Genomic DNA, 115,343 nt, shown 5'->3' with positions numbered 1-115,343 from the left:
TTCGACATTTAATTCGCAGGCGTGTCGTTTCAGAAAATGCGCGTAATCTTTGTCTTCGTGCCGCCCCGCCAGAACCAGTTCCAGCTCCGGGTTACTTTGCAGCAAAGGTAAGATTTGATGCTGATTCTTTTTGCGGGCAATAGTCCCTATGTTAAACAAAAACGGCACCTCTGGACGGTATGAACTAGCTTCCAGCGATGGCTTAGGTAAGCCATTGGTGCCGTTGTAGATCATGTAAATGGGTTTGCCAGACGTATTACAATGGGTCAGCACATCGTTTTTAGTGAATTCAGAAATACAGACGATGGCATCACTTCGGTCAATATTACGTTGCACATGTTTCAGATCCCGCTCTTTTTTCTGGTCTGGCTTATCTTCGTGCAGAAAATTAAGATCGTGAATCGTGAGTAGTACTTTTATGCGTTTATTCCGTTGAGGCAGGTAATGAGAACTTTGATACGTACTGTGCCAGATCTGAAACTTACTGACCGACGGCATAAAGAATTTCTGTAAGGAGTGCTGAGCAAGGCTTGGTAGCGAAGGACCAAAAACCGACCGAACCTGATCGGGAATGAAAACGGATAACTGTTCCTGAAGGGTATGTTGCTGAAGGGCAGTGCCCAGATTGAGGCAGTAATAATACAATCCTGTATTGACGTACTTCATCCGCTCACAATCGAAAATAATGCGACACATAGTATAAGGACCTCACAAGGTTGTTTAACAGGTTGATTAGCATAAAAACACAGGACCAACAAAGATGTTATTCTTATTGGATATAAATAGCAAGCGGCCATATTGATACGGCACACCTGGCCACTGTGTTTGTAACAGAACTACTCCTATAATTGACCCGAATGGAAGAGTAAGGGATGGAATGATGACTAACATTTAACAAATAATACCCACGAATGGAGGCTAATGTTGCATAAAATTAAAAAAATCAAATTTTAGTGACTTGGTTTCTCTCTATAGACTTATGTCCCGAATAATTTTTGATTGCAATTTGATGAAATTCCCGCACACTGGCTTGTATTATTACTGCCAGAATCTGGGGGAAGCCATCAACCAGTTACTGGCAGACGAGCACCAACCGTTGATGCAGATGTACCTGCCTCCCAGAAAGAAACTGATTCTCAGTCCCGAGCCGTATCATTTAATAGAACGGAAATGGCATAAATTTATTCAACCCTTTCTGATGGACTGCCGGATATGGCACGCTCCGTTTCAGTCCGGGCGGATTTTGCCGAATAAAAAACGATTTCCAAAGCTAAAGGTTGTCCTCACGGTACACGACCTGAACGTACTGCACGAAGGTAAACCGGAAGCCGTTCAGCAAAAAAGCCTCGCGCATACGCAATCGCTGATTGACCAGAGCGATGCTGTCGTTTGCATCTCTGAATTTACCAAAAACGACGTACTGACCCATTGTTCGGTAGGGGATAAGCCTATCCAGGTCATCTATAACGGACAGAATAAACTACCCGATGCGATTGGTGACGTAGTGGCTTACAAACCTAAACGAGAGTTTCTGCTGGGCATCGGCTATCTGAACCAGAAGAAGAATTTTCACGTGTTGCTGCCCCTCTTGCAGGATAATCCAGACCTGGAGCTGATCGTTATCGGCCATCAGGACGATCCAGACTACGTGGCCCGGATGGAGCAATCAGCCCAAAAAATGGGCGTTCAGGAACGCATGCATTTGCTCGGGAGGGTTTCCGAGTCGGATAAGGTGTGGTACTTGCGGCATTGCAAAGCGCTTGTGCATCCGTCTCTGGCCGAAGGCTTTGGCCTCCCCGTTATCGAAGCGATGCAGTTTGGCAAACCGGTTTTTCTGTCCACACTCACTTCGTTGCCCGAAGTTGGCGGTAGCGCAGCTTTTTACTTTCCTGATTTTGAAGCCAGTACAATCCAGGAAGTATACCAACAGGGCATGAGGGCATACGGAACCACAGTAAGTCAGGAACAGATCATACAAAATGCTGCCCGGTTCGACTGGAATAAAAGCGCTCAACACTATTTAGCCCTCTATCAATCGCTGATGGAGTAGTAGGTTGTATTCACTGGCTGAAGTTAAACGTAGCCCGTGGATACAGCTATAGTCACTTACGCATAATCGTAAAACTCTGTTTATCAGACATCTTAGGGGTCAACGTAGTGAAATTGATGCGGTAAATCGTGTCGCCCCATTTAGTAATGATGCCTTTGTCCTCGGCATTTTCCAGCTTTACTTTCTCGACAACCGGCTGCAGCTGTTTAGGATTGTATTGAACAACAAAGTCGTGAGCCTCACCTGTGGCAGGCTTGTAATGAATGATCAGTTCGCCCGGATTCCCGACTTCAGCAGGATAGCATGTCATGAGGTGCTGCGTTAGCGTATTCGCCGATTGAAGGTTAAATACGTCGCTGATCTGAACGCTCTTACCCCGATTCAGACGCACGGTACGTTGCCAGTTTTTTACGCCAGCTTCTTTTGAATACGCCTGCGCAATATCGACGGCAAACTGCGTAGCTGCGTCATCTGCTTTATACGATACGTTACTGGCTTTATAGGTCATGCCGGGCGGCTGATTCTGCCCGTTGATGGTCGGCAGATTGTGGTAATCCGAACAGTTGTACCAGATGTCGTACCGCTTGCTACTGAACGTTTTGGCGGTATATGTTCCTCGACCTACGTCGATCAAGAGCGGCTGACCATCATAGTAGACGACGTAGTTGCCGACATCGTTGTGGTTATGGCTTTCATCGTTATGCCCTCCTTTGGCGGCTACGTAGAAGCCCTTGGTTGTTCCGGCCTGGTCGCGGGCGGCAAAGACCTGAAGATCGGGCAGCCAGACATTTTTGGGTAACGGTAATCCTTGTGGAGCTTTCTGGAATTCCTCCTGCATAAACAGCGAATAGAAGTTCCGGAAATAATGGAATCGTCCAATCGAACCGTCTTCGGGCTTGCGGTAAAACGCACCAAACTTCATCATGTCGGGGTCGTTAATGGCTTTTCCGTATCGATAAATCATCGTAGCGGCCATACCGGGTTGCGGATCGGCATCGGCGAAGTTCAGGAAATACTTCTCGCTAATCTGAGCGCGATAAATAAACCGGCCCATGTTGCGGAATTTTTCGTCGGCGTAGACGTATTGAAACGCGTTGTTGCTGGCCGTGTTCAGCATGGCAATGTTGTCGTAGAGCGAAGCGGCTGCTGCGCCCCAGTAACTCGGCCCTTCATCGCAGCCACCGTCCTGTGGATACGGGTTGAGAAACTCGTCCAGCACGCTCAGGAGTTTCGCCACGGAGGCCGCTCGTTTGTCGTCGTCTTTTTCCAGCAGTAGAATGGCGTTTAACCAGTTAGAGCCAATCCAGGGATTCCAGTTATTCGGTGGACGGCCGTTTGAATTTTTCGTCATCCAGCCGTGTGGTTTGGTCATCAGTGGCTGAAAAACCCGGTAGTTGGTTTCGTTATAAATCCGTTTGCGAACCTGTGGCGAAACGGCATCCAGCTTATCCCCCACGTAATAATCGACCCAGGCCAGATACGTAGCGGTCTCGGCTGCAAACAAATCGACAAACGGTTGCGATACATCGACTAAACCCATGTATGCTTTTCCCTTCGGCAGATGCGCCGATGCGCCCCAGAACGATTCTTCACAGATTGACCAGACGCCGTCGATGATCTGGTCGATAAATCGTCCTTTGTTTTCGGCAATTTCTCCCAATAGCAACGTCCCCAGCACTTCCCGCTTTTGAAAACTAACGGCCTGATATTGATCGCGGTCACCAGTACGTTCGATCAGCAGCGATTTGGTTGCCGGAACGCCCGGCCATTGATACGTCAAAAACGATTCCGCCTTTTTTACGTAGGCTTTCATCATTTCCGGATCAGCTTTGGCCCATCCGGCCCGATCGTCCCGTTTCGGAAAAGGCGTCCATTGCGCTTGCGGAATCAGTACTTTTTTGAGCGCGTCATTTGAAAATTTACCACTCAGCAGATTCTGATTCTGAGCAAAAGCCGAGAGGCCGATAAAAATGGTCAGTACCAGAGCGAAAACGGTTTTCATAATGTGAGACCAGTGGGTGAGGAAAGGTACCACGGGTTTTAACCCGTCCAGCGATTGGCCTAAGAACGGGTTAAAACCCGTGGTACCTAGAATAATGTATTCGTTAGAACAAAAAGACTGTTGTCCGAATGCTTATACTGCGTTAGTGCTGGCAAATCTGTCGGTTTGTATTTCGAAATAGCCACCGTTTCGAGCGGACTGAAATCGTCGGTATGCAGGGCTTTGATCTGCTTATGCTCCCATGTTTTTTTGCCTTCGGCATACGGAACCATCCAGAGAAATGCCTTTTCAATGCTTTTTCCGTCGGGTGTTACGTAGCGCCACAAATCCGTTTGTACATTTTCGGCTAACTGGGCCAGAATAAAAAAGCCTTTCAGATTCATGACCGAATACCCCCAGGAGACGGTGCGGGCCAGTTCATGCGGCTGACTACCGTCTTCGTTCAACTGACTCTGAATTCGCTTTGTCGTCTTTTGCTCCAGAATCTGTTTTGCCAGCGCAGTATCACCGAGAAACAACGCAAAGGCAACCGCCTGAACGTCGTAATACGTACCGTGATTGTTGTGCTCGTCTTCTTCATCTTTGCCGACCGGACTCGTTTGCATCCAGGCCAAAAATTGACGAAACCAACCTTGCAACGCCACATGATCCGTCTGTGGCCAGGCTTTCGAACCTTTAAGCAACTGAACGGCATTGACCAGTTTCGCCAGCGCCCGCGTATCAATCAGGCCAATGCCCCGCCCGTCGGTGATTCCTGGAATCGCCTGCCCATAATTCAGGTTCGGATTCATCTTTGTTTCGGAATTCAGAAACCAGACACGTAGTAACTCTGCCGCGCGACGGGCGTATTTCTCGTCGTCGGAGAAATAATAAGCGACGGCCAGCAGTTCTACGTCGTTACACAACGCACTGATGTAATCCGAATCTTTGATAGAGAAACGTTCGGGATTGACCTGACCATCTTTCCGGATATACGGCAAACCATTGGCTTTTGTCGAATCTGGCCACCAATACGGTCCCACGCTCATGTAGTCGTGCTTGTCGCCACTGGGGGGTGTTTTGCTTTTCGACGTAACGGAATACGTTTCCTTTGTTAGCGTCTGATCGGCCTTTGCCAGTAGACTTTTTTGCGCCGTTACCAGCGTATGATTGCCTTTTTGAATTTGCTCTTTGTTGGCTTTCAGCAGCTTTGCATTCAGAAATACAGGCGGTTCCTGGATGGATTGCGCCAGCGTATTAGCAATGAGCAACGTACAAAGCAGGAATCCGATGGCGGAGAGTTTGTGCATGGGTTGATAAGCTTACAGTTCGGCGTACCGGGCTGGCGCTCCAGTCTGGAGACTACCGCACTGGCCGAACCTTGACTGTTAATTCAGCTTTAGTCGCTTGATGCTGACGGTCATTGACTTCGTTGTGTTATTGACCGAATTGACATAGATATAAGCTGCGTAGGCACCATCGGCGGTTTTGACGAACGCGCCCTGATCGGCCGTCAACCCATAGGCATAATCAGCCGTATTGGGAAAGGTCGCTTGTTGCAGGTCAATATCGTCGATATACACATCGAAGCCAGTCGTACCGCGCAGTTGAGCGTCCTTCACGTCGACGCGCTTGTCGATCGCCGTGCGGGGTTTTGCCAGACCGGTTGGTAGCGTTACGTCCTTCAAATAATCGGGATTGGAAGGTGCCACCAACGCGTGACCGAACGCATACGCACCCAGCGTGGCCCGGTAAATGTAGACAAAGTCGATCTTGTTCGCCAAGTTGTTTTGCTCGACTTCCGCTTTGGTATACACGGCCATGTCGGCAATCGATACGTAGGCTTTGGCCCCGTCGACAAGAGCGAGTGACCGTTTCATGTCCATACTACTAACCCGGTAAGCAGGCGACTGAAAGCTGACTTCCTTACCCGTTGAGGACGTACCGCTGAACCGGAAGGACACATCCTTGCCTTTGGCTTCGTCGGTTGGGTAATAAAAGTACCGTAACGTAATGGCTTTATTCGTGGCTTGGTCGATGATGTTAGCAGTCGAAACGGCTCCGTTCGTTACCGTATCGGCGGCTGTCTGTACGGGTTGATCAACGCCTGTATTACGGTTAGTGTACCAGGAAAAACGGCTGAATCCGGTTCCGGTTGTTCCTGGAATCGACGCTTCGGCGCGTACGTTTCTCAGGTCGCCTTCCGTGGTGCCGATGGCGTAGGCAAACTCAATTCGATCGCCCACGACGGCGGGGCCGGTCGTTTTCTTGAGCAAATCGTTTTTTAACGTATCCGGTGCGGGGTCCTTCGTCTGGCAACCCAGCGTCAGGAAAAGAATTCCCAGAACCGGCAGCACAGAATGTGTTATCGTTTTCATAATCAGCGATAGGGTTATGGGTTATTTCTGAACCGTTACAGTGACTGTGTACGTTTTACGAACCTGGCGATTGCCCGATACAACGGTGTATTTCTGAGGCTGCGAATAGTCGGTCCAGATGCCCATGGTCGGCTCAACGATGGCATCCGTGACGACGCTGCAATAAGGCTTCACGCGCTGCATATACGTACCATATCTTGCGACAGCAGTAACCGTCAGGTTCGTTGTGTCGATGACCGTCTGGCCACTTACCAATACGGTGCGATGGTCAGATCCCAGCAGGTCGAAAAACGTCATGAAACACTGCGACCGGCCTGTTATCAGCAAACCAGACTCATCGACGGGGTCTTTACTACAGGAAAGCAGACCGATGATGGCCAGGAATCCAAAGAATTTATGAAGAATCGTTGTTTTCATGTTTTTGTATTTTTTAGTGATGTCAGCGGGGCCGCCCGAGCGGTTCAAAACCTCGTGTATTGGTGGTAAATTAGGTTTTAAGAAACCTCGCCGGTCGGGTTCAAAACCCGACCGCACAATTAAAGCCAGGGGTCGTTCTGAATAATTTTGGCGTTTACTTCAATCTCACTGGTCGGAATCTGGAAGATGTAGTACCGCTGGTAGTTCCGATCGGGTGCGTTAACAAACTCATCGCGGATACGGGTTCCCTGCGAGTCGTAGAGGACCTGACCACCTGGCGCGGGCCAGATCTCTTCCGCTTTGCGCCAGCGCCGAATGTCGAAGAAACGCTGCCCTTCGGCTACCAGCTCCACGATACGTTCCTGTTCGATGGCCTTGAAAAAATCAGCCTTGGTCGAAAATTTGGATTGAACCAGAGCAGGCAGATTTCCCCGACGCCGGATACGGTTGAGTAAGGTGAAGAGTTCGGGTGTAGGTCCTCCGTTTACCTCGTTGACTGCTTCAGCATACATCAGCCACACGTCGGGTAGGCGCATCAGGTAAATGTCCTGCGGGCCGTCGCTACGGCCAATGCCGCCCGTTTGCCGTACCCATTTTCGGAAAATGTAGCCAGCCGGAGCACCGTCGTAGTTAATGTATGTAACCCCATCGCGGCTGCCGAACCGGAACGGAATGCTGTCCTGAACAGTTAACCCGTCCGTCGAGAGACGTAGCATCTTCTGTTCATCCCAAAGCATGGTTGCCCGCATCCGGTAATCACGCCCAACGTATGATCGGGGATTTGTCGCGCTATTGAGCAACGTAGTGGTTCTGGAGAGAACAAGCGGTGTGGCAAAATCACCCGTGCTGACCAATTGGTACCGATTAGCCAGACGGTACGTTGGTGCTACCCAACACTGGGCGTTTCCGGTATTACGGGTGCCAAAATCGCGCATTAGTTCCTCGCCCTGGCTGAGCAGAGGTCCGCCAAACTGCACTGAAAAGATAATTTCGGGATCGTATTCGTTGAAATACTGAAACAGATGCCAGTAGTTGGGATTATCGGCCGGACCGGGTTCGCCCCCGCGGAAGAGCGGGATGTTTTTGTCGATGATCTTCTTGAAATCAGCGGCTGCGGCTGTATAATGTTTCTGAGCGTCGGCTCCATTTCCCGCCGTTTTCATCCAGCAGGCCCAGAACAGATTCACTTTTCCACTAAAGGCCCAGGCGGCCAGTTTAGACGCCCGACCCAGATTATCGCCCGTGTACGTTTCGGGTAATACGTTTGCCGCATAGGCCAAATCAGCAATGATCGAATCTTTCACCACCGCGCGGGGCGTCCGGGTCAGTGAATAGGCTTCAGCATTTCCATTCAGCCTGGTGGTGAAATAAGGCACGTCGCCCCATAAATCGATCAGCCGGAAATAGTTGATGGCACGCAGAAACCGGACTTCACCAACGAGCCGATCCATCAAAGCCAGATCCGTGGGCGATTTGAGATTGGCCCGTAACGTACCGATGTTCCCTAGTACGTAATTTGCCCGGTTGATAGCCCGGTAACAATCACCCCACAAAAAGCCAAAGTTGCCGCCTGTGGTCGCGTTTGTTGCTGATCCAATGGCGCCGGGACTGAATGAGCCCTGATTGTTGCTGGTGCCGCGTGTGTGGACAAACTCACCAGCCCCATCGAAATAATAATCCCGGTCGAAGGTGGTGCGGTTGGCGTCATACACGCCGTTGACAGCAAAAACAGCGTCGTCGGTCGTTTTCCAGAATAAATCCGACGAAAGTTGGGTGGTCGGAACCTGATCGAGCAGGTCTTCCGTACAGGCAACCGTAAACAGCGCCACACCCAGCAGAAGGTATAAATAAGACAGTCGTTTCATGAGTAAAAAGCTGAGCAATCAGGTACCACAGGCTTCAGCCCGTTTTCCTATCGAATTCCAAAACGGGCTGAAGCCCGTGGTACCTGATCGGTTTGATTAGAAGCTTAGGTTAAGGCCGAACGAATACGATTTCAGTAGTGGGAACGGGTCATCCTGGTTGTCAGCTCCATCCACGCTGGTGCTTTTCTCAGGATCGACGCCCCGGTACCGAGTGAACGTGAGCAGGTTTTCAGCCGTGCAGTAAAGCCGTAACTTACTTACCCCGATGCGACTCGTGTATTTGCTGGGGATGTTATAACCCGCCTGAATGTTTTTCAACCGCAGGTAGCTAAAGTCATCCAGCCAGAAAGTTGATTCCGCCTGGTTGTTGCCACCTGATCCGGTGAGGAGCCGGGGTAAGGAAGCGCTTCGGTTGTCTAGGCTCCACGTATCGTTCCAATGGTAATCCTGGAAAGCGTTCCGTGTCGAGGGTACGTTCACCTGATTGAACGGTTCCAGCCAGAAATCTTTGCGCCCACTAGCGCCCTGCCACAGAATGCTTAAGTCGAAGCCGCGCCAGTTGCCGAATAAATTCAGACCGTACGTAGCCAGTGGCTGATCGCGGTTAAACTGCGGTTGGGCTAGCCGGTCCTCGTCGTTCACCTGCCCGTCGCCGTTTAGGTCTTTGTACAGAATATCGCCCGGCGAAAAATATTGGCCCTGGAACGGCGCATTGGCAATATCTTCCCAGCTCTGCGCAATTCCCGTCGATACGCGGCTGTAGGCGAAATGGTAGGGGAGGTTCAGGTAGGTATAGCCCTTGCCCAGAAATTCATTCCATTCCAGCAGCTTGTTTCGGTTGAAGGCCATGTTCAACGTAGCGCCTACGTTTGCATCCCGCACTTTCGCCCGGTACGTCAGGTTCATTTCCATACCCCGGTTCTGGAGCTTGCCGATGTTGACCCGTGGCGCGTTGTAACCCGACAAAAACGACGACAGCGACGACGGACGAATCATACCCGTGGTCAGTTTCTGATAAAAATCAATTTCGCTCGTTAGTCGACCGCCGAAGAACGCCAGGTCAAGCCCCAGGTTCGTTACGTTGGTTTCTTCCCAGGAGAAATCTTCGTTGATGATCTTCGCCGAGCTGAAGCCTTTCACAATCTTGCCGTTGAGAATGTAGTTGGTCAGGTTGAAAATGTCGCGCTGTTCGTAGCGACCCACGCCCGAGTTATTCCCCAATTTCCCAATCGACGCCCGGACCTTACCCGACGACACCACTGACGAGAAACGTTTGAAAAAGGGTTCCTCCGAGAAACGCCAGCCAGCCGAAGCCGACGGGAAGAAGCCATACTGAAACCCCGGCAGAAACTTGCTGGAACCGTCGTAGCGGGCGTTGGCCTCGAACAGATATTTGTCGTTGATTACGTAGTTGATCCGGCCAATTCCCGACCGAAGTCCCTCGGCGTCAGAGTTACCACCAGCGGCCTGGGTCGTCGTTAGAGCCGCGTCGATTTCGCTCAGCAGTGGGTTGATCCGGTCCTGACGACTGGCCGACAGGTTGCGGTTAAACCAGTATTCTTCCGTATAGGCCGCCAATAAACTTAGCTGATGATTGCCGAATAAAGTCTTGTTATACGTAGCACGGCCCTGAAGCAGGGTTTTAAAGCCTTGGTTCGTGCTGTTGCTGATACCCGCGCTGGGAGCTACCAGGTTACGGGATAACAGACCCGTCTGAAAATTCCACTCGTCGGTTGGGTCAGAGTAGGATTTGGTGAATTGATTGTAATAACGTAGTCCGTAGTCGCCACGGAGTGTCAATCCTGGCAGCAGGGTCCATTCGCCGTAGAGGTTGGCGTTAATTTCCTGACGATCCCGAAAGTTGTGGTTGACCTGAAACAGCGAGAGCATGTTTCGCGCAAAGGCATCTTCGCCGTAGGCCATGATGCCACCATACTGATTTGTGGCATCGTTATACGGCAGAATACCGGCAATCGCGTAACGAATGTCGTAGCCCGCGGTGCCGCTATACGTAATGAGCCCTTCCGAGTTGGCAAATTTCTGTTTCGACCATTGACCGTCCATCCGAATGCCGACTTTGATGTTGTCGCGAACTTTGTAATCCAGATTGAACCGGGTGTTGTAGCGTTTGTAATCGTGCTCGATCAACACACCTAGTTCGTCGTAGATACCGGCCGACAAATAGAAGTTCATTTTATCGGTACCACCCGCTGCCGACAGGTTGTGCGTCTGTATCCGGCCATTGTCGCGCAAAATTGTCTTCCACCAGTCCGTATTCGGGTATTTGATGGGATCGACCAGGCCTTTAGAAAGCCATTCTTCCACCGTTCCGTAGCGATACGTAGTGGACGACGCGCCGGCTCCTGAGGCCCGCAAGTGCATGGTCAGCGAACGCGGATAGTCGGCGAAATAGGTGTAGAAATTGGTTGGCTGCGAGAGCCCGTACGTGCCGGTATAACTGATCTGCGCTTTCTTGTTCTGTGAGCCATTCTTGGTTGTGATCAATACCACCCCGTTCGACGCCCGCGATCCATACACCGATGCCGACGCGGCATCTTTCAGCACTGAAATGCTCGCTACGTCGTTCATGTCGATCCGGTTGATATCGACGTCCGGCATACCGTCCACCACAATGAGCGGCCCGGAATTATTGACTGTACCCAGTCCGCGAATGATCAGCGCGGCTCCGCTACGTCCTGCCTGCCCAGTCGATTGCTGCACCGACAAGCCTGGTACCAGTCCCGATAATCCCGACGATACGTTAGCGAGTGTGCGACTCGAAATTTTGTCGTCGATGGTAATGGCTGCTACGGCGCCCGTGAGGTTTTCCTTTTTCTGCGTACCGTACCCGACAACGACTACCTCATTCAGCGTCTTGATATCGGGGGCCATCGTTACGTCAATGGTCGTTTCGCTGGTAATGGCGACTTCTTTTCCCAGGTACCCAATCGCCGATACAGCCAGCGTGCCGCCACCCGTCGGAACATTGATCGTGAATTTGCCGTCGGCATCGGAGGTGGTTCCGCTTCTGGCGTCGTTTTTCAGCACAACCGTTGCGCCCGGCAGACCGGTGCCTTTTTCGTCAAGGACCCGTCCCGTGAATTTGTATGTTTGGCGGGCAGTGGACGAATTTTGTCCGCTACCTGACGGTACGGTTTGACCGGCCGCATTCCTACTGATCAGCAGGAATACCAGACAGCCGTAGAGAACTAACAGAAAAATTTTAGAAGATAAAGGTTTACACATAGCCTTAAACGGGTGTATAAAATTTGCTCGATGGAGCAATATTAATTGCCATGTGAATAAAAAATAATGGAATAATCTAAATTGAACGCTCTGTCCACCCTTTTGAACGGTTTTTAACCCACTGAACGATTTGTCCTCCTTTTTGAGCAATTGACGTAACATCTAGATAGCTGTCCAGTGCTAAACTTGCAGTGTAAAAACTAGATGAACGGAACGAGTGAGAAAAGACAGGTTTACCGTAACCCTGGCGGAGATCGGATCGCTGATGCTGCTGATCTCGTTACTCGTTTATATCCTGTCCATTGTGCTTTAACTTTCCTGATCCATGTATAGTCAATTCCTGACGTATTGCCTAATGATCTGCCAACTGTCGGTGGGAATTGTCTATGGTCAATCGGTTGAGCGAACGGTTCTTGTGGCTACGTTGAAACCGCATAGTCTGGCCGAAGCACGTTGGGCGATGCAGCAGGAACCCGTTACCGTAACGGCGCAAACCTCCGTCCGAAGCGCGGGTGGGAAACACGATTTCTTTTCGGAGGGCGATTATTGGTGGCCGGATTCGACAAACCGACAAGGCCCGTATATTCAGCGCGATGGGATGACGAACCCCGATAACTTCGTGGCCCACCGGCAGGCGATGATTCGATTCAGTCGGATTGTAGGCGCGCTGGCTTCCGCGTACGTATTAACGCACGATGAGCGCTACGTTCGGCAGGCGTTTCGGCATCTGAACGCCTGGTTCGTTGATTCCGCTACGCGAATGAACCCGTCGCTGCTGTATGCGCAGGCGATCAAAGGGCGATTTACCGGTCGGGGTATTGGCATTATCGATACGATTCACCTGATGGAAGTGGCGCAGGGGCTGCGGGCGATAGAACAGGCAAAGAGTGTCAACAAACAATCAGTAGCCGCCATCCGACGCTGGTTTGCGGACTACCTAACCTGGCTGACGACGCATCCGTACGGGAAAGATGAGATGAACGCCAAAAACAACCACGGTACGTGCTGGGTGATGCAGGTTGCTTCGTTTGCCCGACTCACGAACAACGATTCACTCCTGACCTTCTGCCGAAATCGCTACAGGAACGTATTGCTACCCGAGCAGATGGCGGCTGATGGGAGCTTTCCGCAGGAGTTGCGCCGAACCAAACCGTATGGGTACTCACTGTTTAACCTCGACGCCATGACGACGATCTGTCAGATTTTATCGACACCCACCGATAACCTCTGGACGTATCAGACACCCGATGGACGTAGCATTCGCCAGGGCATTACGTATCTGCACCCTTTTGTCGTCAACAAAGCGAGTTGGCCATTAAAACCCGACGTCATGTACTGGAATGACTGGCCCGTTGCGCAGCCGTTTCTGGTTTTTGGCGCTGTGGCTTACAAGCAAAATGAGTGGCTCGATACCTGGAAGAAACTCGACCATGACCCGCAGGTGGAGGAAGTGCTACGTAATCTGCCTATTCGGAATCCATTGATCTGGCTAAATTAAAGTAGCCTGGACGGCCACGTCCGGGTGAATAGACAGCAAATAAAAAAACCGGACGTGGCCGTCCAGGCTACTCATATCAAACCCTATGCAAACGCCTAAACTCCTCCTAACTTCTTTAGGTCTGGTTGGCTTACTGACAAGCCTTATACCCGATTCGCTCATCAAAACGGCGTTCAAACAAGCCGAGCAACAGACCCGATTGCTGCTAACCGACGTAGCGGCTGTTAGTCAGACTAGTAGTAAACCAACGTTGGTATCGCCCCGATCGCTTGACGAGAAGGGAGCTTTGCAATTGGTAGCGGCCCGCGACTGGACCAGTGGATTTTTCCCCGGCGAACTATGGTATCTCTACGAATACACGGGTCAGAAAGAGTGGGCCGATCAGGCACGGCTGTACACGGCCAAACTGGAAAGCGAAAAAATGAACGCCGGTACGCACGATATGGGCTTTAAGCTGTATTGCAGCTACGGCAATGGGTACCGCCTGACGGGTGATAAAGCGTATCGCGATGTGATTGTGCAGGGTGCGAAGACCCTGATCAAACGGTTCAAACCAACGGCTGGGATTATTCGGTCATGGGATCATCACAAGGAAGTCTGGCAATCGCCGGTGATCATCGACAACATGATGAATCTGGAACTGTTGTTTGCCGCTACCCGCCTGACCGGCGACTCGACGTTTTACAGGATCGCCGTTACACACGCCCGAACGACCATGAAAAATCATTACCGGCCTGATCATAGCTCCTATCACGTTATCGATTATGATACGTTGACGGGGAAGGTGCTGAAGAAGAACACCCATCAGGGCTACAGCCACGAGTCGGCCTGGGCGAGGGGGCAGGCATGGGGACTGTATGGCTACACCCTTTGCTACCGCGAAACCCGAGATCCGCAATTTCTGAAACAGGCGGAAGCCATTGCCCGCTACATGCTCAGTCATCCGCACATGCCCAGTGACCTGATTCCGTATTATGACTTCGATGCGCCGGGCATCCCCAACGAACCGCGCGACGTATCGGCCGCTACGGTGATGGCTTCCGGACTTTATGAATTGAGTACCTACAGTAAAAATGGCGCTCAGTATCGTACCAAAGCCGATCAGGTAATGACGAATCTGGCCAAACAATACGTATCGCCAGTCGGGCAGAATCACGGGTTTATTTTGCTGCACAGTACCGGCTCAAAGCCGCAGAACAGCGAAGTCGACGTCCCGATTATTTACGCGGATTATTATTTTCTGGAAGCACTCCTCCGGTCTAAAAAACTGAATGAGAAAAAGTCTTTATATTGATACTTGTACTACGTATTGTCAGTCATAGGTTCGTATACAGTGCACATAGATGGAGAATCAACCTTTGTTTACGGAGAAACAATATTTTCGTCAGCTTCTGGTCATCGGGCTGCTGGTGTTTATCAATCTATTCTTCATCTACGGGTTTGTCCAGCAAATCATATTGGGACATCCATTCGGCACTAAATCTGCGCCGGATGCTGTTTTGATCATCTTTCTGATTGGTAGTTTTTTACTCACCTACTTTATGTGGACGGCCCATCTAGCCACTACCATTAGCGTGCGGGGTATTGCTTATCAGTTCCATCCATTTCAACGTAAGCCAACATGTATTCCCTGGCGCGAGATTAAAGCATGTTACGTTCGAAAATACAGTCCGTTAAAAGAATATGGCGGTTGGGGATATCGAAACTACCCCAAAAACAGTGCTTTTAATGTCTCTGGAAACACAGGTATTCAAATCGTACTCCATACGAAAGAGTATGTATTGCTTGGCACCAACAAAGGCGATCAGGCCCAGCGAGTGATTGACTCAATGCATAACCTTGCTGAGTAAGGAAAGCGCATGTTTATTGCTGGAAATACTCGATCTTGTCCGCGTCGACGTTGTTGTTTAGTTTGCCATCACCACCACCAATTACCGTGGCGCTACAGTTGACTACCCCTGTTGTGCTGGCGGCATTGAGTATTCCGTCCAAACCCAGGCTTAGTTTATCTCCTCCCGTAACGGGTTGCGTGGTCGTTAGCGTGTAATAGTTTGCATCGGAACTAAAGGTCCAGCTACTGTTCTGCACACTACGTCCTCCCAGGGTTGTCAGGCTGCCATCGAAGGTAAGAGTGGCTTTGGTATCTTTTGTCACTTTAACGGTGATGAGGCCATTCGTTGCTACGGAGTTAAGCTCGACAACATCCACTACCAGACTAACTGTAGATGAGCCGTATACCGGAGAAGGACGAGCGTAGACGATGGGGATGATGTCGGAGGTTTTGACCGCATCAAACACCTGACTGAACTGAATGGGATAGCTCTGTCCGGCATTAACGGAAAAGACGATGGTCAGTGAATTCACCGAACTGAGAACGGCCAGATTGGCTACGTTGCCCGTTCCCGAGGTGGGTGTTACCGCGCTGGCTGCCCCGGCAATGCTCCAGGACGTAACGGAAGCCGTGCCCGTATTCATGGAAAACGAACCCGCGTTCGTTACCGTAGTCGGCCCACTCAAGGCTGATTTAACTCCGCTGGTTGTCAAATTGCCCAGGTTGGTTGGGTCCAGCCAGTTACTCAACCGAGAGGAAGCCGTGCCTCCGCCGGTCCAGGACGTAAAGAAGCGACCATAATAATCGGAACGGCTAGTACCCGTTGCCGCACACGTAGAAGGGCCTCCATACAATTGACCAATGACCCGTCCATTGCCATCGAACAGGGGAGAGCCCGACGATCCCGGTTCAGTTACGCCCTGATTATTCCAATAGGCCAGCAAGGTATTAGCCCCGCCATACGTAGCAAATTCAGTATTCGCATTCGTGAACGATATTTTCTTGACGTCGCCTTCCGGATGATGAATGCCGAAGGCGTTACTGGCATTGGCATTCGTCCGATTCCAGCCCAGATAGGTTACGCTAGCAGTTGCTGGAATTTGCTGTTTAAGTTCACGCAACGATACGTCCGAGCCTGCATAATTGGCCCGGAAGTCGGAGCCGTTCATGGTGACGGTTTGCGCCGGGGCACTGGTGGGCGTACAGTTGGGGCTTTGATACTTAAACCGAATGAGCGAATTGTCGGCAACTCCACAGTGATTGGCCGATAGCAAAAACGAGCGAAAACTTTGTCGACTGTCGTTGAGGATAGACCCCGTGCAGTAAGCAGAGCCTCCACTCGTTAGAATGATAATCACCCCATCCCCTTCAAACTGACGAGCGGGAAAACAGGCCATATTCACCTCGCAACTGCCTGATTCATTGATTTTCTCCTGAGAAGGAAACACGTTTTTATAGCCATGCACTACGTTTCGAATATGCACCTGGCTGGCAATAGGAGAATTGATCGGTTCACGCAGTTCCAGAATCAGACGGTCGCCCTGAAGCAGATCAGACCAGAATTCACCGGTTCGTATATTCTGCTGATCGGTAATGGGGCCAATCTGCATGGTGACGGCTGGATCATACAGATAAAGCTGAGCGCCGGAGACCAGTGTCAACTGATCCAGGATCAGGTTTAGAGAATAGGCACCCGCTGAGTATAACTGGTAGCGGTAAATCCGTTCGGTGGGGGTGTCGGTTCGACTGGCTACCGTGAGCAAATCAATATCAACGGCAATATTGGCCCCAAATCGGAAGGGGGACTGATCTTTCGTTCGTTGCGCATCCTCAAGCAGATAAGTCGTGAGATCAACGGGTGGCAGCGTTAGCGTTGGGATCGGCTCTGTAGGCAGCGACTTAGTGCCAGGGGCAAACCGTTGGGTGATCACCTGCGCCTGAGCTACTGGAAACGCACTGACTAGCAGAATGCTGACTAAAAGTAGATTGTTTACAAGACGAGTAATGGATTTCATCAAGAGTGATAAAGCGATAGAGGTTATCAAGTTAAAAAAGCAACAGACGTAAACATACTATATAGACGGTGTTAAACGAATTAATTTTTAGGCAAGCTACTTCTGAACAATAGATTAGCTATTCATTTCGAAATGGAACAAACCAATACGCCCGATGAGGGGGGATTTATCGTCTGAAGACCACCAATACGAAGAGGTGAGTTAGGCCACCTCCAACGGTTCCGATAACTGATTGCTGTATTCGGTGGGCGTTCGGCCAAACTCCGCGCGGAAGGCTCGGCTGAAATATTTGGGATCATTGAAGCCAACGGCAAACGCTACTTCGGCTACGCTTGTTTTCTTTTGTTTCAGCAACATTTCTGCTTTTTTGAGTCGGGTTGTCCGCAACAGATCAATAACCGACAAACCTGTCAGCATTTTCACTTTTCGGAACAGCACCGGGCGACTCATACCCATCTCACCAACTAGACTCGCTACGTTAAAATCGGCGTCGGCCAGATGACGATCCAATGTAGTCATAAGCTGGTTGAGGAATTTGGTGTCCGGATGATCCAGTTCCTGAGCCTGGGGCTGCACCGTAACGATGCGATGGTATTTTGCTTTTAACTGCTCCCGTACCATTAACAGATTCCGAACGCGCGCCAGCAGGAGTAGTGGATGGAACGGTTTGGCTAGGTAGTCATCAGCACCAGTCTGGAGACCCGTTAACTGGTTGTCCATGCTGTCTTTGGCCGTGAGCATAATCACGGGAATGTGATTGGTTCTCGGGTCCGATTTAAGCCGGTGAGTCAGCGCTAAGCCATCCATGACGGGCATGGCTACGTCGGTGATGATCAGGTCAGGTAACAGGTGCGAAGCTTTTTCCCAGGCAGCGGCCCCATCCATAGCCTCAATAACCTGATAATCCGTCGAAAACAAATCCCGGATATAGATACGAATGTCGTGCTGGTCTTCGACGATCATAAGCAGTGGCTTGCTGGAATCAATGCCATTTTCTATTTCGGGTAACCCTGGTGTCAGCTCCACAAACGAGACTGGTAAGGACAAGCTCGACAGAGAGACTGGACTGTCTGCTACGTAATCGGCAGGTAGCTGATCACGTGACTCAGGGACGGTTAAGGGAAGCGTAATGGTAAAGCGCGTGAAACCCGGGTGCTGTGCGTCGAACTGCCGACTCTCAACGCCAATCTGCCCGTTATGCTGATCAACAATACTTTTGCTGAGGGCTAGGCCAAGACCGAAGCCGGAGTTATGATCCCTGGGCTGATTGACCTGATAAAACCGGTTGAAAATGTGTTCCAGCTCGCCCGCTGGAATCCCACTTCCCGAATCCTCAACAACCATGACGGCCTGATTACCGGCATCGGCATCCTGACGCAGACGTACGGAAATTGTTCCGCCCGCCGGGGTGAATTTAAACGCATTCAGGAGCAGGTTATAGAAAACTTTTTCCATTTCGCCCGCGTCGACCCAAGTAAGCAACGTAGCAACTTCGGACTTGTTGGTTAAAGTTACCCCGCACGACCGGGCGTGTTCCTGAAATGAATCGGTAATGGTACGTAGCAAGATGACCAGGTCCGTTTCCTGCAATTTTGGTGGGTGATTGCCCGTTTCATGCTTTCTGAAATCCAGTAGCTGGTTTAGCAGTCGCAGCAGTCGGTCGGTGCTGTTTCGCATCAGCGATAACTGCTTTTGCAGGAAAGGATCGTCACTGTAACGATCCGTCAGGACTTCGATGGGCCCGGTCACGAGCGTCAACGGGGTCCGGATCTCATGTGCAATCTCCGTAAAGAAATTCAGTTTAGTTTGGTGAAGCTCCTGCTGCCGGGCCTTTTCAGTATGTTCAACCAGCAGATCGTGCGTCAGTTGAAGCCGCTTCCGATTTAGTCTTGACCAGAGTTTCAGCAGGTACAAAAACGTTAGTGCGTAGAACAAATAAGCCCAGGCGGTTTTCCAGAAAGGGGGCAATACGTCGATAGTTAACTCCAGCGGCTGTGGATTCCAGACATCGTCGTTGTTAGCGCCTTTCACCTGAAGGACATAACTGCCCGGTTCGAGATTCATGTACATGGCCCTGGGCTCGCTTACGTAGTTCCAGTCTTTATCGAAACCGATTAGCCTATAAGCGTAGCGGTTTTTGGCCGAATTGATATAATTGAAGGCTGCAAAATCCAGCGAAAACACGTTCTGGCGGTGCGTAAACGTAAGCCCATGCTTATAATCGAGACCTGTTTCCTGATCGCCGGGACGAAGACTCGTAACGGGTTCATTAAACAGACGTAGTTGGGTAAATGCTAACGTGGGGATTTTGGTATTCCGGCGAATACTGTCCGGATGAAACTGAACAATGCCATTGTAGCCTCCAAAATACAGGTATCCACGAGCATCCTGGTAGGTTGAATTCGTTGTAAACTCCTTGCAAACTAACCCGTCGTTCTTATTGTAACCAATGAACGTCGACCGTTCGGGTATGAACTGCGCCAGACCTTTGTCGGTGCTGATCCACAAAGCGCCCTGCTTGTCTTCCTGCATACCAACCAGGCTGTTGCTGGGCAAGCCTTCTTTCGTGGTGAAGTGCGTAAACGAGCGTTGGTCGGGCATCAGCAGGTTTAGTCCCTGGTCACGTGTGCCGATCCAGAGTCGATGCTGGCGGTCTTCGAGTAGACAGGTGATGTGATTGCTGCTGATGGAAGACGAATGATCGTCGTCATGCATAAACCGAACGAATGCATTGGACGACGACAGTTTTCGATTCAGGCCTCCTGTTGTGCCTACCCACAACGCATCGTTTGAGTCGACGAGGAGGCAGAGCGCATTGTTTGCACTGAGCGACCTATTGTTGTCTGGCTGATGCGAGTACTGAATAAACGAACGGGTTATCGGATCGAATCGGCAAAGCCCACCCCGGTTTGTAAGAATCCAGAGGGCGCCCTGCTTATCCCGTTTAAGGTCGTAGATGCGGTCGTTCGGTAGCGAATGCGGATTGTTGGGCTCGTGCAGAAAACGAGCCATCGTCTGCTTCCGTAGATCTAAATAATTAAGCCCTTTGATGGTCCCGATCCACAAACCGTTCGCGCCATCGGTTAGCAGGCATTTTACTTTATCGTTGGCGAGTGACTGCGGATTTTTCGGGTCATGCGTATACTGCCGGGCAATGGTTTTGTCACGGTTAACCAAAAACAGCCCCCGATCTTCTGTTCCCAGCCACAGCTGATTCGTGTTATAAGCCGGTATCATCGCACTGGCTATTTTGAAGGGCATGCCTCCCCGGCGATCCAGTGGCCGGAACGATCCAAACTGCCGGGCAAGCGGGCTGTACATATCGACGCCACCGTAGTACGTGCCAATCCAGAATGAGCCATCCTGGTCACGAAAAAGGGAACGTACTGAATTGTCACTCAACGAATTTGGGTCAGCAGGCTGATTCGTCAGCGTTCTGACCCGACTGCCGTCCTGCGCAATAATGTACAGGCCAGCCATGGTGCCGACCCAGAAATTTCCTTTCGTATCCGGCAGGATTGTCCGAACGGTCTGTGTGCTCAAATCCAGATGGGGTGCTACGTTCCAGGAAACAACCCGACCTGCTTGTTTATCGAACAGGGCAATGCCGTTACGTTCGGTTCCGAGCCAGAGCCGTCCCGTTTTATCTTCAGCGATGGCGTTAATGCCGTTGGACGCATTATGGTTGACCGAATCCGCAGCTTCCAGGAAATAATTGGTCAATTGAAACCGTCCCGATGCTGTTGGACTGAGTTTCGTTAAACCGCCGGACGTACCGACCCACAGATTGTGATCCCGGTCTTCATACATGGCCCGGATGTACAGATTGCTTACGTTACGTTGCTTTATCGTCAGATTTGCTAAGCTTTCATACCGATATGGTTTTTTGGTTTTCAATCGATAGAGGCCACGCAACGTACCGACCCATAGGTTTTGCTGCCTGTCTTCAAACAGATTGGTAATTGTAGAATCGGGTAAGCCAGTGAAATCGTTTTTCGTAAAGGGGATACGTTCAAAATCGTCTTGTTGAGGTCGATAGCGAGCCAGCCCTTTGCTTGTGCCAACCCATAATCGATCCTGTTTATCGACCAGCAGGCTGTTGATCGTATTGGAGGCAAAGCTATTTTTCTGGCCATTCTGACGCTGGTAAACGACCATACGATGCGAGTCGTAGCGGTTTAACCCGTCCTGCGTGCCAAACCACATGAACCCCTTACTATCCTGCGCTATTGCGTAAACACTGCTTTGGGATAACCCTTCTTCGACTGTCAGGTGACTAAAGGTTTGAACGTCCGATTGGCCCAATGCCGCCTGAGATAGAAGAAAGCCGTAGACCGCTAGCAGCCATGAAAGAGAAATAAGTTTAGCGGGATTCATGTTCGCATGCCAAAGTGTTCGTCGCTATGCCCACGAAAGCACTGGATTGTTAAAATGCCATTAAAGTCCTATTTTACTCTATAAATTCTATCTGTTCTGAAATAAAACGCTCTGCTAACCTCAGGATGACACAACCACGTTTTTTCGTTGAATTTGAACGGTCAACGATTAGGACTAGCTATGGAATCAGGTCGTTGATAATTCTACGCAAACATCAGGGCTGGAACCAGCGGGCTTTATATACCTCAAGATCTGGAAAACTCAGGGCGTGGCCAGGATTCTGAAACCGAACATGATACGTCCACCAGCTCTTTTCCGGAACGGTATAAACGAACTGCCCGGACCGATCACGTCCGACGCTTTTGGTATGAGGAGCATCTGTAAAGCCGGGAATTTTAATAAAGGTGTGTTTGGTCAGATCAAACTGCCAGGCCCCATTCGTTTCCGTCAGGAAGAGATAGTTGCCGTCCAGCGTCGGTTGCAGATCGTGACCTCCCTCACCAGGAATCTTCCATTCCTGCACCAGTTTTAGCGATTTCTGACCCGTCATCATCAGTTTGTACTCCCGCAGGACGGTCAATCCCAAGGCAAACAGACTTTTGCGCTTATCATCCCAAACCAGACCGTGAGCTGAATACAGACTATCACTGAAGATCGGTTTACCCGATTGCCGACGATCAAAGAGCATAATTCGGTTGCCCGTTGGTGCCGTCGAAGCAGCCGCAGCAATCAGTTCACCCGGCAGGAGTTCGATGGAATGGGCATTGGGGACACTGGCGTGAAAAAGTATTTTTTTGTCGCTCCGGTTGATCAGGGCGATGGCACCACCGGAGGAAGAAACCAGCAATTGCTCACCCTGCCGAATCGGTTTACAATCGTCCATTGTGTTAAACTTCTTCGTACGATACTCATCGGGCAAATCCATCGCTTCGTGTGCATCCCAGCTCCAGACTACAGCCGGAACGCTATCTTTCCCGTTCTGATAATCCACCAGCAGCACTTTACTCTGGCCACAAACGAGCACTAGTTTCTCCGTTCCCGGTTGAGCCATTCCCATAAGCGGACCTGACAACAGCCCGAGAAGTACCATGATTTTTTTTATAAAAGAGGCACGTATCTTCATGGTGAAAGGTAAGTACGTATTCCGTTTTGTCGGTAAACTTGCAGGTTGAAATCTCGTTACGTCTTTTGTATAACCCATTAAAGGTGGTTGTGCTAATCGGCTACTGTTATCCACTGTACGCAGGCAGATCAGGCGAAAAGTTCAGGCAAACCGAATCGCAAGGATAGCACTTAACGCCTTAATCCTCCACTTACTCCAATTTACCCGTATGAAAGTTTTTAGTTTATTTTTCGGTTTACTGCTGACTACGTATGCGTTTGCACAAGGGCAACAGACTCCTGCAACCGGTAGTCCGTATTTTTCACTTCAGGCGGGCAGTCCAGGCTCGGCTTATAAACGAATCGAGCTTTCATCCGATATTGATTCGTCCTGGTCCCGCTGGAAAGAACGGGGATACAGTTTTGGCTTCAATCCGACCTTAACGCCCATGTATAGCAGTATAAATGGGATTCTAAGCACCCCCTACATGATTCAGGTTCGGGGAAACGCCAACGAAAGAAATAAAAAACGATGGGGGTATCATGTCTTTGAAGGCTACGCAACCGACGATAAATCCCGCATAACCATGCTTGTCAATAAACACGTCGAACTCGAAAAGCCAGTCGCCGAATTGTATTACTACGGAACGACGTATAATCATTCTGATCAGGCTTATAACTGGTTTAAAATTGGGTCGGATGTGCGTCAGCATTCCTTTCTGTTCGGCCGCGATAAGGCTATTTTTTACGGTTCCTTACGATTGACAAACGCCCTTACGCTGGGATCAATTGGTCGTGAGGACGTTCGGGAGACGAAGCCCGAGGGTGATGATGAGCGTAATTATGAACAGGATGCGCGCCATGTCAATTATAATGAGCTAAAGAACAGTCCGGACGGCACGATCTTCTACGATAAAGACAACAAAATTGTTGTGGTCAAGGTCAATGGAACATGGATGAAAGTAGCTATTGAACCGCTCCCGGCTGGGGTAAACTATAAATTCTAAAGGCACGTAGTGATCAACGGGCTGCTACCATACCCGACACGGTTTTGAATTCCAGCCGGGGTTCGTCAGCCGACCGCTTCAGCCTCGCCCCGGTAAAGTCGTTGTGCAATTGGATTCGGTACGTTGACATGCGACTTTTCATGCCCCTGGGCGTAAATGACGATCGACTCGGGCTGTAGCTCAATGGCGTTATCCGTCGATAGCGAGCCAGGAGCGGTACTGATTCCGTTCTGTGGAAACCACTGTTCATCGGCTGAGTCGAGTAGTTTGTGCCAATCCTGTTCCTGGCTGGCTTCTGATAGCTGGACAATTTGTGGCTGTTTTGAGAAATTCATCAGGCATTGTATATGCTGATCGCCCTGCCAGCGATGTAATTGTAGCGTCTGCTGATCGTCGTTAGCTGTTACGTTTACATATTGACGGTCTAGCTTGTGCAACGCCGGTAGTTGCCTACGTAAAGCAATCAGCGTCTGGTAATAACGTAACAGCGTCTGGTGCGGCTCTTTAGCTAATAAACCCCACTGTAGTTTGGCTTCTTCGAACGTATCATGGCTTTGGGGCGCTGGGACCTCCTTATCCGAATGGGAATGCGCAAACTCATCTTTTCTGCCTTGCTGGACAGCCTCGACCAAATCTGGCTCGAAATGAGTCGCGAAATAAAAGAAGGGATTCGTTTCACCCCATTCTTCACCCATAAATAACAGAGGTATGTATGGACTCACCAGTACGGCTCCGGCTAATAGCTTCAGCGTGTCATAGCTGTACAACTGGCTCGATCGCTCACCCTGCTGGCGATTGCCTACCTGATCATGATTCTGCGAGAAAATAATAAACTGGTGTCCTGGGTTTGATTCGGCTTTACAGCCAAAAAGCTTCTGGCGTACGTTAGAAAACTGACCGTCGTAGACGTAACCATGCTGATACGATTTCGTCAAATGAGCAAGGCCATCAAAATCAGCATAATAGCCTGTCTTTGCTTCACCAACCGTCACCCGTAGGGAATGATGGAACTCGTCTATCCACTGAGCATCCATACCGTAACCGTGTTCAGTCAGGGGGTTAATAAATTTTGGGTCGTTGAGGTCACACTCGACCAGTAAATGATGTCGTCGTCCTGTAGTCTCCATCAGGTGGTCGACCTGCTGACGGAGTTCCTGTAGAATATGTACCGGGCTGCAGTCTTTCATGGCGTGAACCGCATCCAGACGTAACGCATCGATGTGAAAATCCCGGAACCACATCAGGGCATTCTCAATAACGTAGTGCCGGACGCCATCACACCAGGCATCATCGAAATTAATAGCATTGCCCCAGGGCGTACAATACTTGCTGGTCAGATAAGGGCCAAAGTTACTAAAGAAGCTTCCCTCTGGCCCGAAATGGTTATACACGACGTCCAGTACGACAGCGATCCCCTTATAATGACAGGCATCGACTAGGCGTTGCAGATTGCTGGCCCCGCCGTAGGAATTCTGAACGGCAAATGAGTAAACACCGTCATACCCCCAGTTGCGACTATCTGCGAATTGAGCTACAGGCATAATTTCTATAGCCGTTACGCCCAGCGCTTTCAGGTAATCGAGTTTCGTTTCCAGGGAAGCGAAGGTGCCCTCCGGCGTGAATGTACCGGTATGAACTTCGTACAACAGATAATCTTCCAGCGCTGGATTAACCCAACATTGGTCGTCCCAGTAAAATAAGGACGTATCAATTGCCTGCGAAGCATCATAAACGCCCTGTGGCTGACTCAACGAAGCCGGATCGGGATATTCTTTCTCGTTATTAAGTACAAACGTGTATGAATCGCCCGGCCGTAGCTGATCGGTTTTTGTTTGCCAGTACCCAAGTTCTTCCTGCTGAAGGGGCAGAACCGACTGTCCGTTTATTTTCAAATCGACCTGATCAGCAGAGGGACTCCAGAGCACGATCTGCGCTTGCCTATCCGGAAGAAACGTTACGCCAAGTGTTCGTTTGTTTACGTTGAGTGGATACATCATATAAATAAAAACCTGCCTTCTGAGAAACACCTTACAGACTAACGGTCTTGTTTGTAAATGAGGGAAGTGAGTAAACGGACCTGGTTACAGAGGAAGGAGTCCGTTCTGCTTCATTTTTTTACGCGATACCACCTAAACGTGTAACCCGGCAATTGAACCGCGAAATTTCCCCCGGTGCCCAACGGCGTTTCTGAATTATTCATTAAGTCAGTTAACGGACGGCCTGTTTGCGTTTTTGTGGCTATCTGGCACTGCTGCGGCTCAGAACTAAAATTGTGGACGACTACCAGAGAGCGGCCTTGCCAATCATACCGGATGGCTAATACCTGTTCCGATCCCGTGTCAAGCATCTCCCAGTTACCCCAACCGATTTCGGGGCATTGTTTTCGCAATTGGGCTAACCGGGTAATCTGATTCAGCAGCGACGCAGAGTCGGCACGCTGGTCTGCTACGTTAACGCCCTTCGTATAGCTGTATGGCCCCTGGCTGATGACTGGTTGAACTGTTTTGGCGGCTGTTGAAAAACCAGCATTGGGTGCGTTCGACCATTGCATGGGGGTTCGGATGGATAAGCGTTCCTTTAGCTTCAGATCGTCGCCCATGCCGATTTCTTCACCGTAACGAATGACGGGCATACCCGGCATGGAAAACAGGAAGCTGTAGGCCAAATCAATCAGCTTTCGGTCGCCCAGCATTGGTGCCAGTCGGCGCCGGATGCCCCGGTCGTAAAGCTGCATGGTTGAGTCGGGGCCGAAGCGGGCGTAGACTTTATCCCGTTCACTGTCACTCAGCCGACCCAGGTCGATTTCGTCGTGGTTGCGCAGAAACGTTGCCCACTGAGCCGTTGGCGGAATGGCTTTGGTATCCTCCAGGGCTTTTTTCAGCAGCTTCGTCTCGCCCGTAGCCAGCGAATAGAACAGGTACTGATTCGCAAAGAAGTTGAACATTGTCTGCATATTCTGGCCATCTTTCCCGAAATAGTCCTGCTGATCCTTCGGGTCGACGTTAGCTTCACCCAGCAGAATGGCATCTTTTTTATGCCACTGAATATACTGGTGCAGCTGCGTAATGATGTCAAACTGATACTGTGGTTTTTCAGGGTCGAAGTCGGCGTTGGCTATCTCGATCAGGAATGGAACGGCATCCACCCGAAAGCCGGCCACACCCTTATCCAGCCAATGGCGGACAATTTTTCGCATTTCCCGTTGTAAAGCCGGGTTCTGCATGTTCAGGTCGGGCTGAAAGTCATAAAAGCGGTGATAAAAATATTCGCCCGCCTGCTTGTCGTAGCTCCAGACCTCTTTCTGTACACCCGGAAAAATCATGCCTTTGTCCCATTTTTTTGGCTGCTCTTTCGACCAGACGTACCAGGAGCGATAGGGCGAATCTTTACGCTGACGAGCCGCTTTGAACCAGGGGTGCTGATCGGACGTGTGGTTCGTAACCAAATCCATCATTACCCGAATCCCTTTTTTATTGGTCTGGCGAATGAATTCGTCGAAATCCTGATCAGTACCCAGTCGCGAATCGATGCCATAGAAATCAGCGATGTCGTACCCGTCGTCTTTGTTGGGTGTGGGTTGAAAAGGGGCCAGCCAAATCGTCCTGACACCCAATTGAATGAGGTAATCCAACTGCTGCGTGATGCCCTTAAAATCACCGACGCCATCGCCATCGGAATCCTTAAAAACCTCGACATCGACGCTGTACAGGAAAGCATTTTTATACCATAGCTCTTCAATGAAATCGGTCGGAATAGGAGTAGGGGGAGTTTTTTTAGATTCGCTTTCGTCCTTTTTCTGGCAACTTATGAATAGACTGATGCACAGAGTAATAAATAGATACTTCATGAAGTACGTTGAGATGTGTTCTCTAAAACCAACTGCTCAACGAAGCATTCTGTTAGCAATAAGTTCATCTTTCTTGCCGATTGATCTACTTATTAGATATACCTGATGTATTTTATAAATAAACCCTGAATTGCCTCTCAGTATCAATCAATTCGGCTAAACGAAAAGTTAGGTAAACATGAATAAGGAAGACATTAAGCTAGGGGACTGGCATCGAATTCTAATCGGTGATGCGCCTGTTGAATTTTTACTGGAAGTATTCATCCGTACCGTCATAATTTACCTGGTATTACTGGTGACCATGCGCCTGCTCGGCAAACGAATGAATGGTCAGCTCACCAATCTGGAACTGGCCGTGATGCTAACCATGGGGGCTATCGTGTCACCTGCTATGCAATTGCCCGACCGAGGGTTACTATCGGGGATGCTGGCGCTAGGTTGCGCGTTAGTTTTTCTGAGACAAACTAACCTGCTGGGGTTTAAGAGCAGTAAAGCCGAACAGTTCATTCAGGGAACCGAAACCGTACTCGTAAAAGATGGCATCATTCAGGTGGACGAGATGGCGAAAAACCGACTCTCTCATCAGCAGATATTTGCCGCGTTACGTAGCGAAAACGTGTATAACCTGGGTAAGGTAAAACGCCTGTATATTGAAGCGTACGGGATGTTCAGCATTTATCAGGACGAAACCGGAAAGCCGGGTTTATCGCTATTGCCGCCTTCAGACGAAGAAATACAGTCTATTCACGAGCAGCCAAAAGAAAAATTACTCGCCTGCACGAACTGCGGCAATACTGTACCTGCTCAGCCCAAACCAGACGCCTGCCCGATTTGTCAGGCCAACGACTGGGTAAACGCCATACTTTAATTCCAGCATGAAAGAAGAAGATATTCATTTATACGATTGGCAACGGATTCTTGTCGGCGACGTGCCGGGCATTTTTTACGTTGAGATTTTGATTCGGGCGGCTGCGATTTACCTGCTGCTGGTTCTTTCGATGCGATTTATGGGTCGACGCATGGCCTCTAAACTGAGCCGTAATGAGATGGCCGCCATGGTGTCGATGGCGGCTGCCATTGGCGTACCCATTCTGGATGCTCATCGGGGATTGCTGCCAGCCTATGTTATTGGGCTGGTTGTTGTGTTGACCCAACGTATTGTTTCCTATTACGCAGCCAAAAATCAGCGATTCGAAGCGATTTCTCAGGGTGATCGAAGCACACTCGTTGAAAATTCAGTGATTCAACTGGCAAACATGAAAGATGCGCGCATCACCCGTGAACTGTTGTTTGCTCAGCTTCGCTCCGGGGGTTTGTTTCATCTGGGATCCGTGAAGCGTTTGTATATGGAAGCCAATGGTGCCTTTACGCTCGTTGAAGATCCGAAACCCAGACCGGGCCTGTCGATACTGCCCGAGTGGGACACTGAATTTATTGACCAGCAGGAGAAAGCGTCCGGTCAAAACGTTTGTCACCACTGCGGTAATCAGCAACCAGAATCGAGCAACAAAACAGATGCCTGTAGCAACTGTGACTATACGGAGTGGGTACCGGCACTGAAGTGAACGAGGTAGTAATGCTAATTCAAGCACCTGGCCAGGCTTTACCCGCTTGGGGAACTAGCTTACGATTAGTATCGGGTTCGATGAAAAGTATCTGGATCGCATTTTTCAGGTGTTTCAGCGATTGCAGGGCCGAAACGAATTTGTTGGTACTGTAATCGGTCTAGCGATCTGCGAAAAGGTAGTGGCGAATCATGGCGGGGCTATCACGGCTACCAGCCAGCCTGGTAAGGGTGCACCTTTAGCGTGTATTTGCCAAAAAGATCCTGAATTTTATAGATCGGGAATGTCTTTTCGCGGTTTCCAACCGGCGTTAGCAGGCTGGCCTGGATAAACCCGACAAAGGTAAACGAGCTCTAACGACCAGCCTCTATCGACATTCCCCAGCGACAGACTGATTTGCGTTCTCGGCGTCAGCCACACTTTGTTTAGAATCTCGCCAACTTTAGCCGTTTTTCCGGGACCGTATTTCTCTTGTAGCAACGAATCTAACTCCGTTCTGGCCGCCATCACATCTGCCTGAGTAATGGCGGCAGTCATATAATAGTAATAGGAGGCCGAGAGCAGCGAGTCACCATTGAAGGTATATTCGAGGCCGACAGTTCGATTGATAAGCGGAACACGTGCGTAGACAAGCTTCTCTGTTTTCTTTGATGTGAGTTTACTGGATTCCGCTTCTTTGACCTGTTTCGGCGAAAAACCCCAGCGAACCTGGCGTACATCGGGCGTTTGTTGAGCCAATACGTGGCCTATAGTTGATAAGATCAGAAACTGAACGAGAAAGAAACGTTGGAGATTGAAAGTCGGCATAGGTATCGTCTTAAGTAAATGAAATTAATCGTCTTTCGTTGATCGAGCAATTGGTATGATACCACCATCAGAAAAAGCAGGGCTGGTTAGCTGCATTGATAAAGCAGTTGATGCCGTTGACGATGGAGTTGAAGTAGTAGGTAACAAGCGGATAACGGCACTCGCCTGAGTGTATAGAGTTAACTAATTGTGGCTGCGATTGTTGACCGTTCGCTTCAGCGCGGATTTTTGTGGGCTGTTCGGAGCGTTAAAGGCCAAACTGTATCATTCAGCCGTTGCGTCTATAAAACGAGGCTGAGCTTTCCTTCTCCTCGAAGGTAACTCAGCCTCTGTCTCAAAATGCAGGAATAAGGTTTGTCTATGGGGTTTTGTCTGGTTTGCCCGTGCGCAGGTCACTAGCGCTACCGCTGCTGGGAACACCAGCCCCCTGTTGATTTTTGGGACCAGATTTGCTACTCTGACTTGGCGATTTCTGTCCAGCCGACGTACCGCCTGATTTATTTCCCGTACTGGCTTTAGTTCCTGTACTGGCTGATCCTGATTGCGAACGGGTTGATTGGGCTCCTGTCGTTGTGCTAGATGGCCCTTCTGCGGTGGGCGTGGGGTATCGACCCGGCGTGCGACGGCTATTTCCGCCAGACTGAGCATGCGCACCTGCGGAGGCCACGGCAATCAGCAGCGTAGCCGTCAAGATGATAGTTTTCATACGTTAATCGACTAAGTGAGGTTATGTTGTACTTAACAGACTAACCAACTGATCCTGGCAGGCGGCTCATAAAATTGGGCGGAGTGAGGAAACGGGTTAGTCAGGCACAGGTGTACAGCGCAAATCGACATCTGTGCGTTCTACAGGTTTTCCTACCTATGCTTCGCAGCTATCCCCACACTCTCAATCTCCTTTAACACCTGCCAGCATTGAAACAAACCCCGCGGTATGTGAAAACAGCCTTTCCATTTGCCACCTTTCAGCGGTAAAAGTACGTCTCCCTGGCGATTGAGATAACCGTACCATTCACCGAACTCGGAATCTGGAAAGTGTGACCAGGTGTACGCATGAACTCGCTCAAACCAGGCCCAGCAGTCAGGATTTCCGGTTCGCTGGTAACCTTTCAGTAACGTAATGAGCGTTTCGATATGCACCCACCAGAGTTTCTGATCCCACTCTAATTGCTGGGGCGGATGGCCCTGGCTGTCCATGAAGTAGAAGAGTCCGCCGTGTTCTGTATCCCAGGCATAATCCAGCGTATCGAGCGTAATACGAACCGCTTTTTCGAGCAGTGCTACGTCGTTGCGTCGGGTAGCCAGGTCCATGATGAACCACATCGCTTCGATCGCATGACCGGGATTCAGTAACCGCCCCTCGAAGCTATCCGAAAACTGGCCGTCGGGCGTTACGTTCTCCCGAATCAGCCCCAGGTTGGAATCGTAGAATACGTCCATGACCTCGTGAATGCATTCGTCAATGGTACGTTCCACCAGCTCTTTATCGAGCAGGTGTTCAATTTCCAGTGAGAGGTTGCACAGGATCATGGGCAACGCAAAATTCTTCAACGGCCGCGTATCCGAAACGGCTTTGTTCCACCGTCCTTTCGGATTGTTGCGCCGGGCCAATATCTGCTCAAACGTCGATTTCGCTAGGTTGGCGTACGCATCATTACCCGTTGCTACCGACAGCTGACCGAACGCCATCGTTGCGAAACAATCCGAAAAAATGTTGTAGGGCTGCACCAGTGTCCGACCCTCGCGCGTCAGGGAAAAATACCAGCTGCCATCTTCGGCACGACCGTACTTTGTTAGAAAATCAGCACCGTGCTGCGCTACGTCGAGCCAGTCCGCGCGTTGTTCTGGCGGACTGCCGCCCAGCCGATTATACAGCATCGAAAACGTCCATACCTGGCGGGTCTGTAGCCAGATAAATTTATCCGTGTCATAAACCTTTTCCTTCCGGTCGAGGCAGGTGAAGAAACCGCCCTGTTGGCGATCCAGCGAGTGTTTTTGCCAGAACGGAATAACGTCGTTCAACAGCGCATCCTGGTAGAGTTGCGTGTAGGTCTGGGTAGCGATCATGTTAATTATGTGAACATTTGAACTGCCTGTGATGTCAGTTTTTCTGTGGTGTCGGGTTCTTAAACCCGACATTCTCGCGTCAGCAAATTGCGTCGGGTTTAAGAACCCGACACCACAGGTAGACACCACATTTATTGGCTCACTTTGTAACCAGCCAATCGTAGCGAAAACGGGCGTAGGTGATTTTTGTGTAGTTGTCTTTTTCGTAGAGAACGCCAAGGTCGCCATCCTGCTGAACAACCAGATCGGAATAGGCCGACGAACCGGCATAAATCAGTTTGCCAGCCGACCATTTTTTGCCATCGTTCTGACTAACCCGAACGGTTAAGTTTGTCCGGCTGGTCTGGCTGTTAGGATTGGAGAACAGCAGTACGCTGGGGCCGCTACGTGGCTGATACGTAATCATGCTACCCTGACAGACCGGATCGGGCAAATCCGTTGCGACAACGACTGACTCCCAACGTTCACCGGCATTGGACGATGACGCCAGCAGCCGATTTTTGACGTCGCCCGATTGGTTGCGCGCATTCAGCAAGAGACCGCCGTTTGCGGTTTCAGCGGCTGTACTTTCGTTGCCGCCGGGATACGTAATGGTTGGCGAAAGTTTCCAGGTTTTTCCGTGATCATCGGAATAGAAGCCATGGGCCCGGTAGTCGCGAAACTGCGGTTGCGGCTGCCCTTCGGAATGGTTGGCCGCCACAAAAATCCGGCCTTTATGACGACCTTTCTGTAGTTGCAGGGAGTGGCCGGGCGTATTGGCGTACGATCGCCAGTCTTCCCTGAAGGCATACTGCGGATTCATGTCGGGCTTGTTCGGTCGCGAAACCTGGGTTGTTATGTTCACCGCTTCTGACCAGGTCTGGCCGCCGTCGGTGCTGGTTTTGTACCAGACTTCACGGACAGCCAGGCCTTTCCGCACGTTCGCTTCCGAAGCGGTACCCGTGTTGTACACTAAAAACAGTTTTCCGTTTGGAAAGCGATTGTCGGTCAGATCGAACACCGGCGCTGGATTGCCTGCCTGCATCGTTCCAAAGTCGACAACGAGCTGTATCGGTCCCCACGTTTTTCCGTTGTCCTGGCTGGTACGTAGCACGAGATCGACGTCGCCAAAATCACCGCAATCCGTTCGGCGCCCTTCGACAAAGGCCAGCAGATTACCATTCGGCGCTTTCACGATGGCCGGAATCCGATAACAGAGATAGCCCCCTTCGCCGTTTCGAAAGACCGTTGTCTCGACGATGGCCTGTGTCGTGGAATCGACAGTTGGACCAGTACTGTTTGTCTGGCCGGAGAGGACGGGTTGATACGTAATAAGGCTGGTTGCCAGTAGAAATGCATGGATCATAGCGTGTGCCGGGATCAGAATAATCGTTGGAAATGGTTTTCGAAGTGATTGCGCATCGCGTTGCGAAAGGCTTCGGGTGTTCCGTGCTGGATGACATCGACCAGCCCCCGGTGCGAAACAAACTTCTTGTGCTGCACCTGTTTTTTCAGGATGCCGCTTTCGTGAACGTATTTGAAAATGGGCAGGAGCATCCGCTGAAACCGACGTAGTGTCTGGTTGCCGGTGATGTCGTACAACTTGCCATGAAAGCGAATTTCCTGCTCCGAATCGAACAGCATCTCTTCCGTATTGACTGGCTCCGTAGCAACAATGGCGTAGAGTTCGTCGATGTCATTCTGCGTTACCCGCTCGAAAATCAGATCGCCCATCCCGATCTCAAGTACCATCCGTAATTCGAAAATGTCACGTAGCGTCGCATTGTCCAGAATGCCGGGATACAGTGTTTTTTCGATGAGCGAAAGCAGGTCGGGGTTCGTAATAACGGTTCCGCGCTTCTTCTTCGTGTCGAGCATGCCCCGCATGCGTAACCGTAGCAGCGCTTCCCGCAGAACCGTCCGGCTTACGCCTAACTGAGCCGATAGTTCGATCTCTTTTGGAATGACATCGCCCGCTTTGAATTGCTTGTCATTGAAGAATTCGAGCAGATCCGTTTCCACTTTGTCGACCAGCGTGAGGTTTTCATTCAGCTTGAAATCACTCTGATTATTGATGTACTCCATGTATTATGTATAATATAAAAAACGCTACACTCGATTATGTCTGACAATATTCTGGATTTATTCGCTTAAATAAAAATTTTATGCGAATTTTTGACTTTTATGTACAACATAATACCTTTGTCAAGTCATACTTATTCTCTTGTCTACGATAAACTATCTCTATAATGTCTATTTCTCCTTACAAATACAGGCGATATGTCATACTTATTGTCGGCTGGTTGCTCACCGTTAGTGGATGGGCGCAGACAACTTCCTTGACAGGGACCATCCGCGATGCCCGCACCGGTGAAACGCTACCGGGTGTAAACATTACCATTAAAGGAACGACCCGCGGAACGGTAACCAATCAGGATGGACAGTTCTCGCTTCAGGTGCGCAAGGGCGACGTACTGGTTGCTTCACTTATCAGCATGAGTACACAGGAAATTGTGATCGACAACCAGACCTCACTCGACATCAAGCTGGCCGAAAGCGCCAAAAGTCTGGACGAAGTGGTCGTCGTGGGGTACGGTCAGCAAAGTCGCAAAACTCTGACCGGTGCCGTATCGACGATTGACCAGACGGTTTTTAAATCCGTACCGAGAACCAACGTCGGCACCGCGTTGCAGGGAACCGCACCCGGTCTGCGTGTGCAGCAAACAACTGGTCAGCCAGGATCAACGCCAACGATTGTGTTTCGGGGAGGAACCGATTTTAACGGCTCGGGTTCGCCACTAGTCGTACTGGATGGTGTGATTGTTCCCTCACTTTTTGGTATCAACATGGAGGACGTCGAAAGCATTGACCTGCTTAAAGATGCGGCCTCGGCGGCTATTTACGGAGCGCGGGCGTCGAATGGCGTGATTCTGGTGACGACCAAAAAGGGCAAGAAAGGCCGGACGTCGGTGACCTATAGCTACAAACGGGCGAACAACTACATCCGGCGCAATCCACTCGCCTACATGAGTGCAGAAGACTACATCACCTGGAACCGGCGCGGACTGGCCAGCCGCTACGCTGCCGCGCAGGCCGATAACAACACGGCGGAAATGAATAACGCCCGCAACCAGTTGACCGGTGCCTGGGGCTGGGGCGTTAACTCGGGCTGGACCGCTCCCGACGGAAAATATTCAACGCAATTAGTTTCCAACAGCAACCGGAACCTGCTCAGCGACCCACAATATCATTTACTGCTCGATAAAAATCCGTTCAATGCGAATCAGACGGATAGTCTGTTGTATCGGTCTATCTCGCAACGGCAGTTGGAAGATCTGATCCTTCAGCAGGGAACGCTCAATGAACATTACCTGAATTTTTCAGGGGGTAACGACCAGGGCAATTTCTCGCTGGGACTGGGTAGCATCAGCGACGTTGGTACACTCATTGGCTCGTCGCTCAGCCGAATGAATATGAACTTCAATGGCGGCCTGAACGTGGGCAAGAATCTGGTCGTGAACCTCAACGTATCGGGGTATAGTGCCAAAACAACGCCATCTTACCTGACTGCCGATGGGGGTGGTGGTGTTAATGGCGGCATTATTCAGCGATTTACAGGTATTGCACCCACGGTACGACTGACTCACGACCTGACAGGCGCTGAACTTCCGGGCGTGGACGGCAGTACGTTAGGTAACCCGAATTATTTCCGGGATAAGTTTTACAACCAAACGCTTGAGCAACGCTATTCGGGTGGACTAAATCTGGAATACACGATCCTGCCGGGTTTGAAGGCGCTGGCATCGGCATCGGGATTTTACCGGTATACCACGGGCGAAAGTTTCACCAAAGCGTACATCAACGGAACTGGTGGGGCGTTGGTCAATACCCGCAATTCATCGTTTACCAATCAGCGGGCTAGTCAATATACCTACAACGCGTTCCTTCAATATAACAAAGATTTTGGTAAGCACACAGTATCGGCGCTGGCCGGGGGCGAGTTTTTTGAATCGCGCGTGTATGATTATGGCGCAACGGCCAACCTGGCGGCTACCGATTTTATTCCCTGGCTATCGGCCTCAACGGCCGCTGTGGGCGTACCGACGTCTTCTTTTTCGAGCTGGCAGCGGCTGGCTTCCGTGATCGGGCGGGTCAACTACACGTTTGCCAATACGTATCTACTGAACGTAAACATGCGGTACGACGGTACGTCCAAGCTTATTACCAATCAATACGGTTTCTTCCCCGGCGTGTCGCTGGGCTGGAATATGCACTACGAGAATTTCTTCGCCAACTCGTTCCTGCGCCGGTACGTATCAACGCTTAAACCCCGGATCAGCTTTGGCGAGAATGGCAGCATCAACCCGCTCAACAGCGCGGGCCAACCCCTCATCGGCGACTACGCCACAATCCCGCAGTACGGCAGTGTTGGTACGTATAACGGTCAACCTGGTTTTGCAACGGGTGGCATTACGAACACGAACCTTACGTGGGAGCGGGCGAATACACTCAATTTCGGGGTCGATGTCGGTTTGCTGAACAACCGCGTAACGGTTATTGCCGACTACTTTATCCGCAATGTCTACGATAAAATCACCTCGCTAACGATTCCTGCCTGGACCGGATTCAGCTCCTACGTAACGAACCTGGGTCAACTTCAGAATCGGGGTGTCGAGCTGGAAATCAGAGCGAACGTACTGAAACCATCCAGTGCAAACGGGGTATCCTGGACGGTTAGCGCGAACCTCTTTCACGTGAAGAACTTCGCAAAGAAACTGCCGAATAACGGCCTGGACCTCAACCGTCAGGGAGCCGTTCAGATTTTCGATCCCGGTCAGAACAAGCTGGTTTGGGTAGGTGGTTTGCAGGAAGGCAAACGGGTAGGACTGGATGAGATTTATGCACCAATCCACGACGGTATTTACACCAGTCAGGCGCAACTGGATGAACGCGCCGGTCTGTTGAATACGTACCTGCCGTACACCAACAAACGAATCAAGCTGCTTGGCGACGCCCGCTGGCGCGATACGGACAAGAACGATACGCTGGACTACCGCGATAATGTGTATGTCGGTCGCACGACGCCGACCATACAAGGCGGTTTCTCGTCAAATCTCTCCTGGAAAGGCTTTAACCTATACGGCCAGTTCGATTACTCGCTGGGTTTCATCATCGCCAATCAGTCGTATCTGCGTGGGATGTCGCAGGTACAGGGCTCGCAGAACGGCCCCGTCGACGTAACGAATACGTGGTCGCCTGAAAATCCGAACGGTACGTTGCCGCGCTACTACTGGGCCAACTACGGCCGGAATTACTTCACCGATGCGGGCGGAAGCACTACACCCCCTGCAAACTTCTGGCAGAAAGGCGATTATCTGGCCATGCGCGAAGTAACGCTCAGTTACGATATGCCGGCCAAACTTCTCGAACGGATGGCACGTAACCGGGTCAAGAGCGTTCGCGTGTTTCTAACCGGCTCAAACTTGGTTTATTTCACGGGCTATAACGGTACGTTCCCGGAAGTTGGCGGCAACGATGTCGGTCGGTTCCCGCTACCCCGAACGGCCACGCTTGGTGCCACGATCAGTCTTTAATCCTCAAGCTGAACACTCATGAAAACTTATATAGTAATCCTTGCTTTATTCGGCTGTCTGGTTGCCAGTTCCGGCCTGTTTTCCTGCCAGAATCAACTCAACGAAGTCGTTCCGCAGACCTCGCTCAACCAGAGTCTAGTGTTGGCCGATGCGAATGCTGCCCTGACGTTATACACGGGCGTGTATTCCTCCTTCCGAACGTATCACAGCACGTTATTTACGCTGGGTGAAATGCGTTCCGACGTCTGGGCCGATGGCCTGTTTACTGAATCGGAAGACGCGGGACTGAAACAACTTTGGTCGCACAACATCAGCGCCACGAACGTACCGCTCGACAATTGGGGTGGATTTTACAGCCTAATCGACCGCATCAATACGGTCATCAAACTGTTTCCCGCGGCTCCCCTCGACGACGCCCGACGCAAGACGTACCTGGCGGAAATGTATGGCATGCGGGCCTATGTGTATTACACCCTGTTACGTACCTGGGGCGGTGTGCCGCTCACAACAGAACCCGTTACCTCGATAGATAACCTGACCGATCTATACAAAGCGCGATCGACGCCGGATGAGGTGATGAAACAAATTAAAAGCGATCTGGAGCAGTCGCTGACCCTGTTTGCCGGGAACAATGCGTTTGCGACCAAGCGCGTCAACTGGAGTCGGGCGGCTACGCTTACCCTGAAAGGCGACGTATTCATCTGGTCGGGTACGCACATGGGCGGTGGCAATGCTGATTTCACGATAGCCAAAGCCGCCCTGGAAGAGGTAAAAGCGTTACCTACGCTAGGCTTACAGGCGATCTTCACCGACGTGTTCGATCCGACGAAAAAGAGTAATAACAAGGAAATCATTTTTGCGATCAACTACGAAAAAAACGAAGCCACGCAGGGCGTTTATGGCAACTTTCTAGTCAACACGACGCAGGCTGGTACGTTGCTGTTCGATGCAATTCCAGGGCCGGGGGCGGCCGTGAATTCGGTATATCCGCTGGTGGGTGGAGCCAGCCGGGTGGGCATGTCCAGCGCTACGATTACGAAACTAAGTAACGCCAAAGATCAGCGCGTTCGCCCATCGTTTCGGGTCATGTATCGCAACGCAGCTGGTTTTCCGATTGCGGGCGTCATGCTGACCAAATTCATTGGCCGTGTTGATTCGGGTATACAACTGTATGACAATGACTTTCCCATTTATCGGTATGCCGACGTGCTGTTGCTGCTGGCCGAAGCGAATACGAAACTAGGCAATGATCCATCAGTCGACATCAACGCTATTCGGGCGCGGGCGTACGGAACAGGATTCACTACGTATACGAACGGAACGCCGGAAGCGAACATGAACGCCATTCTGGACGAATACCTGCGGGAGTTCATTGGCGAAGGTAAACGCTGGTGGGCGTTACGTCGGGCGGGGAATGCATATGTGTTTGCGGCTGTCAACCCGGTTTATTTGCCCGCCACGCAAGCGTTCAAGCTGGTGCTACCCATTTCGATAACGATGCTGAATACCGATCCGAAACTGGTTCAAACGTCGGGGTATTGAGTTGATGTTAAGCAGGCTATCTGTCGTGGTGTCGGGTTCTCAAACCGCAACGGCGGACCGCCGACACATTTCCGGGTGGAGCGGTTGGCTGACGCCAGCGTGTCGGGTTTGAGAACCCGACACCACGACAAAATTTGTGTTCTAAGTTATTTTCAGCGATTAGGTTTTTATCTCTTTTTTTATGTCAAATATTCCAAAGACTGAAGGACTGGTTGCTGCTCCCTTCACGCCAATGCATGCCGACGGCCGTTTAAACCTGGACCTGATTCCCCAATACGCCCATTTTCTTGTGCAAAACGGCGTCAAAGGCGCTTTCGTCGGGGGCTCAACGGGGGAGGGCGTATCGCTGTCGTATCCGGAAAAGCTGGAGTTGCTCCGCGCCTGGGGGCAGGTCGATGAACCCCGTTTGCAGAAGATTATGCTGGTTGGCGGTACGTCGCTGGAAGAAAGTAAACGGCTGGCGCAGGAGGCATCACGTGCTGGTTTTCAGGCGGTAGCGGTACTGGCCCCATTTTATTTCAAGCCCGCTAATGTCGAGCTGCTGGCTCAGTTCTGCATCCAGATTGGCGAAGCCGCGCCTGAACTGGGTCTTTATTTCTACCACATTCCCGCTCTGACGGGTGCGAACCTGTCGATGATTGATTTTTTGGCCTGCATTGATGGTCGATTGCCTAATTTCTACGGGATCAAATACACGCACAACGACCTGATGGACTACCGGCGGTGTGTGCTGTTCGGGAATCAGAAGTACGATATTTTGTGGGGGTGGGATGAAGTCTTCCTGGCAGCTATGGCCATGGGCGCCCGCGGGGCCGTGGGTAGTACGTTCAATTACGCGGCTCCAGTCTATCACGAGCTCATGGCGGCTTTCGACGCGGGCGATCTGGAGAAAGCGCGGCAGTGTCAGGATAAGTCCATCGCCGTTGTCAAGCTATTGGGTAAATACGGCGGTATCGCAACGGGCAAAGCCTACATGCGGGCCGTCGGTCTCGACTGCGGTGAGTTCCGACTACCAATCGCGAATATGTCGACCGAACAATACGGGCAATTCCTGAACGATCTGGACGAAATCGATTTTTACGCCTATGCTTCTCAGATGCCCGTATCGGCTGATGTCAGCGCGGACTAAACAGATTGGTATTCTGGGGCTTATGGTTCTAGGCTTTTCGCTCACCGGATTAAAGCCCGGCGCAAAACGTAGCCAATTATCAACTGCGCCGGGTTTTAACCCGGTGAGCGAAAGTGTGTCATGTCAATACGTTCGGCTGCCGGATTTACCTGCGCAGCATGGTCGGCCGAATTTGGGCGTAGCGGGTGCCTTTGCGGGGGTTAGCCATGATGCGCTGATTGTGGCGGGTGGGGCTAATTTCCCGAACGGATTTCCCTGGCAGGGCGGTACAAAAGTCTGGCATTCGACCGTGTACGTACTGGTACACAAAGGCGATACGTATCAGTGGCAATCAACGCAGCAATTGGATCGGGTACGGGCGTATGGTGGGTCTGTGAGCTGGAATGAACAACTTATTTGTCTGGGCGGAAGTGATGACAAACAGCGATTCGCCGATGTGTTTAGCCTGAACTGGAATCCGTCGTCGGCTACCCTCGAACAGAAACCACTTCCGCCTTTGCCCATGCCACTGGCGAATCTGGCGGCTACAGTTTCGGCGAATAAACTATACGTCTTTGGTGGCGAATCAAATGGGGGAACGGAGAAAGGTTTGTATAGACTTGACCTGAAGGAACCAACAACCGGTTGGCAAAAGCTGGCTGATTTACCCGGCCCGGCCAGAGCGTATACGGCCATGACAACTCAATTGAACGGCACGGGCCAATCGCTGTACGTAGTGGGTGGTCGGCAGACAGTGGAAGGCGTAACAACCGTCTATTCGGATGCCTATGAGTACCATATTTCGCTGAACCAGTGGGAACGATTACCCGACTTACCCCAAACGCTGGCGGCCCATCAGGTTGTCGCATCTGGGCTCAATTCGTTACTCGTATTCGGGGGTGACGACGGGCAGCGGCTTCGGCAGATTGAAGCTCTGAATAATCGCCTGAAAGAGCAACCAGCTGGTAAGGAGAAAATCCGACTCACGTCAGAACGTAACGATTTACAGATCAAGCATCCGGGTTTTAACAGAACCGTCTGGCAATTTCGGACCGTAACGAAAACCTGGTCTGTGGTCGATACGTTGCCGTTCCCGACGCCAGTAACAACGCCAATTGTACGCTGGAAAGATCATTTCATCATACCGAGTGGTGAGGTAAGCCCCGGCATTCGAACACCCACGATCTGGAAGATTTCAATTCATTGATTAACCCTACATGATGAACGACAATACAGCCCGTCTACCCAGCAAAACGTACCCGTGGGTGTTGGTTGGGCTTTTATGGGTGGTTGCCATGCTGAATTACATGGATCGGCAAATGCTGGCGACCATGCGCCCGTCGATGCAGGTCGATATTGATGAATTACAATCGGCCACCAATTTCGGACAGTTGATGGCCATTTTCCTTTGGATTTATGGCTTCATGAGTCCGGTTTCGGGCATTGTCGCCGATCGGTTCAATCGGAAGTGGCTGATTGTGGGCAGTTTATTCGTCTGGTCGGGTGTTACGTTCTCGATGGGCTACGCCACTACGTTCAATCAGCTCTATTGGCTGCGGGCTATTATGGGTATCAGTGAAGCCTTATACATCCCGGCTGGCTTATCGCTGATTGCCGACTTTCATTCGTCTAAAACAAGATCACTGGCCGTTGGTATCCACATGACGGGTCTGTACATGGGGCAGGCGTTGGGCGGGTTTGGGGCAACGCTGGCTGAATCCTATTCCTGGCATACGGCTTTTCAGGGATTCGGTCTGGTTGGTGTGGTGTATGCGGTGGTTCTAAGTTTTTTTCTGAGAGAAATCAATCGGGATGCTGTACCCTTGACCCAATCCGATGCGCTAACGATGACAAGCCGAACGTCACTAACGAAGGGGCTCGGTTTGCTGCTGGCCAATACGTCGTTCTGGGTCATTCTGTTTTACTACGCTATTCCCAGCCTGCCCGGTTGGGCCACGAAGAACTGGCTGCCTACGCTCTTTGCGACGAACCTGAACATCGACATGGCCACAGCCGGGCCATTGTCTACCATCACCATTGCTACGTCTTCCTTCCTGGGTGTATTATTCGGCGGTATTTTGTTCGACCGATGGGTGCAAACGAACATCCGGGGGCGGATTTACACGAGTGCTATTGGTCTGTCTTTAACCATACCGTCATTGATGCTGATCGGTTTTGGCGATTCGCTGGTCCACGTGATCGGTGCAGCGCTATGCTTCGGTTTTGGATTCGGGATGTTCGACGCCAACAACATGCCCATTCTGTGTCAGTTTGTACCGGCACGAAGTCGGGCGACGGCTTATGGCATCATGAATATGACCGGCGTATTTGCGGGTGCTCTGATTACGAACTGGTTAGGGAAATCTACCGATTCGGGTCATCTGGGATCGGATTTCGCCATGCTATCGGGTATTGTGCTGGTGGCCTTACTGGTTCAGTTGTATTTTCTGAAACCAAAGGTTAATGATTTCGTGGCTGTTGATGGGTAACTAAGCGTACAATTGGTATTTGTTATCAACGACTTCCCCTAAACGACATCTTTAACCTCAGGAGACCTATGCATGATCAATACGTTCTGTTAAGGCTGGCATTTCTGCTGGCGACTGTAACACTCGCTACCGCAACACTGTCAGCGCAATCACGCCAACAGCCCGCCCTGGGCCACCGATCCGCAAAGATTTTGACGGTGAATGGGCTGACATTCAAGGATCTGAATCAAAACGGCCAGCTGGATAAATACGAAGACTGGCGCCTGCCGACCGACGAGCGAAGCCGGGATTTGCTGACCAGAATGTCGCTTGAGCAGAAAGTAGGGTTCATGCTCATCAGCGATTCCCGGTTGAAGAACGAACCGTCCATGTTCAATCCGGGTGCACAGCGTTCGAACGAACCGATCACGGCGGACTTTAGCGAGGATGATGTTGTCCAGCCCAACAATATGTTTACCCGAAAGCCGCTGGCAACGCCCGTTATGAACGTAGCGGGTACAACCAAAGGGGTTACACAATTTCATCTCCGCCATTTTATTCTCAGGGCTAACGTAAGCGCCCGAACAACGGCAGAATGGGCCAACAAACTACAGGCGCTCTGCGAATCCCAGCCGCTGGGTATTCCGGCGATTATAACGTCCAATCCCCGGAATCACGTCACGGCGACGGCCGCGATGGGAACCAGCGTCGGCAAAACGGCTTTTTCCAACTGGCCCGGTGAACTGGGTTTATCGGCCATGCGGGACCTGAAATTGGTTCGTGAGTTTGCCGATATTGCCCGGCAGGAGTGGGTCGCTGTGGGATTACGGAAAGGGTACATGTACATGGCTGACATCGCAACCGAACCCCGCTGGCAGCGCGTTGACGGTACGTTCGGCGAGAACGCAGACTGGGCAGGTCAGGTTATGACGGAAGTTGTTCTGGGATTTCAGGGACCGAAACTGGGACCTGCTTCGGTGGCCCTGACCACCAAACATTTTCCGGGCGGTGGCGCCACTAAAAACGGGCACGACCCTCATTTTGAGTTTGGTAAGCAGGAAGTCTTTCCGGGTAGTATGTTCAAAAATAACCTGATTCCGTTCAGAGCCGCCATCAAAGCAGGTACTTCATCCATCATGCCTTATTATTCCATGCCGGTCGGGACTAAGTACGAGGAAGTTGCCTACGCCTACAACAAAGGAATACTACAGGATTTACTCCGGAAAGAACTGGGATTTACGGGTATCATTAATTCCGACACCGGCCCCATCGATATGATGCCCTGGGGCGTTGAAAGTTTATCGTTAACCGAGCGGTACAAAAAAAGTCTGGAAGCGGGCGTCAACCTATACTCCGGTAATGCCAACCCCGTCAAACTACTGGAAGCCGTAAAAAGCGATCAGGGGTTGGTGACGCTGGTCGATGATTCGGTGCTACGTTTATTACGGGAAAAATTTGATCTGGGTCTGTTCGAGAATCCGTACGTAGATGAAGAGGCCGCCGAACGGATCGCCGGAAATGCAAAATTCCGCGAACGGGCGGAGGTCGCGTTACGGAAATCCATCGTGTTGTTACGGAACGATACGAAAATACTCCCACTGAAAGCCAGGACGAAAGTGTATTTTGAAACGTATCAGAAACGGTACGGAGCCCCCGCTTCGGGACCGGGCATTGTTTTCTCGGGCCAGGACCGTTCGTACCCTGTTGAGTTTGTCAGCACACCGGAGGCCGCCGATGTTATTCTGGTATGGCTTACCCCCTCGATTCAGCCCCTGTTTCTTTCCGATGGCTCTCCGCTCGAACTTTCGCTGTCGAAATGCGCGGTCGACGTTACGTACCTGAATCAGTTGATGGCGAAAAAACCGACGATTCTGGCCATTAACTATACTAGTCCGTGGGTGATCGATGAGGTGTATAATGACAAAACGAAAGGCACTATTCCCGGAATTCTGGCCACGTTTGGTACAACACCTGACGCGCTGCTCGATATTGTGACGGGTAAATTCAAGCCAACGGGCAAAATGCCGTTTACCACCCCAATTTCTGAAGCAGCCGCTAAACAACAGAAGGAAGACGTACCGGGCTACCGTGAAGGAGCAGCTTACCCCTTGTTTAAGTACGACGAAGGATTGAGTTACTAATCTTGCAAAGAGATACTTTACGCTTTTGTAGCCTTTAACCCCTAAAGGAAACTTTGCCTACACTTGGGTCAAGTCCCCTGAAGGGCAGGGCTGTTAAGTGCTAATCCCGTAGGGATGAGATCATTGTAGAAATAAGCAGGGTAACCCGTCCCAAAACCCCGGAGGGCTGACATGATGTCAGCCCTCCGGGGTTCTAGCTCGATTGGTGGTTACTTTTTCTACAAAGATTACACCCTTTCAGGGTTGACAATCAGAACTTAACCGCCCTGCCCTTTAGAGGTTTAGGTCGATCTATAGCTTTACCCGTAGAACAAAGGGTTAAACTGGTTCAATACAAAAGCCGTCGTCAAAAGTTTTGACGACGGCTTTTGTATTTCCTAATTGCGGGTATACCAATCTGATTCGTTAAAAACTGAATCGCGCACCGAGCTGAATCTGGAACGGATCGCCCGAGGGTGTAACCGCCCCCGAGTTGTTTACCCGGTAATTGTACTGTGGAACCGACGCCGTGAAGCCGGGTAAAGCAGCACTGCCTCCAGAGGACGGAACCCCCAGCGCATACAGCGCCTGCGTACCCAGCGACAGGTTTGTTCCCCGGTTGCGGTTCAGCAGGTTAGCGAAGTTGAATACGTCGGCCGATACTTCAAGCGCGTAGGTTTTGCCGAACCGGAACCGCTTCAGCGCCCGGATGTCGAGCACGCCGTAGAAACCGTTGATGCCCCCATTCCGCTCGGCAAGCTGACCCGAATACGCGTTGATGTAGTTTTTCAGGCTCTGGCTGGCGTCGGGATTGTCGAGCAGGGTTTGTAGCCCCGTCCGGACGTTAGCAGCTGTTTCCGTGCTGTTACGGTCGAAAATAAAGGCCAGGTCGTTGGTCGTTACGAAGTCGCCGTTGGTGTTCGCTCCCGACGTCAAAGAGTAGCGCGTACCACCGATGCCCGTGAAGCGAGCCCCCAACGTAATGCCGAAGAATGAGGGCAGCGTGCCATAAAATACCACCTTATTGCGAAAATGGTTGTCGGAATATGTGATGGCGCTCAGGTTACGTGGATCATCCTTCACGTACTGCACCAGCGTGGCGGTGTTGGCTACGTTCCCGTTGAAAGACGTGTTATCGCGGGCATCGTTCCAGGTGTAGCTGGCCGTAATTTCGCCGTCGCGGAAGTACTGCCAGGTGGCATCGACAACCAGGGCAAACTGATTCACTTTACCGATGCTGTTCAGTTCCAGCACCCGGCCCAGTTTCTGACTGATGCGGCCCAGTTGCCAGTCGCCTATCCCACTCGTCGGCATCGATGCCAGCGGTACGTAAACGCCCCGGTTGTCTTCCTTGGGCAATCGGAAGAACGGATCGGCCACCATGTTCCGCTCAACGTAGGTATAGTTGTTGCGCCCCAGCGACATATACCCCGACACACCCACTTTCAGCCGGTCGGTCAGGAAGCGCGAGTACGATACGTTGGCCTTGTAGAGCACCGGTACTTTGGCGTTCGGCCCGGTCATGTTGATGGTCGGTACCTGAAACTGCGGTAGTGTCGGTATGCTGTTGTAATCCTGCCGGTAAGCTGTAAAATTTGGCGTCGGTACATTCGCTCCCCGCACGTCGACAGTGGCAAAATGCTTGCCGTCGAAGGTTAGGTTATTGATGAGCATGTAGTTGTTGATATCCGAAGCAAACACCCCGGCCCCAAATCGGATAAACGTGCGGTGTTCGTTGTTGACGTCCCAGTTGAACTGAATACGCGGCTGCGGAATAAACGTCTTGATCTGATTGTCAGTACGGAGGCCCAGTTCGCTGAATACCAGTTCGTTAAACTGCGCTTTGGGGTAGATGGCGTAGTCGACGCGCAGCCCGGCGGTCATTTCCAGTCCTGGCTTCAGGTGCGTGTTCAACTGGCCGTACGCGCCTAAGTTGAAAATGTTGCCATAAACCGTTGGGTCGGCCACGAGCGGTACTTCCCGGTAATACCGGTACGGTTGCAGGTTGTTAAAATAGGTAAGCGCAGGAATGGTCGTTACGACCCCATTGTTGGTTACGGTGCTTTCGTTGTAGTGGAACCGACCGTTCACTTCGCTGCCGTATAACGACTTGGCGTGCGTGTACATCAGGTCGACACCGAATGTGTACTGTACCTTGTCGGTGTTGTAGTAGAAGTTATCAACCAGTTGCAGCACATTATTGGTAAACCCTTCCTGCGCGAAGCGGTGGCCACCCATCTGAATGTTGGTCGATAGTGCTCCGCCCTCAATAGTCGAACGCACCGTTTCCACGATGTTACGCGGGATATTGGCCGCCGGTAGCTGATCACCGGGGCTGCTTTTCTGATACGTATACAGGTGCTGCAGCTTCAGTTCATTCGTGACCTTGGGCGAAAATGTCGTGCGGAGCGTGGCCAGTAAACTATTGTCGATGTTATAGTCGTTGCCGTACGATTCGTAGATGTTGATGTTCGTATTATCGTTCAGACCCAGCTTGTTGCGGTCGTTGGTGTAATTGTCGCGGATGGTCAGCAGGTTGTTGGAATTAATCTGCCAGTCGAGCCGAACAAAGCCCGCATCGGTGCCCCGGTTCTTTGGGAACGTACCGAACTGTTGCGTGTTCGCTACACCGTATTTGCTGCGGGCAATGTCGACAAACTGATTGAGCGTAGCGTTGGTCACGTTGAACCGGCGCTCATCGAGGGGAGTCTGAATGTCGGCGATGATGAGCGGACGCGAATCCTGCTGATGGTCCCACACCACGAAGTAATGCAGTTTGTCTTTGATGATCGGGCCACCCAGCGAGAAGCCGAACTGGTTGGTCGAGAACGGTACGTTGCGCTCATTTCCCCGGATATCATACTTGCTCGAGAGCCAGTTGGCGCGGGTGTAGTTGAATACGCTACCCGTCAGTTTGTTGGTACCGGCTTTGGTTACAGCACTCACCAGACCGCCCCCGGCCCGGCCGTATACCACGTCGTACTGGTTGGTAATCACTTTGAACTCGCGAACCGCTTCAATCGAAATCGAATACGGTGCTCCGCTTCGGCTCGTGGTTGCCCCAGCCGACGTTGGGTTTTTGGCGTTCATCCCATCGATGGTGTAGTTGGTCGAAGAACCAAGTTGTCCCGACAGGCTCCCGCTGCTGTTGGTGAGGGGCGACAGGTTAATGAGCTGCGTAAAATTCCGGCCGTTGACGGGCAGCGACACCAGCGTTTTGGCCGTGATGGCTGTAGCGGCCCCCAAATTGTCGGTTTTGTTTTTCAGACCGGAGGCTACCACCTGTACTACTTCAAGCGATTGGTCGGCTTCCTGCATGGTCAGGCTGATGCGAATGGCGTCGCCTTGGTTGACCATGTAACCGGTCCGTTTTTGCTCACCGTATCCGATAAACGTAACCCGTATCGTGTAGGGCCCGCCTAACGGAATTTCCTTGAATGAGTACTCGCCTTTGGCATTGGTTACCGTCCCCGTTGTAAACCCCGTCGATTCGTTCCGTACCTGAACCGTAGCGGCAGGGAGTGGCGATTTCTCTTTTTCAGAGATCACTCCCGAAATAGAAGCCTGTGTCGTTTGCGCGGCTATGTTATTGATAAGCAGGCAACTGAAAGCGAACAGGAAAATGAATAAGCGTAGTGTTTGTTTCATTCGATAAAGCAGTAAAATTCTATGCCGCAAAGAGAGTACAACTACGCTAATCTACTGTTAACGAATTGTTATCAGATTATGATCATTCTTGTACTTTAACAAGTATACAGGGGCTTCTTAACCCAGCTTTCTATTCTTTATATTATTTTATTGTGAATAAATTTCCTTGAAAAAAACATATTTTCTTACATAATCATAAATTGCTGGTAACCTGCTGCTTATAAATGAGCCCGTTCTTTGCGTAAACCAACCCATACGTTTTATGAACCGTCGGGACGTAGTTAGGCGCGTGAGTGCCGGACTTGTAACGCTTTCCGTTAATCCGTTAAATACAGCGCAGGCAGCAACCGCCCCGAAGCAGCGAGCGCTACGTATTGCTCACCTGACCGATGTTCACATGCAGCCGTTAGTTGGCGCGGCTAAAGGATTTGAGAAATGTCTGCACCACGTCCAGAATTTAGCCGATAAACCGGATCTGATCATGAACGGTGGCGATGCCATCATGGAAGCCCACGGTCGGGGACAGGACAGCGTTCGGCGGCAGTGGCACATGTTTCAGCGGGTTCTCCAGAGCGAAAATGGGTTGCCCATGCTGAGTTGCGTCGGTAATCATGACATCTGGTGTCGGCAGGAAACCCAGGCCGCTTTTCAGGATGGTCGGAAATGGGCCATGGACGAATTACACATGACCAATCCGTATTACAGCCTCACGCAGAACGGCTGGCATATTGTGGTGTTAGACAGCCTGCAGCCAAAAGCCGATGGAAGCTGGTATACAGCTCATCTGGACGAAGAGCAATTTCACTGGCTCGAAGCAGACCTGAAAAATACACCGGCCGAAACGCCGGTTCTGATCGTCTCCCACGTACCGATTCTGGCAGCCTGTGTGTTTTTCGACGGGCAACGGTTTGCGGGCGATCAGTGGAACGTACCATCCCGCTGGATGCACAGCGATACGGTTCGGATCAGTAAACTATTTCACCAGTTCCCGAACGTCAAAGCAGCCATAAGCGGTCATATTCATTTGGTGGATCGGGTCGATTACAACGGCGTTTCGTATTTCTGTAACGGGGCCGTTAGTGGGGCCTGGTGGTTTGGCAAGTACCAGCATACGGCAGCCGGTTATGGGCTTATCGATTTGTTTGCGGATGGATCGGTTCAGAACCAGTACGTTACTTACTGATGGAACAAACGACCGTTTCGTGGCTTTGCCTGCTGGGGGCAGGCTTATGTCAGGCCGCCTGGACCTACTCGCTGAAGTTCATGCAGGTAGCGGATATAAAAACGCTACGCTGGCACACGTTTTATCGACTCGATGGCGGCCTGTTGATGATTGGTCCCTGGATCGGCTATATTTTATTTGGGGCAATGAATTCCATCCTGCTGGCGCTCGCCATGCGTACCATTGCTACGTCAACGGCCTTCGCTGTCTGGATGGCTCTCTCACTAATTGTGATCAAGTTCACTGATATTTTCTGGCTAAAACAGGGCTGGTCGTACGCTGAACTCTTTTTTATACTGATCATAACGATTGGCATCGTGGGCCTCAAAATGAGTCTTTCGAAATAAGGATAGAACACAGATTTTTATGATGATTATGATCTCTGTTAATACAATCAGAGTAAATCATAATCATCATAAAAATCTGTGTTCTATGCATCGTATTAAATTTAGATTAACAGCAATGCTGAATTCATAGCAGAGACGTAACAGGTCGGTGACATTCAGGTAAAATGGGGTTCGTTGCTTTGTAGAAAGGTTTCTACTAACTTAATTATGCAACTGAACAAATTTTTCCTCTCCACGACAGCCGCATTTTCGGTGCTTGCCCTATCGGCCTGCCAGGATCATCGCGACCCCAATAGTCCGGTTATTACGTTACAAAATCAATCCGCAACGCCCGTACTGGCCAAAGTTCTGCCGGGCGTAACGGATGGCGTTAAGCTGTATTCCCTGATGAGCAGCGATGATAAGTTACAACAATCACCGAATTATGTCTTTGGCGGATCGGCCGACGGCGCCGGGATCTTTCAAAATCCAGATGGTAACTATACGGTCCTGGTCAACAACGAAGATAACTTCGCCGTATCGCGCCTGATCCTCGACAAAACGTTCAAGCCCGTTAAAGGCGAATACATTCTGAACTCGGATGGAGCTACCTGGCGGTTATGTTCAGCTACCCTCGCGACGCCGGTTGAGCACGGCTTTGGTCCGGTCTTTCTGACCTGCGGAGAAAGTGGACAGGAGTCCCGTACGCACGCGGTTCGCGTAGACGCTGATCCACAACAGGCGGCTATCTCGCGTGAAGTGCCTGCGCTGGGTCGGTGGAGTGCCGAGAACGCGGTGCCATTGCCAAAAACAGCCTATCCGAATAAAACGGTTATCGTGATCGGTGACGACGACTCCGACGTGAATGGCGGCCAGGTGGCTATGTATCTGACAAATACGGTTGGTGATCTGGACAACGGTTCATTGTACATGCTGAAACGTACGGACGGGAACCAGACCGAAACGAGCATGACAACCGGTACGAAATACGATGTCGAGTTTGTGAAAATCGACAATCAGAAAACCTTGACCGGCGCACAGATCAACGCGAAAGTCAATGACCTGAAAGCTATTAAATTCGGTCGTGTGGAAGACGTTGATTACCGGAAAGGCGGAGGTGCTAACGGTCGCGAAGTGTTTTTTACTGTAACGGGACAGAACAATACGGGCGTGAATGCGGATTACTCACGGTCGAAATACGGCCGTATCTACCGCCTTACGCTGGACGCGAACGATCCGACAAAGGGCAAACTGGAAGTGCTGCTCAATGGCGATGATCGGAATGGCCCGGCCAAGACGTTCCAGGACCCGGACAACATCTGCGTAACGACTAATTACGCTTACATTATGGAAGATCCGAATGAATATGGTGATGAGAAGCACGACGCGTATGTGTATCAATACGATCTGAATACGGGCAAATTGACGCCCGTTATGGAGCTGGATCACCGCCGGGCCGAAGCCGATGCCGCGAAATACAATGTGGGCGGTACGTCGAAACTGGGTTCGTGGGAAAGCAGCGGTATGATCGACGTATCCGACGTAACGGGTCGTCCCAATACGTTCATGCTGGGTATTCAGGCCCACACCTGGCGCGGAACGCAGTACCAGGGCGTTGACGGCGGCTCAGTACGTAAGGCTGAAAACCAGGCCAGCCAGCTTATTCTGATCGAAGGATTACCCCGATAGCTATTCATACCCACCTGTAACTGCCTGGCTGGAGAGTTTCCAGCCAGGCTTTCCCTGTTATTGTTACGATGATTTCTCCAACGACCGAAGCGCCTTCAAAACGACCTTTTCCACTACGCTCAATTGGATTGGGGATGCTTGGCGTGTTGATTGCGATTGCCCTGTATAGCTTGCTACGGTCAAAACCGACACCGGTTCAGGCCGTTAAAGCCCAGTTCATGCAGGAAATTACGGATCTGGACACGGCTGTCAGTCAGTTACAAAAGGCTATTGTATCGCAACCTGGTCAGGACGTTCAGGCCGCTTTTCGACGGGCCCGGCTGGCCTATAAACGGGTTGAATTTCTGTCCGCCTATTACAGTCCTGAAACGACGAAAGCACTCAACGGACCCAATATTCCAGAAGTAGATGATGATTTGCGGGTGAACGAACCCCAGGGATTTCAGGTACTGGAAGAACTGCTGTTTCCCACGTTTACTAAAGAAGCAAAAAACGAGGCCATACAACACGCGGCTGTTCTGCGGTCAACTGTCAATCGATTGAGGACGATTTCGGAAAGCAACGAAGCAACGGACAGTCATGTCTTCGACGCGATGCGGCTGGAAGTATTCCGGATCATCACGTTGGGCATTACGGGTTTCGATTCACCAGTTGCCTTTCATTCGCTTCCCGAAGCCGCCAGCGCGCTCGAAAGTTTACAGCAACAACTCGCTCATTATCAGTTAGCCAGTGGCAACCCCGATCTGGCCCGACGAATTAACCGGGTATTTTCCGAGGCCAAAACAAGCCTGATTTCGGCTTCTGACTTTAATAAATTCGACCGACTGGCATTCATCGACCAACGCGCGAACGTATTGAGTGGGCTATTACTGGATGCGCAGAAGAACCTGGGTATTCCTGTTTTTACCGAAAGTCGGTTGTTATCGCCTGCGGCCCGCACTCTCACTGACTCCGGTGTGTTTGATCCAAACTATTTCGTAAACGTCAGTGAGCAGCGGCCTACCCCGGACCGGGTTGCGTTGGGCAAACAGTTGTTTTTCGATCCGATTTTATCGGGAAATTCGGGTCGGACCTGTGCTACGTGTCATCAGCCCGAGCGAGCCTTTACGGATGGTGAATCGAAAAGTTTAGCCATTGGCTTTGGTGGTCGACGTATTGCCGAGCATCGGACCGCCGAGCGTCGGACCGTTCGAAACGCCCCTACGTTGTTGAATGCTTCGTTACAGGCTACACAGTTTGCCGACTCGCGGGTGGTGTTTCTGGAAGATCAGGCCAGCGATGTGATCCAGAACGCAGATGAGATGCATGGCTCGCTGCCGGAAGCGGTGAAGGCGTTGCAACAAAATACGCAGTACCGCGCTCTGTTCGCCAAGTCGTATAAAGAAGGGGTGACCGAGCAGTCGATCAAAAATGCGGTGGCCAGCTACATTCGTTCCCTGGTTAGTCTCGACTCGCGGGTAGACCGGTATCTACGGGGTCAGTCGGTGGCGCTATCGGCTGAAGAAAAGCAGGGCTTCAACGTATTCATGGGTAAAGGCAAATGTGCTACCTGCCATTTCTTCCCCTTATTCAACGGAACTGTACCACCCGCTTACCAGGAAACGGAAAGTGAAGTACTGGGTACACCCGCCACGAAGGAGGGTAAACAGGTCGATTCGGATGTTGGCAAATTTGTCCTGACAAAACGGGAGCCGCATCGCTATGCGTTCAAAACACCAACGATACGTCACGTAGCTAAAACAGCGCCCTACATGCACAACGGCATTTATCAGACCCTGGAGGAAGTGGTTGATTTTTACAACAAAGGGGGCGGGAATGGCTTAGGATTTAACCTCGATAATCAGACCTTACCCTTCGACCAATTGAACCTGACCGCGCCCGAAAAAAAGGCTTTAGTCGCCTTTATGAAAGCTCTATAAGTACATTGATACGTCTTACACAATAACAAGGCCGATGGATTTACACCCATCGGCCTTGTTATATGGTATTGTTTTATTTCAAAGGAGTTGGCAACGTAACGAAATAAATACGATTCAAATCAACTTTACCCGTAGCGGGTAAAATCTTCGTGGTGAACCCGTTCTGGCCATTGTCGACAACGCCAAAATCATCGTCATTGGAAATCGCTAGCCGGTTTGCTCCCAACAAGGCAATCCCTTCGGCTTTATCATGCGGATAGACGGGCGAAATACCGGTCAGTAAATCGAAAACCAACGTTTTCGTGACCGGAACAACACCCGCGGCCTGCAAACCGGCTTTGTCTTTAAGCTGCTCGACCGTCTGCCCGTTATAAAGTCTGCCAGCCTCACTGTTCGCCGGATCAGAAATGTCCGTTGCTCCGGCCAGATCGAATTTATACACCCGCTTGAACGTAGCGGGTTTTGCCGGGTTTCCGCCGTAATCGCCATCACGCTCCAGCGCTAAAAAGGTTGTACTCGTGATAGCCGCTAGTTCACTGCATCCGGTCAGGCTCGCGTTTTCCATCAGATAAGCGTACTGTTTCGTCACGCCCGTCGCAATGTCGAAGGTGACAACACGGAGCACGGTTGATCCTGACACCGCTGCCGAAGACGGATTGTACATGGGCGACTGCATCAGGCCCACCAGCGTTTTCCCGTCGGGCGTAATGGTCAATCCTTCCATACCCCGATTCGGACGACGACGAGCCAGCACTTTGGGTAAGGTGCGCCCACCCGTGCCTGAACCAAATGGGTTAATGCGTTCAATGGTTTTACCACTGGCATCGAAATGCACGATGTGCGGACCATATTCATCACTTACCCAGAACGTACCATCAGCGGCCAGTACCAGACCTTCTGAATCCAGTCCATCCGCATTCGGCGCAATCGTTTTTCCGGTTAAATCGAGTGCAATTTCACCCGTATTGCCCTGGCCGATGGGATTAGGTAGACCTGTTAGCAATTGACCCGAAGCGTTTTTGAGTAAGATGGTTTCTTCCAGCACGAGTTGATTCCCGACCAGCCGAAACTTACCGATTTGGGGCGTAAAGTCAGCTTTTCCGAAAATGATCGAATTCGCTGTTGAGCCAGCCGCGTTGGGGCCACGATCGGTGAGCAGATAAAAAACTTCGGGATCGTTGAGGGCGGGCGCAAGGGCAGAACCAAATCCGCCATTGTAAATGATGGTGCCGTTCGGTGAGGTGGCTAATACTTTCGGATTGCTGGCTTCAGCGAAAACTGGATACGAAATACTGGGTAAAAGGTGGTCATTGCAGGCCGTAACCAACAGGCCGCCCGCCAGAACGCTAACAAAGCCCAGATAACCCGGTAAAGAGGATTTGTTCATAATCAGGAGCATATTTTTGTTGAAGCCACAAAACTAAAGGCCCCATATTACCTGAATGTGATTGATCGGCCGGATCTGTTAAGGCCATGTTAAATCTTCTTTCCGAACACGTACCGGCAGCATCTACCAACAAAAACGCCAACTCCAAAAGAGCTGGCGTTTATCCCTATGATGACATCCGAGGATGAATAAGTAAAGATAGGTATATACGAACTTACGGCTAATTAAGTAATTGTTATGGTTTACGTAGCCCTATAATCATGGATGATGCTAATAGGCTTCATCGACCAGAACCTCTCTGGATTGTAATGCCTGCTGGACGGCTCGGGCAAAAGCAACTTTGTCGGAATTTCGATAAACGTCTTGACTCAGGGCTCCTGAAGGGGGATTGAAGGTCTGATGTACGCGCAGACAGGCTGCCCATAGGTGTGGATTCATCTTTATTTTGTATTGTCGAAGGGGCGTATCATCACCAAACCAAAGGTTCATGATATTACGTACCGTCACTTTCATTACAAGTCCCATACGGATTCTAAAATTGGTTAGTCATTAACCTTTGTACGCTTCATTTAATTCACTCACTACTGATCGTAGGCGCCAACGGACTGGCTTATGCGATCCAAATACGCCGTTGCAAACTGGCGAATGGCTTCTGGATCAGGACCATCTGTCAGCTTGCCGAAATGGTCATAAAGTCTTGTTTGGGTAGTCAGTACGTCATAAACGCCAAAGGGAATCAGGTCATTGTCTTCGTAGCCCCAGAATAGGAAATCAGTAGCATCGGTCAACGTATCGAATCCAAGTCCATAGGTTGTATGTCGTTGGCTAAAAACAGCAATGAAGCGCATTTTTCTGTGTGAATAGTGTTCGCAAAGGTAAGATTTGGGCAAGAATGACGGGTTAAGCCATTGTTAAATAGATAGACTTGCTTAATGCAGAATCGTCAACCGAATAAGGTAATAATTTAATAATGCGCAACAGGAGAACTCCACTACCTAAACGGGTTAATATAGTAATCGGAAGATATAATTATGTCTATGGTAAGTCATTGGGTGAATGAATTGATGAACTTATTAGCAGGGAACAGCCGCTACGTTTTCTATTCCCGAAACCGAAAACTGATATTCCTGTTTGGATTAACTGTTTTTCTACTATTGCCTTTTCTGATAGGTCATTTCAGTAAGTAACCCATCCGTCTTCTCCAGGAAAACCCAACTGTATTGTTGACTAAAAAAAGGCCAGAGCAATGCTCTGACCTTTTCAAGCGACACCAATTGAGAAGTTAGTGAACTTCGTTTATCTATCGTAATTCGTATTCTGCGGATCGAAGTTGGTCCAGCCTGCTGCCCAGTTTTCCGTGTTGAATGCACCGCGATAAGGGGCTGCCGTAAAGAACGAATCGGCGATTTTGCCGCCTGTAGCTGCGTTGGCTGCAACCAGCAAGGGTGAACCCGATTGGGGCAGAAAGTTTGGAGCAGTCAGGTTGAAATTCTGGGCATTGAGCAGTAACGCCGTAATATCGGTTCCGATAATCTGGTTTTTGCGCGAGGCCAGGTTGAAATAAGCCTGAGCCGCTGCTGTCGTTACATCACCAATACCTCTGACGACGGTTGTTGAGTTTGGAATTTCAGAGTTTCCGAAGACAATTCCCTGCAATTCTATGCTACCGTTGTTGATATTGGCTAATGTACCGTCAGTCGTACCTTCCAGTCGTAAGCCTTCCGGAAAACCTGTAAATACGGAGTTAAAGATGCTAATCTTTGTATTCCGACGAACGTGCATAGCCGCCCGGTAGGCACCGGAACCACCTGCCGTGTTGGCATTGCTCGGAACACCCGGATTAAAGGCAAATGCACTGAAATTGGCGAATATGGGAGCCGTATACGGTAAACCGGCCGTAACAGGTACACCTGGATCAAAATTGTCGGATTCAAAGGCTTCTGAACCCGATTGGTCAGCTACGCTCGGATCGCGCAAGGCTACGCCAAACTGCAATTTACCGGTATAGCCATAGTCCGTATCGAAATCATCATCGAACGTACGGTGAGCTACCAGATACTTTGCATTAACCGTACCACCGAACCACTCAAAGGCATCATCCCCGCTATAGGAAACCTGTATGTGGTCGATGACAGTGCCCGAACCAACCTGATAGCAGGTCAGACCATTGATTTCGCTGTTCGGTGTGGATGACAAAGCAACCCCCGGAAATTCGATCCGAACGTACTGGAGCGTACCGGAGTTGTCGTTGGCTGTATTTAAGTTAGAATCGAAGGTTCCGCGAATACCCCCCTCGAACGCACGAGCGCTACCCTGGTTGCTGGGCGCCCGACCGATCAGCACGACTCCGCCCCAGTCGCCATATTTGCGTGAACCGGCTGCCTGAGACGACGTGAAAATAATGGGGGCCTGTGCTGTGCCCTTGGCCTCTAACCGTGATCCGCGCTCAATAATCAGCGTACCCGCATGGCTTTGATTTTCAGGGTCCTGGCTTTGGTTGTAACCCCGGATGATCGTACCTGCCTCAATTGTAAGCACGGCGTTATTCGATACGTAAACGTAACCTTTCAGGGCATAAATCGTATTTGCCGATAAGGTTCTGCTGGCCGTAATGGAATTGGGTAACGTTTCTACAGGGCGGTTGGAAATCGTAAAATTGGCACTGGAAGGGCTCTGAGCCGTTATACCCCCAGATGTGATCGAAATCGGCCCGTTTTGAGCCGTTGCGGGTACAATTACGGTTAACGACGTAGTACTGGCTCCTGTAACCTGCGCTGTTGCATTACCGCTGAAGACGACCGTATTGCTGGTTGGGGTAGCGTTAAAACTTGTACCGGTAATAACGATGGATGCACCCAATGGAGCCTGAGTTGGGTTAATACTCGTAATCGAAAGTGGGTCCGGGGCTGGTGTGTCGTCGTTCTTACAGGCTGAAATGAACACCATCATGCCTAATACGACAAGCAGTGCGTAATGAAATCGTTTGGTAAGCAGCATAAACAGATTTGGTTTAAATGGATTATTTTCGTTGAGTGTTCTTGGTTAAGGTACAATAGTCCGTCGGCCGAAAGTGTATACACCGGTTAGCGTAACGTATTGACCACGGCGGAATTTGAGGTAATCCTGATCGGCGTTGGCATTGCGCGAGGTAACATCCGGGCCGATCTTACGGTCGCCGTTATAATCCTGCGAGAAACGGAAGGGGGCGTTGAAAATATCCTGAATACCTAGCCGTACTTCAAACTGCTGTTTGATGGTTTTGCTCACGTTGAAATCCATTACGTGCCGGGGCATTTCGTACGTAGTTGGATCTTCAACGTTACCCACCAAGAAGATGCGCGGCCCCGCTACGTTGTAAAGCAGATTGTACTGCCAGCCAGAAGTCGGATTGGCATAATACAGACCCAGATTGATGAGGTAAGGAGACTGGTTGGCCAGCGCCCGGTTCCGGTCTGTACTGTTGCCAAAGCGTTCGATGGCTCCACTGGGTCCGGTTGCTTCGATGACATCCCCCGTTGTTACCCGGCTGTTGATGAACGATGCGTTCCCAACGATCTGAAGATTCTGTAGGAACGTACTGCCTGCATTGGCAAATCCTTTTCGGAATTCAAGTTCTACGCCGTAATTCCGGGCGGATAGCGCATTGGTAAACGTGAATGTGAAGGCCCCTGGAATAGGTATCAGGAAGGATTCGATTGGGTCAGTAAAGCTTTTGTAGAAGCCCGTTATCGAAATCAGCTCATTCGGCGTTGGATAAAATTCATACTTCGCATCGAAGTTCTGAATCTTGGCTGTTTTGAGCCCCGTATTACCCTGTACTTCGATCTGCCGGGCAAAGTCGTAATACCGGAAAGGCGCTAATTCCCGTAATTCCGGGCGGTTGACTGTTGAGGAATAAGCTAATCGTAGATTGTGGCGATCTGTAAGTTTGTACGTGAAGTTAACCGAAGGCAACGGACTGAAAATGCTGTTGTCGACCAATGGCGTAATAGCCTGGGTTAACCGTAACGTTTGGTTATAGAACTCGCCCCGGAAACCAAGGGTCAGATTGGCCCGCGCGCCGAAATTAACATCACCTGATACGTAACCCGCTGCGTAGGTCGTCTTGCCATTGTAGGAGTCGTTCGCTACCGTACCATCCTGGAGACTGAAGCTGCTTTCCCGACCCATAACGTTCTCCGGAGCAAACACTCGGTCAATGCTCTGGCCACTGATGTTGTTGATTAAGCCGACCCGTTCGTAGCCGTAGAAACGGGCTGAGAAATCGCGGTTACGACTCTCTCCGTAAAAACCAGCACGAATCCGGTTCGGCTCGCGGTCGCTCGGATTGCCGAAGGTGTGTTCGACGTTTCCGATCAATGAACCAACCTGCTCGTTCAGCGTTGAGTAGAAGCGACCAACATTGAGGGGATTTGGTTGAACAGGCACATTAAGCCGGAACGGTTCGGGCTGACCATCCGAATCTACTGCGCCTACTGGTCGCGTATACTGTGCCCGCTTCCAGTCGGGCTCCCAGCGACCTGAATAGCCATAGCTGGCAATCCAGTTAACCTTCGTCAGTTCGCTCAGGGAATGTTCGCCCGAGATCTGGCTGTTCAGAATACTACGATTCTCGAAGCGTTCAGAATAACTTCGTACATCAACACCGTCAATGACGTAACTACCATTCCGGACGACGGTTTCGGTCGAGCCCAACTGATTGAACAGTGTTTTCCATTCTAGGGTAAAATTGGGCGAGAACCGGAACGTCCAGTTATGCAAAACCCCCAGGCGAGTGCCCTGCGAATACGTAGCGTCATTGTATTCCTGCTGAACATCATTGGCGGTCGTATTTTCGTACAGTTTCAGATTAACATTGGCGAACTGGTTGGTCAGAGCGTAATTGATACTGGTCAGGTTGCTTATCCGTATGTTCCCCAACTCAAACCGCCGACCCGTATTGACCGCCAATCGAACATCAGGGGCAACGTTTATATTTTTCAGAGCCCAGTTATTGGGCAATAAGCGTGCATATGAAGCCCGACGGACCGTACTTAAGGCGTTAAACTCGCTTGCTCGGGTCGGAAAACTGTTGGGAATCTGCTGCTTAGCATCCCAAAGGCCCAGAAGATTCAGGCCATCGCGGGTATGGGTTTGGGCATTCTGAAAGGTTGTATTTGCTCGGTAACCCACTGTAAGACCAACATCCGTGAAGTTTTGCTCTGGCCGACGTTTGGTGTAGATTTTAATGACCCCCCCCGCAAAGTCGCCGGGTAGTTCGGCCGAACCGGATTTGTAGACGATCATCCGGTCGAGAATGTTGCTGGGTACGATGTCGAACGAGAATGATCGGGATTCCACTTCAGTCGACGGGGCGATGACGTCGTTGATGAGTACATTGTTGTAGCGAGTGCCAAGTCCCCGGATCAGTACGAATCGGTTTTCTACGATGCTGACACCAGGCACCCGACGAATAGCCGCAGCCGCATCGCGATCCTGCGATTTCTGAATTTGCTGAGCCGAAATCCCAACGGCAATCGGCTTCATCTGCTTGATTTCGGTAATAACCGCGATCTCGGTATTGGTCGATTTATTTGCCCGGACAACTACCTCGCTGAGCGCTTTGCCTTCAACGAGCAATTCCGTTTCCACGACCGTCGTATTCCCCGATTCAACCCGAACGTTGGGAATTTCTTTGGTTTGGTACGATACGTAGGAAATGACAATTTTTTGCGCTCCAGCGGGTACGTTCGGAATGGTGAAGTTTCCGTCGACGTCGGTCGTGACACCCAGTTGTGTACCGTCTATCCGGACTGTGCAGCCAATGAGTGCTTCTTTGGTTTGGCCATCCCGGACGTTCCCCCGGATTGTACCAAGAGGTCCATCAGGGTTTGCCAGCAGCGTTGTGTAAAGAAACGAGAAGAGAAATAGTAAGATGTGCCGATTCATAAAGATAGTCTATGTGTCGCTTTCGCGCTGCAAAACTATCGGCCCAATGTTACCTCAGGATTACGGAAATATTATCAAATCTTAATCTGGTTTTAATCTATAGCAGGTTGTTGTTTATTTGCCTTATTCGTTAACTCGCCAGTTCTGTTGTTTTTAGGTAAAAGTCTGTATTTCTGATAATTACATTTGCGCTTTACTGTTATCCGACGATTAAGACGACGGAATGGAGTTAACAAAAGCTTTTTCCAGACAGGTTATCCTATCCATGTAGATTGTGATTGGATAGCATCATTTAGAGAAAGAAACTGATTCATGACACCCTACGAAGTCTCACTACGAAAAAAACTTTCCCAGGCTGCTGAGCTTAGCTGCACCCTATCAAACTGGAAGAAAATGGCTGGTTATGACTCTGTGTCTGAAGAGTCGATTTTGCAGGCACTCATTCAGCAGATTGAGACGACCAGCCAGCATTTTGATGATCAGTTAGAGCGTTATCGGAACCTTTCTGAGAAGCGCCGTCGATTAGCCAGTGAATCGGATGATTGTATTAAAAAGCTAACGGATCGGCTGTGGGAAGATATCAGTTACCAATTCAGGGGCGGAACCGTCGCGAACGATTTACTTAAAATACTGTGCCAGAAAATTCATCGGTTTCCACTGCCTGATTTTCCGGTATCCAGGCGCAATCCACTACACTATAAAACGGTACGTCTCCATGAGGATTCGTATGCCTTATTTGGTCAATATTTTGGTTGGTTAGTCGATCTCCTGTTAGTTGTCAAGTTTACCCCCGTCCGGCCTCCTCACTGTCTGGAAAAGCTAAGTGAACAGGCCGCTCAGTTCAACGTATTGACGCAGCAGGTAATGCTGGAAGCTGAAACACTTAGAAAACTACAACTAACCAAGGACCAGTTGTATAGACAATTGTATCAGTCAGTGAGAACGGCAAAAGGTCGCTTATTACTCTACAAGCGTGAAACACGGCCAGCTACAGACCATTTTATTGAACCTTCGGAACCCGTTTAAAAAACCTCACCGTAGTGGTCACTAATAAACGCTACAGTGAGGGGGTACTTTATAATAAAGCCTTAGTTAACAATAGGCACCTTTCTACATGGAACCCGGAATTAGAAAGCACGCGTAACGTTATATCCGTTCTGCCAGGAATGCAGCAACTTCAGCGAGCCGGTTTGAGAAGCCCCACTCATTGTCGTACCAGGCGGCTACCGATAATAAATTACCCTCTTTAGCCGTCAACGGAAGATCGATAATGGAGGAGTGTGGATCAGCCACAATCCGGGAGGATGCCCACTCATCTTCCAGTACGTCCATAACACCCTTCAAAGGTCCTTCCGCGGCTGCCTTGCGGAAAGCGTCATTAACTTCCTGCACCGTACACTCTTTTTCCGTAATCAGATTCAATTCGGCGATGCTACCCGTGCGGGTGGGTACGCGATAGGCCTTGCCGGTAATTTTGAGGTCTTTCCAGATGAACTGCAAAGCCCGGGCCGCTCCCGATGAAGAAGGGATGATGTTTTCGGCAGCCGCCCACGAATCACGCCGGTCTTTCATGGGCTGGTCCGTCAGTGATTGCGTGTTAGTGTATGAATGCACGGTTGAGAAAAGACCGTATTGAATGCCGAAGTTCTCCAGAATTACTTTAACGACAGAAGCGAGGGCGTTGGTAGTGCAACTCCCCATACTCACAATGTGGTGGTTGGCCGGATCGAACGTTTCCAGATTGATACCTTTCAGCAATACAGCATCACAATCGTTCAGGGACTTGCTCGGCGCGCTGATCAGCACATATTTGGCCCCCCGGTCCAGATGAACTTGTGCACCAGCACGAGTCGTCGCCCGTCCCGTACAGTCGACTACCAGATCAACGCCCAGCGCTTTCCAGTCCGGTACTTCGTTTGCCGAGTTGATATAAGGTATGTTACGATCGCCAATCGTCAGTTTGCCTTTGCTCCCCGAAACGGGCTCATGCCAGCGACCGTAATTAGTATCGACCGCAAACAGAGCGGCCAGCGTAGGTTCATCTTTAATGTCTGAAATCGAGACAGGAACAAATAGGTTATTCGTTAAACCAATCCGAAGAAACTGTCGGCCAATTCGCCCAAATCCATGCAAAGCAATCGTTGCCATACGTCGTGAGAATAATTGAGTTTGTTAACGAATGAATATGTATTGGGGAAAAAAAGTTTGCCTGAACAGGGTTTTCTTACATACCGCGATACGTTACCGGTCGGTACCAATTCCTACCTTCACTAATTTCAGTTGCCCACGCACGATGCTCCAGCGCTTGCGCGAAATTGGCAGGCTGGTACCAGTACATAAATAAAGCTGATGATTTGCCGTTGGGTGTGTCTCCACGCGCTCCACGAACTTGCGGTTAACGACGAACGATCGATGCAGGCGAATAAAACTAGTCGGAGGGAGTTGGGTCTGCATTCGCTTAAGTGTGTAGGGAATCAATATTCTACTACCATCGGCCCAGTGAAGCCAGCTGTAATTATGTTCACCGGCCAAATAAACCAGGTCAGCAGTAGTCAGCCATTGGTGTCCGCTAATCGCACTGTAAACCCGCAGTGGGGGCCAATTCAGTAATTGATTTGATAAATCGGGTTCGTGTTTCAGGCAAAAAACCATAGTTGGGTGGGATAGGCTTATTAGATCGAATCGGAAGTTAACCAAATACTTTGCCCAATATAGTATGAAATGGTAACACAAAGTTTATTATAACTAAAACTTAATCTAACCCGTCGATTAGATATAATAGTCTACTGCATTGTTTAATATGATCAATTATATATCTAAAAAACAACTAGTTAGGTTATATGACAAACCGGTATTCGATTGTCGAGACAATAACCTTCACTAAAGCTATGCTACTATGTATTTTACAGTAATGGTCGTTTAGTATATTTTTTGTGGTTTTCATAAACTGCTTCAGTTCTAACGCTTATCATCACAGGTTTGCCTATAACAGCCTTATGGCGTTACATGCACACTAAGCCTGTCTGCCTTCGCTCACCAGAGGTAAGCTGACGACAAACCATCCCGTTTTTTCCTCAATTACGAGTTTCCCCTCATTAAGTAATTCGTATCGGGTGGCTAAATTAGTTAATCCGGCTCCAGTCACCTGGACACGCAGGACCTTACGCTGGAGCGTATTCGCTACGTATAGGCGTTGATCAGGGGTAGTGTAAATACGAATATGCAGTGGCTGAGCAGGCAGAATGATGTTGTAGCGCACGGCGTTTTCAACCAGCACCTGAAGCGTTAGCGGAGGAATAAGTCCCTCTTCATCTGCTGGGTCGACTGCTACGTCCAGTACCAGACCAGCTTGGTACCGGGTTTGTAGTAAGTGAAAATACGAACGAATAAATGTCATTTCGTCGCGCAGGGGTACTAAATTATGATCGCTGGCTTGTAACAGGTAGCGAAAAACAGCGGTCAGTTCATTCAGAAAGGCGTCGGCCTGAACGGGGCTGTCGCTAATCAGCGACGATAGTGAATTCAGACTATTGAACAGAAAATGAGGATTGACCTGATGTTGTAATGACGTGAGCTGGCTTTGCAGCGACACTTTTTCCAACGTACTGGTTTCAACCGTTTCGCGTTGCCATTCCTGCAGGACGTACCAGCCTTCGTATAAGGAGAAGTAAATAAAATGGTAGAAAATCTGGATACCTACGTTACGGCTCAGCTCAACGGCGGTCGTGAAATAGTAAAATGTACCTTCAATAAAAAAGCGGACTATGTGGCGCAAAAGCCAGGCAAAACTAACCAATATTGGAAGAGCCGCTAACAGCCACAACAGACGTTGGCGAATATTGTCCAAGCCTGGGTAACGTTGCTGAATCCGAAGAACGACCCAGCGGGCAATCTGCCAGCAAATAATCCCGGACGTTATGGCAACGACAGCGTTGATTTTGATTGAATCCAGAGGAAGTTTAGCGTACAGGTCGAGCCGGAAAAACACGCTTACGAACACATAAAGCCCCACCGGGCCAAGTAAACGGAGCCAGGTGTCGTTTAAGCGTTTCATAAAGTCGATTTCACTTCGGGATGGCTGGACAGTAAGGGCAGTTTGACCACAAACAGTCCAGCTTCTTCCTGAACAATGATGTCGCGTTGCTCAAGCAATTGATATTTTGCGGAAATATTGGCCAAACCGACCTTATTTGACGGTACAGCGATCGTTTTTCGTTGCAGGTTGTTCTGCACAACCAGCATTTGTCCCTGCGTCAGAATTTTAATCACCAATGGCCGGTTGGGCAGGATGACATTGTGCTTGACGGCATTCTCGATCAGCAACTGTAGTGTGAGAGGAGGAATTGTATAATCTAACTGCCAATCGTCGACCGCTACGTGTAATTCGATCCCCGCCCCGTATCTGGTTTTCAGCAGTTGAAAATACGATTTAATAAACTGCAGTTCGCGGCCCAGCGTGGTAAATTCCTGATCGTTTGCGCGCAACAAATAACGGTAAACACTACTGATTTCGTCCACGAAGGCTTCTGCCTGTCGGGGATTTTCATAAATCAGCATCGACAGCGAATTCAGGCTGTTGAACAGAAAATGAGGATTGATCTGGTTTTTTAGCGTATCGAGCTGATGCTGAAGTTTATTTTTCTTCAGCCGTTCGTTTTGCTCATACGTTTGTTGCCACGCTCCGAGAACATAGCCACCTTCGTAAATGACAAAATAGACGAGATGGTAAAACAGCTGGATACCAATTGAATACGTATAATTGGGTAAGGTTTGTGCTATGTTCGATACGTTATTGAGGGTCAGATGGCCCAGTTGTCGAATGAGCCAGGCAAAATTGACCAGCACTGGCGTAAGCCCGGTTATCCAGAGCAGACGTCGACGCGTATTGACTAAGCCAGGGTAACGGTTTTGGAGCCTCATCAGCACCCAGCGTGACAGATTCCAGCAAATGTAGCCTGCCGTTAGGCCAATCACGTCTGAGCGAACCAGCCTATCTACTGATAAGTCAACGTACCAGTCTAAGCGAAAGAATAACGTACCGACCAGAAACAGGACGAAGGGGCCAATAATTCGTAATTTCCGGTCATTGAAGACTTTCACAGATGCATTCTGAATTTATAAAACAAAACTATCCATCGCCTATACGGCACGGTTCGCTGGAGTGAAAATAGGAAAAATTTTATCAATCTCCGTGAGGGCAGGTTCCCAAACCTGCCCCGTGCGGTTTCTCAAAACCGAGCGGTTCTTATTTATTCGGTTTTGAGAAACCGTACCGAGTCAGATTGAAGAATCCGACTCCACGGAACGGGCTGAATGAGTTCAGGCTATAGCTTCATTCCAGCGTATTGGCCTGTAAAATGGGTTGAATGTTTGTAGAGGAATCTAATGACAGAGAAGTTTAACTTAATTTAGCCTTTACGTTTTGCCCGTTCGTATTCATTATGAAAAATCTTCTGCTGAGCAGCTTGTTATTGATCAGTTATCTTACCGCTTTCGCCCAAAATCAAACAAGATCTAACCGACAACTATTCACTATACAAGAAGCTGAAAAGCAAGTTGTTCTATTAAACAATCAATCCGGATTTATTCCGATAAAGGAACTCAGCAAGTTGAAAATTGCCAGTGTTCACGTTGCCTACGATCACCAGGCTGCATTTGACAGCATCGCGTCTACGTATAACACCGTTACGAATTTCACGCTCAGTAATCCTCAGATCGATTCCACCGTTTTTGCCCTCCATGATAAACTGAAACTGTATAATCTGATCCTGATCACCTTATCCGATTCATCGCCCTATACCAAAAAGCTGTTGAACTTCATCCGGGATCAACAGGCTATTAGCAACGTAGTGATTGTGCTGGCGGGAAGTGGAAAGAACCTGGCGTTTCTGGAATCGTTGAATTCGCCCATCATTTGGTATAAAACGAATACAGCAGAGGGAGCTTCGGTAGCGGCTCAACTGATCTTTGGGGGCGTCGCGGCCACTGGTCGACTGGATGCAGCTTACGGTAAGATGTTTAAACAGGGGAGTGGCTACACGACCCAAAAAACTCGGCTGGGTTACTCGGTGCCGGAAGCGGTATCCGTACATAGTGACCGACTCGCGGCCGTCGATTCGCTGGTCAGAGCTGGCATCGCTGCGCATATTACGCCGGGTGCCGTTGTCCTGATGGCAAAGGATGGCCAGGTGGTTTTTCATAAAGCGTATGGGAAGCACACGTATAGCGGAACGGACGTCACTCGGCTCAGTGATATTTACGATCTGGCGTCCGTTACGAAAGTCAGTGCCACAACACCGTCGGTCATGCGGCTGTATGACCAGAAACGAATTGACCTGAACGATTCGATTAGTAAATACGTCGCCAGAACCCGACTTATTGCCGATAAAGCGGATCTCAAGATCAAAGAAGCCCTGCTTCATGAAGCGGGGTATACGCCTTACATCAAATTTTACGAACAGCTCAAGCCGTCCGATATGGGTGTTGACTCTTCCGCAGCCTATCCAACCAAAGTGGCGGATCATTACTTTCTTCGGGCCAATTATTTTGAGGATGTCATGTGGCCCGTGACCTTACGCTCAAAAGGTGGGACCAGAGGAAAATATGTTTATAGCGACGTCAGCATGTATATGATGAAGGAAGTGATCGAAACGGTTTCTCATCAAAAACTGAATGACTACGTACTGAATGAGTTTTACCGGCCCCTGGGTATGCAGTCGGCAGGTTTTTTACCCCGGAATCGCTTTCCGAAATCAAGGATTGCACCCACGACCGAAAACGATAACTGGTTCCGAAGCATGCTGGTTCAGGGCTACGTCAACGATCCGGGGGCAGCGATGGCGGGGGGCGTGGAAGGTCATGCCGGTCTGTTTGCCAACGCCAACGATCTGGCGATTCTTTATCAGATGTATTTGAACAAAGGCTCGTACGGTGGCGTAAAATACATAGAGCCGACTACCATTGACTTATTCACCGCAAAGCAATCGGAGGGGAGTGGGCGAGGGTATGGCTTTGACCGAACGAAACTCCCCGGCCAGGCGACAAAAACATATGCCTCCGATCAGGCCTACGGTCACTCCGGATACACGGGTACCTACGTCTGGGTCGATCCGAAATACAATCTGGTATATATCTGCTTAACGAACCGTGTGTATCCCGACGATGGTAAAACGTACGGCAAGCCGACGATGAATTTACGGGCGGAACTGCTAAATATATTTTACGAAGCCGTTGCTACGGGAAAGTAATGTATTGAGCCAATGGTGGGGCATTTTTCATGTTTACCGGAGGGCAAAACCTTAAGTCGGCAGAACAGTGGGGTAACTCTATGAAAGGGAATTAATTGCAGGATAGTAGCTTGCTCTACCAATAACCCTGACTAATTCCTTACCCTTTACCTGTTCTACTATGAAAAAAATAACCTGGCTGGCCTGGATGCTTCCGGCGCTGGCATTTGCTCAACCTTCGACACTTCAAAACAGCTTTCAGGCCCCGCCCGATGCCGCCAAGCCCCGCGTGTGGTGGCACTGGATGAACGGCAACATCACAAAAGAGGGCATAACCAAAGACCTTGAATGGATGAAGCGCGTCGGTATCGGCGGGTTCCAAAACTTCGACGCCAGCTTGTTTACGCCGAACGTAACGCCAAAAAAGCTGGTGTTCATGACGCCCGAGTGGAAAGATGCGTTTAAACACACGACCGGCCTGGCCCAAAAGCTGGGGCTTGAAATGGCGATTGCCGGTTCACCAGGCTGGAGCGTAACGGGTGGCCCGTGGGTGCCTGCCAGCGACGCCATGAAAAAGTACGTCTGGACGGAAACACGCGTGCTTGGCGGGAAACCCTTTTCGGGGAAATTACCTCAGCCCCCGAATACAACGGGCAAATTCCAGAACGTGGCATTGGCTCCGGATATGCTGAGTAATCCGACGGGCGCGCAGTCACCTGGTTACTACGCCGATGCCGCCGTGATCGCTTACCGGTTGCCCGCCACCGAAAAATCTGTTGCCTCGTTGAATCCGAAAATTACATCCAGCGGTGGTACGTTCAGCCTGGCCGAATTGACCGATGGTGATCTGGCCAATGCCAAAATGCTGCCGCCGATGGAAGTCGGGCAGGATATGTGGATACAATATGAATTCGACAGTCCCCAGACAATCAAAGCGTTTACCATCGTAGGGGCGGCTGCCGCGGGCGAACTGGCAGAATTCAGAGGAATGCCAGACAACCGGATGCTCAAAGTAAGCGACGACGGAGTGAATTTCCGGGACGTAGTGATTATCCGGGGGAGTACGGTTCCCCAAAGTACGATGGGCGTTCTGCCAACCACGGCTAAATACTTCCGGTTTACGTTCAAAACCGAGAAACCCGAAGGCAATCCCTTTGCAGCCATGATGGGCGGTCGTGCCGACCCTGGCAAACCACAGGGCGTATCCGTAGCCGAACTGATGCTGCATAATACGGACCGTGTCGACCTGTTCGAGCAAAAAGCGGGTTTCAGCGCCTGGAAAGAAAGTACGCACTCCCTCGTAAAGCCCGGCGCCGACGCCATTCCAATGCAGGACGTAGTGGATTTGACGGCTAAAATGAGCTCGGACGGTACGTTAAACTGGACTCCTCCGGCCGGTGCTGGGGATTGGGTGATCATGCGATTGGGGTACTCGATTACAGGCCGCAAAAACCACCCGGCGTCGCCGGAAGCTACCGGTCTGGAAGTCGACAAACTCGACAAAGTGGCTGTACGAAAATACATCGATACGTATCTGGATATGTACAAAGATGCCACGGGTGGTCAGATGGGGGCTCAGGGGTTGCAATACATGGTGCTGGATAGCTACGAAGCGGGCCATATGACCTGGACCAAAACCATGCCGGAAGAGTTTCAGAAACGGCGTGGCTATGCCATCACACCCTGGCTTCCGGTGTTAGCAGGTCGGGTGGTGAAGAGTGCCGAAGACAGTGAAAAATTCCTGTGGGATTTCCGCAAGACCATCGGCGAGCTGATCGTCGATAACCATTACGATGTGATCGGCGATGCGCTGCACGCCCGTGGGATGAAACGCTACACGGAGTCACACGAGAACGGACGGATTTACCTGGCCGATGGTATGGACGTGAAGCGGAAAGCCGAGGTTCCTATGTCGGCCATGTGGACGCCGGGAAGCCTGGCGGGCGGTGGCGAAGAAGAAGTACGTAGTGAGGCCGATATTCGGGAAGCGGCCTCGGTGGCGCATATTTACGGGCAAAATCTCGTAGCGGCTGAGTCGATGACGTCCATTCAGAACGCCTTTAGCTGGCATCCCGAGAAACTCAAACGCACCGCCGATCTGGAAATGGCATCGGGCCTGAACCGCTTCGTGATTCACACGTCGGTGCACCAGCCGCTGGATGATAAAAAACCTGGCTTTTCACTCGGACCCTTCGGACAGTATTTTACCCGGCAGGAAACCTGGGCCGAACAAGCGAAACCCTGGATGGATTATCTGGGTCGAAGCTGCTTTTTACTGCAACAGGGTAAACCCGTCGTGGACCTGCTCTATTACTACGGCGAGAACAATAACATTACGCAGGCATTTGCCGATAAACTCCCCGCCATACCAGCAGGCTACGCGTTTGACTTTGCCAACTCGTCCGTCATTAAGAATGCCTTACGCATTGAGGGAGGCAAGATTGTGGCACCAAGTGGCCAAACGTACCGCTTGTTGGTGCTGGACTCTACGGCGAGAACGATGACGTTGCCCGTACTGAAAAAACTGGGTGAACTGGTCAAAGCAGGCATGCACGTAGCGGGTACGAAACCCGAACGATCTCCCAGTATGAGTGATAACCCAGCCGAATTCACTACGTTGGTAAACCAGATTTGGAGCAATCCGAACGTATCGACAAAGCCAGTGGAGAGCGTACTGAAGGAAATGAGTGTTCCGAACGATGTAGACATTACGGGAGCTAAGTCGAAGGTGTTATTCATACATCGCCAAACCACAGACGCTGATCTTTACTGGCTCGACAATCGCAGCGAAAACCCGAACGAGGCTACCATCAGCTTTCGGGTGACAGGCAAAGTGCCGGAACTATGGAACCCTGAGACAGGCAAAACCTCGACCGTATCCTACCAGATCAAAGACGGACGCACGGTAGTGCCGCTTACGTTCGAGTCGTGGGGAGCGTATTTTGTTGTCTTCCGGGATAAAGCAACGGTCACTACGTATACCAAGCCCGCCGTTACGGAATCGCCGGTTGCCAGCGTGGGTGGAGCCTGGAAAGTTAACTTCCAGGAGGGTAGGGGTGCTCCTCAACAAGCTACCTTCACTACGTTGGCGTCACTGACCGAAAACACCGAACCCGGAATCAAGTATTTTTCGGGTACTGCCGTCTACGACAATACGTTTGAGTTACCTTCAATAGCAAAAAACACATCGTACGTTCTCGATCTGGGCGACGTAAAAAACATGGCAGAGGTGCTTGTTAACGGTAAACGTGTAGGGACTGTCTGGAAGAAACCGTTCCGCATTGATATCACTGAAGCCCTGAAATCCGGACGTAACACCATACAGGTAAACGTTACGAACCTGTGGATCAATCGCCTGATCGGTGACGCTCAACCGGGTGTAACTAACAAGATTACTTTTACAACCATGCCGTTCTATCGGGCCGATTCCGCTTTGTTACCCTCGGGCTTGCTTGGGCCCGTTCGTATTCTGGCGAACGCACCCGCTTCGGTGGCAGCCAACGCAAAGCGGTGATTGATTGTCTCGGGGAGAGGAAATCTCGATTGGCCTAACTAAGGTCGATGATGATAACCTAAAAGGTACGTTGACGAGCTACGATGTGAGCGCCAAACGCTTGACGTAAATTGAGAATTTCTTGAAATCCAGGGCGGTGAACTTTCACCGCCCTTTTTTTATAGAACAAGCTTTTCTATACATAATTAAATGTGTTGTCGGTTTACGGGCAGGGCGGTTCGTCAGACGCAATCATCTGGTCTCACAAAAAAGCCAGCGTACATTTCAGGCAGAGGCCTTTGGGGGCTTAATTGCGAACAGGGACTGAATGTAATTTTTCTGAGATAATACCGTTTCTGAAAGATTTTTTCTTTTCATGAAATTCTAGTTAATTACTGGTTAATGTGCGCGCCGAGTGCTTTTTACAGGTATTATTATTAATCTTCCATGAAACAAACTCTATTTATCGTGAGAAGTAGTTTTTTTAGGCTACTTCTCGTTTGCTTTTTTCTATGTGGCTGGGAAGCTGTTGCTCAACAAACTTCCTATTCGTTTCGAGGTACAATTACCAATAAAACCGATGGCGTTCCTATGCCTGGTGCATCCGTTGGGATTGTCGGCACTACGTATGGTAGCATTACCGAAGCCAATGGTGAGTACCGCTTTACGGCACCGCTGGCACCCGGAGCCTATACGCTTCAGTTTAGTTCAGTAGGTTATCGGACGCAAACCCAGCGTGTTACGTTGGCTGGTAATACGAACATCTCGACCAACGCCAGCCTAAGCGATGATGCCCTCGGTCTCGATGAAGTCGTCGTTACCGGAACATCAGGAGCTACCAGCCGGAAACAACTCGGGAATACCATTGCGACGGTGCAGGCCAAAGATTTTCAACTGTCAGCCGCCACGTCAATTGATCAGGCGTTAGCAGGTAAGTTATCCGGCGCTCAGATTACCCAGAACTCCGGGAACCCGGCGGGTGGTATCAGCGTCCGGCTGCGCGGTCCCAGTACCATCGTGGGATCATCGGACCCGCTCTACATTGTCGACGGGGTTATTGTGAACAACGATTCACGTGAGCTGATCGATTTGGGTGGCTATTCGCAGAACCGTCTGGTCGACATTAACCCGAACGATATTGACCGGATCGAAATCATTAAAGGAGCCGCTGCAGCTGCCATTTATGGATCACGGGCCAACAATGGTGTCGTGCAGATTTTTACCAAGCGGGGTAAAGAAGGAAAACCTACGATTACCTTTTCGACTCAGTTCCGGTTGAGCGACATTCGGAAAACGTTGCCCTACAACGAGTATCCCGCTACGTTCAACAACACGACGGTTACTGATGCGGGTCAAACTCCGGTAACGCGTTACGATCTTCAAAAAGATATTTTTCGAACCGCTTCGGGGCATGAAGAATACCTGTCGGTATCGGGTGGTACGGCCAACACGCAGTATTTTTTCTCAGGTTCCCTTTTCGCCAACCAGGGTATCGTGAAAGGGGCTGACTTTAGCCGGGCGTCCAGCCGGATGCGGATTCAGCAAACGTTAACCAAATGGGCCACGCTGAGTATCGGCTCGAATTATATTTACAGTAACAGCCGCGAGATTCCGAACGGTGGGATCAACGAAGCGTATGGCGCCCTGACGGGGTTCATTTTCAGCAATAACTTTATCAACCCCCAGCCCGATCCAACAACCGGTATTTATCCATCCACAGCGCCCGTATCGGTTGTGCGTCGGACGAACCCGCTGGAAGCCATCGCCCGATTCGATTTTCGTCAGCGGACCAGCCGGTTTATTGGCGATGCGCAACTCAACCTGACTCCGCTACCGGGTTTAGCGGTTGATTTTACGTTTGGACTGGATACGTATTCGCAGTTGGCTACGGGCTACATTCCGCCCAATAACACGACTCCTTCGTACAATGCCGGTTACTCGCGCAAAAGTGAAGCGTCGGTCTTGCAGATCAACAATGACCTGAACATCCGGTATCAGGCCAACCCAACCGACTGGCTGAAATCAACGACGGGGGTAGGGGCGACCATCCAGTATGACCGTAGTTTTACTACCGGCATCACGGCGCAGCAACTGGGCGTTTTTGGGCAGACCATCAACAACGGAGCCAATATCGTTGCGGCCGAAAGTCGTTCGGAACGTAGTTTCATGGGCGTGTTTGCGCAACAAACCTTCGGCTTATTCAATCGATTCTTTGTAACGGCAGCCGGACGGGTTGATGCAGCTTCGGTCTATGGTGTTGATAATCGCTGGCAGTTCTACCCCAAAGTGAGTGGCTCGTACGTCGTGTCGGAAGAATCATTCTGGAAAGGCTCTGCACTCAATGAGATCTTGCCGGAATTCAAAGTGCGGGCGGCCTGGGGACAGGCGGGGAATCTAACGGCCATCGGGCCTTATGATCGGTTCACCAATTATTCGCCCGTAACGGTTGGCGGTCTGGTTGGCTATTTAGCGCCGGCGCAGTTAGGTAATTTCAGCGTGAAACCCGAACGGCAAACGGAACTTGAAATTGGTACGGATTTCAGCCTGGCAAAAAACCGGATCGGCGTTGAATTTACGTATTACAACAAGCAGGTGAAAGATCTGATTCTGAACCGTACCCTTTCGCCCAGCACGGGTTACAATAACCGGTTCGTGAACATCGGTACCATGACCAATCAAGGCTTCGAAGTACTGGTACGGGCCATACCCGTCGAAACAAAGAACGTTCGGTGGAACATTACAGCGACGTATACCCACAATAAGAACGTAACGGATGGTGTGGAAGGAAACGGCGTACTGCCTTTTGCGGGTGGTTTTGGTCAGGTGGCTGCCGTGAATGGCTATTCGCTGGGGGCCTTTTATGCTACGTTCTTTGCGCGTAATCCAGACGGAAGTCTTCTTTTAACACCAGGTGGTTTGCCCCAGCGGGAGCGTGGAGTTCAGGGGGCGAACGGTACGTATACGGTTCAGCGCGCAGCAGATGGTCAGCCGAGTGGTACACTCTTGAGTAAAGTTATTGGTAATCCAAACCCATCCGCGATTTACTCGCTGATCAATGAAGTGTCGGTCGGATCACGCTGGTCGTTCCGGATGCAGTGGGATGCCATGCAACACTTCGACGTTTTCAACTTCACCAAACGCGTTGGTGATCGGGACCTATACGGTGGCCTGAAAGGCTATGAGCCTGAACTGCGCGGGGAAGTGCCAAAAGGAACGAGTGCTGCGCTTTTCAGCATTTTTGAGAACTGGATTGAAGATGGCTCGTTCGTGAAACTTCGGGAGCTTTCGGTGGCGTATACCGTAGCCCCCAAATTCTGGGGACTGAAAAATGTTCGGTTCAGCGTAGCGGGTCGTAACCTGCTGTCGATTGATAACTATAGTGGCTACGATCCTGAAACCAATGCGGCTGGTCAGTCCAATGCCGTACGTGGGTTCGATTTTGTGGAGGTGCCGATTCCGAGAACGCTGACGTTTGGTATCAACGCAAATTTTTAAAAGACTCCTCTGGTTAAGCGGTGTCGTTATCACAAGGATGCTACGTCGCAAACCGTCAACTGATCTGAACATGAAATCGATACGAATTTTTTTAGTTATAGCTGCCTTATCCATGGCGGGTTGTAAACTGGACATAACCAACCCGAATGGTCCCACCGATGCGCAGGTGCTCACAACCCGCGACGGGATGATTACGCTGAGCATTGGCATGCGGCAATTCTATTCTACCTCTGGTCTGGAATCACTCATTCTGACGCCAGGAACCACGGCTAAAGAGGTTAAGGGAATTACTACGTTCACGAATATCCAGGAGCTTGAGGCCGGAGGAACGGGACTACCCACGTTTAACGGGAATGTACTGAATCTTTGGCTACGGCTACTACGCGTGATGGGTATGGCCGAAGACATCATCGCGAATGCGCCAACGGTGCTGGCCGGCGATCCTACAATGCGTAGTGGCGTTATGGCTCATGCGAACCTGTTTAAGGCCATGGCACTGGGTGGATTAGCCACCGCCTTTGAACAGATGCCCCTACAGACCAACCGAAACGGTCAGGTTACTTTCTCAGACCGTAAAGCTGCGTTAGCCGAAGCTATTCGGCTGCTGGATGAGGCCGTTACGTTAGTAACAGCAACGCCACCTTCGGCTACTTTTGCCAGTCAGGTGGCAGGAACCGATTTCGATCTGATCAACACCATACAGGCGTATCGGGCTCGGTATAATCTGGTTGCCGGTAATTACGCAGCGGCACTGGCAGCAGCTAACGCAGTGAATCTGAGTGCGCGGTCTCAGTTTGTGTACAACACGCAAAGTCCGAATCCAATTTATCAACAGGTTCAGATCTCGGCTAACTACGCGCCCAGAGCCAACTTAGGTCTGCCCGCAACTCCGGTAGAAAGTGGCGATGGACGGCTGGCGTTTTATTTGACCACGCCCGATAAAAGCGTCGGTGGCGAAGCGTTAAAAACGCTCAAAGGCTTCTTTGATGCGATCGACCGACCCATTCCCGTTTATTTACCCGATGAAGTTCGACTGATCCGGGCGGAAGCGTTGGTACGTAGCAACGGCGATCTGAATGCGGCTGTGACCGACATCAACGCCGTACGGACGCAACGGACTGGTGACCCGTTTGGGGTATATCCCGGACTAGCGGCTTATAGTGGAGCTGTTACCAGTGATGCGCTTTTGCTGGAAATTTATAAACAGCGCGGAGCGGAGTTATTCCTGACTGGGCAACGGCTGGAAGATAGCCGTCGGTTTGGCCGTCCTGCGCCACCAACGAATCTGACGGAACGGACCCGGAATTTTTACCCGTATCCGGATCAGGAACGGTTAACGAATCCCGCTACGCCCGCTGATCCAGCTATTTGATGTAGCCATTATCCTGGAGATGTGCTTAAAGCAGTCTCAATACCGCTCCCTTAGAAGTCATATACCCCACCCCATCCTAAGCCATTGGACTGTAGGAAGGAGGTGGGTATATGGCTTGCTACGCACAATTGTCTAAAAGGCGAATCAATTCAGGAAGACATTAGGCTTAGTTCACTTCCTCCGGGTTATCCGATTTGCCATACATATTCCTGCGAAATTCGGCCGATGCCTTGTAAGCCTTATTACGGGCCCGCTGAATGGACCCCAATGGACGGTGCGCTGACAGGCCATGCCAGGGGCTGAAGTACATCTTGTCATCGACTAGGGCGGCCTTTTCCTCGGTCCAGCTTTCCTGCGGGCCAATCGTGACTTTCCCAACGGTAAGGTACGGACTTTCGTCCTGCGACCATTCTACCGAAGCGTCTTCTACCGGCATCTTTTCAATGTCGGTCGATAGCTGTACGCCAAATTCCCACTCCCCGCCGTTGGTAGCAAAAAAGTCCTGCAACAGGTGACGCAGGGCATAATCATCGCTGTCTATATCAATGGGCTGATCTTTCAGCGCAGTCAGGTTGGGTGTTACCGGTGTGAGGGAAAACTTAGCCATGTACTTCCCGTATAAAAAAGCGCCCTGCGAATAATAAGTGTCGCCCATCGGGTGTACAGCCAGTTGTCCGCCCATACCGGGCATCACACCCGCGTCGGAGCCGCTGATTTTCTCAACGACTTCGCCAACAGCACGTAGCGTTTTAGATATGCCTTCCTTTAAGCCTTCAGCCTTGTTTGTCAGGAGATCGAACCGTTTGAGCCCATTTAGAAAATCCTTCAGTTGCTGCGGAAAAACCGGGCTGTTAACTACGATAAAATCCTGAGTTGTCTGCTCGTCCGCACCAGGCAGGTGTTCGCCTTCTACGCCAGCCACTTTAAAGGAAATACCACGGGGCGTTGATACGCTATCGGGCAATACATCACCCGGCTGTGTGGAAATACGGGCTACGATCGGGTACGTACCGGGTTTTGCGAATAAGCCCTGCGCCAAGTAAGGGGGTAGGTTGTCGAACACCTGTAGCTCCCCCTTTAGGATGGCATGACCTTTCGCGTGTACACTCCGTATGGCATGCCCTTGCGACTGGTACGTTTTTCGCTGGATGTCAGCCATCGTGTCGATAATTTCCTGAATGGTCTGGGCTTCGTCGGGTTCCGGTTGTTCGTAGGAAGGGTTATAGGGTAAAGGGTTAAAATTAGCGGGAATCTGGTTCATGGGTTATTGTTTTTGTTGGATTAGTATAGCCATTATGGCCGGGAAAGAGGGGCACGCAATGAAGTTGTTTCGACAGTTGGAAAGCCTTGTCAACTTTTTCTCAAACCAGAAGTGAAGAGTTTTGTTTCGCCATCGCAAGACCAGCTTTCCCGTAGTCACCCAACTTAATTGCCCTGAATTTTCTTCCCTGTCGCAACGCTTGTATCGGTTGAGGAAGCCACAAAATGTCAATAAACAGTAGCCATAATTCACGCTGAAAACGGACTGTTGAGAAACAAAAATGCCGCTCCTTACTTTTTCAGGAGCGGCATTTTTGATGACTAGTTTTAACGGGAATGACAAAAAAGTGTAACCTATTTATCGTCTTTCAGCGTCGCCAGAAAACTCACTACGTCCCGGATTTCCCGTTTTGTAAGCAGGTATTTCATTTCGGGCATGCTCGACGGAGCGGTCGTTCGCTTGGCAATCTGTACCTTCGGGATGCTGGTGTCGGGTTGATCGCCCACTTTTACCTTAACCTCTGTAGGCGTTTCACCCTGCAAAATCCCATTAATTGTTTTGCCGTTCTTTAGTTTTAGCTCAACCGTTCCAAATCCCGGCGCTAAACGAGCACTTGGATTGATCAGAGCTTCCAGAAGCTGTTCGCGGGTAAGTCGACTCGCTACGCCATTCAGTCGGGGACCGGCATTGCCCCCCAGATCGTCGTAGGCATGACACCGGATACACTGCGCTGTCTGGTGGCGGAAGAAAATACGCCGACCCAGATCGGGCTCTCCGCCCAACAGACTTCCTTTATACGTAGCGGCTAAAGCATCGGGCGATAGTTTGGACGTAAGGGCTTTATACCGGGCGGTCAACTGAGGAGAGTGGCTACTTTCGATGGCTTCTTCCAGTTCCAGTTGAAGTTCGGCGGGTAACGTACCAGCCGACATTTTTGTCAGTAATTGATCAAACGCTTTTTGCGAACTGGTAATCGGGAGTTTTCCCAGCGTGAGCAGAGCCGCTTGTTTTTCCTCAGTTGTACGCGTGTTCACTACGTCAGTCAACAGCGTCACGATGCGATCTTTGGTCATATTCGATTTGGCTAATAAATCCAATCCGGCCACCCGAACGCTTTTTTCATTATCGGCCAGCGCGGTTTCAATGGCTTTGCTCAGTTGTTTATCATTCATCGAAGCCAGTGCGCGCAAGGCGGCAACCCGCACCGCAGCGTCTTTATCCGTGGTTAACCGGTTGACCAACGGCTCAGACGCTTCAGTTAGATTCAATTTCGCAATCGCTTTGATCGCACTCAGTCGAAGGGCTACTTCGGGGTGGGTCAATGACTTCGTGAACAGATCGGCTGTCTTTGATTTAAGCAGGGCCGGGTCCCGTTCGATCACCCCCCGATAGCGGCCATCTACCCGGTCAAGTACGGATGGTTTCGCCCAGGTACTCAGGGCTTCCATCGCTTCGCCACGCATCGCCAGCGGTGCTCCGTCTTTCTGGGCATAATCGATCAGCGTTTGCATCGCTTCAGGCGTACCTACCCGTAAGTTTGCATTGATGGCGCGACGTAACAAGGGCTCATTTTTGAAAGATGTCGTTTGCAGCAACTTGCCAAGCGCTGGTAACGCAGCGGGAATGGACAGGTCGTCGTTGATACCCCGCGCGGCTTCCGTGACAACAAACTCATCTTTATCGGCCAGGAAAGCCGCGATACCCGGATCGCTCATGCGCCGAAGAGCCACCACGGCCGCAATACGTACTCCCCGTGACGGATGACTGGCTAAAGCCACAACAGGCGCAGCTTTCCCAATTCGGGCCAGGGCCAGGCTACCGGCATGACGGATATAAACATCCTCATCGTTGTTGGCTTCCAGCAGTTTAATAATAGGCTGAATAGCGGGTTCATAAGCGATACGTCCCAGCGCTTCGGCCGCGAAGAAACGTGCCCGGCTGTTGGCGTCGCTCAGTAACGGAACCAGCGCTGGCCCTGCTTCGGTATACCGAACATCGCCTAACCATTTGGCCGCCTGCGCGCGAATTTCAGGGTCTTTATCCGCCAGCAAAGGCAACAGTAACTGACCATACTGCTTATCCTGCCGGGTCAGTTGGCTGATTCCCCAGATGCCGTGCACTCGCGCCAACTGGTTGTCGGTTTGTTTAATGGCTGCCGTAAACGCGTCAACGCCTTTGGCTCCTCGTTTAGCTAACTCGAACTGAGCCTTCTGCCGAACACGCATGTCCGGGTTCTTGAGTAGATCGCCCAGATCGGTTTCAGTGCGGCTGCTAAATTGAGCGGCTAGCAAGGTTTTTGTCCGTTGCCGATCCGCCCAGGCTGCCCCGGCTTTGTCGTCCAGTTTCCAGATACGACCATAATCTTTAGCATCCCAGCCATTTATCCAGTCCGCTACGTATAAAGCGCCATCGGGGCCAAAATCAATGCCGGTAGCCAATACGTTACCCAGAATTTTTTTCTGTTCGCCCAGCTCAAACGAAGCGCCTTTGGGTTTTAGCTTGAAGGCATGGATACCCGATCGGGCGGGGTTTCCGACAAATTCAGCGATGAAGAACGTGTTTTTATATGCCGGACTCAAGGCCGTACCGGGATTGTAACGCATACCCGCCGGGCCACTTACGAAGTTGGCGAGGGTAGGGGTGATGTAAGCCGCCTGCCCGTCAAAGCGTGGTTTGTACATCTGCTCATCCATCCAGACTTTATACGTATTGTTGTTCGGGTCGCGGTATTTGCCATACTGCCAGTTGCTGCGCCAGCCCGTATCCGAACCGTTGACGATATACACCAGTCGTTCTTTTTCGCCCGGATGATCGCCGTCGTTGTCTTCGCTGATCAGGTTACCGTATTCATCGAAAACGAACTCGTGCGTGTTACGTACCCCATACGCAAACACTTCGAAATCGCTGCCATCGGGATTGGACCGTACCACGACGCCACTATTGGGATGTTCCCATTTCTTGCCATCGGGCCCTTTGCCATTGAAGCCAATATCGCCGATCTGCCAGTAAATTTTGCCATCCGGTCCCATCACGATACCCGACATGCCGTGACCACCAAAGCCAACGTGAACGCCATAACCGTGCGAGATCGAGGTTTTCGTTTCGGCGATGCCGTCACCATCTTTGTCCTGCATACGCCACAAATCGGGTGCCACGGCGACATACAGATCGTTACCATTACTTAAAACGCCCCCGGCCACATCCGTCACTTCATCGTGGAAATCATCGACGACCAACTGCGATAAATCGGCGACGCCATCGCCGGACGTATCTTCAAGGCGGAAGATATTTTCCTTTTCAACGGTCATGTCCCGCCAATCATGAGATCCGTCGCCATTGAGATCTTTTAGCCAGTCATTTTTGGCGCTGTTTTCGGGCGACAAGACCCGATGCAGGAAAGCCCGTTTGTCTTCAATGCTTTGCAGCCGGTTCGATTCGATTTCCCAGTCCTGATGACTTCGAATGTCGAATTCAGAATTTTTCTGCCGATTGGTGCGGGTGTAAAACAACCTGCCCTGATCATCCATATTGATGGCAATCGGATCGGCGACCAGCGAATCCACGCCCCACAGACGTAGCGTAAGCCCTTCGGCAAGCTCGGGCGTTACGGTGGCCTCGATCGTTTTGGCTAATTGGGCCGCTTTTTCGGGGGCCATGCGCTTAATCCGTCGATCAATCGGATCTTTCGGAACCTGATAGCCCACCAGACAGAGTAAAGGAGTCAGGGTACAGAGCCAGATAATCTTCTTATTCGTTAAGGCACGAACGTTGTCTTTTTTCATTATAAACAGTCGTAAATAAGTAATGGTACCCATGATTCGTGAACATGAAGTTAATACACTTCCTGCACGAAGTTATCACAGGTACCTATTCTAAAAGACGGGTTTTGCCTTACGCTACTTAGCATTAGTGCATTATCACAGTCAATTTTAAGCAATTGGATGGGGACCTTTGCTGACAGACTGATGGAAATTAGCTAGCGCTCGTAAAATTCAAGATTTGCCCGGTAGAATCCGGCCGATTCGGGGGTAAACGCCAGATTAACTGTTCCATTGGCTACGCTGGTTTGCTGGGTGTCTTTATTTCGCAACAAAATTTCTTTGACTGGCCCGCCACTTGATGGTTTGTGAACAGCCTTAACCGCATAGGTGCCTAGCGGCAAATCCTCCAGATACTGAACACTGACATTGCCTGGTTTAAGAACGATGGGCTTTTCTAACGTACTGCCGTCAATTAATTCGATAGGGGTGAACGTAAACTCAACGTCATTTTTGGGAATGTTCGTTTCGCCCTGATACAAGCCGATATAACCGCCGAAATAACCCTGAAGCGGTATCGGTTTCTTTCCGCTCAACACCCATTTGAAATCAATCACTGGGCTGTCATCTACGGAGAAACTGTCTGAGTTATTGGGTTTTAACTGGATTTCGTAATTCTTTTGTGCGTATTCTTTGTCGAACGTAGCGTAAATGCGATAAGCCCCATAATCCATTTTTATTCGGTAATTGCCTCGTGCATCGGTATGAGTCGAAGCTCCGCTTGAATAAGGTCCCGTACTGCTGATAAAAACAAAGGCCCCACTGATCGGCCAGCCTTGCGTGTCGACGATGGTTCCCGTGACATACCCTTTCTGAGGTGATACAGAATCATTGGCTCCGTTGGGCTTGCAACTGGCAAACAGACTGCTGGTTAAAACTGCGTAAAGAAGAAATTGCTTGTTCATTAATTAAACGATTGTGGATGGGATATACCTGCAATAAACTAATCCGATCTGCGGCCTCAGGGGCTTTGCTGCACACCCATAACGCCTGTGTACTAAGCGGGAAAGCAGGCAGAAACGGCTTATTTATCTTGCAGAAAAATAGAGCGGGAGGTTCGGCGACAGGGATTCTGTTCATGCCAAAAAAAGATCACTTCATGCCAATTTTATTCCTGCTAAGCAAGTAAAGGCAAGCTTCGCTGGTAAACTCGTAGTAGCTTCCTGGGTGATTAAATTGTTCACCAACATGGCTGTAAAACAATACAATACCAACTGTGTCAGGCTACTGCTCCAGATCGCTCTTCAGGGAAATGAATCCGCGATCCGTCAGGTGTGTGATGATGTTCATTTGTCGTACCTGGATTTAGAGAATCCTGACTGCCACATTGAGCCTTCCGTTCAGGAGCGATTATGGCTGAGGCTGACTCAACAGCTCGATACCACTAATTTAGGGTTGTGTTTAGGACAGCAGTTAGGCACAACCTGGGGCGGAATTGTCAATCTGATGGCTCAGGTCAGTTCATCGTTATACGTAGTGCTACATGGATTTGGTCAGCATCGGGAATTGTTCACCAATCCAAATTATTACCAGGCGTTTGCCACGGTTGATCGGGGAGAGTTGACGTACATTGACATCACCTTCCTGGATATGTATGCGATTTGCTATCCGTATTATTGTCGACATACCGTGGAAGGCATGTTCGTAGTTACGTTACAGATCTTGCAAACCTTTAGTAAACAGCCCATTACTCCGGTTAAGATTGACTGGCAGCATGCTCAGCCATCATCGCTGGAACGGCACCAGGCTATTTTTCAGTCGCCTATGCAGTTCGATACGGGCGCAAACCGATTGTATTTTCGTCGGTGCGATTTAAACCGGCCCATTGTGACCCATAATCCTGAACTGTATGATCATCTGAACCAGATAGTGGAACGTTCCTGTGTGGGTAAGAGTAGCTATACCTGGTCTGATCGGGTAGGGGCGCACATTCGTCAATGCCTGGTTAATCAGCAGACGATTGTTATTGAAGAGATAGCTGATCGGCTGAACGTATCGATACGTTCACTGCAACGGAAACTCGAACAGGAACAAACCGTTTTTGGCCAACTTGTTGACGGTATTCGTAAGGAGTTAGCCTTTCAGCTTATGGGTACGCGGAACTACACGATTGCTGAAATCGCTCAACTGACAGGCTATGAGGAGCCTGGTTCATTTCGCCGTGCGTTTAAACGATGGACAGGTTCCAGTCCGAAGCGCTTTCAACTGGCTACCAATACGTTTCGTTAGTAGTAGTTCGACACAATCCGTACTGGTCCGAATGTACGGTAGCTTCTTCTAAGTAATTCTGAAACGACCAATGGAGATCAATAGCGAGAAAGCCATCGTTGTTAAGTAAAGGCATGTTACAACCAGATGGACACGATCTGAGTTGATTACATACGCCTACTCTTTTTACAACCGCATGGCCATAAAAAAATATTTCAGTCAACTTCTGCTTAGTGTGTTTATACTGGCGGTTCCGACTGCTTCAATAGCGCAGGACACAGTCAGGGTTCAGGATAAAGCTATAGGGCAAACCATTCCTGATACCTTATTATTTAAAATTCAAAAAGCACAGTCAGTTATTACTGAACTCAAGGCGGCCAATAAACGGGGCTATGGCATTACACGCATCCGGACAGGTCTGGCCAGTGTGAAGGCCAACATAAACCCTATCTCAGCCGATGTGCAGGCGCATAAGAAAGTCGTTGAAGCAAAAAACCTTACCAACTATAACCTGATTCTGAACGATGCGCTGGAAAAACTAACGAGCTGGCGGACAACTTTATCCAAATCAAACAACGATTTACAAACTCGGCTCGATCAGGTACTTGCTCTCAGTTCAGATTCGCTATTGACGGTAGCAGGCAATGATACGACAGAAAAAAAGCTTTATGCCGATCAGTTGGTTGGTCTGAGACTACAGCTTCAGGATGCCGGTACACGGACCAGTGCCAAATTAGATACCGTCAGCCGACTGCTGGCCGACGTATCAGGGACGTTGCTAACTATCAATACGTTGCAGACCACCATCAATGAACGTCTGCAAAAGTCAGCCGAAAATACCTTTCAAAAAGAGTCGCCTTATCTGTGGGAGGCACCAGCCACTGTCGCTGGTAGCAATTGGCAGACGCTCTTCCAGTCAACGTATCAGGGACAGAATAAAATTCTGAAATACTTTTTTGCCTCTACCTGGGACAATCGTCTGTTGCTGCTCTTAGTGTCAGGAGCGTTTTTTATTTGGGTATATACGAACTTCAAAAAAGCGAGAACGCCTTCGCTCCGGCAAAAAATAGGTGAGCTTCAATTCAATAACATAAAGCCGATCCCTATTGTCAGCTCACTGATCGTACTGCTCAGTTTAACCCCTTTGTTTGAGCCACAGTCGCCAACTTTATACATTGAAATTATCCAACTCGTCTTATTTCTGGTACTTACGATTCATTTATGGAAAGGCTTTTCCAAACATGAGTCCAGGCTTTGGAGCTTATCCGGGGTTTTGTATCTGCTACTGATTCTAACGTATCCATTCGTTGGTGATTCAGTTTTTCTGCGTCTTTGGCTCATCGCGTTAAACATCGCTTTTCTGTACGTTGGTTTTATCTATTTAAAGCGATTGCCTCGCAAACCGATTACGAATCGCCTGATTCGTCCGATCAGTAAACTTTATCTCGTATTAATCGTGCTGGCCATTGTCCTGAATATTCTGGGTCGAATCAGTCTGGCTAAAACCTTTGGCATTACAGCCGTTATTGGTCTTATTCAGATCACGGGCCTGGGCGTATTTATCGAAGTGGTCCTGGAAGCTTTAGAATTACAGATCAAACTAAGCGCCAGCTCAGAAGGGCTTTTCTCGCGTGTCAATGTAAGACATACTCGCTGGTCGTTTAAACGAGGATTGGCGTTTATAGCTATTGCGATTTGGCTGCTTGTCTTTTTTATCAATTTAGGCATCGCTGATAGCGTGTTCAATTTTCTCTATCAAATTCTCACCCGACCTCGCTCATTTGGCAGCATCAGCTTTACGCTGAGTAATGTGCTGGCCTTTTCCATAATTCTTTACTTATCAAGTCTGCTACAAAAAAATATAGGCTTGTTTTTCGGAGAAAGTCAGCTTCCAGTTGTCGATGGGCAGACCAGTCAGGTTAGCTCGATGCTTGCCTTGATTCGACTGGTCATTATCATTGCCGGCGTATTGCTGGCAGTTGCTGCATCGGGTGTTTCCGTCGACAAGTTTACGGTGGTTTTGGGTGCCCTTAGCGTAGGTATTGGGTTAGGTATGCAAACCATCATCAACAATTTCGTGTCGGGCATCATCTTACTGTTCGAAAAACCGTTCCGAATCGGGGATTACATTGAACTGGCCGACAAAAAAGGCCGGATACGTGACATTGGCATCCGCTCAAGTAAGATGATTACTTCCCAGGGCTCCGAGGTCATTATTCCAAATGGTGATTTGCTGTCGAACCGCCTGGTCAACTGGACCTCAAATGATACATATCTGAAAACGGAATTCAGCCTGAAGGTGACTATGGATACTGACCTGCAAGCCATGCGGGAGATCATAAAAACCGAAGCGAGTCAATTAGAAGGGTCTCTGCAAACGATGTCACCAGATATTTTAGTGACAGCTATTGGTGGCGATACGGTGGAGCTAAAAGTGCTGGTCTGGATAGAAAGTATTTATGATGAGGCCAATCTGAAAAGCCAGTTATTACAGCAGTTAGCCACTAAGTTCAGAGAAGCCAATATTAAGTTGGTTTAGCCAAATCGCTGATAAAGAAATGCGGCTACCTGCTGACTCTACTGTTGGCTGAAGCTGTTGTATTCTTCGTCCGTTACCGGCTGCATCCAGTCTGCCGCGCCTGCTTGCGCATTAGGACCGATGGCAATGTGGGTAAATTCGCTGTCAGGCGTAGCACCGTGCCAGTGCACTACGTCGGGGTGAATCTGGACAACATCGCCTTTCTGAAGCAACTGAATTGATTTGCCTTTCTCCTGGTAATAACCCGTACCGTCGGTACAAAGCAGGATTTGCCCACCCTTATGGCTATGTCAGTTGTTTCGGCAACCGGGTTCAAACACAACGTTGGCTACTGTCGTATTAAAGGCCGGATCTTGTGTGACCAGCATTTTCGCCCAGGCTGTTCCCGTGAAATAGTCAGCCGGTGCCTGTTCCCCTTTCGGAAAAATGGCGGTTTGATTTTCTTTGGTATTCATGATTATTGACGTTACTGTTAAGGTTGATTAAGATACATTCGTCAACAAGGTCATTACCTTCTTTGTTGACGAATGTAATCCTGGGATTATGACGACTTTTTACAGCGTAGCCATATCAATAACAAACCGGTAGCGGACATCACCCTTCAGCATGCGTTCGTAAGCCGCATCAATATCCTTAATGTCTGTCAATTCAATGTCGGAAACGATGTTGTGTTCCGCGCAGAAGTCCAGCATTTCCTGAGTCTCAGCAATACCGCCAATACTTGATCCGGCTATGCTCTTCCGGCCAGGAATCAGGCTGAAAGCCAGTAGAGACGAAGGAGTCGGTGGTGCGCCTACGCAAATGTGTACGCCATCACTTTTCAGCAGAGTCAGGTACTGGTTATAGTCGTGCTCGGCTGAAACCGTATCCAGGATAAAATCGAAATAACCCGTTACAGCCTCTAGCTGGGCGGGATCGCTGGTGACCACAAATTTGTGTGCGCCGAGTTTTCTGGCATCTTCTTCTTTTTTGGGAGACGTACTCAGGACCGTCACTTCAGCCCCAAAGGCCACCCCAAATTTAACGCCCATGTGTCCCAGGCCACCCAGACCCAGAACGGCCAGTTTGTGCCCTTTACCCACCTTCCAGTGCCGGAGGGGCGAATAGGTCGTAATTCCAGCGCAAAGCAGGGGAGCTGTAGCTGCCAGATCCAGTTTGTCGGAGATATGAAGTACAAAATCTTCATTCACTACAATGGTGTTGGAGTAGCCGCCATAGGTAGGCGTTTTCTTGTCCTGCTCCAGGCTGTTGTACGTGAGCGTATTACCATTGGAGCAATACTGTTCCAGGCCATGCTGGCAGTTATCGCAGATGCGGCACGAATCGACCATACAACCAGTACCCGCCAAATCGCCGATTTTAAATTTGGTCACCTGATCGCCGACCGCTACTACCCGACCCACGATCTCATGTCCAGGCACCATCGGAAAAATACTACCACCCCACTCATCCCGAATCTGGTGGAGATCGGAGTGGCAAACCCCACAAAACGTAATATCAAACTGAACATCGTGCGGCCCTACCTCACGCCGGTCGAAATTCCAGGGTGCCAGAGGAGTTTCTTTTGTTTGAGCGGCATAACTTTTTGTTGTAATCATAACAGAGTTTTTAATGAAGAATCCGGGGAAATAAAAATTGACTGGGAGCTACATTGAAAAAATCTATGCAGCTTTATGTTAACTGGTTGTACTCTTCATCGGTGACGCGTTTCAACCACGTAACGACACCTTTCTCCGTATTGGCGTTAATCGCTACGTGCGTCGTCTGCTTATCAGCCAAAGTCTCGTGCCAATACTCCATGCCGGGCAGGCGCATTTGATCACGTCGCCCTTGTGAAGTCCCCTGGCAGCAGATAACGCCGAAGACCCTTCGCAGAGCAACCAACAGGATCAGCCTGGTTTCGGCGATTTTCATAGTTGGTAAACTATTTTGTAGCTGTTGTGATTTCAGGAAGTAGCTAACGGACCTTGTCGGTGGCACAATGCGTCATCAGGAATTTGGCTTATTCACGCCCAGATTTTCGTGACTGTATTTTTCAGGCGCTTCGATGATAGTTGCTATCAACGTTGCCAGGCTTTTCTGCGAAATGACCGAGCCTTTTTCTGGTTCGCCTTTTCGGGTGATCTCGTAGTCTACTTCATCGACATTAGTAAACCAGGTTGGCCGTAAAATCGTGTAGTCAAGCCCGGAGGCTTCAAACACATCGGCTGCTTTCCGATAAGGTTTCAGGACAGGTCTTAGTGGCGAATCATAAATTCCAATCGAGCTAATGAAGATGATTTTTTTAACCCCTTGCTCGTTCATGGCGGCTACAATGTTTTTAGCCATTGCTTCCAGATCTCCTGCCAAGTTAGCGTACACAATATCCTGACCAGCAACGGCTTCACTGAGCTGTTTGCTATTCAGGACGTCACCCTCAATAATCCGGCATTTCGAAACGTCGGTGTTACGTAATCGGCGGGCATTGCGCAGAAACAACGTCAGGTTTACGTCGTCCTTTTTAACCAGAATGTCAATGACATGCCTGGCGATAGCACCGCTGGCACCCAGAATGAGTATGTTTTTCATCGTTGCTTGATTTGAGGGATGGGCGACTTTTTGTCAGTACGTAAGTCTCTTTTATTTTATCTTCATCTTAGGCACAAGGGGAACGGTCTCGACCAATTCAAGAGACTTGATCATGTCCTTTGTACGCGTTTTGTATTTAATGAAATGAGGGGTCTGCAAATGAGATCGGTACGCCGTAGAATCTGCATAAATTTCTAAAATGGTGAAATGGGTCGGCTGCTCCTTTTCGGAAACAGCATAAAGCGTTAATACGCCCGGTTCAACACGTACCGCCGTTTCAATGCCTTCCTTCAGTAACACCTTATAGCTTTCTACGTGAGCCGAATCGATGACAAGTTTTGCCAGTCTCACTATTTGTTTTTTCTCCTGAGCAGACGCGTTGCCTGCGCTAAAGAATGACAGTATACCCATGATAAGGACGACCAGTGATAAGCCTGATTTTTGCGTTTTCACACTGTTGCTGTTAATTTAGTAACCTGTATGTATTGGGCGACTGGCCTACATGTTGCTTAAAGAGCCGGGTAAAATGCTGCGGGTATTTAAACCCCATTTCATAGGCTATTTCACTGATCGATTTGCCAGTATCTAACACCTTTTCTTTTGCCACCTCGATCACTTTAGCCTGAATGTACTCCTGGGCTGACTTTCCGGTTTCTTTCTTGACTAATTCACCGAAATAGTTGGCGGATAAATTCAATTGATCGGCGCAGTAGCTAACCGAAGGCAGGCCCAGGACGTGTGGTTTATCAGAGACAAAATAGGTATCCAGTAGTTCTTCGAAGCGGATCAGCACATCTTTATTCAGATGCTCACGGGTGATAAACTGCCGGTCATAAAACCGGACGCAGTAGTTCAAAAACAACTCAATTGTGCTGACCATCAGCGTCCGACTATGTTTATCAATGGCATGCTCTAATTCGTACTGAACTTTTTGAAAGCACTCCAGAACGATTTGCCGCTCTCGCCCTGAAATATGCAGCGCTTCGTTGATGTCATAGCCAAAAAAATTATAGTCCTTGATATGTCTTCCTAGCGAAGTGCCACGAATCAGGTCGGGATGAAAGGCCAGCGCCCACCCATTCGGTTGCAGGGTTTCTTCGTGCTCATCAAACCCGAATACCTGCCCCGGTGCAATGAACAGCAGCGTCTCGTCCTGGTAGTCGTATTGGTTACGCCCATAGGTAAGCGGTGAACAGTGTGCATCCTTCAAAAAGATAATGTACAGCTCCGAGAGCTGACGAGTCGGATGGATGGGCGTTGATTTGGACTGATCCAGCACACTTACCAGGGGATGCAGGGTTTGCTGTCCACGCTGGGTATTAAACTGGGCAACGCTCTCTATTTTTCTGATTTTATCCATACACTTCGATGTCGACTATACTAAACTAACAGATGGATTTTGCCGATGTTCACCCCACACGCTCAATCGGTAATTATGGTAAGTAAAACCGGAATCTGTATAAGTCGCTGAGGAAAAAATAGAAAGACCTTTGTCTCATCAATAAGCCTGGATACTCGTAAGCTGGTATTGCCAGGTGCCCGGCTAATAAATGAACGAATACAATGAATGCAAGAAATTGGACATTATCAGCCGTAGCTGGTATCCTATTAACAATAAACGCACAGGCCCAAATAACGGCTGACAGTACACAGAAGAAAGCAGCCAGGAAATATCAGGCCCGCGCACCCAAAACGCAGCCATTTGGGGCCAATGCTTTTGCCGCTTCCAAACAAACCACCATTCGCTGGCTGGGTTTTGGCGGCTTTTTTGTCAACTCTCGCGGGACAACATTCATGGTCGATCCGCTGTTGGAAGGCTTTGACATGCCCGTCCTGATTGACTTTCCGATTGCGCCCAAAGACGTTCCCAAACTGGATGCCATTCTGGTAACCCATGCCGATAATGACCACTTCAGCGTTCCTACCAATCAGGATCTAAAAGGCGTCACGACAGCCTATCACTCGACCGTTTATGTCGACTCGCTGATGAAAAATTTAGGGTTACCCTCGTTTGGTCATAACATAGGTGATACATTCAAATTTGGCCCGGTGCGGGTAAAACTAACACCAGCCGATCACGCGTATCAAAATGCGTATCCGGGGATGAGTAAGCGTCGTTTCAAAAATGAAGATGCTTGCGGCTTCTGGATTGAAACGCCGGATGGGAACATCTGGGCGACGGGCGATTCCCGCTTAACGCCAGGCCACCTGACGATGCCTACGCCGGATGCTATTTTCTTTGATTTTTCGGACAGTGAATGGCATTTCACCTTCGAGGGAGCTGTAAAACTGGCTAATACGTATCCGAACACCCCGCTCCTGCTTTGTCATTGGGGATCAGTCGATGCACCAGATTTCAACCCCTTCAACGGCGATCCTGAAAAATTGGCTAAAGCGATTGTTAATCCGGGACGGATCAAAGTCCTGGCACCAGGTGAACCGTTTACACTCAGTAAATTGAAAAAATCGACAACGAAGTAAGATGAGTACTATGGTTTGGACTTTGTCAAAGTTGCTGCGGTCTCCCTAAACGGCCTCTAACGAAAAGGGCATTTTCCGGAAACGCTTGCCCGTAGCGGCAAAAATGGCGTTGGCCAGTGCGGGAGCAAGCGCCGGTAAACCGGGTTCGCCTACCCCTTTTACCTTGCCCCCTTCTGCTAGAATGTGGACTTCGATTTCGGGCACTTCATTGATACGTATCAGCGGGTTGTCGTAGAAATTGCTTTGCATCACTTTGCCGTTTACCAGTGTAATGCCGGGTTTTACAGCGGCACCAATCCCCATGATGATAGCCCCTTCGACCTGATTCCGCACATTGTCCGGATTGACGACTTCCCCCAGATCAATGACGGCAATTACTTTATCAATTTTGATGGATTTATCCGGGCGATACGTTACTTCGACCACCTGCGCGCATAAACCCGCGAAAAACTCCCACTGCGCTACTCCTCGCCCTTTTCCTTTCGGTAGCGGTTTGTCCCAATCCGATACGACTTTGAGTTTGCGCAAAACCCGCTGTACATCAGTAGGTTTGGATAGCATCTCTAATCGGAAGGCCAGCGGATCTTTCTTTGCTTTGTGCGCTAACTCGTCAATAAAACATTCATGAGCAAACGCTACCGTCGAACTGGTGACTGAACGCCAGGCTCCCAAGGGAACATGGTAATCCGTCCGCACATACGACGTTTTAAGGTTCGGAATTTCGTAGGCTTGTTCTCCAATGCCTTCCACCATAATGGGGTCGGGTTTGGTGTTGTCGAACGTAGTATTGACCGATTCCAGATACGACGGGCTAATCACTTTATGCTGAAAAGCAACCAGTTTGCCATCGTCGGATAAACCACCCTTGAGCTGGGAGAACGTCATGGGCCGAAACGGTCCCTGCAACGTAGTGTCTTCCCGTGACCACATTACTTTAACGGGCTTATCGATCTGTTTGGCCAGATTTACCGCTTCGATGATGAAGTCGATGTACAGCCGTCGCCCGAAACCACCCCCGAGGAATGTCGTGTGCATCTTAATGTTTTCGGGCTTGAAACCGACATGCTTATGCAGATCATTGGGGCCGCTGCCGGTTACCGAACTAGGCACCTGGGTGGATGTCCAGATTTCCACCTTATCGCCCTGCACGTGAGCCACGCAACTGATGGGTTCCAGCGCATGATGGGCCACCATCGGTGTTTCGTAAAAAGCCTCGATGGTATTCTGCGGAGACAGATTTAGTGTATCAACTGACCCAATGGATTTATCCGGCAAGCCCTCCGTATTGGCTAGTGAACGTAGTTTATTCTCGTAATCAGATGAATTGAAAGTTTCAAATCCTTTCGTGTCCCATTCGATGACCAGTTTTTTGCGAGCCTGCATGGCCGTCCAGTACGAGTTGGCAACGACCGCTACACCCTTGAGATGAAACCGGCCGACCACTCGCTCCACATCAACCACGTTGACCACGCCCGGAATCTTCAGCGCCTGACTGGCATCGAAGCTTTTTAACGTACCGCCAATCACCGGGCAGCGTTCCACGGTGGCGTAGAGCATACCCGGCACTTCCACATCAATCCCAAACTCGGCTTTACCGCAGGTCTTCAACGGTACGTCAGGCCGCTCGCCTGGTTTGCCAATAATAGTGAAGTCTTTTCGGTCTTTCAGCTTCGGCTCTTTTGGAATCTCCAGTTTGGTGGCTTCCTGTGCGAGTTCGCCGTAAGTCAGCACCCGCTTCGTTGGGACGTGAACCACCGTTCCTGCTGAGGCCCGGCAACTCGCTACGTCGACGCCCCAACGAGTACTAGCAGCTTTGACCAGCATTTCTTTGGCCGAAGCGCCTACCTTCCGTAATTCGGTGAAGCTGGTACGTATCGATGCACTGCTACCGGCCCGTTGCAACGTACCCAGTTCCTTTTCGCCATTCGACTGTTTGATTGTCACCATCTCCAGCGGCACCTCCAACTCTTCGCAAATCAGCGCAGGAATTGACTGAAACGTACCCTGCCCCATCTCCGGTTTGGTGTTGAAGATGGTAATGGCTCCGGTTGAATCAATCCGGATATAGGGCGTAAACTGGAGAGGCTCAGCCAATGCGCCCGTAGGCAGTTGGGACGTAGCAGCACGCCCTATAGACGAGGAAAGTCCCAGCAAAAAGGCGGAGCCGGTCAACCCAGCGTACTGGAAGAAATCCCGGCGGGATAGGGGTTTGGATGTCATGATCGTTATCAGTTACCTTGGATTTTATAGAACGCAGATTTTTATGATCATTATGACTTTATCTGCGGTATCATAGCGATCATAAAAATCTGCGTTCTATTAAGCTGATTGGCCATTTACAACCCTGTCGATTTTTCCATTTGTTCGGTATACCGATTCCCTACTACGTCAATTTGGGCAGAGGCTTCCTCAATTTCCCGAAGTTCGTCAGCCGTTAGCTGAATCGTAGCGGCTCCGTTATTTTCCGTCAGGCGGTGCAGTTTCGTGGTGCCCGGAATGGGAACAATCCAGGGTTTCTGCGCCAACACCCAGGCTAAGGCAATCTGCGCGGTAGTGGCATTGTGTCGCTCAGCAAACTGATCGAGTAAATCCAGCAGAGCTTTATTGGCAATCCGGGCTTCTTCCGTATATCTTGGCAACGTATTGCGAATATCGCCTGCGGCAAATTGAGTCGTTTCATCGATTTTTCCGGTCAGAAAGCCCTTTCCAAGCGGACTATATGCCACCAGACCAATGCCCAATTCTTCGATGGTTGGAATGATCTCCTTTTCGTGCTGACGGGTCCAGAGCGAGTATTCACTTTGCAAGGCAGTAACCGGCTGGACGGCGTGCGCACGACGGATGGTTTGGGCACCCGCTTCCGACAGTCCGAAGTGCTTCACTTTCCCTTCCTGAATCAAATCCTTCACCGTTCCTGCTACGTCCTCAATCGGTACGTTGGGGTCAACACGGTGTTGGTAGAACAAATCAATTACGTCGACACGCAGTCGTTTCATAGAGGCTTCGGCTACCGCTCTGATGTTTTCTGGCCGGCTATTCAATCCAGCCATTTTTCCATCCTGAATGTTGAAACCGAATTTGGTGGCAATCACTACGTTGCCTTTGAACGGCTCCAGAGCCTCGCCCACCAGTTCTTCGTTCGTGAAGGGGCCGTATACTTCGGCGGTATCGAAGAACGTAACGCCCTGCTCAACAGCAGCATGAATCAGCGGAATCATTTCTTTTGTATCCTTGGCCGGGCCGTAGCCAAAGCTCATACCCATGCAGCCAAGACCGTTGGCCGATACCTCAAGACCGCTGTTTCCTAGTTTGCGTTTCTGCATTGTTGTACTCATAACGATGTTGGTTATTTATAGTACAAACCTACAAGGTCGGCAAATGATTAAACAACGAAAACCAATCGGATCGCCGAAGCGACAGGAAATTACGAAAATCAAACAGTTCTGAACCCAGTTGTATTACCTGAATACAACTATTTAGCGGCTATCGGTCAGAATGATTCTATACCCGATTGGGTATAAAATAAATTACATTACTTTGAACTATACCCGATAAGGTATATATTTAGCAAAAGTGACAAGAATTATACCCGATAAGGTATAGCTATGCATAATACGTTTCGGCAATTTGTGAAACAGCGACGCAAACAGGCGGGGCTAACTCAGGAAGAACTGGCTTATAAAGCTGGTGTAGGATTACGGTTTGTGCGCGACCTGGAACAAGGTAAACTGGCTCTGCGGCTTGATAAAGTCAATCAGGTACTTGGGTTGTTCAATCATCAGGCCGGGCCGGTGCCGATGGATCGTCCAGCATCAGAAACCCTCCCCCACCATGCCACGTAACGCCCGTATCTGGCTGGAACAGACGCCAGTTGGCTGGCTCTCTGAGACTGACGAAGGCTATGTCTTCGTCTACGACGCCGACTACGTAGCGAACCCCAACGCGCAACCAGTCAGCCTGACCCTACCGCTAACCACCCTACCTTATAGCAATAGGGTACTGTTCCCGTTTTTCGACGGCCTGATTCCCGAAGGCTGGCTGCTCGACATTGCTGAACGAAACTGGAAACTTCGTTCTACTGACCGCTTTGGCCTGTTGCTGGCCTGCTGTCGCGACTGCATCGGTGCTGTAAGCGTGGTCGCTAACCCTGAAAACGTATGAGCCGCTGCCTGTACTGCTATCAGCCTCTACCCGAAGCCCGACCCGACTTTCACCCCCGCTGCAGTCGGGCCCTGTTTGGTCAGCCGAAGCCACCACTACTGCCCTATTCGCTGGCGACGATGCACGAACTGGCAGAGCAAATTGTCCGTCAGCACATAACGGTTACGGGTGTGCAACCTAAACTATCGCTGGATCTGCAAACCAGTGAGGGAATGTCGCGTCTGACATTAGTTGGCTTGTGGGGGCGCTATATTTTGAAGCCGCCCTTTCCGATGTATCCAGAAATGGCCGAAAATGAAGATCTGACCATGCATCTGGCGCAGGTGTTTGGCATCGCGACGGTGCCACACACACTGATTCGGCTGCAATCGGGCGAACTGGCGTATCTGACCCGGCGCATCGACCGAACCGATGCAGGGCGAAAGCGAGCTATGGAAGATTTCTGTCAACTGGCCGAACGACTCACGGCTGACAAGTATCGGGGGTCAATGGAGCTGGTTGCCCGACTGATCAGGCAACATAGTACGCAGGCGACATTAGATTTAGTGGCGCTGTATGAACTGACGCTATTCTGTTTCCTTACAGGAAACGCCGACATGCATTTGAAAAATTTTTCGCTCTGGCGTCCCGACGAACAGCGTATCTCACTTACACCGGCCTATGATCTACTGGCCACGAAACTGCTCCTACCCGCCGACACCGAAGAACTGGCGCTTACACTCAACGGAAAAAAGAGTCGCTTCAGGTCCGATGACTGGGTTACGTTTGCTCACTACCTCGGCCTGACCGACAGACAACGTACCAACGTACATCAGCGATTTCGTACCCGCTTTGCAACCGTATTCAACTGGATCGACACCAGTTTTCTGACTAACGACAGCCAGCAGGCTTATCGGCAATTGATTACTGAACGTGCCCGTCAACTCGGCCTCGTGGAATAGTTTTTACGAAGGTGCTTTTAAAAGATTACTCGTACTCTTTGGTCTCCCATTGATAGTGATGTCAATCCAAATACATCCAAAGCGCACTGGCAGTTATGAGTACCCGAAGGTTTTCACTACGTCATGACCAAGGTCATTAGCTCCGTTCAGGTTCGACAGCCACACCACTGTTTTGACTACAACAACCACAGATTTGACTACGTCTGTTTCTAGGCTGTTGCGGACCTTTGCAACATCAAAAAAACAGAAAGATGAAAATCATACTAACTGGCTCATTAGGACACATCAGCAAGCCATTAACCGAAGAACTGGTACAAAAAGGACATGCGGTAACGGTGGTCAGCAGCAAGCCGGAAAAGCAATCAGCCATTGAAGCGCTGGGTGCTACGGCCGCCATCGGCTCACTGGAGGACGCTGAGTTCCTGACAACTACTTTTACCGGCGCAGATGCTGTGTACACCATGGTGCCACCCGCCAATTACTTCGATCATCACCTCGACCTGTTGGGGTATTATCGCAAAATCGGCCATAATTATGCAAAAGCCATCGGGCAGTCTGGCGTCAGGCGGGTGGTAAACCTAAGTACTTTTGGCGCTCATTTAGAGGCAGGTGAAGGCTCTGGGATTCTGCTGGGTGCTCACGATGTAGAGCAGATTCTAAACGAATTATCACCGGACGTAGCCATTACGCACATTCGCCCCACTTCTTTTTTCTATAATCTATATGCCTATGCCGGCATGATCAAAACGGAAGGCGTTATTGCCGCAAACTACGGTGCTGATCATACGATACCCTGGGTGTCGCCAAGGGATATTGCGGTTGCTGTTGCCGAAGAAATTACAACACCATCGGTGGGCGTCAACGTACGGTATGTGGCCAGTGAAGAACGTACTGGTGACGAAACTGCCAGCATTTTAGGCGCAGCTATTGGTAAGCCAGATCTGAAGTGGAAATTGATCACTGACGAACAAACGCTTGCCGGTTTAGTAACCATAGGTATGAACCCAACCATAGCGGCCGACCTGGTTGAAATGTACGGCAGCCTTTATAATGGCGTATTGGCAGAAGATTATTACCGCCACAAACCAGCTACTATGGGCAACGTAAAGCTGACGGATTTTGCCAAAGAATTTGCCGCTGCAATGGGTCAATAAAAGCCAGCATAACTAGCTCGTTGCTAGATCAGTAGAAATCAAATTTCAATCCACAAAAAGTCAAATCATGCGCGTATTTGTTACAGGAGCCACAGGCTTCATTGGTTCTGCCATTGTTCAGGAGTTGATGGGCGCGGGCCACCAGGTGGTCGGTCTCGCCCGGTCGGATTCAGCCGCTAAATCGCTTATAGCAGCGGGTGCTGAGGTCTATCGGGGTGATCTTGAGGATCTGGACAGCCTGCGGAAGGGAGCCGAAGCCTCAGATGGTGTCATTCACACGGGTTTCATCCACGACTTCTCCAGATTTAAGGAAGTATGCGAGACAGACAGGCACGTTATTGAGACCCTCGGCTCCGTGTTCGCCGGTTCCGATCGTCCATTGATCGTTACCTCCGGCACCGCGCTCGTTAGCCCAGGCCGCCTGGCGACCGAAGATATTGTGCCCACTTCCCAATCCACCTCCCATCCGCGCGTAGCGTCGGAAGAGGCAGCCGATTCGGTGGCGTCGCAGGGAGTGCGTCTGTCGGTGGTACGTCTTTCACCATCCGTTCATGATAAGGGCGATTATGGCTTTGTCCCCATGCTCATCAACATCGCCCGCGAAAAAGGCGTTTCGGCTTACGTGGGCGAGGGACTTAACCGCTGGACGGCTGTGCACAGACTCGATGCGGCTCATCTCTACAGACTGGCGCTGGAGAACGCTACGTCAGGAACCCGGTTTCACGGGGTGGCCGAAGAGGGCATTGCGTTCAGAGATATTGCTGAATCCATTGGTAGGCACCTGAACATTCCGGTTGTCGCTAAATCGCCGGAAGAAGCCGTTGATCATTTTGGCTGGTTTGCTTCCTTCACTTCGCTCGACTGCCCGGCCTCAAGCAAGCTAACCCAGGAACGCCTGAACTGGCATCCGGAGCATATCTCTCTTCTTGAAGACCTGGAACTTGGACACTATTTCAACGTTTAGAAAGGAGTACATTGGACTATGCCAACTATGCAACCTCATCGATTTAAAACGATCAGCGAATTTCATCAGTTCAGGGAATTGCCTAAACCGGAACATCCGTTAATCAGCGTGATCAATTTAGAATTAATCAAGCACCTGTATGCCAATGAAACCAGCCTGGTGTTCGATTTTTATTCGATTGCATTGAAAAGGAATTTTTCTGCCAGGATGAGATACGGTCAGCAGGAATATGATTTTGATGAAGGGATCATGTTCTTTATTGCACCGGGTCAGGTTTTCAAAATTGAGGTTGATCAGAATTCACCATTAAATCAGTCGGGATGGATGTTGCTGATTCATCCCGACTTTTTATGGAATACGCCTTTAGCCAAAACCATCAAGCAGTACGAGTACTTTGATTATTCGGTCCATGAAGCTTTGTTTCTTTCCGAGAAAGAGGAAATAACCATTGCTGGTATCATGCAAAGCGTTCAGCAGGAGTATCATTCAAACATTGACAAGTTCAGTCAGGATCTGATTATTGCTCAACTTGAACTGCTGCTCAAATATTCGGAACGGTTTTATCAACGTCAGTTCATCACCCGAAAAATAACCAATCACAAAATTCTGGATCGTCTGGAGACCGTTATTGCCGACTATTTCAACAGCGATGAGTTGATGAAAACCGGATTACCAACCGTTCAGTACGTTGCCGAATCACTCAACCTGACCCCTACGTATTTAAGCTCTCTGCTCAAATTAGTAACCGGACAAACCACCCAGCAGCACATCCACGACAAGCTGATTGAGAGGGCGAAAGAGAAATTATCCGCCACTGATTTGTCGGTCAGCGAAATTGCCTATGCATTAGGCTTTGAACATCCCCAGTCATTCAGCAAGTTGTTCAAAACCAAGACCAATTTTTCGCCGTTGGAATTTCGAAATTCGTTTAATTGATTAACAAGGTATTAATCTGGTAAAACAACGAAAACCGGCCAGTATCTTATGAAATTCAACCTTGTACGGGAGCTATAGCGTCAAAAAGACGATTCGTACGTGTTTATTCCCGTGACTGCTGATTGAGCCATTGTTTAATCAACCTCGCTACCTCCAGCGGCTCCATAGTTGTATTATCAATAGTAAGGATCTGCTTTTGGCCAAATTCATTTTCCAGCGTATTCATCCGGTAGTTTGCCTCAAAATGTAGCAGTGACGCTTCAGAAGCGGCAACGTTTCGTTTGGACGGCTTACAGGCTAACCGATGCCCGTCTCGATTTCGCTGTAATCGTTCTGACAGATCGGCTTTTAATTCTACATAAAATATACTGGCTCCTTGATTCATGAATAGTTGAGCTACTTCTTCAATGTAGTCCGTATCCTCCTGCTGATTCAAGTCCCAGACATACGTAAATATCAATCCATCCAGATCGCTTTTAGCAATCTCCTCAAAGAAAGCAAAGCGGATTATACGGTCGAGCCGTTCGAAGGGAGGGGTTCCAAAGTCGAAAAACTGATTGACCAGTTCTAAGGACATGTGGTTATGAAATAACTTTAACTCCGTTATTTTTTCCAACTCCTGACCCACGGTCATTTTTCCAACAGCAGGCGGACCGAACAGAATAACAAGCTTCATACTCTTTTTTTATTATAACGTTTGATCATCGTTCGAAAACAATTAAGTCTTATTTCTTTCTCTAATGCAGGTAATATGAACTTATGTACTCAAGTACAATTGGTTTAGATTATTCTAAAAGGCATATTTTGTCATGCTGACGCAGGAAGCATCTTCGGCAAAGTAAATTACTCCAGCCACCGAAGATGCTTCCTGCGTCAGCATGACAAAAATAATCTAATGTGTTTTCAATGAACTACTTATGTAAAATAACCTTCACTGGAAACTTCTTATATACGTAACATCAGAGTTTTCTTATAAAAATTTCTAATCTCTAGAGTCGAGCTGATGGTGTGGTGTCATGTTCATAGGCATGCATTGGACTAACTACTGTACCTATCCCATAAACCTTAAAATCCCAGAGTTTCAAGTCAACAGAGTTGAACTCGAAAATCGGAGAAATTAATTGGCCTACTATAGGTCAAATGAATCACCTAGTTGACAGAATCTTACCGTCAATGTACCAATAGATCGACTGTATGAGATTCGGCATACTGGTAAGCTTTGATTTTCTTAACTTTGTGTCATGAATAAACAGGCAAACGTACAGGTATCAGATTTTACTGCCGAGGTAAAACTAAAGGGTTTCAAAGCCTATGAAATAGATAGCAAGTCTGGTGGTCATAGTTACAATCGGAAAGATTTCTACAAAATCAGCCTGAACACCGGAACGTATGTTTTTCATTATGCAGATCGGAGTTTTGAAACGAATGAGACCATTTTGTTTTTTGGCAATCCGCGTATCCCTTACTCCTGTGAGGTTGTTTCGACCATAAACGAAGGCTACGCCTGTCTCTTTACCGAGGAGTTTCTCAAGCTAAGCGACCGTTCCGAGAGCCTCCTGCAATCGCCCTTATTTAAAATCGGTGGTACGCCCATTTTAACGTTGAACAAGGAGCAAAAAGCGGCTATTGCTCCTATCTACCAAAAGATGATTGCCGAACAGGATACGGATTATGCCTTTAAGGATGAGCTGATCCGTAACTACATCAACCTGATTATTCATGAGGCTTTGAAACTACAGCCTTCCGAAAACACTCCCGAACACAAAAATGCAGCTGTGCGAATTACATCTGTATTTCTTGACCTGCTGGAACGACAGTTTCCCATCGAAAGCACCGACCGTCCATTAGAATTAAAAACGGCGCAGGATTTTGCGAAACAGTTGTCTGTCCACGTCAATCATTTGAATAGCTCGGTCAAGGAAGTGACCGGCAAACCAACCACCGCTCACATTGCCGACCGGATTATCCACGAAGCCAACGCTCTGCTGCAACATACGGATTGGAATATTGCTGACATCGCGTATGCTCTCGGCTTCGAGTACCCCACTTATTTTAATAACTTTTTTAAGAAGAAAACGGGTCATATTCCCAAATCGGTTCGAGCAGCCTCCCTTTGAAATTCTTACGTTTTGCTTTGTTTTTCTTTAACGGCGTTGCTACGTCCGATAGACCTTTGCAGCGTAATTAAAGACAATAAAGACTACGTAATGAATATGGATAACAACAAGGTTTGGTTTATCACCGGCGCAGGGCGCGGGATGGGTGTCGATATCGCTAAAGCTGCCTTGGCAGCAGGCAATAAAGTCGTGGCGACTGGTCGTAATATAGACAAGGTGGCCCAGGCAGTTGGCGAATCCGCGGACCTGTTGGTTGTGAAACTGGACATTACCAATCCAGCCGATGCCACAGTTGCGGTTAAGGCTACTGTCGACCGGTTTGGCCGTATCGACGTACTGGTCAACAACGCAGCCAGCTTTTATGCCGGTTACTTTGAGGAATTGACACCGGAGCAAATGGAGCAGCAGCTCCTGACAAGCCTCATTGGCCCGATGAACGTAACGCGTGCCGTACTGCCGGTTATGCGCAAACAGCGCTCAGGGCACATTATTTCGATCTCATCGACGGCGGGTCTCGTTGGCTTTGAGTTTGGTACTGCCTATGCTGCTTCTAAATTCGGCCTCGAAGGCTGGATGGAGTCGCTACAGGCGGAGATCGAACCGTTTGGCATCCACACTACTATTGTCAATCCTGGCTTTTTCCGTACTGAACTTCTCACGGAGGAGTCTACAAATTACGCCGAGCGGCAAATCGACGATTACAACAAACGCCGAACGCAGCAAATGCAATTCTGGAAAGGCGCAAACGGTCAGCAGTCCGGCGATCCGGCCAAACTCGCTCAGGCGCTTATCACGATCGCGAATCAGGAAAAGCTACCGCTACGTTTTATTGCCGGAGCCGATGCCATTGATACGGCCGAGCAGGTAATCGCAACACTTCAGCAACAACTCAACGCGTATCGTGAGTTATCGACTTCCCTCGCACACGAGGACGTATAGCTTTCTATTTTGTCATCTTCAAATCGGCGAAATAGCCTTCGGTACCTACATCCACCCATAGGCCAATACCACCCGATGCGTCTGCTCCCAGCTTAAGGTCGTTCACGACTAGCGAAGGCTGTTTATTGTCGCCCAGATAGAGTTGCGCTTTTTGCCCATTCACGACGATTTTCATCGTAATCCATTCATTCAGCGCCATGTCCGCGTAGGATTCGTACCGCTCCGGTGCTTCTTTCCGGAGTCGATCAAACTTGTAGTCAGGGTACGAGTAGTACTGAATAGAGTGATTACGTCGCACCTGATCCTCCGCCCGACCATTGGTTGGGCGGATGTAGATACTCTCGTATTTTGTATTGGTTTCATTGATCCGAAAGGCAACGCCAATAAACCCCCGTGCCGTTTCTGGAGCACTTCTCAGCAGTCGGCTTAGGACCTTTACTTCGATGGTGCCATTCGTAAAGTCAATTCCTTTAATTCGGACAAAGGTCGGTTCGTCCACCTTTTGTATGGTAGAATCTTTGACCACCTTGAGAGCTTCTTTACCCATGACGCGCTCGAACGACATCGACACCTGATTCGGTACCAGTCTATCTCCATTCAGCGTAATGGCTTGCGCATGCAAACCCATCGAAGAGAAAAGCAAACCGCCGATCAGGATGAATAAGGTACGTTTCATGGTGTATATTTGAGATGATACGTAATAGGCTTGCTTAGGGTAGCACGACAATCTTACCGGCTCCCTGATTACTGTCCATAAATTGGTGAGCCGCCACAATCTGATCCAGCGTAAACGTTCGGCTGACGGCGAGCTTTACCTGTGCTGTTTCAACCTGTCGGATGAAATCCTGAAAAACGGCTGCCGGGCTAGTAACCTGGCCGCTATCGTAGGTGGTTAGCCGCACCGTGGCAGGGATGAACTCCATCGGCGCAAAATCGGGAATCGTCCAGCTTTCGGCCAGCATCCCACTCATACAGCCCGTGCCGCCGGGTTTTAGACAACGTAATGAGTCGCGTAGCGTTGACGTACCCACCAACTCCAGCACCTTATCGACACCTTCCGGATAAATAGTCCGCACGGCCTCGTTCAGTGTTCCACTGTCGATTAGTACGTGTGCGGCTCCGTTGGTACGTAACGCACTTTCTTTCTTCGGGTTACGAGTCGTTGCCAGTACGGTCAGACCCGCCAGGCTAGCCAGTTGAGTCGTCAGCATCCCTACCGATGAAGTACCCCCGCGAATCAGCAGGGTTTCACCTCCCTGAACGGCCAGGGCCGGATACAGCGAGCCGTAAGCCGTTTGGAACATTTCAGGAATTGCTCCCAGCACCACCCAGGGCAGTTCGCTCTGAAAGGGACGTAACAGGTGCTTAGGCAGCAGGGTGTATTCAGCATAGCTGCCGTCGAAATCTCGGCCCATTCCGCCCATCAGCGCCATGACTTTCTGGCCTTTGGCATATTGACCGGAGGGATCGCTTTCTACTTCGCCGACGCACTCGATACCCAGCACACGCGGAAACTGAACACCCGGCGAGTAGCCTTTGCGGGTCATCAATTCAGACCGATTCAGTCCAAACGCTTTAACCCTGACTAAAATCTGCCCTTCCGCTGGTGTTGGTATAGGGCGATCTTTCAGAATAAACTCCTCGGGCGAACCGGGACGATAGATAACGGCAGCTTTCATGGTAATTACAGATTATTGCTTTAGAAAAGGCGCTACGCTCGCCCAGACGGCCGGAAAATTCACCAGAAATACCGGATGGGGCGCGTTGGGAATTATGCTGAGCTGGCTGTTTGGAATCATCTGATACGTAGCAATTGATACGTAGCAATTATCGTTGCCAGGGGCACATTTTGATCACGCTCTCCAGACAGCACCAGTACCGGGCAATGGATGCTGGCGAACAGTTCTTTACTAGCGGTCATGGTGTTATGGAAATTGGCCAAATTTGTCCAGTATTCTTGCAGCCTTTGGGGTTCAGGCATCAGGCCTAGTTGCTGTTTGATGTATAGACTATCCAGCTTAGCCATTTCCTGGACGTTTAAGATGACTTTCCGAAGTCCGGGTATCTGCTCACCAGCACCCATCCCAACGAGTTTCTTCACGCGTGCCGGGTACATACTGGCCAGCTTATAGCCAGTATAAGCGCCATCGCTAAAGCCCAGAACCATTACACTATCTTTCGTTACGTCATTGATAGCGGCCATCACATCATTCGCCTTTTGCTCATAGGTGACCGGCGAATGGCCTATCTCCGATTTGCCATGTCCCCGGGTAGAGATGGCAATGACTTGATAGGTTTTGGCCAGGCTGTCAATAAACTGAGCCATCTCATAGGTAGAGCCTACGCCACCGCCGTGCAATACCACGAAAGGTTTTCCTTTGCCATAAACTTCATAGTAAATGCGGGTATCACCCGACTTGACGTAATATCCCGCTTTGGGATTATTGCCGTAGGGAATGGCTGTTGCTGGTGACGGCTGCAACTGCATAAAGTGCCTCATGCCCGTTGAGTCTGACTAAAGGCAGTTGACGTACTAAATAGAAGTAGAAAGAGGAATCGCCGATTCATTTTTTGCATCGTTTACTGGATGCAAAATTGGTCTGTTTCGGACCAGTCTGGAATAAGATAGCTTAAGAAACGGGCTTAAACTAGTTTAAGATTACTTCTCCAACGCGGGATCAATGATACCAGCATTAAACTCTTGGTTAAGTCGTTTATACATCGGAGTTGGTTCAACCGTAACGATGACCTCTAACGTAGGACCAATGATCAATTCAAGTAGGTGCCCACCGTGGGTGATGCCGTCTTCAGTTGCTACGTTAATATGCGTGTGAGCCACTGGTTTGCCATTGAATACGGCGATGTCGCCAATCAACGAGGTTACCTCAGAAGGTTTGCTGATGGGGATGACTTTGAACATCTTGCGGCCATAGTCATACCATCCTACTTTGGCCGACATCGCATCACCGATACCCGTGTAATGAGCGCTTTTGACCTTATATTTTTGAGCGAATTCTGTTAGGCCCGATACTACCTCATCGCCCTTGGAGAAAATCACGGCATAGGTCTTGGTTTGCCCGTTGGTACTCAGTAGTTTGACTTTTACCCCTGGCGACTTACCTGTTGGCGCGGGTTTAATGGGTGGTACATATTCCTGAGCGCGGGCAATTGACCCACTACTGATTATCAGTAAAGCAGAAACTGCGATGCTTCTGAAGAGACTGGCTTGCATAACGATCCGGTTACAGGTCTAACTAAAAAAGCCGCGCCTGGGTTGTCAGCACATATCTACTCACTCGAAACGCGCCACAGTACATCCGCAAACTGGTGACGGGAATCATAAAAGGATTCGACCGGTTTAAAACCAGCCTGCGAGGCTAACTGCTGGATTTCTGTTTTACTATATTTCTGAGATACTTCCATATAGATTGGTTCGTCGCGCTCAAAGGCAATGACGGTATCATCATCGAAGGTTACCCGTTGATCGCACGTACTGATCAGGTAACTTTTGCAGCTACCCGTTATGGGATCATAGACTGGAAAATGACTGAATTGGTGGAGCTGAAAATTGGCACCCAATTCACGGTTGATACGTTGCAACAGATTCAGATTAAACGCTTTGGTTAGCCCACCTTTATCGTTGTAGGCATCCAGAATCGTTTGCGGATTTTTCTTCAGATCAAACCCCACCAGTACGTGGTCGCCTTGCCGTAAGAACGATTTTAGTTGCTGAAAGAACTGCACAGCCTCGCGAGGGAGCATGTTGCCGACGGTTGCTCCCAGAAACAAAACGAGTTTCGGTTGGTCATTGGCGGTCTGTAATTGCTCCAGCATGTCAAAATAATCACCGGCCAATCCGCTCACCTGCATACCGGGTAGTTTAGCACCCAGGTTTTGGTTCAGGTAAGCAATCATGCTGGGCGAAATATCAATCGGATAATACTGTTGGCTGCATTGCATTCGCAGTGCTTCTTGTAGCAAAAAGATCGTTTTGGAGCCGTCGCCCGCACCCAGCTCAACGATATCAAATTGGCCAGACGTATTGGCACAACGCTCCAGAATCCGGCGGCTTTGCAGGCTGAGAATTTCCGCTTCCGCCTGGGTCAGGTAATACTCCGGGCAGTGCATGATTTGCTGAAACAGTTCGTCACCCCGGGCATCATAAAAGTACTTGGGCAAAAGATATTTTGGATTGGCAGACAGTCCCTTTAGTATATCCTGCCGAAAAGGGCTATCCACGAGTAGTTCGTTCATAACGGTACTAAAAAATGGTAATTAACATGATTGAGTCAGCCGGATACCCATAAATTGCCAGCGGAGGGAGGGATGAAAAAAGTTTCGGTACGTCGGGCGACTATGGCCGGGTGTAGTGGCTTCCGAAGCGCCACGTAGCACCATCTGACTAACCATGAATTTACCGTTATATTCGCCAATGGCCCCTTCTGCTTTGGTAAAGCCCGGATAAGGCAGATAAGCACTTTCGGTCCATTCCCAGCGCGAGCCCCAGTCCAGCTGATCCTGAGTGGTTTCCCATTCGGCTTCGGTAGGTAGCCGAAAACCCCGCCACTGTGCATAGGCCCAGGCTTCGTAATAACTGACGTGGCAAACCGGCTGGTCCAAAAGTAAGGGTTGCAGTCCATCCGGGGTGTACTGATACCAGATACCATCGAGCTGATGCCAGTACAGCGGAGCCTTGATTTGATTGGTTTTCACCCAACCCCAACCTTCGGCGTGCCAGTAGCGAAAGTTCGAATAACCACCAGCCTCAATAAACGCCAGATACTCTCCATTGCTGACCAATTCCTGTCGAATCTGATACGGAGCCAAATACACCTTATGGCGATTCAACTCATTGTCGAAACAGAATTCACCGCCCGTCGCACCGATTTCGTAAATGCCTTCCGGCTGGTTAATCCAGTGTTCTTCGGCAATGACGGGCACCGATGGTTTAGCGTAAGCCGTCTGATAGGCAGGCAGTAGTGGGTTATTTCCCAGAATGTATTTGATGTCTGTAATCAGAAGCTCCTGATGCTGTTCTTCATGGTTAAAGCCTAAGTCGAGCAGCGCTTTCAAGGAGCTACTGAGTCCACTCTCGTCAGCCAGGAAACGACCCATGGCGTCATCGACGTAAGCTCGATAGGCCATGACGTCAGCCACCGAAGGTCGACTCAGATTGCCCCGGTCTGTACGCACAACGCGAGCGCCTACAGTTTCGTAATAACTATTGAAAACATAATTGTATTGCTCGTTAAAGGGCTGGTATCCTGCTACGTTCGGTAACAGCACAAACGTTTCAAAAAACCAGGTTGTATGCCCCAAATGCCACTTCGGTGGGCTAACATCGACTACGGGCTGGACAACAAAATCTTCGGCTTGTAACCCCTGACAAATAGCTTCACTACGCGCTCGCACCTGTCGATAGCGCTCTGGTAAATTCATAAACGGAAAAGGTTTTATACCCTCGAAGAATAAAACAGGACGTGTTAAGAAGTAGTTTAAAACTTCTCAAGGATTTCCAGGCTTTGCTGAGCGGCAACTTCCCGTTTTGCCTGATAGTTCATTCGCTTATGACCCACTAACAGGACAGCCAGACCCAGCATACAGCAGATCAGCATGATCGTAGCCATTGGTACAGCCGTGCCATTGAAAAACAATCCTACTAGCGCGGACGCGATAGATCCACAGACCATTTGCAAAGCCCCCAGCAGAGCGGATGCGCTTCCGGCTCGTTGAGAAAATGGAGCCATCGCCAGAGCCGCCGAGTTCGGGAACGTAAACCCCTGGCAACTCAGGAATAAAAACAGCAGTCCGACGAGACTATATAAACCGAGAAACCCGCTTACTGTACCCATCAACAGGACGAGTCCGATCAGGAATTGAGTGGCTATCATGGCCGTTAGGAGTTGGCTACTTGTGTAGCTACGTAACAGCCAGTTGTTAAGCTGACTGCTGCCAATGAGTCCGGCGGCTATGATCGCAAAAATGAGTCCGTATTGCTGTTCGCTCACGCCGTACAATTTCATAAAGACAAACGGCGACCCCGCCAGGTAAGCAAATAAACTCGCCGAAGCTAGTGCACCAGCACCGGCATAGGTGGCAAACTGAGACTCTTTCACAACCTGTTTATAGCCATGCAGTATAGCAGTTGGTTTCAACGAAACGCCTGCATCAGCACCTCTGCTTTCGGGCAACCACCGCATAACAGCCATCGACAACAAGATGGCAGCAACGGCCAATACGGTAAAGACTATGCTCCAGCCACTGGTTGCAATCAGATAACTGCCGACCGTTGGGGCCAGAATGGGCGAAACCCCTAAGATCAACACCAACAGGGATAGGACTTTTGCATTTTGTTCTGGCGGGAATAAATCACGTACCATCGCGTTCGGCGCGACCATACCCACACAAGCGCCTAACGCCTGTAGAAATCGAAATCCAATCAAGGCTTCCACGGATGGAGAAAGCGAACAGCCAATGGAAGCCAGAATATATAGGCCCAGTCCAATCAGCAACGGTGTTTTCCGGCCAAAGCGATCCAGCAAAGGACCGCACACCAACTGGCCTATGCAGACACCAATAAAAAAGCTTGATAGCGAATAGGCAACCTGGTCGACTGTCGTATGCAAATCTCTGGCAATGGACGGAAAACCGGGAAGGTACATATCAATGGAGAAAGGGCATACAGCTGCCAACAATCCCAGAATCAGGATAACTATAGAGCGTTTATTGGTTTGCATTACGTGTTTGTTCAGGCACAAATAGCAAGAGTGTTAGTTTAGTAAGCTAGAACGGCTTACGGAAGGTTCAACAAAAAGAGCAGGTGATACGTCTTTTTCATGGTCGCCTTAACCTGATTTCTCCGTCCGATAACTGAAGATAGGCTATGGTTTGACAAGGCAAAGGTCTGGCGCATTGCCAGACCGAGCCAATAAACTAGTTTAAGAAACAGGCTTAAACTAGCTTAAGGGTTAAGCGCTCACTTATTTTACCCCGAATGAATTTCATCAACTGCATGGCCCAGTGATTGTATGCAATCGATGCATAAACGACTAAAAAGCTAATTTTACCGAATGACAAACCCACAAATAGTTGGTGTTGAGATTGATAAACTCACTCGTTCAATTGAAAATGCCATTTCAGGAGACAGCTTCAGAACAGAAGCTCTTGAGCTAACAATATCCGATTTGAAACGGATAAAGAAATCCGAATGGCTGTTTGATTGGAAATATGAAGCTAAACAGACGGACAAAACCGTTTATAAACTTGTTATCGTAGAGAATACGACTATTACTCAAGGGCTCATAAGCCTTCAAGATAGAGGTGATCACATATTTATGGCCTTGATCGAGAGCAGCAAATTCAATCGTGGTGCTAACAAACTTTATTTAGGCGTACCTGGAAACCTGGTGGCTTTCGCCTGTAAGCATTCTTTTGACAAAGGCTATGCTGGTTATGTTTCGTTTGAGAGCAAAACCAAACTGAAAGAGCATTATCGGAAATCATTGGGAGCACACGTATTGTTTGGTAATGTAATGGCGATTGATACCATTGCTGCTCACATACTTGTCAATCAATATTTCCCGGAAAATTCGTAACTTATTGCTATGATAAAAGAACCCAAAGATATAGACTTCTCTACGTCAGGCAGACAGTTAACGAAGGAAGACTTTGCTTTGATTAGTCAATGGATTGCAGCAGACAAAAAAAAGCAGGTAGTAGGACAGGCCAAAAACCCGCGTAGACGACAAAAGGATCTCGCTCAATCTGGAGATAACGGACAGGACTAAAGGCCGCTGTCAGGAAGCGAGGTCTTTCCGGATCTTGCTTAAAAATTCGGGGGTGATGCCCAGGTAAGAAGCGATTTGGGTATTGGGAAGGCGTTGTGCCAGATTTGGGTATTGTTCCAGAAAGGCAACGTAACGTTCCTGGGCGGTAGAGCTGATCGTTTGCAGAACCCGGTTTTGTAACTCAACGTACTTGTCTTCAATGATGACTTTGAAGATTCGGTCGAGTTTGGGAATGTTCGTATAAAGAAAATACAAATCCTCTTTTTCGATTTGCAGGACAACGGACGGCTCAATAGCTTCGATAAATAATTTACTCGGCTTGCCGGAATGAAAGCTGCCAATATCGGCAATCCACTCATTTTCAGCCGCAAACTGAATGGTATGTTCCGTCCCTTTTGGGTCTACGCCGAACATTCGAAAGCAGCCTTCAATCACAAAGGAATAATGTTTACAAGGGAAGCCTTCCTGCAGAATAGCTTGACGGCGTTTTATTTTGCGCTGCGTAACCCGCCCTTCCAGTAGCTGCCTTTCTCCTTCATCGAAAGGAAGGTAACTCTCAAAGTGGTCGATAAGCGGCTGTAGCGTCAATTATTAAGAAGGTGATGTATAAAATATCTGTAAAGTCTTCTCCAAAGCTAAAAAATAGTTTAGCGTATTAAAAACCAGCCTCTCTTTATCCGTCTCCAAAGTGCCCAAGGTTGTTGCCACCGCTTTTCCTGACTACTCATAATAAACTCCTCGTTTTAATTTACCGATAGAGCCATGCAGCAACAAGTCGCACGTAGCGTGGCATAATGACAAATGTCATAAGTCCGACAATAATCAGGCTGGTCAAAAACGCTCTAAGCAAAGGAAACGACAAAAAAGCCACTGTTGAAAAAATGGGCGAGAGTAGCCAGGGCACAAGAAGCGATAGCGGAAAAATAGCCGACAGCGTAATGAAAAATTGCTTGTAAGGGGGTGCCATTTTCTTGTTCTCTGGCGGAGTGAACCAAAATTCAAGCCCGGTTTTTACCTCGATTTTCTCGTCTGTATCAAGAAAAGGACGTACTGCCTCGATCATTTTCTTACGTGTGTCGGATTCCAACCAATTACGTAGATGAACTTCTGAATCGAAATGCAGCACGATTGTATAGGCTTGATTGCCCCCATGAGGCCTAATGACACTGACGCCCCGATGCCCGTCAGCGCCTTGCGCCAGCGGCACCATTTCGTTTAACCAGCTTTCATAAGCCTGAATGTGCTGTTTATAAGGCCGCTGGATAATAATGGTCGTCACGGCGCTGTCGATAGCGATGGGAATGTTATCTGGCATAGCATAAATTGCTTTTAGTCCAAAACTATAAATCCCAAACCGTACTTTGCAAAATTCAACCGTTTCTGACTTTCAACGGGCTGAGCTGGGTGTGTTTTTTGAAGAAGTTATTGAAATGGGTCACTTCGGTAAAACCTAAGGCGTAGGCAATATTCGATACGCCCCAGGTGCTACGTTTAAGCAACATTTTCGACTCCTGCAAAACGCGCTCGGCAACAAGTTGGGAGGTGGTTTTCTGGGTTATTTCCTTCACCGCCCGGTTCAGGTGGTTAACATGGACGTTCAATTGGGTAGCGAAATCGGACGCTGACCGAAAGGCCACCTGCTGATGCGTATCGTCGAGCGGAAACTGCCGTTCCAGCAGTTCTAAAAATAGGGCTGAAATCCGTTGCGAGGCATTGATGGGCTGCTTATCGAATGTTGACGTTGGCTGCATTTTCAGCGCAAAGTGCAACAATTCAAATACGAGGTTTCGCAGCATATCATACTTATGAATATAATCGGAAGTGATCTCGTCAAACATCCGCTCGTAGATACGGGTAACCTGGGCTACCTGCTCGTCGGTCAGCTCGAACAGGTGGTTTCCGTTGGGCTGGAAAACCTCATATTGATTCAAATTGCCATACTGACTGAAAAACTGCTGATTAAAAATGCAGTAAAAGCCACTTCGAATCTGGTCCAGATGTTCCCATCGATACGGAATATGTGGATTCGAAAACGACAGTGCCTGTTTTTGTACGGCAACCACTTTATCGGCGTAATGAACCTGGCTGTTGCCGATAACCAGCATGATTTTATAATAATCGCGCCGTTTGTAGGGAACGGGTTTTGCCTTATCGCCCACCAGCGGTTCTAACCGAAAGATGTTGAAATGCCCGATATCATTCCGAAGATTATCGGGCATCCAGCGGAAGGCCGCCCCATCAAACTTCCGTTTATAAAGCTCTTCTAACGTTTCAGATTTTTCCATTCAGTTACGTTTTTTTGTCATGCTGACGCAGGAAGCATCTTCGTTGACAGCAAAACAGTTCTCACCCGAAGATGCTTCCTGCGTCAGCATGACAAAACCAATAAAACAAAATTCCCTTACCTCCTTGACGCTGTAACTTGAGCCAAAACCGTTCGCCCGGCCTCGGCTTCCGCTTTGCCGACATTCGTCTCGATCAGCGACATCGCTTGACTCAACTGTGGCTCGGTCAGACCCACGTGAAGGCAGATTCCCAGATGGGATTGAAGCATTGGCTCCACACCTCCAATACTAGTCAGTACCGGAATGGTCGTCAGTTCCCGGTCGACATAACTGAGTACGTCACGCTCAAATAGATCCGCAAACAGGTGTTCTTTCAGAAATACTTCGATCTCAGGGCTGAAGGCAGCATAGCCCCGTTTAGGTCCGGTTTCTGGCTGTCCAGTTAGTTGTTCGAGTACTTTTTTGCCCCGCTCGTATTTGGGTTCACTGCTGGTAATGGGCGAGGCTTCCTTACCCATTTTGGCGTTAATTCCCTTTTTCTTACGCTCGTCCAGTACGGTCATAAACGTTTGTAATCCACGAAGACTCCGGGGAAATCCACAATAGGCGTACAGATGCACCAGCACTTCCTTGATTTCATTGACGGTCAATCCTGCATCCAAACCGGTTACCAAAGCTGGTTGCAGTTTTTGCAGATCACCTTTGGCGGTGAGTGCTGAAATGACGACGATACGTTGCTGCTTTGGCGACAAGGTGGTTTGTTGATTCATCTGATTTTGTGCGTTGAGCTGGTGAAAACCGACAAACCAACCGACAAGCATAGGTATGAAAAAGGTACGCATAGGTTGGTTGTAAGCGTTAAAGTGTACAATCGAAAACGTTGAAATAAGGTCAGGTTAATCCAGCTTCTTCTCCTTCAGAAATTTGGCCATAAGATCAGCAATCTGGAGATTGTTAAGGTCGGAAAAAGGAAAATGAGTATTGCCTTTGATGCCTATCTCCGGCAGGTGAACCACCGTAGCATTGCCGCCATGTTTATTGATCGTTGCCGCCCAGATTTTGGCCATCTCAAGTCCGGCACGCCAATGATCTTTATTCCATACCGTAGTTGGCTCTTTGGCAATGTTATCTCCGTAATAAATGATGATTGGGATCTTGGTGAGTTTATTAAAATCTTCTACCGGTATCTCAACGCCTTTCAGTTCGCCAAAAAGGCTGGCCGATTGGATGGGGTTTGGCAGTTCCCCTGCGGGAAAAACGAAACTGCTGAATGGTTCGTAGGCGATGACAGCCTTAACGTTTGGGTTTTTTATCGCTGTAAACCAGCCTATACCTCCTCCCTGCGAATGCGTGATGAGGATACCTTCGCCAATTCGATCAAATAATCGGGAACAGGCATTGGATACTACGTTCGCGTCAAAAGCCCCCGTATTGGGCGTCATTTGCCTGAAAAACTGCTCCAGCGAAGCGGTATCCTTCGGGAACTGACTACCGTCAAAATAATTGGGATAATTACCAATCCTGAACTGCGTAAACCAGAACTGTTCATCAGGCGTGGGGGTACTCGTTGCAGTCACTGTACTTTTCCCCGCTTCACCCCGCCTTGGCTGATCCAGTAAATAAACGCCAAAACCCCGTCGGAGGAAGATCGTCTGAAACCCCTCCCGTCCATCCGGGGTTGATTCCCAAGTCTTTTTTGACTCTGCGGCACCATGCAGGAAAACCAGCGGGTATTTGCGGGCTTTGGGCGGAATCTGGTAAAACGCGTAGGCGTGATCGCCGTGAAAGGTTTGCCCTTGTGGTTTTAATGCATTCGTCAGGTCAAATTTTCCAGGCTCGGAACTGGTTGTTCCCCCAACCATGAAACTGCCCTGCTGCTGAATAACGAACGGCCCGGTGCTGTTACGTTCTTTCGTTGACGCACAGGCCGTCATGAGCATAGAGACCGTAATGGCTACAAGAGCAACGTAACGTTTTGATCCGTTTGTTAGGAAATAGTTACTGTTCACCGTTTATCGACAGTTAATTTCTTAAAAATTGCGGGCATCGTGGCGGCATCCAGCGCTTCCATATCCACTAGTTTCAACGATTTCACCATGTTAAGCGTAGTGGTTTTGTACGTTTGAAAGTGTGGTGTCTTCAAGTGCTGCTCGTACGCGGCCCGGCTGGCATACATTTCCAGAATCCGTACCGACGTGGGACTTTCTTTTTGATACATCGGAAAGATGGCAACGACGCCCGGCTCCAGCTTCACGGATGCAGCCGATTCTTCTTTCAGAATGGCTTTGTATTGGTCCAGATAAACGGGATCTATTTCAATTTCTGAAAGACGTACCATCATATCTTTTTGCTGCGCCGAAGCTGTTTGGTAACTCATAAACAGTACCACCAGGAGTAAAAAAGAGACGAGTGTTCTAGGTGCTTTGACGTTAAAACCTGTGGAGTGCTTGTTCATTTTTGTCTGAGTTAAGTTGGTTGATTGGATTCTTTTTTGTCATGCTGACGAAAAACCCGTTTAAACTTTTGCTTTGGTAGCGTCTTTGTCATTCTATGTTTGTGCGCGTTCCTTTTTGAGTGCCTCCGTCGGTAGACTACCTTTTGTCAAAGGTCATCAAG

At 49.7% G+C, this 115,343-nt stretch carries 88 protein-coding genes and 2 pseudogenes (1 of these 90 running past the window's edge); 37 read left to right on the top strand and 53 right to left on the bottom strand.

The window, feature by feature from the left end; translation table 11 throughout:
• Positions 1 to 696, bottom strand: the 5' portion of a protein-coding gene (locus IC230_RS28145; RefSeq protein WP_191042402.1) for a glycosyltransferase family 4 protein. Its footprint begins 357 nt before the window's first position; the window shows 696 of its 1,053 coding nt (coding positions 1-696); it begins with the start codon at positions 694 to 696; its stop codon lies beyond the left edge, outside the window.
• Positions 697 to 1,009: 313 nt separating this feature from the next.
• Between IC230_RS28145 and IC230_RS28140 the strand changes: the two genes are divergently transcribed.
• Positions 1,010 to 2,050: a glycosyltransferase family 4 protein gene (locus IC230_RS28140; RefSeq protein ID WP_191042401.1), complete on the top strand. Its 1,041-nt coding sequence runs from the start codon at positions 1,010 to 1,012 to the stop codon at positions 2,048 to 2,050.
• Positions 2,051 to 2,102: 52 nt separating this feature from the next.
• Here IC230_RS28140 and IC230_RS28135 read toward each other — a convergent pair whose 3' ends face one another.
• From IC230_RS28135 to IC230_RS28110, 6 genes are all read right to left on the bottom strand, one after another.
• Positions 2,103 to 4,052, bottom strand: a complete 1,950-nt coding sequence (locus IC230_RS28135) for a heparinase II/III domain-containing protein (RefSeq protein ID WP_191042400.1) — start codon at positions 4,050 to 4,052, stop codon at positions 2,103 to 2,105.
• An 86-nt stretch (positions 4,053 to 4,138) separates the two neighbouring features.
• Positions 4,139 to 5,341, bottom strand: a complete 1,203-nt coding sequence (locus tag IC230_RS28130; protein ID WP_191042399.1) for an alginate lyase family protein — start codon at positions 5,339 to 5,341, stop codon at positions 4,139 to 4,141.
• A 78-nt stretch (positions 5,342 to 5,419) separates the two neighbouring features.
• Positions 5,420 to 6,409 (bottom strand): DUF4466 family protein, encoded by a 990-nt coding sequence (locus IC230_RS28125; protein WP_191042398.1) that lies wholly within the window; start codon positions 6,407 to 6,409, stop codon positions 5,420 to 5,422.
• A gap of 21 nt (positions 6,410 to 6,430) precedes the next feature.
• A complete protein-coding gene (locus IC230_RS28120) occupies positions 6,431 to 6,826 on the bottom strand; it encodes a hypothetical protein (RefSeq protein ID WP_191042397.1) in 396 nt (131 codons plus the stop codon).
• A gap of 119 nt (positions 6,827 to 6,945) precedes the next feature.
• On the bottom strand, positions 6,946 to 8,691 hold the full coding sequence (locus IC230_RS28115) for a RagB/SusD family nutrient uptake outer membrane protein (RefSeq protein WP_191042396.1): 1,746 nt from the start codon (positions 8,689 to 8,691) through the stop codon (positions 6,946 to 6,948).
• 96 nt (positions 8,692 to 8,787) lie between these two features.
• Positions 8,788 to 11,937, bottom strand: a complete 3,150-nt coding sequence (locus tag IC230_RS28110; protein WP_191042395.1) for a SusC/RagA family TonB-linked outer membrane protein — start codon at positions 11,935 to 11,937, stop codon at positions 8,788 to 8,790.
• 325 nt (positions 11,938 to 12,262) lie between these two features.
• Between IC230_RS28110 and IC230_RS28105 the strand changes: the two genes are divergently transcribed.
• The 3 genes from IC230_RS28105 (at position 12,263) to IC230_RS28095 (ending at position 15,285) form a co-directional block, all read left to right on the top strand.
• On the top strand, positions 12,263 to 13,435 hold the full coding sequence (locus IC230_RS28105; RefSeq protein WP_191042394.1) for an alginate lyase family protein: 1,173 nt from the start codon (positions 12,263 to 12,265) through the stop codon (positions 13,433 to 13,435).
• Positions 13,436 to 13,520: 85 nt separating this feature from the next.
• On the top strand, positions 13,521 to 14,729 hold the full coding sequence (locus IC230_RS28100) for a glycoside hydrolase family 88 protein (protein WP_191042393.1): 1,209 nt from the start codon (positions 13,521 to 13,523) through the stop codon (positions 14,727 to 14,729).
• A 49-nt stretch (positions 14,730 to 14,778) separates the two neighbouring features.
• Positions 14,779 to 15,285 carry a hypothetical protein gene (locus IC230_RS28095; protein ID WP_191042392.1) on the top strand — a complete coding sequence of 169 codons (507 nt, stop codon included), beginning with the start codon at positions 14,779 to 14,781 and terminating at the stop codon, positions 15,283 to 15,285.
• Positions 15,286 to 15,298: 13 nt separating this feature from the next.
• On the opposite strand, the gene IC230_RS28090 is transcribed toward IC230_RS28095, so the two are convergent.
• The 3 genes from IC230_RS28090 to IC230_RS28080 form a co-directional block, all read right to left on the bottom strand.
• Positions 15,299 to 17,281, bottom strand: coding sequence for a trypsin-like serine protease (locus tag IC230_RS28090; protein WP_191042391.1), 1,983 nt, complete (start codon positions 17,279 to 17,281; stop codon positions 15,299 to 15,301).
• Positions 17,282 to 17,482: 201 nt separating this feature from the next.
• Positions 17,483 to 21,658, bottom strand: a complete 4,176-nt coding sequence (locus IC230_RS28085; protein WP_191042390.1) for a hybrid sensor histidine kinase/response regulator transcription factor — start codon at positions 21,656 to 21,658, stop codon at positions 17,483 to 17,485.
• Between the two features lie 214 nt (positions 21,659 to 21,872).
• A complete protein-coding gene (locus IC230_RS28080; protein ID WP_191042389.1) occupies positions 21,873 to 22,748 on the bottom strand; it encodes a DUF6528 family protein in 876 nt (291 codons plus the stop codon).
• A 241-nt stretch (positions 22,749 to 22,989) separates the two neighbouring features.
• Here IC230_RS28080 and IC230_RS28075 point away from each other — a divergent pair, with 241 nt between their 5' ends.
• Complete coding sequence (locus IC230_RS28075) at positions 22,990 to 23,766, top strand: hypothetical protein (RefSeq protein ID WP_191042388.1); 777 nt, start codon at positions 22,990 to 22,992, stop codon at positions 23,764 to 23,766.
• A gap of 65 nt (positions 23,767 to 23,831) precedes the next feature.
• Here IC230_RS28075 and treZ read toward each other — a convergent pair whose 3' ends face one another.
• The gene (gene treZ / locus IC230_RS28070) at positions 23,832 to 25,760 is read right to left on the bottom strand and encodes a malto-oligosyltrehalose trehalohydrolase (protein ID WP_449451374.1); all 1,929 of its coding nucleotides are present in this window, start codon (positions 25,758 to 25,760) and stop codon (positions 23,832 to 23,834) included.
• A 113-nt stretch (positions 25,761 to 25,873) separates the two neighbouring features.
• On the bottom strand, positions 25,874 to 27,613 hold the full coding sequence (locus tag IC230_RS28065) for an alpha-amylase family protein (protein ID WP_191042386.1): 1,740 nt from the start codon (positions 27,611 to 27,613) through the stop codon (positions 25,874 to 25,876).
• A gap of 178 nt (positions 27,614 to 27,791) precedes the next feature.
• Here IC230_RS28065 and IC230_RS28060 point away from each other — a divergent pair, with 178 nt between their 5' ends.
• The 3 genes and pseudogenes from IC230_RS28060 to IC230_RS28050 all read left to right on the top strand — a co-directional run.
• A complete protein-coding gene (locus IC230_RS28060) occupies positions 27,792 to 28,481 on the top strand; it encodes a DUF421 domain-containing protein (protein WP_191042385.1) in 690 nt (229 codons plus the stop codon).
• A 7-nt stretch (positions 28,482 to 28,488) separates the two neighbouring features.
• Positions 28,489 to 29,178: a DUF421 domain-containing protein gene (locus IC230_RS28055; protein ID WP_191042384.1), complete on the top strand. Its 690-nt coding sequence runs from the start codon at positions 28,489 to 28,491 to the stop codon at positions 29,176 to 29,178.
• Positions 29,179 to 29,248: 70 nt separating this feature from the next.
• A pseudogene (locus IC230_RS28050) lies at positions 29,249 to 29,445 on the top strand (sensor histidine kinase); the annotation flags it as partial.
• Between the two features lie 3 nt (positions 29,446 to 29,448).
• On the opposite strand, the gene IC230_RS28045 reads toward IC230_RS28050, so the two are convergent.
• The 5 genes from IC230_RS28045 to IC230_RS28025 all read right to left on the bottom strand — a co-directional run bounded on the left by IC230_RS28045 (position 29,449) and on the right by IC230_RS28025 (position 34,116).
• Entirely contained in the window at positions 29,449 to 29,985 is a 537-nt protein-coding gene (locus tag IC230_RS28045) for a hypothetical protein (protein ID WP_191042383.1), read from the bottom strand.
• 358 nt (positions 29,986 to 30,343) lie between these two features.
• The gene (locus tag IC230_RS28040; protein WP_191042382.1) at positions 30,344 to 30,691 is read right to left on the bottom strand and encodes a hypothetical protein; all 348 of its coding nucleotides are present in this window, start codon (positions 30,689 to 30,691) and stop codon (positions 30,344 to 30,346) included.
• A 152-nt stretch (positions 30,692 to 30,843) separates the two neighbouring features.
• Positions 30,844 to 32,052: an AGE family epimerase/isomerase gene (locus tag IC230_RS28035; protein WP_191042381.1), complete on the bottom strand. Its 1,209-nt coding sequence runs from the start codon at positions 32,050 to 32,052 to the stop codon at positions 30,844 to 30,846.
• Positions 32,053 to 32,191: 139 nt separating this feature from the next.
• Positions 32,192 to 33,397 carry a sialidase family protein gene (locus IC230_RS28030; RefSeq protein ID WP_191042380.1) on the bottom strand — a complete coding sequence of 402 codons (1,206 nt, stop codon included), beginning with the start codon at positions 33,395 to 33,397 and terminating at the stop codon, positions 32,192 to 32,194.
• 14 nt (positions 33,398 to 33,411) lie between these two features.
• Entirely contained in the window at positions 33,412 to 34,116 is a 705-nt protein-coding gene (locus IC230_RS28025; RefSeq protein ID WP_191042379.1) for a FadR/GntR family transcriptional regulator, read from the bottom strand.
• A 164-nt stretch (positions 34,117 to 34,280) separates the two neighbouring features.
• Here IC230_RS28025 and IC230_RS28020 point away from each other — a divergent pair, with 164 nt between their 5' ends.
• From IC230_RS28020 to IC230_RS27995, 6 genes are all read left to right on the top strand, one after another.
• Entirely contained in the window at positions 34,281 to 37,625 is a 3,345-nt protein-coding gene (locus IC230_RS28020; protein ID WP_191042378.1) for a SusC/RagA family TonB-linked outer membrane protein, read from the top strand.
• Between the two features lie 18 nt (positions 37,626 to 37,643).
• Positions 37,644 to 39,167 carry a RagB/SusD family nutrient uptake outer membrane protein gene (locus IC230_RS28015; protein ID WP_191042377.1) on the top strand — a complete coding sequence of 508 codons (1,524 nt, stop codon included), beginning with the start codon at positions 37,644 to 37,646 and terminating at the stop codon, positions 39,165 to 39,167.
• A 181-nt stretch (positions 39,168 to 39,348) separates the two neighbouring features.
• The gene (locus tag IC230_RS28010) at positions 39,349 to 40,296 is read left to right on the top strand and encodes a dihydrodipicolinate synthase family protein (RefSeq protein WP_191042376.1); all 948 of its coding nucleotides are present in this window, start codon (positions 39,349 to 39,351) and stop codon (positions 40,294 to 40,296) included.
• On the top strand, positions 40,253 to 41,482 hold the full coding sequence (locus IC230_RS28005) for a Kelch repeat-containing protein (RefSeq protein WP_223860901.1): 1,230 nt from the start codon (positions 40,253 to 40,255) through the stop codon (positions 41,480 to 41,482). The genes IC230_RS28010 and IC230_RS28005 overlap by 44 nt, the downstream gene beginning before the upstream one ends.
• 10 nt (positions 41,483 to 41,492) lie before the next feature.
• Entirely contained in the window at positions 41,493 to 42,764 is a 1,272-nt protein-coding gene (locus tag IC230_RS28000) for an MFS transporter (RefSeq protein ID WP_223860900.1), read from the top strand.
• Between the two features lie 68 nt (positions 42,765 to 42,832).
• Positions 42,833 to 44,884 carry a glycoside hydrolase family 3 protein gene (locus IC230_RS27995; RefSeq protein WP_191042375.1) on the top strand — a complete coding sequence of 684 codons (2,052 nt, stop codon included), beginning with the start codon at positions 42,833 to 42,835 and terminating at the stop codon, positions 44,882 to 44,884.
• Between the two features lie 405 nt (positions 44,885 to 45,289).
• On the opposite strand, the gene IC230_RS27990 is transcribed toward IC230_RS27995, so the two are convergent.
• A complete protein-coding gene (locus IC230_RS27990) occupies positions 45,290 to 48,511 on the bottom strand; it encodes a TonB-dependent receptor (protein WP_191042374.1) in 3,222 nt (1,073 codons plus the stop codon).
• A 262-nt stretch (positions 48,512 to 48,773) separates the two neighbouring features.
• Between IC230_RS27990 and IC230_RS27985 the strand changes: the two genes are divergently transcribed.
• From IC230_RS27985 to IC230_RS27970, 4 genes are all read left to right on the top strand, one after another.
• Positions 48,774 to 49,694, top strand: a complete 921-nt coding sequence (locus IC230_RS27985; RefSeq protein ID WP_191042373.1) for a metallophosphoesterase family protein — start codon at positions 48,774 to 48,776, stop codon at positions 49,692 to 49,694.
• Entirely contained in the window at positions 49,694 to 50,080 is a 387-nt protein-coding gene (locus tag IC230_RS27980) for a DMT family transporter (protein ID WP_191042372.1), read from the top strand. The genes IC230_RS27985 and IC230_RS27980 overlap by 1 nt, the downstream gene beginning before the upstream one ends.
• Positions 50,081 to 50,287: 207 nt before the next feature.
• Positions 50,288 to 51,748: a PhoX family protein gene (locus IC230_RS27975; RefSeq protein ID WP_191042371.1), complete on the top strand. Its 1,461-nt coding sequence runs from the start codon at positions 50,288 to 50,290 to the stop codon at positions 51,746 to 51,748.
• Positions 51,749 to 51,816: 68 nt separating this feature from the next.
• Positions 51,817 to 53,667: a cytochrome c peroxidase gene (locus IC230_RS27970; protein ID WP_191042370.1), complete on the top strand. Its 1,851-nt coding sequence runs from the start codon at positions 51,817 to 51,819 to the stop codon at positions 53,665 to 53,667.
• A 73-nt stretch (positions 53,668 to 53,740) separates the two neighbouring features.
• Here IC230_RS27970 and IC230_RS27965 read toward each other — a convergent pair whose 3' ends face one another.
• The 5 genes from IC230_RS27965 to IC230_RS27945 all read right to left on the bottom strand — a co-directional run bounded on the left by IC230_RS27965 (position 53,741) and on the right by IC230_RS27945 (position 60,982).
• Entirely contained in the window at positions 53,741 to 55,054 is a 1,314-nt protein-coding gene (locus IC230_RS27965) for an esterase-like activity of phytase family protein (protein ID WP_191042369.1), read from the bottom strand.
• 270 nt (positions 55,055 to 55,324) lie between these two features.
• Positions 55,325 to 55,579, bottom strand: coding sequence for a hypothetical protein (locus IC230_RS27960; RefSeq protein WP_191042368.1), 255 nt, complete (start codon positions 55,577 to 55,579; stop codon positions 55,325 to 55,327).
• Between the two features lie 56 nt (positions 55,580 to 55,635).
• Positions 55,636 to 55,902, bottom strand: coding sequence for a hypothetical protein (locus IC230_RS27955; RefSeq protein ID WP_191042367.1), 267 nt, complete (start codon positions 55,900 to 55,902; stop codon positions 55,636 to 55,638).
• 448 nt (positions 55,903 to 56,350) lie between these two features.
• On the bottom strand, positions 56,351 to 58,051 hold the full coding sequence (locus tag IC230_RS27950) for an IPT/TIG domain-containing protein (protein WP_191042366.1): 1,701 nt from the start codon (positions 58,049 to 58,051) through the stop codon (positions 56,351 to 56,353).
• A 45-nt stretch (positions 58,052 to 58,096) separates the two neighbouring features.
• The gene (locus IC230_RS27945) at positions 58,097 to 60,982 is read right to left on the bottom strand and encodes a TonB-dependent receptor (RefSeq protein ID WP_191042365.1); all 2,886 of its coding nucleotides are present in this window, start codon (positions 60,980 to 60,982) and stop codon (positions 58,097 to 58,099) included.
• A 312-nt stretch (positions 60,983 to 61,294) separates the two neighbouring features.
• Here IC230_RS27945 and IC230_RS27940 point away from each other — a divergent pair, with 312 nt between their 5' ends.
• Positions 61,295 to 62,008 (top strand): hypothetical protein, encoded by a 714-nt coding sequence (locus IC230_RS27940; RefSeq protein ID WP_191042364.1) that lies wholly within the window; start codon positions 61,295 to 61,297, stop codon positions 62,006 to 62,008.
• Between the two features lie 120 nt (positions 62,009 to 62,128).
• On the opposite strand, the gene IC230_RS27935 is transcribed toward IC230_RS27940, so the two are convergent.
• The 4 genes from IC230_RS27935 to IC230_RS27920 all read right to left on the bottom strand — a co-directional run bounded on the left by IC230_RS27935 (position 62,129) and on the right by IC230_RS27920 (position 66,082).
• The gene (locus IC230_RS27935; RefSeq protein ID WP_191042363.1) at positions 62,129 to 63,130 is read right to left on the bottom strand and encodes a type I glyceraldehyde-3-phosphate dehydrogenase; all 1,002 of its coding nucleotides are present in this window, start codon (positions 63,128 to 63,130) and stop codon (positions 62,129 to 62,131) included.
• Positions 63,131 to 63,223: 93 nt separating this feature from the next.
• Complete coding sequence (locus IC230_RS27930; RefSeq protein WP_191042362.1) at positions 63,224 to 63,634, bottom strand: LytR/AlgR family response regulator transcription factor; 411 nt, start codon at positions 63,632 to 63,634, stop codon at positions 63,224 to 63,226.
• 361 nt (positions 63,635 to 63,995) lie between these two features.
• Entirely contained in the window at positions 63,996 to 65,036 is a 1,041-nt protein-coding gene (locus tag IC230_RS27925; RefSeq protein WP_191042361.1) for a sensor histidine kinase, read from the bottom strand.
• On the bottom strand, positions 65,033 to 66,082 hold the full coding sequence (locus tag IC230_RS27920) for a sensor histidine kinase (protein WP_191042360.1): 1,050 nt from the start codon (positions 66,080 to 66,082) through the stop codon (positions 65,033 to 65,035). Before IC230_RS27920 ends, IC230_RS27925 begins: the two co-directional genes overlap by 4 nt.
• Before the next feature lie 341 nt (positions 66,083 to 66,423).
• Between IC230_RS27920 and IC230_RS27915 the strand changes: the two genes are divergently transcribed.
• From IC230_RS27915 to IC230_RS27900, 4 genes are all read left to right on the top strand, one after another.
• Positions 66,424 to 68,229 carry a serine hydrolase domain-containing protein gene (locus IC230_RS27915; protein ID WP_191042359.1) on the top strand — a complete coding sequence of 602 codons (1,806 nt, stop codon included), beginning with the start codon at positions 66,424 to 66,426 and terminating at the stop codon, positions 68,227 to 68,229.
• 160 nt (positions 68,230 to 68,389) lie between these two features.
• Positions 68,390 to 71,722 carry a glycosyl hydrolase gene (locus IC230_RS27910; RefSeq protein ID WP_191042358.1) on the top strand — a complete coding sequence of 1,111 codons (3,333 nt, stop codon included), beginning with the start codon at positions 68,390 to 68,392 and terminating at the stop codon, positions 71,720 to 71,722.
• A 426-nt stretch (positions 71,723 to 72,148) separates the two neighbouring features.
• Positions 72,149 to 75,196: a SusC/RagA family TonB-linked outer membrane protein gene (locus tag IC230_RS27905; RefSeq protein ID WP_191042357.1), complete on the top strand. Its 3,048-nt coding sequence runs from the start codon at positions 72,149 to 72,151 to the stop codon at positions 75,194 to 75,196.
• 70 nt (positions 75,197 to 75,266) lie between these two features.
• The gene (locus IC230_RS27900; protein WP_223860899.1) at positions 75,267 to 76,568 is read left to right on the top strand and encodes a RagB/SusD family nutrient uptake outer membrane protein; all 1,302 of its coding nucleotides are present in this window, start codon (positions 75,267 to 75,269) and stop codon (positions 76,566 to 76,568) included.
• Positions 76,569 to 76,734: 166 nt separating this feature from the next.
• Here IC230_RS27900 and IC230_RS27895 read toward each other — a convergent pair whose 3' ends face one another.
• From IC230_RS27895 to IC230_RS27885, 3 genes are all read right to left on the bottom strand, one after another.
• A complete protein-coding gene (locus IC230_RS27895; RefSeq protein WP_191042356.1) occupies positions 76,735 to 77,829 on the bottom strand; it encodes a catalase family protein in 1,095 nt (364 codons plus the stop codon).
• Between the two features lie 353 nt (positions 77,830 to 78,182).
• Complete coding sequence (locus tag IC230_RS27890) at positions 78,183 to 81,611, bottom strand: HEAT repeat domain-containing protein (protein ID WP_191042355.1); 3,429 nt, start codon at positions 81,609 to 81,611, stop codon at positions 78,183 to 78,185.
• 194 nt (positions 81,612 to 81,805) lie between these two features.
• A complete protein-coding gene (locus IC230_RS27885; RefSeq protein ID WP_191042354.1) occupies positions 81,806 to 82,552 on the bottom strand; it encodes a carboxypeptidase-like regulatory domain-containing protein in 747 nt (248 codons plus the stop codon).
• A gap of 283 nt (positions 82,553 to 82,835) precedes the next feature.
• On the opposite strand from IC230_RS27885, the gene IC230_RS27880 reads away from it, so the two are divergent.
• A complete protein-coding gene (locus IC230_RS27880; protein ID WP_191042353.1) occupies positions 82,836 to 83,876 on the top strand; it encodes an AraC family transcriptional regulator in 1,041 nt (346 codons plus the stop codon).
• Between the two features lie 175 nt (positions 83,877 to 84,051).
• Positions 84,052 to 86,394: a mechanosensitive ion channel family protein gene (locus IC230_RS27875; RefSeq protein ID WP_191042352.1), complete on the top strand. Its 2,343-nt coding sequence runs from the start codon at positions 84,052 to 84,054 to the stop codon at positions 86,392 to 86,394.
• Between the two features lie 38 nt (positions 86,395 to 86,432).
• Here the strand turns inward: IC230_RS27875 and IC230_RS34215 are convergent.
• The 7 genes and pseudogenes from IC230_RS34215 to IC230_RS27845 form a co-directional block, all read right to left on the bottom strand.
• Positions 86,433 to 86,672, bottom strand: a pseudogene (locus IC230_RS34215) (cupin domain-containing protein); the annotation flags it as partial.
• Between the two features lie 12 nt (positions 86,673 to 86,684).
• Positions 86,685 to 86,849 (bottom strand): cupin domain-containing protein, encoded by a 165-nt coding sequence (locus tag IC230_RS34210; protein ID WP_223860898.1) that lies wholly within the window; start codon positions 86,847 to 86,849, stop codon positions 86,685 to 86,687.
• Positions 86,850 to 86,948: 99 nt separating this feature from the next.
• Entirely contained in the window at positions 86,949 to 87,992 is a 1,044-nt protein-coding gene (locus tag IC230_RS27865) for an NAD(P)-dependent alcohol dehydrogenase (RefSeq protein ID WP_191042351.1), read from the bottom strand.
• Between the two features lie 73 nt (positions 87,993 to 88,065).
• Positions 88,066 to 88,308, bottom strand: coding sequence for a cupin domain-containing protein (locus tag IC230_RS27860; RefSeq protein ID WP_191042350.1), 243 nt, complete (start codon positions 88,306 to 88,308; stop codon positions 88,066 to 88,068).
• Positions 88,309 to 88,383: 75 nt separating this feature from the next.
• Positions 88,384 to 88,962, bottom strand: coding sequence for an NAD(P)H-binding protein (locus IC230_RS27855; RefSeq protein ID WP_191042349.1), 579 nt, complete (start codon positions 88,960 to 88,962; stop codon positions 88,384 to 88,386).
• 51 nt (positions 88,963 to 89,013) lie between these two features.
• A complete protein-coding gene (locus IC230_RS27850; RefSeq protein WP_317171859.1) occupies positions 89,014 to 89,415 on the bottom strand; it encodes a putative quinol monooxygenase in 402 nt (133 codons plus the stop codon).
• 10 nt (positions 89,416 to 89,425) lie between these two features.
• Complete coding sequence (locus IC230_RS27845) at positions 89,426 to 90,322, bottom strand: helix-turn-helix domain-containing protein (RefSeq protein ID WP_191042348.1); 897 nt, start codon at positions 90,320 to 90,322, stop codon at positions 89,426 to 89,428.
• A gap of 203 nt (positions 90,323 to 90,525) precedes the next feature.
• Here IC230_RS27845 and IC230_RS27840 point away from each other — a divergent pair, with 203 nt between their 5' ends.
• The gene (locus IC230_RS27840; protein ID WP_191042347.1) at positions 90,526 to 91,443 is read left to right on the top strand and encodes an MBL fold metallo-hydrolase; all 918 of its coding nucleotides are present in this window, start codon (positions 90,526 to 90,528) and stop codon (positions 91,441 to 91,443) included.
• A 45-nt stretch (positions 91,444 to 91,488) separates the two neighbouring features.
• Here IC230_RS27840 and IC230_RS27835 read toward each other — a convergent pair whose 3' ends face one another.
• Together IC230_RS27835 and IC230_RS27830 are read right to left on the bottom strand one after the other, a co-directional pair.
• On the bottom strand, positions 91,489 to 93,663 hold the full coding sequence (locus tag IC230_RS27835; protein WP_191042346.1) for a xanthine dehydrogenase family protein molybdopterin-binding subunit: 2,175 nt from the start codon (positions 93,661 to 93,663) through the stop codon (positions 91,489 to 91,491).
• Positions 93,664 to 93,779: 116 nt separating this feature from the next.
• On the bottom strand, positions 93,780 to 94,766 hold the full coding sequence (locus tag IC230_RS27830; protein WP_191042465.1) for an aldo/keto reductase: 987 nt from the start codon (positions 94,764 to 94,766) through the stop codon (positions 93,780 to 93,782).
• 282 nt (positions 94,767 to 95,048) lie between these two features.
• On the opposite strand from IC230_RS27830, the gene IC230_RS27825 reads away from it, so the two are divergent.
• From IC230_RS27825 to IC230_RS27800, 6 genes are all read left to right on the top strand, one after another.
• Positions 95,049 to 95,285, top strand: a complete 237-nt coding sequence (locus IC230_RS27825) for a helix-turn-helix transcriptional regulator (RefSeq protein WP_191042345.1) — start codon at positions 95,049 to 95,051, stop codon at positions 95,283 to 95,285.
• A complete protein-coding gene (locus IC230_RS27820) occupies positions 95,275 to 95,604 on the top strand; it encodes a HipA N-terminal domain-containing protein (RefSeq protein WP_191042344.1) in 330 nt (109 codons plus the stop codon). The genes IC230_RS27825 and IC230_RS27820 overlap by 11 nt, the downstream gene beginning before the upstream one ends.
• Positions 95,601 to 96,545: a HipA domain-containing protein gene (locus IC230_RS27815; protein WP_191042343.1), complete on the top strand. Its 945-nt coding sequence runs from the start codon at positions 95,601 to 95,603 to the stop codon at positions 96,543 to 96,545. The genes IC230_RS27820 and IC230_RS27815 overlap by 4 nt, the downstream gene beginning before the upstream one ends.
• A gap of 251 nt (positions 96,546 to 96,796) precedes the next feature.
• Positions 96,797 to 97,699, top strand: a complete 903-nt coding sequence (locus IC230_RS27810) for an NAD(P)H-binding protein (RefSeq protein WP_191042342.1) — start codon at positions 96,797 to 96,799, stop codon at positions 97,697 to 97,699.
• Positions 97,700 to 97,766: 67 nt separating this feature from the next.
• Positions 97,767 to 98,663: an SDR family oxidoreductase gene (locus IC230_RS27805; RefSeq protein ID WP_191042341.1), complete on the top strand. Its 897-nt coding sequence runs from the start codon at positions 97,767 to 97,769 to the stop codon at positions 98,661 to 98,663.
• A gap of 18 nt (positions 98,664 to 98,681) precedes the next feature.
• Positions 98,682 to 99,599: a helix-turn-helix domain-containing protein gene (locus IC230_RS27800; protein WP_191042340.1), complete on the top strand. Its 918-nt coding sequence runs from the start codon at positions 98,682 to 98,684 to the stop codon at positions 99,597 to 99,599.
• A 103-nt stretch (positions 99,600 to 99,702) separates the two neighbouring features.
• On the opposite strand, the gene IC230_RS27795 is transcribed toward IC230_RS27800, so the two are convergent.
• Positions 99,703 to 100,275, bottom strand: coding sequence for an AAA family ATPase (locus IC230_RS27795; RefSeq protein ID WP_191042339.1), 573 nt, complete (start codon positions 100,273 to 100,275; stop codon positions 99,703 to 99,705).
• Positions 100,276 to 100,840: 565 nt separating this feature from the next.
• Between IC230_RS27795 and IC230_RS27790 the strand changes: the two genes are divergently transcribed.
• Together IC230_RS27790 and IC230_RS27785 are read left to right on the top strand one after the other, a co-directional pair.
• Positions 100,841 to 101,716: a helix-turn-helix domain-containing protein gene (locus IC230_RS27790; RefSeq protein WP_191042338.1), complete on the top strand. Its 876-nt coding sequence runs from the start codon at positions 100,841 to 100,843 to the stop codon at positions 101,714 to 101,716.
• A 12-nt stretch (positions 101,717 to 101,728) separates the two neighbouring features.
• Entirely contained in the window at positions 101,729 to 102,655 is a 927-nt protein-coding gene (locus tag IC230_RS27785) for an SDR family NAD(P)-dependent oxidoreductase (protein ID WP_223860897.1), read from the top strand.
• Positions 102,656 to 102,659: 4 nt separating this feature from the next.
• Here the strand turns inward: IC230_RS27785 and IC230_RS27780 are convergent, their stop codons facing one another.
• Together IC230_RS27780 and IC230_RS27775 are read right to left on the bottom strand one after the other, a co-directional pair.
• Complete coding sequence (locus IC230_RS27780) at positions 102,660 to 103,331, bottom strand: hypothetical protein (RefSeq protein WP_191042337.1); 672 nt, start codon at positions 103,329 to 103,331, stop codon at positions 102,660 to 102,662.
• Positions 103,332 to 103,365: 34 nt separating this feature from the next.
• Positions 103,366 to 104,334 (bottom strand): zinc-binding alcohol dehydrogenase family protein, encoded by a 969-nt coding sequence (locus tag IC230_RS27775; protein ID WP_191042336.1) that lies wholly within the window; start codon positions 104,332 to 104,334, stop codon positions 103,366 to 103,368.
• On the opposite strand from IC230_RS27775, the gene IC230_RS34525 reads away from it, so the two are divergent.
• Positions 104,333 to 104,458 (top strand): hypothetical protein, encoded by a 126-nt coding sequence (locus tag IC230_RS34525; protein WP_262893193.1) that lies wholly within the window; start codon positions 104,333 to 104,335, stop codon positions 104,456 to 104,458. The two genes, IC230_RS27775 and IC230_RS34525, sit on opposite strands and share 2 nt — an antisense overlap.
• On the opposite strand, the gene IC230_RS27770 is transcribed toward IC230_RS34525, so the two are convergent.
• The 5 genes from IC230_RS27770 to IC230_RS27750 all read right to left on the bottom strand — a co-directional run bounded on the left by IC230_RS27770 (position 104,451) and on the right by IC230_RS27750 (position 109,392).
• Positions 104,451 to 105,155 (bottom strand): alpha/beta fold hydrolase, encoded by a 705-nt coding sequence (locus IC230_RS27770; RefSeq protein ID WP_223860896.1) that lies wholly within the window; start codon positions 105,153 to 105,155, stop codon positions 104,451 to 104,453. The genes IC230_RS34525 and IC230_RS27770 overlap by 8 nt on opposite strands.
• Positions 105,156 to 105,314: 159 nt before the next feature.
• A complete protein-coding gene (locus IC230_RS27765) occupies positions 105,315 to 105,887 on the bottom strand; it encodes a PPC domain-containing DNA-binding protein (RefSeq protein WP_191042335.1) in 573 nt (190 codons plus the stop codon).
• Between the two features lie 56 nt (positions 105,888 to 105,943).
• A complete protein-coding gene (gene egtD / locus IC230_RS27760; protein ID WP_191042334.1) occupies positions 105,944 to 106,909 on the bottom strand; it encodes an L-histidine N(alpha)-methyltransferase in 966 nt (321 codons plus the stop codon).
• Positions 106,910 to 106,930: 21 nt separating this feature from the next.
• Entirely contained in the window at positions 106,931 to 108,094 is a 1,164-nt protein-coding gene (gene egtB, locus IC230_RS27755) for an ergothioneine biosynthesis protein EgtB (protein ID WP_191042333.1), read from the bottom strand.
• A 56-nt stretch (positions 108,095 to 108,150) separates the two neighbouring features.
• Positions 108,151 to 109,392, bottom strand: a complete 1,242-nt coding sequence (locus tag IC230_RS27750; protein WP_191042332.1) for a multidrug effflux MFS transporter — start codon at positions 109,390 to 109,392, stop codon at positions 108,151 to 108,153.
• A gap of 333 nt (positions 109,393 to 109,725) precedes the next feature.
• On the opposite strand from IC230_RS27750, the gene IC230_RS27745 reads away from it, so the two are divergent.
• The gene (locus IC230_RS27745) at positions 109,726 to 110,250 is read left to right on the top strand and encodes a hypothetical protein (RefSeq protein WP_191042331.1); all 525 of its coding nucleotides are present in this window, start codon (positions 109,726 to 109,728) and stop codon (positions 110,248 to 110,250) included.
• A gap of 9 nt (positions 110,251 to 110,259) precedes the next feature.
• Positions 110,260 to 110,442, top strand: coding sequence for a hypothetical protein (locus IC230_RS27740; RefSeq protein ID WP_191042330.1), 183 nt, complete (start codon positions 110,260 to 110,262; stop codon positions 110,440 to 110,442).
• Between the two features lie 9 nt (positions 110,443 to 110,451).
• On the opposite strand, the gene IC230_RS27735 is transcribed toward IC230_RS27740, so the two are convergent.
• The 6 genes from IC230_RS27735 to IC230_RS27710 all read right to left on the bottom strand — a co-directional run bounded on the left by IC230_RS27735 (position 110,452) and on the right by IC230_RS27710 (position 115,182).
• The gene (locus IC230_RS27735) at positions 110,452 to 111,030 is read right to left on the bottom strand and encodes a Crp/Fnr family transcriptional regulator (RefSeq protein ID WP_191042329.1); all 579 of its coding nucleotides are present in this window, start codon (positions 111,028 to 111,030) and stop codon (positions 110,452 to 110,454) included.
• A 160-nt stretch (positions 111,031 to 111,190) separates the two neighbouring features.
• Positions 111,191 to 111,757 carry an antibiotic biosynthesis monooxygenase gene (locus tag IC230_RS27730; RefSeq protein ID WP_191042328.1) on the bottom strand — a complete coding sequence of 189 codons (567 nt, stop codon included), beginning with the start codon at positions 111,755 to 111,757 and terminating at the stop codon, positions 111,191 to 111,193.
• Positions 111,758 to 111,812: 55 nt separating this feature from the next.
• Positions 111,813 to 112,727, bottom strand: coding sequence for a helix-turn-helix domain-containing protein (locus tag IC230_RS27725; RefSeq protein WP_191042327.1), 915 nt, complete (start codon positions 112,725 to 112,727; stop codon positions 111,813 to 111,815).
• A gap of 116 nt (positions 112,728 to 112,843) precedes the next feature.
• On the bottom strand, positions 112,844 to 113,569 hold the full coding sequence (locus IC230_RS27720) for a carboxymuconolactone decarboxylase family protein (protein WP_191042326.1): 726 nt from the start codon (positions 113,567 to 113,569) through the stop codon (positions 112,844 to 112,846).
• Between the two features lie 54 nt (positions 113,570 to 113,623).
• Positions 113,624 to 114,736 (bottom strand): alpha/beta hydrolase, encoded by a 1,113-nt coding sequence (locus IC230_RS27715; RefSeq protein ID WP_317171858.1) that lies wholly within the window; start codon positions 114,734 to 114,736, stop codon positions 113,624 to 113,626.
• Complete coding sequence (locus IC230_RS27710; protein ID WP_223860895.1) at positions 114,733 to 115,182, bottom strand: putative quinol monooxygenase; 450 nt, start codon at positions 115,180 to 115,182, stop codon at positions 114,733 to 114,735. Before IC230_RS27710 ends, IC230_RS27715 begins: the two co-directional genes overlap by 4 nt.
• Positions 115,183 to 115,343 lie beyond the last annotated feature (161 nt).

The organism is Spirosoma validum, from assembly GCF_014699035.1.
Classification (GTDB): domain Bacteria; phylum Bacteroidota; class Bacteroidia; order Cytophagales; family Spirosomataceae; genus Spirosoma; species Spirosoma validum.
The sequence above is the reverse complement of the archived record's forward strand: the minus strand, read 5'-3'. Positions and strand labels throughout refer to the sequence as shown.

What these genes read in the sequence shown, in the direction of transcription:
- IC230_RS27975 (WP_191042371.1), top strand. Translation starts at nt 50,288, where the DNA reads ATGCAACTGAACAAATTTTTCCTCTCCACGACAGCCGCATTTTCGGTG.
- IC230_RS27855 (WP_191042349.1), bottom strand. Translation starts at nt 88,962, where the DNA reads ATGAAAAACATACTCATTCTGGGTGCCAGCGGTGCTATCGCCAGGCAT.
- IC230_RS28040 (WP_191042382.1), bottom strand. Translation starts at nt 30,691, where the DNA reads ATGAAAACTATCATCTTGACGGCTACGCTGCTGATTGCCGTGGCCTCC.
- IC230_RS28000 (WP_223860900.1), top strand. Translation starts at nt 41,493, where the DNA reads ATGATGAACGACAATACAGCCCGTCTACCCAGCAAAACGTACCCGTGG.
- IC230_RS27750 (WP_191042332.1), bottom strand. Translation starts at nt 109,392, where the DNA reads ATGCAAACCAATAAACGCTCTATAGTTATCCTGATTCTGGGATTGTTG.
- IC230_RS28085 (WP_191042390.1), bottom strand. Translation starts at nt 21,658, where the DNA reads ATGAATCCCGCTAAACTTATTTCTCTTTCATGGCTGCTAGCGGTCTAC.
- IC230_RS28110 (WP_191042395.1), bottom strand. Translation starts at nt 11,937, where the DNA reads ATGTGTAAACCTTTATCTTCTAAAATTTTTCTGTTAGTTCTCTACGGC.
- IC230_RS27720 (WP_191042326.1), bottom strand. Translation starts at nt 113,569, where the DNA reads ATGCGTACCTTTTTCATACCTATGCTTGTCGGTTGGTTTGTCGGTTTT.
- IC230_RS27910 (WP_191042358.1), top strand. Translation starts at nt 68,390, where the DNA reads ATGAAAAAAATAACCTGGCTGGCCTGGATGCTTCCGGCGCTGGCATTT.
- IC230_RS27810 (WP_191042342.1), top strand. Translation starts at nt 96,797, where the DNA reads ATGAAAATCATACTAACTGGCTCATTAGGACACATCAGCAAGCCATTA.
- IC230_RS27790 (WP_191042338.1), top strand. Translation starts at nt 100,841, where the DNA reads ATGAATAAACAGGCAAACGTACAGGTATCAGATTTTACTGCCGAGGTA.
- IC230_RS27925 (WP_191042361.1), bottom strand. Translation starts at nt 65,036, where the DNA reads ATGAAACGCTTAAACGACACCTGGCTCCGTTTACTTGGCCCGGTGGGG.
- IC230_RS27895 (WP_191042356.1), bottom strand. Translation starts at nt 77,829, where the DNA reads ATGAACCAGATTCCCGCTAATTTTAACCCTTTACCCTATAACCCTTCC.
- IC230_RS28130 (WP_191042399.1), bottom strand. Translation starts at nt 5,341, where the DNA reads ATGCACAAACTCTCCGCCATCGGATTCCTGCTTTGTACGTTGCTCATT.
- IC230_RS27915 (WP_191042359.1), top strand. Translation starts at nt 66,424, where the DNA reads ATGAAAAATCTTCTGCTGAGCAGCTTGTTATTGATCAGTTATCTTACC.
- IC230_RS27835 (WP_191042346.1), bottom strand. Translation starts at nt 93,663, where the DNA reads ATGACATCCAAACCCCTATCCCGCCGGGATTTCTTCCAGTACGCTGGG.
- IC230_RS28025 (WP_191042379.1), bottom strand. Translation starts at nt 34,116, where the DNA reads ATGGAGTACATCAATAATCAGAGTGATTTCAAGCTGAATGAAAACCTC.
- IC230_RS27940 (WP_191042364.1), top strand. Translation starts at nt 61,295, where the DNA reads ATGACACCCTACGAAGTCTCACTACGAAAAAAACTTTCCCAGGCTGCT.
- IC230_RS27950 (WP_191042366.1), bottom strand. Translation starts at nt 58,051, where the DNA reads ATGCTGCTTACCAAACGATTTCATTACGCACTGCTTGTCGTATTAGGC.
- IC230_RS27795 (WP_191042339.1), bottom strand. Translation starts at nt 100,275, where the DNA reads ATGAAGCTTGTTATTCTGTTCGGTCCGCCTGCTGTTGGAAAAATGACC.
- IC230_RS28125 (WP_191042398.1), bottom strand. Translation starts at nt 6,409, where the DNA reads ATGAAAACGATAACACATTCTGTGCTGCCGGTTCTGGGAATTCTTTTC.
- IC230_RS27815 (WP_191042343.1), top strand. Translation starts at nt 95,601, where the DNA reads ATGAGCCGCTGCCTGTACTGCTATCAGCCTCTACCCGAAGCCCGACCC.
- IC230_RS27880 (WP_191042353.1), top strand. Translation starts at nt 82,836, where the DNA reads ATGGCTGTAAAACAATACAATACCAACTGTGTCAGGCTACTGCTCCAG.
- IC230_RS28045 (WP_191042383.1), bottom strand. Translation starts at nt 29,985, where the DNA reads ATGCCGACTTTCAATCTCCAACGTTTCTTTCTCGTTCAGTTTCTGATC.
- IC230_RS27860 (WP_191042350.1), bottom strand. Translation starts at nt 88,308, where the DNA reads ATGAAAATCGCCGAAACCAGGCTGATCCTGTTGGTTGCTCTGCGAAGG.
- IC230_RS34525 (WP_262893193.1), top strand. Translation starts at nt 104,333, where the DNA reads ATGGTAATTACAGATTATTGCTTTAGAAAAGGCGCTACGCTCGCCCAG.
- IC230_RS27945 (WP_191042365.1), bottom strand. Translation starts at nt 60,982, where the DNA reads ATGAATCGGCACATCTTACTATTTCTCTTCTCGTTTCTTTACACAACG.
- IC230_RS27970 (WP_191042370.1), top strand. Translation starts at nt 51,817, where the DNA reads ATGATTTCTCCAACGACCGAAGCGCCTTCAAAACGACCTTTTCCACTA.
- IC230_RS34210 (WP_223860898.1), bottom strand. Translation starts at nt 86,849, where the DNA reads ATGAATACCAAAGAAAATCAAACCGCCATTTTTCCGAAAGGGGAACAG.
- IC230_RS27905 (WP_191042357.1), top strand. Translation starts at nt 72,149, where the DNA reads ATGAAACAAACTCTATTTATCGTGAGAAGTAGTTTTTTTAGGCTACTT.
- IC230_RS28105 (WP_191042394.1), top strand. Translation starts at nt 12,263, where the DNA reads ATGTATAGTCAATTCCTGACGTATTGCCTAATGATCTGCCAACTGTCG.
- IC230_RS27875 (WP_191042352.1), top strand. Translation starts at nt 84,052, where the DNA reads ATGGCCATAAAAAAATATTTCAGTCAACTTCTGCTTAGTGTGTTTATA.
- IC230_RS28005 (WP_223860901.1), top strand. Translation starts at nt 40,253, where the DNA reads ATGCTTCTCAGATGCCCGTATCGGCTGATGTCAGCGCGGACTAAACAG.
- IC230_RS27900 (WP_223860899.1), top strand. Translation starts at nt 75,267, where the DNA reads ATGAAATCGATACGAATTTTTTTAGTTATAGCTGCCTTATCCATGGCG.
- IC230_RS27890 (WP_191042355.1), bottom strand. Translation starts at nt 81,611, where the DNA reads ATGAAAAAAGACAACGTTCGTGCCTTAACGAATAAGAAGATTATCTGG.
- IC230_RS27935 (WP_191042363.1), bottom strand. Translation starts at nt 63,130, where the DNA reads ATGGCAACGATTGCTTTGCATGGATTTGGGCGAATTGGCCGACAGTTT.
- IC230_RS27725 (WP_191042327.1), bottom strand. Translation starts at nt 112,727, where the DNA reads ATGGAAAAATCTGAAACGTTAGAAGAGCTTTATAAACGGAAGTTTGAT.
- IC230_RS27985 (WP_191042373.1), top strand. Translation starts at nt 48,774, where the DNA reads ATGAACCGTCGGGACGTAGTTAGGCGCGTGAGTGCCGGACTTGTAACG.
- egtB (WP_191042333.1), bottom strand. Translation starts at nt 108,094, where the DNA reads ATGAATTTACCAGAGCGCTATCGACAGGTGCGAGCGCGTAGTGAAGCT.
- IC230_RS27980 (WP_191042372.1), top strand. Translation starts at nt 49,694, where the DNA reads ATGGAACAAACGACCGTTTCGTGGCTTTGCCTGCTGGGGGCAGGCTTA.
- IC230_RS28020 (WP_191042378.1), top strand. Translation starts at nt 34,281, where the DNA reads ATGTCTATTTCTCCTTACAAATACAGGCGATATGTCATACTTATTGTC.
- IC230_RS27775 (WP_191042336.1), bottom strand. Translation starts at nt 104,334, where the DNA reads ATGAAAGCTGCCGTTATCTATCGTCCCGGTTCGCCCGAGGAGTTTATT.
- IC230_RS27965 (WP_191042369.1), bottom strand. Translation starts at nt 55,054, where the DNA reads ATGAACAAATCCTCTTTACCGGGTTATCTGGGCTTTGTTAGCGTTCTG.
- IC230_RS28080 (WP_191042389.1), bottom strand. Translation starts at nt 22,748, where the DNA reads ATGGTACTTCTCGGGCTGTTGTCAGGTCCGCTTATGGGAATGGCTCAA.
- IC230_RS27765 (WP_191042335.1), bottom strand. Translation starts at nt 105,887, where the DNA reads ATGCAAGCCAGTCTCTTCAGAAGCATCGCAGTTTCTGCTTTACTGATA.
- IC230_RS28035 (WP_191042381.1), bottom strand. Translation starts at nt 32,052, where the DNA reads ATGATCGCTACCCAGACCTACACGCAACTCTACCAGGATGCGCTGTTG.
- IC230_RS27745 (WP_191042331.1), top strand. Translation starts at nt 109,726, where the DNA reads ATGACAAACCCACAAATAGTTGGTGTTGAGATTGATAAACTCACTCGT.
- treZ (WP_449451374.1), bottom strand. Translation starts at nt 25,760, where the DNA reads ATGTATCCACTCAACGTAAACAAACGAACACTTGGCGTAACGTTTCTT.
- IC230_RS27930 (WP_191042362.1), bottom strand. Translation starts at nt 63,634, where the DNA reads ATGGTTTTTTGCCTGAAACACGAACCCGATTTATCAAATCAATTACTG.
- IC230_RS27830 (WP_191042465.1), bottom strand. Translation starts at nt 94,766, where the DNA reads ATGCAGAAACGCAAACTAGGAAACAGCGGTCTTGAGGTATCGGCCAAC.
- IC230_RS27990 (WP_191042374.1), bottom strand. Translation starts at nt 48,511, where the DNA reads ATGAAACAAACACTACGCTTATTCATTTTCCTGTTCGCTTTCAGTTGC.
- IC230_RS27740 (WP_191042330.1), top strand. Translation starts at nt 110,260, where the DNA reads ATGATAAAAGAACCCAAAGATATAGACTTCTCTACGTCAGGCAGACAG.
- IC230_RS27805 (WP_191042341.1), top strand. Translation starts at nt 97,767, where the DNA reads ATGCGCGTATTTGTTACAGGAGCCACAGGCTTCATTGGTTCTGCCATT.
- IC230_RS27955 (WP_191042367.1), bottom strand. Translation starts at nt 55,902, where the DNA reads ATGCGCTTCATTGCTGTTTTTAGCCAACGACATACAACCTATGGACTT.
- IC230_RS27865 (WP_191042351.1), bottom strand. Translation starts at nt 87,992, where the DNA reads ATGATTACAACAAAAAGTTATGCCGCTCAAACAAAAGAAACTCCTCTG.
- IC230_RS27885 (WP_191042354.1), bottom strand. Translation starts at nt 82,552, where the DNA reads ATGAACAAGCAATTTCTTCTTTACGCAGTTTTAACCAGCAGTCTGTTT.
- IC230_RS27995 (WP_191042375.1), top strand. Translation starts at nt 42,833, where the DNA reads ATGCATGATCAATACGTTCTGTTAAGGCTGGCATTTCTGCTGGCGACT.
- IC230_RS28140 (WP_191042401.1), top strand. Translation starts at nt 1,010, where the DNA reads ATGAAATTCCCGCACACTGGCTTGTATTATTACTGCCAGAATCTGGGG.
- IC230_RS27840 (WP_191042347.1), top strand. Translation starts at nt 90,526, where the DNA reads ATGAATGCAAGAAATTGGACATTATCAGCCGTAGCTGGTATCCTATTA.
- IC230_RS27825 (WP_191042345.1), top strand. Translation starts at nt 95,049, where the DNA reads ATGCATAATACGTTTCGGCAATTTGTGAAACAGCGACGCAAACAGGCG.
- IC230_RS27770 (WP_223860896.1), bottom strand. Translation starts at nt 105,155, where the DNA reads ATGAGGCACTTTATGCAGTTGCAGCCGTCACCAGCAACAGCCATTCCC.
- IC230_RS28055 (WP_191042384.1), top strand. Translation starts at nt 28,489, where the DNA reads ATGAAAGAAGAAGATATTCATTTATACGATTGGCAACGGATTCTTGTC.
- egtD (WP_191042334.1), bottom strand. Translation starts at nt 106,909, where the DNA reads ATGAACGAACTACTCGTGGATAGCCCTTTTCGGCAGGATATACTAAAG.
- IC230_RS28120 (WP_191042397.1), bottom strand. Translation starts at nt 6,826, where the DNA reads ATGAAAACAACGATTCTTCATAAATTCTTTGGATTCCTGGCCATCATC.
- IC230_RS28090 (WP_191042391.1), bottom strand. Translation starts at nt 17,281, where the DNA reads ATGAAATCCATTACTCGTCTTGTAAACAATCTACTTTTAGTCAGCATT.
- IC230_RS28135 (WP_191042400.1), bottom strand. Translation starts at nt 4,052, where the DNA reads ATGAAAACCGTTTTCGCTCTGGTACTGACCATTTTTATCGGCCTCTCG.
- IC230_RS28030 (WP_191042380.1), bottom strand. Translation starts at nt 33,397, where the DNA reads ATGATCCATGCATTTCTACTGGCAACCAGCCTTATTACGTATCAACCC.
- IC230_RS27960 (WP_191042368.1), bottom strand. Translation starts at nt 55,579, where the DNA reads ATGGGACTTGTAATGAAAGTGACGGTACGTAATATCATGAACCTTTGG.
- IC230_RS28095 (WP_191042392.1), top strand. Translation starts at nt 14,779, where the DNA reads ATGGAGAATCAACCTTTGTTTACGGAGAAACAATATTTTCGTCAGCTT.
- IC230_RS28065 (WP_191042386.1), bottom strand. Translation starts at nt 27,613, where the DNA reads ATGAAGTATCTATTTATTACTCTGTGCATCAGTCTATTCATAAGTTGC.
- IC230_RS28115 (WP_191042396.1), bottom strand. Translation starts at nt 8,691, where the DNA reads ATGAAACGACTGTCTTATTTATACCTTCTGCTGGGTGTGGCGCTGTTT.
- IC230_RS28015 (WP_191042377.1), top strand. Translation starts at nt 37,644, where the DNA reads ATGAAAACTTATATAGTAATCCTTGCTTTATTCGGCTGTCTGGTTGCC.
- IC230_RS27820 (WP_191042344.1), top strand. Translation starts at nt 95,275, where the DNA reads ATGCCACGTAACGCCCGTATCTGGCTGGAACAGACGCCAGTTGGCTGG.
- IC230_RS28060 (WP_191042385.1), top strand. Translation starts at nt 27,792, where the DNA reads ATGAATAAGGAAGACATTAAGCTAGGGGACTGGCATCGAATTCTAATC.
- IC230_RS27780 (WP_191042337.1), bottom strand. Translation starts at nt 103,331, where the DNA reads ATGAAACGTACCTTATTCATCCTGATCGGCGGTTTGCTTTTCTCTTCG.
- IC230_RS27845 (WP_191042348.1), bottom strand. Translation starts at nt 90,322, where the DNA reads ATGGATAAAATCAGAAAAATAGAGAGCGTTGCCCAGTTTAATACCCAG.
- IC230_RS28010 (WP_191042376.1), top strand. Translation starts at nt 39,349, where the DNA reads ATGTCAAATATTCCAAAGACTGAAGGACTGGTTGCTGCTCCCTTCACG.
- IC230_RS27730 (WP_191042328.1), bottom strand. Translation starts at nt 111,757, where the DNA reads ATGCCAGATAACATTCCCATCGCTATCGACAGCGCCGTGACGACCATT.
- IC230_RS28100 (WP_191042393.1), top strand. Translation starts at nt 13,521, where the DNA reads ATGCAAACGCCTAAACTCCTCCTAACTTCTTTAGGTCTGGTTGGCTTA.
- IC230_RS28075 (WP_191042388.1), top strand. Translation starts at nt 22,990, where the DNA reads ATGAAAGTTTTTAGTTTATTTTTCGGTTTACTGCTGACTACGTATGCG.
- IC230_RS27710 (WP_223860895.1), bottom strand. Translation starts at nt 115,182, where the DNA reads ATGAACAAGCACTCCACAGGTTTTAACGTCAAAGCACCTAGAACACTC.
- IC230_RS27800 (WP_191042340.1), top strand. Translation starts at nt 98,682, where the DNA reads ATGCCAACTATGCAACCTCATCGATTTAAAACGATCAGCGAATTTCAT.